Here is a 115,343-nt window from a genome sequence, read left to right as displayed (position 1 = left end):
ACCTTAAAAGTTTACCTGGCCCGCTCAAACGAGTTATGGGTGCGCAAAAAAGCTTTTAGAGATATCGTATCCAAACTTGATCCCTCTCTTTCTTGAAAGTGGCTGGGGAGATATTAAATTTCTTTGATTTGTTTTATGTACGTTTGATATTGATAATAGGTGCGTACAGGCATAATTAGAAGAATAGAATACGGGGGTGATGAGGGTTAAGTTCTTTTGGATGTTGCTGCCCGATTCATTCGGCACTGGGTGGGGGGTGTAAAAGAAAGACCTTAGGGCTTAATCCCAAGGTCGCTTATTTAAGCATATGAAATTTTAGTTTAAATCAAGTATTTCATCGTTGCTTTTCTTAATTTCATCAAGCATTTTGTTCATACTAGACATATCGAAGATCCCATCTCTATCTCCCAAAAGAAAATAAACCTTTAACCAGTACGCATCACTCTCTGCGAATGCTTCAACAGCAGTCCGAACATTTTCTTCCGTTAGACTCCTTACCATAATATGGGGTGGCGAAGGGGGGATATAATCAATCTCTTCTTTATCCATGTAACGGTAATGATTTTGGGGCGTAGACACAACTATTACATAAGAAATGCCATCCTCGAGAGTTACAATTACATCAATATTATCATTGTAAATGTCCTCTATTTTATCTAACGAAGTCGGGTATTGTATATTCATTATTCTCATAAATTCTCACCACCAATTCATTTGTATAAATCTGTAATTCTATCGGCCTTTTGAAGTTTGTCGCCCACTTGAAGCTCATCTGCGAAGACCCATCCTTTGCCTTCGACCCAAAACGGGTGATTATCAGTCGTCTCGATGACCTGCTCCCCAACCTGTAACTTAATAATATCATCACGTTGGTTGCGGTATAAAGCAGTAACTTCCTTGTAAGCCAATTCTCCATCCGGGTTATTTTCATCCTTCGAGAGAACCTTATCTCCGACTTCAATGTCTTCGATATTCTTCTCCTCTTCGTCTGTTTGAACTTTGGTTCCAGAGATGTCAAATGCCACTTCGGAACGAACATGTAGAATGTCCGTTGCGTTATCTCCAATTGAAGGAAGTCCAGTACACCTTCGTAAAGTCCACTACTATGTGGTCAATTGATCCTTTTACGCCTTCCATGTTCAGCTCCCACCGGAAATTTTTCAACGAATTTCTGTCTATAATTAGAGGACGATGTAAGGTTAAAGCGTTACTTAGGTCATAAAATTCAAGCATTACATGTGCGTACAGGCATATTAGGGGAATATCATACGGGGGTGATAAGGGTTAAGTTCTTATGGACGTAGTCGCCCGATTCATTCGGCACTGGGTGGGGGTAAAAGAAAGACCCTGAGGATTGCCGCCCTCAAGGTCTCAAACTTATTGAATAACTACATAAAACAAGAACGCTTTTTTGCTATCAGTTGAAGAGAGTAGGTAGTATACGAATGAATCTTTTTTATCTTCCCTCACATAGAATGTCGATTTATACTCTATAAACCGTACTAATGAGGCGAATATGGTTTTTGCCGTATTTAAATTAAACTCTTTTAATTTAATCACAATATTATACTGACCATCATCATATTTAACAGAAAAGTCTGCGATATTATCCTGTCTTTCAAAGAAGTCCGTTGTCTCTGACCAAATCCCTATCTCATATTCAGTATTTAGATTCTTTGAAAATTCTAATAATATATCCTTATTCATCTCTTCTTATCAACTCCAATGATCATGTTAAGGTTTAGGAATATACACGCCCCCTGAAGCAGGGGAATGGACAGATATAATTCCTCCACTTTCGTTGATTACAACCTTATTGCCCCGAGCATCTTTATATTCCCATGTTTTCCGCCCTTGGTCATCAACCTTACTTTTCCTATTCTTTTGCACGTTCTGCACCATGTTCACTAAATGAATGACCTCCTGGTGTCTTGTCACCTGTTTTAATAATACAATGTGCGTACAGGCATAATCAGAGGAATAGGATACGGGGGTGATGAGGGTTAAGTTCTTTCAAGATGTGCCGCCCGATTCATTTGGCCCTGGGTGGAGGTAAAAGAAAGACCTTGAGGAATATTGCCCCAAGGTCTTTTTTGAATAGCGAAATGGAAATCAATCTTGATTTGCTCTTTTCATGAATTCATCATACGCTTCTTGTACTTTTTTTACACATATCTCTTTCCATAGACCCTTTAAATCATTGATTTGAGTCTCTTTTGCATTTGGTGGTAACATCTCTCCCCCAAGCCCTATACACGATTCACCATCAGGAACTTCTCCGTCGTCATCTGAATAAGCTATTTCATTTGGTGCGTAAGTATAAGCAACATGCTTACATTTATTTTCCAAGCAATGATATCCGGGATTCCCAACATTTCTTTTACAATAACTTGGAGCACCTTCATTAGCATCTTCATCAGAAAAGCTACAAAACACTTCTAATATCACATGGGTAAATGTCGACAATTCGCACCTCCTGAATTTCCATCACTTCCTATAATGTTTGATAGTGACCTCGACTATAGTGATGACTCCATCTTTTTCAGTGTAGATAATTCTGCCCTGTCCACGACCTTTACCTATACCTTTGATATCAGCTGCCCATGTTCCATCAAGTAACCTGTGAACCTTGAGTCCACTTGTATTACCCGATGCTAAACCTTGTACTGCCTTATCAAATGCTTCCTTCTGCTCTTTCGGCAAACCGTCAATTTTTCGTGTCGCATTCTTTGACTCGACAACTGATTTCCAAGAGCAATTTGTATTATGAACCCAAAAATCCAAATTTGTCACATAATACGTATGATATTCAGCCACCGTAAAGTTATAAACTGTAACTGGTTTATCCAGTTTAATAAATTCAACCTTATCAATCGTCAGGTTGCTTCCGTCAGCTTTTTGGAGTTTGTCGCCCATTTGAAGCTCATCTGCGAAGACCCATCCTTTGCCTTCGACCCAAAACGGATGATTATCAGTCGTCTCGATGACCTGCTCCCCAACATGTAACTTAATAATATCATCACGTTGGTTGCGGTATAAAGCAGTAACTTCCTTGTAAGCTAATTCTCCATCCGGATTATTTTCATCCTTCGAGAGAACCTTATCTCCGACTTCAATGTCTTCGATATTCTTCTCCTCTTCGTCTGTTTGAACTTTGGTTCCAGCAGTAAAACAATTGCAAGCTGCTTTTGAAGCTTTCAAAGCATCCCCGGTCAATTTAAACTCTTTACTTACTATGGCTCCTTGCTTCGTGCTTAAAGTTAAAATCAACTTTCCTTCTTGAATGACTTTTCCCACAGGAAGCAGTCCTGCTATAGCCAGAGCTTGGGCCAATGCAGAAGAATTTTTGTCTCGAAGCGTATTTACATTATCCAAGATCAAAAAATTAATGACGCTGCCTACAGGTCCGCTCCATCCTTTCCATGGATCGCTTGCAGAATATTTGTTACCGGGAAACCCGACCCAACCCGATCCTTCTTCGTGCCTATGCCCTGTGGGATCGGTATATTTTAAGGGGTTGTTCACAACGTAGGCATACAAATTTAGACTCAGAGGATTTGTCAGTTCTCCTTCAAACGTATCCTCATTAATAAATCGGCCCGTAGACGGATCGTACCAACGGGCTCTCAAATATTGCAGACCCGTAGTATCGTCCCATAGTTCGCCTGAATAACGGAAAGGATTGTGTACTTTTTCTTCTTTGGATAAAATATTGCCCCAAATATCGTATTTGTACTGATTGAGCAGCACTCCCTGCTCATTACGCAGCTCGGTAATATCCCCATGGCCGTTAGTTTCCACATAAGCTTTGCTACCATCTGCATATTGAATAGCTTCAAGTTGAGCCCCGCGGATGTAGTTCGCTTTTAATGTTGGAGTTCCGTTATAGACGTCGGCTTCAGCAATGATTTGCGCACCATCGTCATAATAATAACGTGTTGTCTTGCCATTCTCTGCCCGCTCGACGAGCAGATTGTCGCCATTGTATTTGTAGCTCACTTGAATGCCGTTTTTCGAGACAGTAGCCAAGCGATTCTTCGCATCGTAGGCGTAATCGCTGGCGGATACGTCCAAGTCGGCCTTGCTGGACAGAGTCAACCGATTCCCCTGCCGGTCATACGTATATTCTTCTTGGCTAACTGTGGAAGTAAGAACCCGATCCAGTTGATCGTAAGAGAACTTATCGGTCGCATCTCCCTGTACGCGATCTACAATATTCTTGTTCTCGTCATAGCCATACGTATAATTAGTTAACTTCTCCTGATTTCTAACCTGATTCAGGCCAACCAGGTCCAGGCCTCGATACGTCGGCAGCGTCTGAACTCCGTTTTGGGAATTGACTTCGTGTGTCAACCCGTTGCGTTTGTAGCTGTACTGGGTATCCGGAACATTTGGCGATGTCCCTACAGAGGTCAAGCGGTTCATCTTATCATGTCCATAATATACCTTTGTCCCGAAAGGTCCCGTCATTGAAGTACGTCTGCCACTGACGTCGTATTCGAAGCTCGTCTGCAAGCCATCCGGATAGACGATTTTCTTTAATTGTTCGGTAGCTTCGTTATACGCATAAGTCGTCGTACCGTTCTGATCGATCATGCTTGTCCGCTTGCCGATCCGGTCTACTGTGAAGCGAACGGTTTCGTCCGGGCTCACCTGGGCGATCAAGCTTCCGCGCGCATCGTATTTATACGTGAACGTATTGCCGTTCCGATCGACAAAACGATCCGGCGTACCATCCGGGTTGTAATAACTTTTTGTCGCATTCCCCGATTTATCCGTGGTCTGAATACGACGTCCGATCTCATCGAAGCGATTTCGTTTGACATTCCCGGCTGCGTCCGTCGTCTGAACAAGATTGCCCAACATGTCGTAGTGATGACGAGTCTGCTCGCCATTTGCTTCGCTCACTAGGGTCAGCTGTCCTTGACTGTCATAAAGGAACGACGTGGTCTGTCCCTTACCGTCCGTCTCTGTCAGTACGTTTCCGCCAATCGAATCATACGTCTTTTTTTGCAGGACATTCAGTTGGCTTTCCTGTGACGCTCTTTCCTGAACCTGAACGATCTGGCCCCAACGGTTCGCCGTTTGAACTTTGGCATAACCTTCCGGATCTGTTGTGGTTACGGTGCGGGCTGCATCATTGTATTTGACCGTTGTTGCCGAACTATCCGCTCCGGTCGTCGAGACAACGCGGCTCCATGCATCGTAGTCCAATCGTGTTCGGTTCCCCAGCGCATCTTCGTTCCAAATCGGGCGGCCATACGGGTCATACCCGACACGTAAGACTACTACATATTGATCCCCTTGGTAATAACCGGTCTCAATTTGCTGGCCAAGCGCGTTCCATTTCATAACTCGCTTCTGCCCGTTCTCATCCGTGACCGTAATCCGATTGCCGATATCATCATAGGACGCGAGCAAAATGCTGTTATCCGGCTGTGTCACTTGAATGGTTCGGCCAAGAAGATCATATCCGTAAAGGGTAGACCGTCCGGATGCATCAACGGAACTGCTCAAATCCCCGGTTGCAAGCTGGTAAGCTGACGACGTTGTAATCGTGCTCTTATTCCCATCCGCGTCAGTTACTGCGGTACTTACCTGAGTTGGAAAGGCCTGCTGATACATAGGATCGTATTGAACGGTTGTGGTACGATCTTGAGTTCCGTTCTTCAGACGCTGCGTGAGTAAATTACCGAATGCATCGTAGGTATAGTCCGCTTGATTCACCATTTCGCCGCTGCTGCTATTTTGGCGGCTTACGATTTGCGTGACGTCACCTTGCGCATTATAAGTTAGGCTGCTCACTTGTTTGTTGTTCTGATCTACGGTTTCTGTCGAACTCGTCAACCAATGCTTGGTAGCATCATAGGTAGCTGCCATCGTCTTCCCGTTCGGCTCGGTCCGGGACGTGACATTGCCGTAATCGTCGTACTGGCTAGTTGTAGTAAAAGTATCATTGGTCTGGTTGTCCGTCATGGTCACCGTAGTTGGCGTGGCTGCAGCGTAATTCCGACCGTTGACTGTCTTCCCATACGTGTAGCTTGTCGTTTGCGTCTTGCCTTCGGCGCTTACGGTCGTGCGATCCAGATAATAAGCTGCCGGCGTGTCTGCATTAAGGACTTCTTTGCGGTACGTATACTGCGTCTCCGTCAGTCCGTTGCGAAGGGTCGATCCCAAAGTCATCTTCTGTCCGAAGCTCACACCCAGGTCCGACGTATAACTTACCGTCTGCCGATTATAGTCTTCGGTCGTTCCGTTCTCGTACGTTAACTGATCTTTACGAGCCCATACGCGATAAGCTTCGTTCGACGAGTCGGCTCCAATATAGCGCTTTACCGGAACGTTTTCATATTCGTAAAAGGTTTTGGCTCCCGTTTGGTGCTGAACAGACGTCAACAACGCATACGGGTTGCCAACCGCACGTTCGGGGCTAAAGCCCAGCAAGTTAAATTTGGCATCTGCAAGCTTATAAGAATAAGTAGTCTTGCGTCCCAGAGGATCAATGACCGAATCGAGAAGTTCGACTCCGTTTTGGGTTTTCTTTTGATACGTGACCGTCCGATCGTTCTGCTTGATCGTTACCGCCGAAGGCGTATACTCGATCTGAATCGTGTTACCGACCGCATCTTTCACCTGGGTAAGAAGTTTGCTCTGGTATGCCGCATTTTGCTCATAATAGAATTGAATATCGTTTTGGCGGGAATCCGACAGAAGCAGCAATCGCCCGTCTGCCGTATAGTATTGCTTCGACAGACCGTCTGCTGAGGTTATCACTTGCTGGGAAGTCTCTTCGTTGACCGTTACCGACGTATCCGGAGTTACGGTAGTTCCTTCCCAGTCGGTGCCCTTGAGCGTAGTGCCTACAATTTCATATCGACTTCCATCCGCAACGACGGCGAATGATTTCCCGTTCTCTTTTTCGATGTAGGGAAGCTTCCAAGACCACCCTTTTCCGAGAGGTGCGCGTTTCTCGCTCGCCGTAGGCAGGGTTCTATTGTAATAGGTAATGTCCTTAGCGCTGCCTGCTTGATACGCTTTTATTTCTGCAACGGGTTTGTTGGCAAAGTAATATTTATACCCATTGTCGGCTCTAAAAAATCGGCCGGAATTGGAGTTAACAAATGTTCTCATCTCATTGGCCGCTGACCATTCTCCGCCATCGGTAGCCAATGTTGCCGCTTCCGGACTGCCTTCCGTAATCTGGATCTCTACCCAAGGCAATTCATTTACGTTGTATGCTTTACGCTCCCTGTACCCTTTGCCCATATCTACCCAGTCACCAAATCTTCGCGATGAGTAAGCTCCCGGTTTGGTTACTGTTCCTGTATACAACTGGGAATAGCTGCGCGTATCCGACGCCGGAATGTGCACGGAACCGTCATAAGTGGCGACCCATTTCTTGGTACATTGATAGTTTTTGCTTGCCCGATTCGGTGAAGGACAAGACTTCGTATTGATGACCGAAGAACGATTCAATGTAACGGTGTGTCCCTGTATCATCGTTGTTTTCGTTTGCGAACAAGGGCTGTCCGACCCGGTTTGCACCCAATTTCCTCTAGCGTCGTATTTGCCCTCAATACTGTTGGTACACGTTTGTTGTGAAGCCGCAATCGTTTGTGCAGGTCTATATTCACCGGATACCACTTGAGCATTTCCTGATCTGGTCAATGTACCGCTAAACTCGTTTGCATTGTAGAACAGGCTTGAAGAAAAATTGTTTTGATTATTATATTGCATTTTTTGAACCAAAACCGATTGCGGACTAGTGTAATATACAATCCGTTGATCGGCTACTTGCTTAGCTTCAGCTTCCGTTTTATACGTACCTTTATGGATCGTCTTTTGCTCTACGATCGCGGTTTGGTCATCCGATATACCATCCCCGTTCCGATCCCACTCCATCCACTCATTTTCCGTATATTTAACGTGGTACACGGGGATTTGCTTTCTTTTGACGGCATTGTAAGTAACGAAATATTGATAAATCGGATACTCGTAAGTGTTATAACCTACGTCCATATCGTAAAACTGAGAAGAGCTGGAATTATATTGCCGCTCCAGCGAGAACGCCATTCCTCCTCGTCCAGGCAGGGCAGCATCGGCATGCTCCAGAATAAGACCCCCGCTAAGGGTCGATATCGTTTCCCCGTTTTCGCCTACCTTATAGGGAGCTTCATTAAAAGATTTCCGGCTAAAGACAGGCGCTTTTTCGGAGATATGTTTACCGGGATCCGATACACTCGCAAACGTGGAAAAAGAACGAACAGCCGTCGTCTCTGGATCTTCGCTTGCTTCGACCTGCTCTTCATCTGTCTTTTTAGGGTCTTCGGATTTATCCGTCGATTGCGGATTTCCTGCACTCTCTTCCGGGTCATCCTTGTCAGTTTTAGCAGGTGTTTCTTCATGCTGATTTTCCGGGGCAGGCCCGGGTTTCTCTTCGGCATCAGGTTCAACCTCACCCGGCTTTTTGCCGACTTCCGAATAAACCTCTTCCGTTACGGTAAAGGTCTCATGGCGCTGCATGATTCCCGATTGGTCTGCTTCGGTACTGGTCATGGGCGCTTTAAGCTCAATAATCGGATCTTTATACACTTCGCTCGTTACGCTCGCGGATTCATTGACTTCTTTGGGACGAATGGCAAGCAAAGCTTCATCGAACGATACGGCGCTTTCTTTTACTTTATAAAAGGCCGCTGATAACTCGTTAAGATTATATCCTTGATCCAGGTAACCTTGAATAAACGTCTCCGTAGTGCCGAAGTAATCAATGAGAATTTGAAGGGTCTCAGGCGAGGCGCTCTGTTCCGTTCCTTCGGCGTATGCAGTCGAAGGCGCTGTATTCCCTAACATTCCTGCGAGCAGAGCTACGATCATTATGAGGGATAGGCTTTTCTTAATTTTTGATTTCAAAAGGGGGCTCTCCATTTCAAAAGTATAATGAATTTCTGTTAATTAAAATTTTCAGGAAATTTATTATTCATATGATTCCTTGCTTTATTTTGCGATTTCGACCTTCACTTTTTGTTCTAGCTTATGGACACTACCGTCCTTGTGATGAATATATACGCTGAGCTTGTGCAGTCCAGGGTTCAAACTATCAATCTTACTTCCCATATCGACCGTCAATTTAAACCCTGCATTATGATTACCGTACTCCGGATGATTAAAGTAAGTGATTTCGTCGTTCAATCCATATGCAGATTGACCTAGGAATAGAGCATTGTCCGCGACATAATCAACTCTGCTAACTTCTTTTTGGCTCAGGTACCAACCTTTAAAGACCAATTTAATTCCTTTCATAGGCATCGAATAACCGTTGTCGCTGTAGAAGCTATAAGTGTTTGTACTCGTGATCCCACCTATGTTGGGCAGTACGGCTGGTTTGTCCGGCTCTGGAATCGGCGCCTCAACTAATTCTTCAACCGTCTTATGGAGCACATTCCCGTTAGAATCATAGGTGTAACGTATTTTTGCTTTTCCTGTAGTCACAAGGGTTAGGCGTCCATTCGCATCGTAAGTATATTTGTATTTACTCGGAATATTGGGATCAGGGGTACCCTTTTTAAAGACGACGAAACTGGCTTTTTTGACTTCCAAGACATTGTTAGAACTGCGAGCTCCCGCCACAATCAGTTGAACTCTTACGGTCGACGTATTAGCAGGCGTTTTTCCCGTTTGGGGCTGCGCGTTCATTGTGGCATCTTGAAGTTTAACGCGATCAATGATTTTCTTGTCGGCATCCAGAAATAGTGCTTCCCAATAAAGGTCGGCCTTACTGCCGAGCGAAGTATGCCAAGCCTTCCAACTGTACAGTTGATTGCCCATTACTTTTGCTTCCTGTATCAGACGTACTTGTTCAGCTTCTTTTAGTCCAAGCGTAATCAATTGTTGTCTGCCCATTTTCAATTTATCATTCGCAACGGCAAGTGCAGAGCCTGGCGTATCCTGTTCCAGTATCCAGTTCTCCGCCATATCGCTGCCCGACGTAAAAATGGAGAAATCTCCGTTTTTCAATAATTCTCCATAAGTCTGAACTTCGGTAAAAGGACTGTCTTCCGATGCCTCCTGTACGGTTTCCGGGTGTACACTGCTCGCTGCCGTAGTAGTTGCTCCGAAGCTGCCGACCAATATTGTTGTACTTAACAGAAAAATATTTCTTTTAGACACTCTCAAGACCTTTAACCTCCTCTATTTCTATAATATAGGACATTTTCATTTTGAATTATAACATAGCTAGCAACGAATATATATAAAATTATTTTCAATTTTAAACATTTAATTAATATCCATGCTAAGACCTCCACTCCTGACCCAATCCCAAAAATTCCGTTTTGTTAACCTCCTATTCACATTCCCCTGCTACGCTCTAGACCTGTTAGGCGGGTGCGATCCCATCTGAACGATCAAGAGGAGGCGGAAGGAATCATGGTCTTATTTTCGAAAAAAAAGCGGGTCGTCGGGTTGGCGCTGGTGGCGGTGCTGGGACTCGGGGCCGGAGCGGGGCTGATGCTGCATGGGAGACCGGCGCAGGCGCAGACCGGGAGTAAGCAGGCCGAGCCGCCGAAAGCCAGGGTCGAAATCCCGGCCATGCTTGAGGATACGGCAGGTCTGGCGGAGTTTGTGCAGGAGAGGATGGACGAGCAGATGAAGCGCCTGCGCATTCCGGGAGCGGTGATCGCCATCGTCAAGGACGGCAGGATTCTTCTGAGCCAAGGGTATGGACAGGCGGATCTGGAACAAGATCTTCCGGTCGACGCGGCGACGAGCATGTTCCGAATCGCTTCGACGACCAAGCTGTTCACCTGGACCGCGGTGATGCAGCTCGTCGAACAAGGGAAGATCGATCTCGACGCGGACGTCAACACGTACCTTCGTTCCGTGACGATTCCCGCCACGTATCCCGAACCGGTCACCATGCGCCATTTGATGACGCATACCGCGGGATTCGAAGAAGGCGGCGTCGGCTACCAGATCACGACGGACCCGGCGGCGCTGCCCGGTTCCATCGCGGAGACGCTGAACCGGCACAAGCTCGCGCGAATTCGGCCGCCCGGCGAGATGAGTGCCTACTCGAATTACGGAGCCGCGCTTGCGGGGCTGATCGTGGAAGAAGTCAGCGGGATGCCTTACGACGATTATATTCGCAAGCATCTGTTCGAACCGCTGGACATGGATCATTCGACGGTCGCGGAACCGCTGCCGGCTGCTTTTCTCCCTTACGGGGTCGTCGGGTACGCAGCCGGGAACGGCCGCTTCACGCGCGGCGTCCCTACCTTCGAAGGCGGCTTTCGGCCTGCCGGCTCGGGCACCGTGTCCGCGGTCGACATGGCGCATTTCATGCTTGCGCATCTGGAGAACGGAAAATACGGCGACCGCCAGATCCTGAAGCCGGAGACGGCAGCCTTGATGCACGCCACGGCTTTTCAATTCGACAAGCGCCTGCCGGGCGTTACCCTCGGATTCTCGGAGAAAATGATCAACGGCGTCTCTTTGATTGCGCACGGCGGCTCCGATCCGCTGTTCAATACGGAATTGTATCTCGCGCCGGCCGAACGGCTGGGCATTTTCTTGTCCTATAACGGCGGTCCGGGCAGCGAAGCCGCGGCCGAGCTGGTGCAGGACTTGTTCGACCGGTATCATCCCGCCTCGGAAGCTGCCCCGGCCGAAGTGTACGCATCCGCGGAGTCCGTGCGCAAATATGCCGGTGCCTACCGCTTTACGCGCCGCAACGCGAGCGACATCGACAAGTTTTTTAACTTTTTTGCCCAGTTGAATATCGCCGCGGCAGGCAATACGTTATCCTTGGGGAGCGGCAGCGAGCGGCAGTCGTACCGGGAGGTCGGTCCGAACCTGTTCCGGCTTGAAGGCGGGTCGAACCTGATCGGCTTCCGCACGAATCCGTCCGGCCAGGTCACGCATATGATGCTGGACATCGCCCCGGACATGCCGCTGGAGCGTACGCCGCTGCTCGATCGGAGCGGATTTTGGCTGATCGTCGTCGGAGCGTCGGCCCTGATCTTCCTGACGGCACTGCCGGGTCCTCTTCTGTTTCGAAAAAAATTCAAAGCGATGACGCCGGCGCAAAAACGAAATATTCGCTTATCGGCGGGCACTTCGGCTTGGGCGCTCTTGTCGGTCTTCGCCATGTTCGCGATCGTGATGTCCATGGACGTCATGCAAAAGCTCGGCGGGATCAGTCCCCTGCTCGTTCTCGGTCTGGCGATGCCGCTTGTTACGGCGGGCTTGACCGCGGCGCTGTCGGTAGCGACGATCCGGGTATGGCGCAGCAAAGATTGGAAGGTGTGGAAACGGGTGCATTACACGTTAGTGACGCTTTCGGCTGTCGGGGTCGTGTGCTTCTTCCATTATTGGAATCTGCTCGGCTGGCAGTTCGGATGACGTCGCGGAGAGAAGGTTGAACGTGGCGACTATACTGATCGCGGATGACGACGACAATATTCGGAAGCTGATGTCGCTATACCTGCGCCAGGCCGGGTATGGCCTCGAACAAGCCGGAGACGGCACGCAGGCTTTGTCCATCGTGGAGAACGGCCGGATCGATCTGGTCATTCTCGATATTCGAATGCCGGGGTTGGACGGCTGGGAGCTGTGCCGGGCCATCCGGCGGTCCGATGCCAATCTGCCGCTCCTCATGGTGACGGCCAAAGCGGAATCCGCCCATAAAATCAAAGGGTTTCAGCTCGGCACCGACGATTACCTGACCAAGCCGTTCGATCCGGCGGAACTGGTCCTGCGGGTCAAAGCGCTGCTCAAGCGTTCGCTGGTCGTCACGTCCCAATCCGTGGAGATCGGCAGCGTGACGCTGAACCGCCGGACTTTTCAGGCGACGCGCGGCGGAGCGGCGGTCACGCTGCCGTTAAAAGAATTCGATCTCCTGTTTCTGCTGGCCAGCCATCCGAGGCAGATCTTCACCCGGGAGCAGCTGATCCGGCAAATCTGGGGTCTGGATTACGCGGGAGACGGCCGGACGGTGGACGTGCATATCAGCCGGCTGAGAGAGAAGTTCGGCGGCCGCGACGAGCCTTTTCGGATCGAGACCGCCCGCGGCCTCGGCTACCGGCTGATCCCCGAACCATGATCAAGACGTTGTATGTTCGCGTGATTCTCACGTTTCTCGGCATTATCCTGTTCAGTCTGACCTGTTCTTTTGTTATCGGCCTGCATGTGTTCCAGAGCGGGTTCCGGCAGGAAGGACAACGCGACATGATCGCGGTCGGCCGGGAGATCATGCACCGGTATGAAGAAGCCGCGCCTGCCGATCCGGACGAATTCCTGAGCGGGATGGTGATCGTCTCGGCGCATCCGATCCAGCTGTACGGTCCGTCCGGCGAACGGGCGTTTTACGGTCTGCCGGATCAACCGGCCGCTACGATCCCTTCCGAAGCGGTCCGGCAGGTGCTGCTGGGGCAGACCTATCGTTCCGGCGCGGCAGACGCGGATACGTTCGTCGGCATGCCGGTTACGCTCAACGGAGAAGCGCGGGCGATGTTCCTGCAGTATTCGGCCGAAAACGAACAGATCGTCAACCGGATGATGCTGTTCGTGCTGCTGCTCGTGCTCGTGCTGGGCAGCGCCTGCATCGTTGCGGCCGCCCGGTATGTGGTGGAGCCGATCAAGGCGTTGACGAGCGCTACCCGAAAAATGACCCGCGGCGATTTTGACGTGGAGCTGGCCGTGAACCGCACCGACGAGCTCGGGGAGCTGACGCAGAGCTATACGGAGATGGCGCGGGGACTCAAGCGTCTTGAGCAGATGCGGCAGGACTTCGTCTCCGATGTGTCGCACGAGATCCAGACGCCGCTGACTTCCATTTCCGGCTTTGCCAAAGCGCTGCGCAGCCCCGATTGGATGGCCGAAGAAGAACGCCGCGATTATGTGGAGATTATTATCGCGGAGAGCGAGCGCCTGTCGCGGCTGAGCGACAATTTGCTGAAGCTGGCTTCGCTCGATTCCGAGCAGCACCCTTTTGCCGCGGTCGAATTCCGGCTCGACGAGCAGATCCGCATGATCGCCGTGACCTGCGAACCGCAGTGGTCCGCCCGCAGCCTTGAGATCGAGCTGGAACTGCCCGAAGCGGTCCTTATCGTCGGGGACGAAGACCAGCTGCAGCAGGTCTGGATGAACCTGATCGGCAACAGCATCAAGTTCACGCCCGAAGGCGGACGCATCGCGGTCCGTATCGACCGACGCGCGGCCGAGATCGTCGTCACCGTCCGCGATACCGGCATAGGGATCGCTCCGGAAGAGTTTGACGCCGTCTTCCGACGCTTCTATACGCTGGACAAGCCGCAGCACGGAAGCCCCAAGGGAAACGGTCTCGGACTGGCCATCGTGCAAAAAATCGTCTCGCTGCATCAAGGCCGCATCGAGCTGGGCGGCGCGGCCGAAGCGGGCTCGACGATTGTCGTCACGCTGCCCGCATGCCGGAACGAATAAGATTCGCAGCAAGGGGCTGTCCCAAAAGCCGGAATTCCGGCTTGGGACAGCCCCTTGTCGACTTCGGTCTTCAGTAAGCGATGCCTACCCTCGCCTGCACGTGCCGAAGATCGCCGATTTGGCCGTACGTGAATTCGGCCGTGTCGAAGATCGATATTTCGGTCCCGCCTTCGGGCAAATAGTCGCGCTGCGTCCGATATTTGCCGACGTATTCGCCGTCCGGCAAATACGTCGGACAGACGATCGTCCAGTCCAGCGTCGACGCTTGCAGCAGCGTATAGACGCGATGATGCTCCTCCGCCGCCCGGGTCAGGCGGCGCCTGGATTCGTTCGACTGGTAGCGCAGCAGCTCCGGCTCCGTGCGGCTTTGCAGGATACCGGCCGTACCCACCGTCACGATGCGCCGAACGTCAAATTCTCGCATCGCTTCGATGATGAGCGGCATACTGTCGCTGAGCGTCGTCGTTTTGTCCGTGTTCAGCGCGCTGATTATGGCATCCTGCCCTTCGACGGCCCGCCGAACGTCCGCGGCGTTACACGCATTTCCTTCATGGACCGTCAGTCCTTCGCAGGCTTGAACTTTACCCGGATCGCGTACCAGCACCGTCACTTCATGTCCGTCTCTTAACGCATGATTGACGATCAAGCTGCCGACGCGCCCCGTTGCACCTAATATGAGAATACGCATACGTTCGTTCCCCTCCCTCGTCAAGATCGTGCGTACTGAACAGCACGCTCACTCCTTTTCGTTCAACCGTTCATTTGATTTGCCGTACAAAAAAGACTATCCATCGAAATGAATGATCTCTATCGATCCTTCTTATGCTCTATGTTAAACCAAATCGCGATCAGCCCCAAGCGGATGTTATGGTTCGGTCTGCTCTTCTCAATTCGAACGACGCGGCGAGAGAGCCGCGATTCCCTGCCGGCGCACCATGTGCAGCAGCGGGTCCCAGGCGTTCCGGTGCAGCTTCACGGCTTTGCCCTGCGCGATGCGCCGCATCTGCTGCTCGTAATAACTCAGTCCGATCATTGCGCCGAATTGTCGGTCCAGCGACGGGAACCCGGTCGTCAGGCGCTGCGTCGTAACCGTCTCGTACCGGCCCTCCATGATTTGATTCGGTATATCCGGGATCAAGGCAAGCGGACGCGCGATGCCGATCATCGAGGTCTTCCCCGCCGCCAGCGCTTCCTCCATGCCGAGTTTCGACCGGAAGCCGCCCGTCACCGCGATCGGTACATGGACGATCGAGGCCATACGCTCCGCATACTTCAGGAAAAACACTTCGCCGTCGTCCTCGGCGGACATTTTCGGATTTTCATAGTTGCCGCCGGAAATCTCGATCAGGTCGATTCCGCGCTCCGCCATCGCCTTGACCACTTCTTCCGAATCTTGTTCCGTAAACCCGCCTTCCTTAAAATCCGCAGAGTTAAGCTTCAAACCGATCGGGAACCCCGCTCCCAACACGCGGCGCATTTCGTCGTAAATCTCGATCAGGAATCGCATCCGGTTCTCCGCACTGCCGCCGTATTCGTCATTTCTTCGATTATCCGCAGGCGATAAAAACTGGTTGACCAGATAACCGTGCGCGCCGTGGATCTGAACGCCCGTGAATCCGGCTTCTTGGGCGATCCGCGCCGTCTCGGCGAAGCGCTTCACGATGCCTTTTACCTCCGCGTTCGTCAGTTCTCGCGGAGTGTTGAAAGCGCGGCCGTAGCTGCCTCCTATCGGAACGGCACTTGGCGCGACGGGCTGCTTGGACATCGTTCGCGGCGACTGCTTGCCCGGGTGATTGATCTGCATCCACAGATGCGCGCCGCCCCGCGTTCCCGCCTGCGCCCATCGCTTGAGCCCGTCCATATCGCGCCGATCTTCCACCACCACGTTCCCCGGCTCTCCGAGCGCGCCGCGATCCACCATCACATTGCCCGTCACAACGATTCCCGTTCCGCCTTCAGCCCATTTTCGGTACAGCTCGACATGCAGGCGGTTGGGCGAATTGGAACGATCCGCCATCGCTTCACTCATCGCCGATTTCAAAAACCGGTTTCGGATCACGGCTCCGCTCGGCAACGTTAGCGGCTGCGCAACTTTTAATAAGGGATTCATGGCCTCTGCTCCTTTTATACAAACGTAAACATTTGGACACTTGTCAAGATCCTATGCTCATGATAAACTTGCTCCCGACCTTCGGCAAGATTCAGATCCGTGCAAATGTCCGGATTTGGACAGATCGCGAAATATGCAAAAAAAGGAGGATGCCCCGTGAAGCGAGATTGGACGAAAAAAACGACCCGCGGCGCGAAGCGGACGCTGGATGCTTTTACCGCGGCCATGTTGGACGCGCTCACCGGAAAATCGTTCGAGCAAATTACCGTGAACGAATTATGCGAGAACGCCAATTACCCGCGCGCCACCTTTTACAACTACTTCGACGATAAATACGATCTGCTGCACTACATCTGGCATTGCCTGAATCAGCAGATCCGGCTGGAACAATACGAAGAATCGGAGCCCGAGCAGCGGTTGTTCGTATTATTCGATCGGGCCTATGATTTTATCGACGCGCATCAAGGCACCCTGAACCGGATCGTCAAGCACAATACCAAAGAGAGCTTTTTGCTGTTCCATTTCCGCGTTCAGTTAAGCGCCCGGGTACGGGAAATGTTCGATCCCAGCATTTGCCGCTACCGGGATCAGATTCCGCACGAGATCATTGCCGATCATTATTGCAACACGGCTCTTCTGGTACTCGAATGGCGATTTTTGCACGGCAACGATTGCTCCAAAGCGGACACGCTGCGTTATTTGGAACATCTGCTGGGGGATTTGAACGCGAGGTCGCTGAATGAAGCCTAAGCGCAGCGACGACGAAAAGGGACGCTTCCGAAAAAATCGGAAACGTCCCTTTTTAATAAAAGCCGGTTTGCTTTCGCGGACCGAACGTCCTGTTCCCGAGCCGCTGCGTCGAACCGATTCGTCAGGAGACGAATTCGCGAGAAGCGCCCGTCATGCGTACGGTTTGATCTATGGCGATTTCTCGGCACTTTCAAGAACGATAATTCTAGTATGCTCAAAAAATCAGCTTGGTTGAGTCAGAAACCGGATCGCCATGTTCATGATGCGAACCAGCTTTTCCGTATCGACCGTGGTTCGTCCCATCGCCCGGATCCCGATCGACAAAGCTTGAAGATATTCGGCCGCTTCCTTAGGCTCGCACCCGGAAGAAAATTCTCCCGTCTGCTGTCCCCAAACGATAATCCGTTCGAACATTTCCTCGGTCGAAGCCAAAGAACGCATAGATTTGATATTGATTTCGGCGTCGCGCGCGGCCAATTCCGTCATCGAATTGACGATCATGCAGCCGGACGGCGAATGATCCTGCTCGGCAATCATAAATCGGAACACGGCCCGCATCGCTTCCGTCGCCGTCTCGGATTGTTTGACTTCCTGGGTAAGCCTCGTTTCGACTTTGCCGATATACCGATCCATCGCTTGCAAAAACAGCGAATGTTTGTCGCCGAACGTGTCGTACAGACTTCGTCGATGAATGCCCATATGTTCGACGAGATCGCTCATCGACGTCTTCTCGTAACCTTGCTCCCAAAAAAGGATCATGGCTTTATCCAATACTTCGTGAATCTCGAACTCTTTGCTTCTGGCCATCCATATCCCCCTCCCCAAATCAATGTATCATATCGGGAAAGATAAGCGAAGAATGAACCGGTCCGCCGAGTCTGTTCGTTACGCCAAATCCGGATACAGAGCAGCCACGCCTCCGGCAAATCCTTGTTGAACTTGACGGCTTACATCGTCGGCAAGGATCTCGTAAAGACCGGCTTCGATCCCGTCGATCGCGATACGCGCGATGTCTGTCGGCGACGACTTCGGCGCTTCCAGACCGGCCGTCATGTCCGTATCCATAAATCCGACGTGCAGGCCGGCTACCTTGATCTTCTTCGGAGCCAATTGCAGGCGCAGCGAATTCGTAATGCCCCATTGAGCGGATTTGGCTGCCGAGTAGGCGCCTTCCGATCCGATATTGATCCACGACAACACGGACAGGATGTTCAGGATCGAACCTCCGCCGTTGCTTTCGATCACCGGCGCGAACGTACGAATCATCGACAGCGTGCCGAATACGTGGGTATCGAATTCCAAGTGAATGTCTTCCATCTTGCCCGTAAGCAGGGAAGCGCCCGTCGACGAGCCCGCGTTATTGATCAACAGAGTCGCATCGCTTGCGATCCCGGCAGCCGCCGCCACGGATTCCGGATTCGTAATGTCCAGCTGCAGCGGAATCGCGCCCGGCAGGTCGACCGATTCCGGATTTCTCGCGCCCACATACACCTTGGCTCCTCTTGCCAGAAGTTCAAGAGCCAATTCTTTTCCCAATCCCCGATTCGCGCCGCTTACGATGGCTACTTGTTTGGAAATCTCCATTTTTAAAAACCTCTTTTCTTGAATGATCGTTCTCAAATAATCAAAAAAATAATAGGTGGCTTCTCCGACGACATTAAACGCTCTTTCTGATACGTAGTATATTTCATTTGAGAACGATCGGTCAACTATTATTTTATTCTTTTTTATCCGGATTACGGATTACGCCGCCGAAGCTTGGTCATCCAACGCCAAAAAGACGAACCCCTTTGGAATGAAGGATGGGTTCGTCTTTTTCGGACTATGGATCCGAATCCGGCTTAGATCTTGTACGCCTTCATCGCTTTACGCAGTTCTTTGAACGAAGGGCGCTTGCCGTACATCAGGACGCCGGTGCGGTAGATCTTCGCCGACAACCAGCCGAAGAAGAAGATCGACGCCAGCAGCAGCACGAGCGATACGGCGATTTCCCAGAACGCGATCTCGCCGAGGCCGATCCGCGCGATCATCGTCGTCGGCGACGTGAACGGCACGAACGACGAGATTTTCATCAGCAGCGAATCGGTATTGCTCAAGCTGAAGATCCCGATGTAGAACGCGGCCAGCGACAGCATCGTCAGCGGCGTCACCGCCTGGCCGAGATCTTCCGTCCGGCTGACGATCGATCCGACGGCCGCATACAGCAGCGCGTACAGGAAGTAGCCCAGCACGTAGAAGATCAGCCCGTAGATCAGGACGTCGTACGGCATCTGCGAGAAGTCGAGATCGAAGCCGGCCAGGACGTCCCGGTTGTACGGCAGCATCAGATTGACCGCGATCGTGACGCCGAACACGGCGATTTGCAGCAGTCCGACGAGGAAGACGCCGATGACTTTGCCGAACATCTGCGTCAGCGGAGAGACGCTCGTGATCAGGATTTCCATGACGCGCGAACTTTTCTCGGACGTGACTTCGGACGCGATCATGTTGCCCGTCAGCATGGCCGAGAAGAAGAACAGCGTCATGAGGACGTAGACGGTAATGAAGTTCATCGGATTGAACTTGTCTTCGTCCGCGCCCGCGGCGCCCGTGCCGGACGTCTCGTCGTAGCTCGACGCGCCCAGCAGGACCGGCGTCGTCAGCTGCGCGATCTGTTCGTCGCTCAGCGCGCCCGCCGTAATGAAGCGGGTCTTGGCGCTCTCAAGGGCCGGCTGCAGGACGGCCTGCACGTCGGTCGGCACGGAGCCGCCTTCGGAGACGTACTGCACGGCTGGGAACGCTCCGTCCGTACCCGGCGCGATCTTCAGATACCCTTTGAGGTCCTGCTCGGCCGCCTGCTTGTTCAGCTCGGCCGCCGCTTCGCCTTCGAGCGGCACGAATTCCATATCGTTGTCCGGCAGCTCCGCGACGTAATTCTCGATCTGCTGCGCGATCTCCGTCTGGCCGCCCGCCGCGATGCCGATCTTGTTCCCTGCGGCCTCATCGCCGCCCTGGAACAGCTGGATGAAGAACGGCACGTGGATGCCGATCGTCATGACAAGAGCAAGCAGCAGCGTCGTGATGACGAACGACTTGGTGCGCACTTTGTTCCTGAACGTAAAGCCGATGACCGTTCCCAATCTATTCATGGCGTTCACCCACCGATCGGATAAAGATTTGGTTGAGCGTCGGTTCCTTCACTTCGAAATGACGGACTTCGCTCTGGCGCATCGCTTCGGTCAGCACCGGAACGGCCGACGCTTCGTCCGAGATCGTAATGACGTAATGTTCGGGATCGCCTTCTATCCGGGTCACGCCGGGAATGGATTCCAGCCCCGTCACCGCCGACGACGTCTTGAGCAGGATCTGCTCGCGCGGGAACCCGTTCTTGATCTCGCGGATATCGCCTTGAATGACCGTCTTCGACCGATCCAGAATCGTGATGCTGCGGCACAGCTCCTCGACGTGTTCCATCCGGTGCGTGGAGAACAGGATGCTTGCGCCTTCGTCGCGCAGTTCCTTGACCGCAAGCTTCAGCAGCTCTACGTTGACCGGGTCCAGACCGCTGAACGCTTCGTCCAGGATCAGGATCTGGGGACGGTGCACGACCGCCGCGATAAAGCCCATTTTCTGCTGGTTGCCTTTGGACAGTTCCTCGATCCGCTTGTCGTAGTATTCCTCGGCATCGAACTTGTTCATCCAATACTTCAGGTTCTTCTCCGCTTCGGAGCCGTCCATGCCGCGCAGCTTGGCCAGATAGACAATCTGCTCGCTGACTTTGACTTTGGGGTACAGCCCGCGTTCTTCGGGCAGATAGCCGACCAGGCGCTGCACGTCGCCGCCGTAAGGACGGCCTCCGTATGTAATGCTGCCTTCGTCGGGGTAGATCAGACCGAGCACCATGCGCATCGTCGTCGTCTTGCCGGCGCCGTTCGCGCCGAGCAGGCCGTAGATCTCGCCCTCTTTTACACTAAGCGTAATGCCGTTCACCGCCGTCTTGTCGCCGTAGCGCTTGACCACGTTTTGCAAAATCAATCGTTCCGTCATGTTCATCCTCCTCTTCCTTGTTGGGGTACAGAGTCAGTTCGACAGGCCGCCGTTCATCCAGTGTTCCATCACTTCGTCCAGTTCCAGCGCCCGCACCCGGATCGGCTTGACCCCGGCTTCGTCGAGCAGCGCCGAGGAGCCCGCGTAATCAAGCGTAACGAAGCGGACCATCCCTTCCGACTCGATCGCCGATTCGACGACGCCCGGCATCTCCGCCAGCAGCTCGTCGTCGCGTCCGATCCAGATTTCCCGGCCCCGATCCATCAGCGCGTCCTTTTCCAGCAGGCCGAGCGAACGCCCTTTGTCGATGAGTACGAGATAATCGGCCATCCGCCGGACTTCTTCCACGATATGCGTCGACAGCAGCACGGAAGCTCCATCTTCGTCCACGCATCGGCGGATTTCGTTCATCATCGTTTTCCAGGCAAACGGATCGAGTCCCGACGAAGGTTCGTCCAGCAGCAGCAGCTTCGGCCGGATGGCCAGCGCCGCCGCGATCTCGAACTTGCGCCGCTGCCCTTTGGACAGTTTGCTCATTTTCTTGCCGCCGGGCACGTCGAAGCGATTCAGCAGTTCTTCGAACCGCTGCCAATCCCACTTCGGATACCAGGCCGCGCGGAAAGCCGCCACATCGTCCATTTTGAGGCTGTCTTCTTCGGACGCGAAGTTCTCCGGGACGTAGGCGATCGACGCGCGCACGTCCGTGGGCAGACCCTGCGGATAAGACTGTCCGTACCAGGTCACTTCGCCTTCGTCCGGCATGATCAGTTGGGCGGCCAGCTTCATCAGCGTCGATTTGCCGGAGCCGTTGCGCCCGATCAGCGCAGTCACGTAGTTGTCGTACAGCTTCAGGTCGACCGGCCCGAGCACCATGCGGTCGCGCTTCTTGACGACCTGCTTCCATTCCAACGCCGCCTTCTCCATCGTTCCCCACTCCTTTTCCGGTTGGCTGCCGATTCGGCCGCCTTGTATCCGGAAACCTGCCGCTTCCCCTCCTCTTCTTTTCCTGCAAAAGAGGGTTTTGACAGCGCTCCCGTCTATTTACGCTCTTCTTCCCGAAGCGTTTCATCCAAAAGATCTCTAAGATCCGTCAGCCCGTAACCGACCGACTTGGCGGTATCGAGCAGTTCGCGCACCGCTTCGACCACGATCCGTTTGCGATAAGCTTCCCGGTCTTCCGTGTCCACCTTGGCCACGAACGTGCCGGTGCCCTGCCGGGTGCGAAGCAGCCCTTCGTTCTCCAGGTCCTGATAGACCCGGCGAATCGTGATCACGCTGCATTTGAGGTCGGCCGAAAATTCGCGGATCGACGGCAGCAGCGTGCCCTCCGCAATCTGTCCGGTGACGATCAGCGAACGCAGCTGCGTCTCGATCTGGTGATACAGCGGCTCGGCGCTGCTCTCGTTAATTTGCACGGGTATCCGCATAACTTCACTCCTTTGTGTCCCGCCGGGCGTTTAAGCCAAATCCCGACGCGGTACCCCTCGCTTAATGAATCCGTATGCCGCGCAGACGCCCGCTGCCCCAAGTCCGAGCAGGACCCACATCGCCGGCGAAGCGGCGCCCCGCTCCGCGCTCATGCTTATGCTGGATGCCACGACGTGTACCCCCGACAAATGCAGCGCCAGCGCCGTCAGCATGATCACGGCCATCAGAATCAGGCTGTTCCAGAAGTAGGCCCGGCCCCGGAGCAGAAATTCCATCGCGATGTACAGGCTGTTAAGCAGCAGTCCGAATCCGGTCCAGGTCAGGGCGAACACGAAGTAAGCGCCCAGATCGAGCTGTTCGCGCAGCCCGTCCGCCGACAGGTACATGATTGCGAACAGCACGATACCGTTGAACAGCGTGGCCAGCAGCAGCTGCGCGATTCTGGCCCACACCAGTGCCTCGATCCCGATCGGCAGCGACCGGTAGTAAGCGAGCGTATTCGTGTACGAATCTTCGGCGATGTATTTGGCGATCCGTCTGGAAAAATAATAGCCGATCATCGAAGCGATAATCCAAAACATCATGTTCGCCAAAAAGGATAAGCCTGGTTGTTTCTGCAGCCCTCCTATCATCAAACCGCCGAAAAAGCCCATGTAGACGATAAACAGCAGCGATCCGATCAGATAATACCGGTCGATCTTGAATTCCCGGCCGAGAATCAGCCAGACTTGACGCCAGGTTCCGCCCATTTTGTGCCTCCGTTCCGTGTCGACGATCCGCCCACGTAATGCGTCGGACTTCCGTCTCTGTGTGCTTCTGTATATATTGTTAAGCACACTGTACCCGAATTTGGGCGCCCCGTCAAGAAAACCCGGGTGAACAAAGTCTTTTTTTCGTCAAAAAAACCGTCCTCCCGGCATGAAGCCGCAAAGGACGGTCGAAATGTTCGATGAACGGTAATGCCGATACGATCGGATTACCGGCTTGCGGATTTTCGGACGGCGTGCTGCAAAGCCAACCCGAAAATCCCGCTGCGGCGCAAACCGCACAAAACGTTACTCAGGAAGCGGACGAGTTGAGCTTGCCCATCTCGTGTTCGACTACCAGCGTCAATTCTTCCTCGTACCCGCCCATGATGTGATACTTCCGAACATATTCCTTGACGAACTTCTTCGGATCGCTCGGGCGAAAAATACGAGTCATTTCCCGCAGACTTTCCTTGACTTCGTTATGACCTTTGGTCGCCATCATAATTCCCTCCCGGAACGTTTTTCGTTATCGAGAATGTCAAAAAAATCTGCTGCCGACAGACGCCCCTTGAGGTGATCGCCTTGTCCGCCGCGCTCCGTTGTCTTGCAAAAAGACAAACGCGCGCCGCCTTTCAAAAAAAACATCTACCTGTTGTGTTACATACCCGACGAAATGCCGACTGAATCACTTCCGGTTTGCCCTTCCTTCTCTCTCTTTGGCCGGATGCGACTCTCCTCCAAACGAAAAACGAAGACTGATAAACAGATTGTAAGCAGATGCTTACTTACAAGTATAACATTTTTCGACGAAATGGGGTAAGAATCGCCCGGCTGCCCAAAAAATAAAGGCAGGCGCGGCCGGCCCGTATTCCGCCTTATTGTGTAGACGCAATCGACGCGAAAAAGTTGCTGGTTCGCCCGCGCGCCCCGAGCTTCCGTTTCATTCGCTCCCCGCGCCGAATCTTGGTATGATAAGCCTATCACGCAAAAACCAGGGAGGAACCCATGCAACCGCAGGAACCCAACGTCCTGATCCTGTACGCCAGCTATGGCGACGGACATTACCAGGCCACGAAAGCGCTAGAGAAAAGCCTGCACGACCGGGGCATTCGCAAAGTCAAAATGCTGGATCTGATGGCCGAAGCGCACCCGAGGCTCAACGATCTCACCCGGTTCGTCTACATGCAGAGCTACCGTACCCTTCCCGGCCTGTACGGCCTCGTATACAATATGACCAAAGACATGAAGTCGGACAAACCGTTCGCGCATATCCTGCATGCGTTCGGCACCCGGCGTCTGGAAGAATATCTGAAAAAAGAACGCCCCGGCCTCGTCATCCATACGTTCCCGCAGATGGTCATGCCCAAGCTTCGCCGCAAGATCGGACTCGACATTCCGATCGTCAACGTCGTCACCGACTTCGACCTGCACGGCCGCTGGCTGCACCCCGACGTGGACCGCTTCTACGTCGCCACCGAAGAGATGCGCCGCGAAGCCGCCCTGATCGGCATCGACCCGAACCGCATTACGGTGAGCGGCATTCCGATCAAGGAAGGGTTCGGGGCGGTGGAGGAAGTGGGAAGCGACGTGGGGATGGCGGCGGATGCGGGCTGGGTGGAGCGCGAGGCGCAGGATGGAGCGCAAAGCCAAGCGGATGCGGAGCCGGCTCGCAGCGGCGCGGATGCGATGGCGCGCGGCGGATTCGCCGCGGAGCCCGGCAGCCAGCCGGCGGAAAGCGGCCTGGCCGACTCGCTCCGCGCATCCGGGTCGATTCTCCCGGACGCCGCTGCCGCGGCAAAGCCGTTCTCTTACGCCGCGGCGCGTGCGCTGCGGGCCGGCGAGCCGCCGGTTCCGGGCGTCCGGCTTGATCCGGCGCGCAAGACCGTGCTGCTCATGGCCGGCGCCTATGGCGTCATGCTCGGCCTGCGCCGCGTCTGCGACCTGCTGCTGGAGCAGGGCGACATCCAGGTCGTCGTCGTATGCGGACGCAACGAAGAGATGCGCGCCGGCCTTGCGCAGCAGTACGCGAACGTCGATCGCATTCAGGTGCTTGGCTTTACCGACCGCGTCGCGTCGCTTATGCGCATGAGCGACGGCATCGTCACCAAGCCCGGCGGCATCACGCTCGCCGAGTCGCTCGCCTGCCGGCTCCCGATCTTCCTGTTCCGGCCCGTGCCGGGACAGGAACGGGGCAACGCCGTGTACCTCGCCGAGCAGGGCGCCGCGTTCATCTCCCGCAGCGCCGACGAGCTGGCCCGTCAGATCGCCGACCTGCTCGGCGATCCGCGGAAGCTGACCGCCGCCCGCGAACGATCCGCCGCGCTCGGCAACGCAAATGCCGCCGGCGAGATCGCCGACGACCTGATCACGCGCTATCTGAGCGTGAGATCGGCCGAGATTCCCGGCTGATCGGGCGGTGGCCAAGCGATTTTCCCAAACTTCCCTGCGGACGTCCAAATGACCGGGCTTGCCGGTTATTTCGTTAGCTGCCGGCATCGCTTTAAGTAACTGTATTCTCCGGTTATCCCGCTTTTTATTGATCCCGTTTCGAATAACTGCCTAGATCCAACTATTCCGTATGCTCTCGGGGGCAGCTCCGAAATAACTGCGTCAGGCCACTTATTTTCCACATAAGTGGCCTTTTTTTCGGGAAACAGGCCAATTAAATGGATCTGGGCAGTTATTACGCTAAAAAGACTAAATTCACGCGAAATAGTTGGATCTACGCAGCTATTTTGCTTAAACGCTCCTCTTCTTGTTCCTCTTCTTGTTCCTCTTCTCGTTCAAGCGTCTATTCACCCGTTCACCCCTCCACCTGCCCACTCTTCCCTCTTCCCTCTTCCCTCTTCCCTCTTCCCTCTTCCCTAAACAGAATCCACTCCCGTCCCCACGGACGGAAAACGCCAAAAAAACGCCAAACCCAAAGCAAAAAAGCCCCTCCCTTTATTAAGGGAAAGGCTTTTTTTCGAATCCGCTCCACTCACCCAAACTCTCCGCTCACACGAGCTTATACACCCGGCCCTCGTAAGGACGCAGAGTCAGGTCGTAGACGTCTTCGTCTTCGAGCGGCTCGTAGTTGGCGATCAGCAGCTCGGGCTTCAGGGCGCGCAGGTCTTCCGGCCATTCGAACGAAGGCGTGCCGCTGAAGAAGTTCAAGATGACGAGCAGCTTCTCGTCTTCCCATGTGCGCACGAAAGCGTAGATTTCCTCGTGCAGCGGCAGCAGCAGTTTGTAGTCGCCGTAGACGAGCACCTCGTGCTTCTTGCGCAGGGCGATCAATTTGCGGTAATGGTGGAAAATCGAATCCGGGTCTTTGCGCGCGGCTTCGACGTTGATCTTGGCGTAATTCGGATTGACGCCCATCCACGGCTCGCCGTCCGTGAAGCCGGCATGTTCGCCGTAAGTCCACTGCATCGGCGTGCGGGCGTTGTCCCGGCTTTTTTTCCAGATGCGCTCCATGATCTCGCGTTCTTCCATGCCTTTTTGCTTGCACTGCTTGTAATAGTTCAGCGTCTCGACGTCGCGATACTGCTCGATCGTATCGAACTGCACGTTGGTCATGCCGATCTCTTCGCCCTGATAGATGTACGGCGTCCCTTGCAGCGTGTGCAGGAACGTCGCCAGCAGTTTGGCCGAACGCACGCGGTAGTCTTTGTCGTTGCCGAATCTCGACACCTGGCGCGGCTGGTCGTGGTTGCTCATGTAGTTGGCGTTCCAGCCTCTTTTGTGCAGAACGGTCTGCCAGCGGCTCATGATCTTCTTGAGGTCGATCAGCGTCCACGGCTTGATGTCCCATTTGCCCGTTCCGCCGGACTTGGCATCCAGGAACATGTGCTCGAACTGGAAGATCATGTCCAGCTCGTTACGGCCTTCGCCGACGTAATCGAGCGCCTGCTCGGGACCGAGACCGGACACTTCGCCCACGTTCATGATGTCGTAAAAATCGAGGACGTCTTCGTTCAGCGTGCGCAGGAAATAATGCACTTTGTCGAGGTTGGAGAAAAAGTGGTACGCCTGCACGACCGGAAGGTTCTGCGGGTTGTCCGCGTCGGGCAGCCCTTCGGCCTTGACGATATGCGAGATGGCGTCGAACCGGAAGCCGTCCACGCCTTTTTCCAGCCACCATTTCACCATGTCGTGCAGCTCGCGGACCACTTCGGGATTTTCCCAGTTCAGGTCCGGCTGTTCTTTGGCGTACAGGTGCATGTAATATTCCTGCGTGCGTTCGTCGAATTCCCAGACCGATCCGCTGAAATACGATTCCCAGTTGTTCGGGTAACCGCCGTTTTCCTTCGGTTCGCGCCAGATGTAGTAATCGCGTTTGGGGTTGTCTTTGGAAGCCGACGCTTCGATAAACCATTCATGCAGATGCGAGCTGTGGTTAAGCACGAGGTCCATGATGATGCGGATACTGCGGGCGTGCGCTTTCTGAAGCAGTTCGTCAAAATCGTCCATCGTGCCGTACTTGGGATCGATGCCGTAATAGTCGCTGATGTCGTACCCGTTATCGTAATCCGGCGACGTGTAGATCGGGCAGATCCAGATCGCGTCTACGCCCAGCTCCTGCAAATAATCCAACTTTTCGATGATGCCGCGCAGATCGCCTTTGCCGTCGCCCGTCGTGTCTTTGAAACTGATCGGATAAATTTGGTAAATGACGCTTTCTTTCCACCATTTCTTGTTCATTAAGTCACCCCGAAGCGAATAGTAGTGTAATCCCTTGTCAACGCTAAAGGTAAGGTTACGCCCCTTCAAACGCACCTAAAGCGTGTGCGCTTGAAAGGAACGTAAACCTCGAATTAAGAGTTGACAAGGTGGTGATCCGTACGTTTTTTTGTTCGTTGTCTACCTCTATTGTAACCCAATTCGGGACAGGCTCTTTCAAATTTATAGAAAGCAGGCAAAAAAAGACCGGGCATCCCGTCTGTGCGGCGGGAGCCGGTCTTTGGTTAGGAAGTATTTTGCTGTGAAGGATTTGCTGAGATCAGCCGATCCGGCCGACGCCCGTTTGGGACGAAGCCGTGTCCGCGGAAGCGGCAGGCGCCGTTTCGCCGCCGAATACGTCGTCGTCGCCGGTAATTTTGAGATGCGCGTTTTTCTCGCCCAAGCCGTTGAACAGCAGGTTCATGAGAATGGCGGTGAAGCTGCCGGCGATGATGCCGTTGTCCACCAGAATGCGCAGCTGTTCCGGCAGGCCCGCGAACAGGCCCGGCACGGTCGAGACGCCGAGTCCCATGCCGACGGAGCAGGCGATGATGAACAGGTTCTCGTGGCGGGACAGATCGACCTGGTCGCCCAGCACGCGCACGCCCGACGACAGCACGAGGCCGAACAGCGCGACCATCGCGCCGCCGAGCACCGAAGACGGAATCAGCTGCGCCGTCGCCGCGATCTTCGGAATAAAGCCGACGATGACGAGCAGGATGCCCGCCACGGCGACGACGTCGCGCGTCTTGACGCGGCTCATCTGCACGAGGCCCACGTTTTGCGAATACGTCGTGTACGGGAACGAGTTGAAGATGCCGCCCAGCATGATCGCAAGGCCTTCCGCGCGGTAGCCGCGCGCAAGTTCCTTGGAGCCGATGTCGCGGCCTACGATACGTCCCAGCACCATGAACACGCCCGTCGATTCGACGACGCTGACGATCGCGACGAGGATCATCGTGAGGATCGCGCTGACGTTAAAGACCGGCGTCGCGAAATGGAACGGCGTGATCGCGTGGAACCAGCTGGCGTTCGCCACCGGCGAGAAGTCCACTTTGCCCATGAACGTCGCGACAACCGTGCCGACGACGAGGCCGATCAGGATCGAGATGGAACGGATAAAACCGGTCGAGACGCGGTTCAGCAGCACGATAAAGACCAGCACGCCGAAGCCGAGCAGGATGTTCGACAGGCTGCCGAAGTCTGCCGCGCCCTGTCCGCCGCCGAGGTTCGTCATCGCCGTCGGAATGAGCGTCACGCCGATGATCGTCACGACCGAACCGGTCACGATCGGCGGGAACAGGCGAATCAGTTGGCCGAACAGGCCGGAGAAGAGGAAGATGAACAATCCCGAAGCGATGATCGCCCCGTAAATGGCCCCGATCCCCATGCCCGGCGCGTTACCGATCATGATCATCGGCGAGACGGCCTGGAACGCGCAGCCGAGCACGACCGGAAGCTTGATGCCGAACAGCCGGTTGCCCCAGACCTGCATCAGCGTCGCGACGCCGCAGGCGAGCAGGTCGATCGCGATAAGGTACGTGAGCTGCTCCTGGGTCATGCCGATCGCATTGCCGACGATCATCGGTACGACGATCGCGCCGGCGTACATGGCCAGCACGTGCTGCAGGCCGAGCGAGAATGTTTTCGCCGGATGGCGGTGTTTTTGGAAAATGCGGTCCGAACTCATAAAACGTAATTCCTCCCCTGATGTGCGTTTCTCTTTGTCAATGCGCACGGCTCCCGAACCCGCTTAAATTCAGTGTACCGCTTCCGTCACGAACGACACTTTGCCTTCGGAGAGCGAAGCGACGCGCACGAGCGACTCCACCCGGTAGCCCGCGTCCTTGATACGCTGCGCGCCGCTCTGGAACGATTTTTCGATCACGATTCCGATGCCCGCCACCTGCGCCCCCGCCTGCTCCACGATCTTCGCAAGGCCCAGCGCCGCTTCGCCGTGAGCGAGGAAATCGTCGATGATCAGAACTTTGTCGTTGGGAAAAAGGAACTTTTTGGAGACGGTGACGTCGTTGCTCTGCTGCTTGGTGAACGAGTATACTTTTTCCACATAAATGTCTTCCCGCAGCGTCAGCGACTTCTGCTTGCGCGCGAAAATCATCGGCACTTCGAACTCCAGCGCGGCCATGATCGCCGGCGCGATGCCGGACGATTCGATCGTCAACACTTTCGTGATGCCTTCCCCTTCGAACAGCCGCGCGAATTCGCGTCCGACTTCCTTCATCAGGACCGGGTCCATCTGGTGATTCAGGAACGAATCCACCTTCAGTACCTGATCGCTCAATACGATGCCTTCGTTCAACACTTTATCCTGCAAAAGTTTCATAAGTAGTTCCCCCCGGATGTCTGTTTTCAAAAGCGGAAATGTTTTAAAAGCGGAAATGCAAAAAAGCCCGCCTCTTCCGTCGCGGAAGAAAAGCGGACTATGGGTGAACGACTGTACAGCTTCGCCTTGAAGCGATTCCCGGGTGTACGGCAGCAGCGCACGGTGCCTTATGCGGCGGGGGCCTGTGAAGCAGACACGGCCGTGACGCCGAGATGCGGACGCGCAGACGATCGGAGCGCTTCGGCGGAAAGCCGGCTCGCACAGGCCGCGAATCGCGGGTGCGCAGCAGGGCCTCGGGCCGGAAGCGGGCGGATCGTCGCAGCGGGCAGCGCCGGGAAACCGGGGCTTTGAGCGCCCCGGGCAGTCGTTTTCCGTAGTCCGATCGTTCCGGCGACCGGGTAGAGACATGCGGGCCTATTCCCGCACCTATACGAAAAATGAAATAATGTTTGAAGTATACTCCGAATCCGCCGGAATGAAAAGTGAAATTTACATGAAAAGTGAGTTTTCCAAACGGCAATCTGATGTACAATGGTAAAAACCGTTTAATGCCAGCGCGAAATCCAGTTCTGCTTTTTCGTCATCTGTGCGCGCGAAGCCGACATTTCATTCAATGGGAGGAAAAGTATGGGAATCATCAAAGAGTTCAAAGAATTCGCCATGCGCGGCAGCGTGATCGATCTCGCGGTCGGCGTCATCATCGGAGCGGCTTTCGGCAAGATCGTCACCTCGCTGGTCAATGACATCATCATGCCTCCAATCGGCAAACTGCTCGGCGGGGTCGATTTTGCCGACCTGTTCTACAATCTTGATCCCGATATCGTCATGGCCGACGGCTCTCCGATCCGGACGCTGGCCCAGGCGCAGCAGGCCGGTGCCGCGGTCGTCGCCTACGGACAGTTCATCAACAACGTGATCGACTTCCTTATCGTCGCCTTCTGCATTTTCCTGCTCGTCAAAGGCATCAATATGCTGAAGCGCAAAGAACACGACAAGCCGGCGCCGGAGAAAACGACCCGCGCCTGCCCGCACTGCCTGAGCGAAATATCGGCCAAAGCCAGCCGCTGCCCGCACTGCACGTCGGAACTTGCTCCGGCTCAGGCGGGGGTGTAAGGGCTGGGAGTGAGGCGCGAGCGCGCAGAGTTGCGCGGGAGCGCCGCGAAGGGCGCAGCGCCGGTGGGGCGCGAAGAGCCGGTGGGGCGCGAAGAGCCGGTGAGCGCCGCGCAGAGTTGCGCGGGAGAGGCGTGCTGCGCGTAGGTGGACGCATAAAATTCGATGCGAAAGAAAGACAGGAAAGCCCCGGCCAACGCTCTTGGGAGCGGGCGGGGCTTTTTTGGCGCGGAATTTTATCGCGCGAAGGCGTGGTGAAGGCGAGATCCGCCGGTCGGCCGGGTTCGGCCGGCGGACGAACGTGTGGGGAAACCGGACGAACGTATGCTGTGGCGAAGAACGCCGGAATCCAGCCTTCCGGCAGGAATGGCGTGCGGAAATTTACCGCTTACTGCACGCCAGTCCTGGCTCCGACCGCGGACTGCCGATTCCCGTTTCCTGATTTCCGATTCCTAACTCCTAACTCCTAACTCCTAACTCCTTTAAAAGCAGCTTTTCCCGTCCACGCGACCGTCCTAACGAACCCTAATCACGCTATTTGTGCTCCAGATCGCTTTTACGAATTTTAACGAATCGTCATCACGCTATTTGCCTGAAAACGGCCTTTATTAGCCTAATTGTGTCTAATAAGGATACGAGGATTCGTTAGATCGCTCAAAACGCGAAATAGCAGCAAATAGGGATATGAGGGTTCGTTACGCTTCGAATCCGGGCCTCCAAGCCATAAAAATCCGAGCAACGTGGAAGCGACTGGCAGGAGGGAGTGGCGGGAAGCGACTGGCGGGAAGGACTGGCGGGAAGGACTTGATTCCGGGCTGGCGGGGCGACGAGCTTCGGAATGCAGAGTTTGGGCGGCGGGCCTTGAACTGCGGAGTCGGGCGGCGGGCTTCGGACTGCGGAGTTTGGGCGGCGGACTTTGGATTCGAGCTTTGGGGTGCAGACTTTGGACTTTGGCTTCAAATAAAGCATAGGCAAAAAAAACCGCCCTCCATTGGGAGAGCGGGATTTATCGGCATTCCGGCAAGCCTGGATTCCGGACTGCCGGGCTGCGGGATTTGTAGTTAGGGATTCAGGTTTGGAACTTGGGGGAGCAGGCTGCAAGAATCTGCGATTGTGCTCTATCATGCAGCGATATTGCGATAATCCGCGACCCGATTAAATCGGTCGATTGCGGTTGGGCAGCAGGTTCGCGACGATCGCGTTCAGCTCGCGGTATTCGCTGCCTTTCTCTTCGCCCAGGTCGAGTTCGCGGATACGCAGCCATTGGTAGGGCGACGACGGATCGACCGGTTTGAAGATGCGCTGTTCGGCATCGTCGAGGCGCACTTTGTATCCCATGCGCGCGAACATTTTGACGAACTTTTCTTCTTCGGGACGCTCGCCTTTTTCGATCAGGATCAGGCCTCTAAGCTGTTTGAGTTCTTCGTGCTGCATCACTTCGAAGTGTACGATACATTCCATAATTCTTCACCCTTTCGTATAAAATCAAGCCGAAAACTTTGCTCTATTTTTCACATCCACACCTTTTATACGGTTCGCCGTACGAAACGTTGCAGGAATCGCCAAATTCGCCGCCAAAACACGTATCCCCTGCCCGGAAGGCAGAGGATAGGCTGAAGCATACCGAACGAGCAGGGCGAACCAGACGTGATGACCGAAAGCCGGGCTCAAGCGCTTGAGAACCAAGCTTGAAGACCGAAACTCAGCCCCGATCGCCCGAGAAACAGACGCGACGAGCGGAACCCAAGCTTCAACCGCCCGAGGCCTAGACGCGACGACCGAAACTACAGCCTCAACCGCCCTAGAACAAGGCTTAACGCTCCACCCTCACACCTGTTCCGAAGCGCAGTGCGGGCACCACTTGGACCCTTTGGGCAGTCCGCTGCCGCATACCTGGCAGCGCACGACTTCGCCGACCGGGCGGCGGCCGATGATCGGTTCCACGCGCTCGTCGGACCCTTCTTCGACGGGGTCCTGTCCGCCGCGGTTCCACGACGCGATCAGGCGATCCAGCTCGTCCTGGCGCTCTTTCTCGCGCTCGACCCGCTCCCGCTGCCGGCGTTCGGCTTCCGGATCGTGCGCGGGCACAGGTGCCAATACCGGTTCTTCTTCGTAGACCGGCTTCGCTTCGGGCGCTTCGGCAGGCATCTGCCGTTCGCGCTCTTCCTTCATTTTGCGCCGCTCGCGGCTGCGAATCTCCCGCAGCTCGCGCCGCTGGCGTTCTTCCCGCTCTTCGGCGGTCTCTTCTCCGGAACGGACAGACCGCTCGCGCGAAGGCGAATACTCGATCTCTTCCCGATCGTCGTCTTCGAACGCAGCCGGAGCCGCCGGGCTGCGCCCTTCGTCTTCCTCGCGGCCCAGTTCGAATCGCTTCGTCTCGAACAACTCGTCTTCGGCGTCTTCCGGCGCCGCGACCGCCGGAGCCGGCGGCGGAACGAATGCGTCGCGCCGGGCCGGAGCCGCCGCCGCGTACACTTCTTCCGCCTCGTCTTCGACGTAAGCCCGTTCGCGGTCGTCGTACATGCCGCGACGGTCGCGGCCCGAAGCCGGCGGCTCATCCGCCCCGGAGTCGTAAGCGGCCGCCTCGTAAGCTTCCGAACCGGATCGTTCGTCCGCGTACCCGACGTCTTCGACGTAAACGTCACTCTCCGCAAGAGGCGCCGGATCGTTCACGAGATCGTGCACCTGCTCCGCTTCCACCCGGTTCCCCGCGGGCGGCGCTTCTTTGCGCAGTTCAACCGCTGCCGCCGGCTTGTCTTCCGCCGCTTCTTCGGCTTCCGGCTCGACCGGACGTCCGCAGTGCGGACAGACGACCGTCCCGGCCACGAGGCGCGTTCCGCACTCGCACAGCTTCTCGTTGCGCAGATCCGCGATCCGGCCGCGCAGTTCGGCGATCTCTTCGGTCAGCAGGTCGCAGGCGGTGCACAGCTCCATAATCTCGTCCTCGGCCGGCGACGTGTCGCGCTTGCTGTAGCTTTCGTAGAACACCTGTCCCATACGCTGGTAATGCACTTCGATCTCTCGCTGAATATCCGAAATGTGACTGTTCAATCTGCCGATCTCGACCGCGCTCTGGGCGCGTTCGGAAGCCCGTCCGGCGCCGTCCTTGATCCGCTGCAAAAAGTTCAAGCTTGTCTCCTCCTCTATCCCGGTCGGCGCGGCTTTTCACGACCGGAAAAGCCGGCGCCGCACTCTCGTCCCTTTATTCTACACGATTTGCCCCGGCATGCGAAAATCTCCGATCGCGCGGAGGTCCGTCCCCGCCCGAACGAAGGATTCGCGCCCCCGTCATTGCGGTTACAAGATAAGACGGAAAGGCGCATGGACATTCCCGCTTCAAAGTCGTAAAATCAAGCATTGGGCGCTTGGGCGTCCTCTGCCGCAGAGCAGTTTCCTATGCTTGTCAGTTTACAATAGATGCGCCGATCCCACAATCGAAGCTCATAATCAGGAGAAGATCATTTTGAATACGACCACACCGTTTACGATCGCGCCGGAAGACTCCGAGCGCGAAGCCCTAAAAAGAGCGGCCTGTCCGGAGGGAGACGACGTTCTTTTCCCCGCAGGCGCTTGGGTACGTCCTCCCGACTTGTACCGGCTGGCGCTGGAAGAACTGGAAGCCGAGATCGAAGCGATCCGCCGGGAATGGAAAAGCGACGAAGGCTTCAGTCCGATCGAACATATCAAGACGCGGGTCAAAGAACCGGACAGTATTCTCGGCAAGCTGTCGCGCCTCGGGCTCGAACCGTCCGCGGACCATGCGGCCGACTTCATCTACGATATCGCCGGCATGCGGATCGTGTTCCCGTTCGTGACCGATATTTATCTGCTGCTCGAACGTATCGGACGTCATCAAGGCCTGCGCATTTTACAAATCAAGGACTATATCATGAATCCGAAAAGCAACGGGTACCGCAGTCTGCACGTGCTGCTGTCCGTTCCGGTCATTTTTGAGGAACGGCTCTGCCGGGTGCGCGTCGAAGTCCAAATGCGGACGCTCGCGATGGACTTTTGGGCCAGTCTGGAACATATTTTGCTGTACAAATACGACCGCCGCGTGCCGGACCATCTGGAGCGCGAACTGTCTTCGGCGGCCGGCGCGGCCGGCGAGCTGGATCGCAAGATGCTGACCCTGCGCAGCGAAGTGATGTCCCTCAGCGAAGAAGACGCGTTGGCGGGGTCCGACCTGGAGGAAGTGAGCCGCGGCTACGGACAGCATCCGAATGCAGGGTCCTCCCCCACACCCTCCCCCGTACGCAGCGAACGCGAGCGCAGGCAGGGAAGCGTTTCCAAAAATGCTTTTGACTAAAAAAGAGCGACCAAACGCCGCCTCCGCGCAGCAAAAAGAACCTTCCGTTCCGCCAAAAGCGGGCTGAAGGTTCTTTTTGCTGCCGTGATGCGCGGAATAGGCGGGCTGCAGGATGCCGCAGGACATACCGACGCCGACATGCCCCGGGTTCCCGGGATTCCGCCCGCTACTTCTGCGCGTTCAGGTTGGCTTCGTCCAAATATTCTTCAAGCGTCAAGCCGCTCGCGTGCACCGCTTCGGCCAGTTCCTGACCGACGTAGCGCACATGCCACGGCTCGTACGAATAGCCGGTAATGTCTTCCTTGCCTTCGAGGTAATGCACGATGAAGCCGTAGTCCTGCGCGTGCTCCGCTACCCAGCGTCCTTCTTCGGTCTCGCCGAAAGCCTGTTCCAGCTCGTTCTGTACGCTGAGCGCGGACACGTCCATCGCCAAGCCGGTCTGATGCTCGCTCGTTCCCGGCTGGGCGCTGAATTTCGCCGTTTCGGCTTCGCCGCGCTGGGCTACGTTGTTGTCGTAAATGGACTTCTGCCGCTTGTAGGAGCGGTAGCCGGATACGGCATACAGATCGATCCCGGCTTCTTTCGCTCCGGCGAACAGCTTTTCGAGCGCGCCGGCGGCTTCTTTGCGCATATGACTTTTCTCTATCGTGCCGCCAAAAGAAAATTCGACGTTCGGCACGACCAGATCGGCCGGCTCGTAACCGTCGGGCAGATAGCGCTTTTTGTTGACGACGACGTGCATCGAATCCGGATTGGTCACGAACGCTTTGCCGTCCTTTTGCTCGATCGTCGCCTGAAGGGAATCCTTCGCGAACGGACTCGGAGGCTTGGCCGTGCCTTCCTCCCCGCCTTTTTCCGGCTTTTGGACCGGCGGCTTCGGTTCGACCGATGCGCCGGCCGCGCCGCAGGCGCTCAACAGTCCTGCCGTCAGCGCCGTGCCGAGCACGAGCGCCGCCCATTTCGATGCCGCGTATTTTCGCATACTTCTTCCTCCCTGATGCCCTGCTTTGATCCGCCTGCTGCTGCCCGCCCTGCGTAAACGCCTCGTGTGCGGACGAAGTTCGGGGCATCGGCCTACAAAGGGCCGTGCCCCATACTCTTCCTCCCTAAGTCAAACCGGCAGGCCGGACGAGGCCTGCCTTCAACGCGCCAGCCGGGCGTGCATCGCCCTGCGCAGCTCGGCCAGCGCCGCCGCTGCCGGAGCAGCGTCCGGCAGCAGCGAGAAATCGCACGGCGCAAGCTCAAGCGGCGCCGCGCCTTTTCTCGCCGGCTTCGGCTCATCCGGCAGCCGGCCGTGCTCATGCAGCAGGCCGTTCTCCGCCGCGGCGGCGATCCATTCGGCGATCTCCCGGCCGCCGCCTTCGGGCGCGGCGCGCGGCCCCGCCTTGCTGGCGTCTTCTTCGCCCGCGTCTTCCCAGCCGGCGCTCCAGGCGGCCAGCGCCTCGTCGGCCAGCTCGCCGGGATCGACGCCGGCCAGCACAAGGCCGAATGCCGGACGCGTCCGGGCCGCGCAGGCCGCCGCGTCAAGGGCAGCCCACACTTCCGGACCGCCGCCCGCTTCCGCGGCAGCCAGTTCCCATGCGGCCGTGCCGGCGCCGAGCGGCAGCTCGGCAGGCACGGACGGAACGCCTGCCGCGCCCGCCGCTTCGATCCGGCTCTCCAGCGATTCGCCGGCCAGGGACGCTTCGCTCGCGCGGTCTTCCTGTTCCGGCCAGGCCGTCGCCAGCTCGCCCGCTTCCTCGATCAGGCGATGCAGGCCGAGCGCCGAGCGGGCGGCCAGGCGCCGCCAGTCCGAACGCTGCTTCGGCGAGACGGTCCGCAGCGGAATTTCGATCCGCCGCGATTCCCTGCCTCCGTCCGGTCGTGCTTCCTCGACGACGGCGGCCAGCAGGCCCGGCTTCGCTTCCAATTGTACTACGTACAGGTCGTTCATCTCCAGATCACCTCTCTTCGCCGTGCGCTTGCGGCCGGATCGCCGCTTTGCGCTCCGGACGCCTTACCCGCGTCTACTCGATCCGCTCTCCCTGCAGGGACACAAGCGTACGCAGTTCTTCGTTGGACATCTCCGTCAACCAGCGTTCGCCGGTTCCGGTCACGCGTTCGGCCAACGTCTTCTTGTTCTCGATCATCTCGTCGATCCGCTCTTCCAGCGTCCCCTGACAGATCAGCTTGTGCACTTGAACGCCGCGCTGCTGCCCGATACGGAAGACGCGGTCGGTCGCCTGGTTCTCGACGGCCGGGTTCCACCAGCGGTCGAAGTGGACGACATGGTTGGCGCGCGTCAGGTTGAGTCCGAGGCCGCCCGCTTTGAGCGACAGGATGAACGCGCTCGCGCCTTCGCCTTCCTGGAACGTGCGAATCATGCGGTCGCGTTCTTCCTTCTTGACCGCGCCGTGCAGGAACATCGGTTCCTCGCCGTAACGCCGGTTCAATTCTTCGGCCAACAGCTTGCCCATCCGTACGTACTGCGTAAAGATCAGCACCGATTCGCCGTTGTCGCGAATCAGGTCGAGCAGCTCGACGAGCTGCATGAGCTTGCCGGACTTGTCCGCTTTGAACGCGCCGGTGCCGTGGTCCTTGACGAGCGCGGGATGGTCGCAGATCTGCTTGAGGCGCGTGAGCGCCGACAGGACGATGCCCTGCCGGACGGTCCGGCTGCTGGCTTCGCGGCTCTCGACGCGCTGCATAAGCTCGCCGACGACCGATTGGTACAGCCCGGCCTGTTCGACGGTCAGCTCGCAGTACGATTTGAGCTCGATCTTCTCCGGCAGGTCTTTGCGGATGTCCGGATCGCTCTTGAGGCGGCGCAGCATGAACGGCGCGACCATCGTGCGCAGCTTGTCGCTCTCTTCCGGCACCTGCGGCGCGTTGGCGCCGAAGCGGCGCCGGAACGAAGCGGCCGAACCGAGATACCCCGGATTCATGAATTGGAAGATCGACCACAGCTCGGCCAGGCGGTTCTCGACCGGCGTTCCGGTCACCGCGATCCGGTGCGGCGAATTCAGCTTCATGACGTTCTGGGCCTGCTTCGTCCCGTAGTTTTTGATCGACTGGGCTTCGTCGAGCACGACCGACGCCCAGACGATGCCGCGGAATTCATCCACGTCCCGCCCGATCAGCGGATACGTGGTCAGGATGATGTCGTGCTCGCCGGCGCACTTGGCAAACGCTTCGCCTTTGAGCCGCTGCGTGCCGTGATGCACGTGCAGCGTGAACTTCGGCGCGAAGCGCTGCACTTCCCGCTGCCAGTTGCCGAGCAGCGAAGTCGGGCAGACGATCAGCTTCGGCCCGGGCATCGGATGGTCGAGCAGGCAGGCGATCACCTGCACGGTCTTGCCGAGGCCCATATCGTCGGCCAGGCAGGCGCCGAAGCCCATCTCGCGCATGGACGAGAGCCAGCGGTAGCCGCGCTCCTGGTACGGACGCAGCGTGCCGTTCAGATCTTCCGGCACGCCGCGCTCCACCGAAGCGCGGCCGCCGCCGCGAAGCAGGTCGTACAGCATGCCGTACGTCTCGATCCCCGAGACGCCGACGCCGTTCCAGACCGAATCTTCTTCGGATGCGGACAGCTTGAGCAGCTCGCCGAACGTCATCTCGTGCACCGTCTGCTTCTTGAGCAGGCGCAGCACCTGGCGCACTTCCTTCACGTCGACCTCGACCCACTCGCCGTTCAGGAAGACGAGCGGAACGCCGTCTTCGGCGATCCGCCGCAGTTCTTCAAGGCCGAGCGTCGTATCGCCGATCGTCGCTTCCAGATCGAATTCCACCAGCTGCTTGATACCGAGCGCCGCTTCGCCTTCTCCGCTCCGGCTCGGTTCGAGCCGGGCTTTGAGCTTCACGCCCGCGGCGCGGCGGCCGCGCTTCGTGAAGCGCGAAGGCATCTCGATGCGCACGCCGCCCGCCCGCAGCGCGGGCACGCCGGCGATCAGGAAATCGAACATATCCTGCGCGCCGAGCCAGGCTTCTTCGGGATGGGGCTGCCGGAGCGCTTCCTCAAGCTGCGGCGCCTGCTGCGCGGCGCCGATCAGCAGCCGGAGCAGCTGGCGCTTGGGCTCCGCGTAGCTTCGCCCGCGCAGCACCAGTTCTTCGTCGGTCAGCCTCCAAATGTCCGAAGCCGGCAGCGAAGCCCCGGCTTCGAGTTCGTCTTCCGCGCGAAAAGCGAGGCGCCAGCGGTCTTCCCCGCCGCCGTCCAGATCGGACACGCGCGGCTCCAGCCGCAGGCCGAGCCTCAGCCTGGCGCTCGAAGCTTCGCCCTCGTCGGGGCTCTCCGGCACCGAGCCGCCGAGCGCGGCGATCTGCCGCTCCAGCTCCTCGACGTCTTCCGAGCCGCCCTGCACTTTGGTCTCCCGCTGCGGGTCCAGCAGGCTGTTCCACCACAGCGAAGCCAGCGGCGAATAGCCGCGCCGGTAAGGCAGCCGCATCTGCGGCAGCGCGCTGCGCATCCCGCCGAGCAGCACGCGCATCTGTCCGTCGATCAGCGCGGACAGGAACGAGTGCAGCACGAGTTCCTTCGCCCGGCCGAGCGGCGGGGATTCTTCCTCGGTGCCCGCCGCGCCGGGCGCCGTCAGCCCTACCGGCGGCATCGCCGCGGCCAGCGCCGCGAAGCGCTCCAGGTCTTCCGGCCGCTCAAGCAGCGGCTTCCACGTCCCGGTAAAGGTCAGCTCGGACGCCCTGCGCGCGCTGACCCTTGCCGCGGGATCGGCGCCCGGCGCAAAGCAGCCGGCCGCCATCAGGTCGCGCGCGAAGCCTACCGCCGCGCTCCAATATCGCATCTCCGCGCCGGGCGCGAAGCCCTGCGCGGCAAATTTCTTCTCGTCGAAATCCGACAGCAGCGTAAAAGCCGCCGCGGCCGGCAGGGCCAGTCCTTCCAGCGTCCTGCCGCCGAAGCCGCGTCCGCGGCCCCGGCGCGAAGACGCGCCCGGCCAGCGGAGCTCGGCCAGGCGCAGTGCCGCCTGACGGAGCGGTTTGTCGCCGCCGATATCCAGTTTTCTCGCCTGCCGGGTCCAGGCGTCCACCTTCGGCTCCGACGTTTCGCCGGAGAAGCAGAAGAAGACGTCTCCCAGCCATATGCCATAAAGCGGTTGATTCATGTTTGTCCCCCGTCTTTGTCCGCTTTTTTTAAATTTAAAAATGAACAAGCCAAAATTGCCCTTCTCCCCATTCTAAACGATATTCGCTAATTTTTCGACTGATTCTGCAACGTGCGTGCGGATTCCCTGCCGATTTCGCGGTCGAACCCGCCGAATCGGAGCGCCGCGGCGGCCTCGTGGGGAGACTTCGAATCCGGCTCGGATCGGGGCGAAGACGCTGCCGACTGCCTGCTCCCGAACCTTTTTCGCGAGACTGCGTCCGCCGCCCGGCTGCCGCCAGGCCGATGCGGAACGCCGCGGCGAATCGCGCATTCCGGCAGGCCGGCACGGCGGGTCGGAAGACCGGGCACATATGCAGCCGATTAACGGAAGCGCACTTCTGCGGTATAATGGACGTTCCTGCGCGGCGGTTCCGGCCCGGAAGCTATGGCCGAGCAGAGATCCCGATCCCCGCAGCCGAAAATAGGGACGAAAATAGAGACGAAAATAGAGACGAAAATAGAGACGAAAATAGGAACGAAAAGTCAACAAAAGCGCTCGGCACGCGTCCCTTTTGGCCGCAAAGTTGACTTCCGGTCACCATTTCCGCTTCCTTCGGCCCGCAACCGGCGCAATTCCGCGAAAATGCTGACTTGATGTGCACATTTATAAAAAAAGAGCGCTCAAACCCGTAAAATCCGCACGAAAAGTCAACATTTTGCTGCTCGGGTCGTTCAGGCCGGGATGCTGCTTTTTCCGGTGCGCAGGGTATGAGCAGAGCGTATTCCCCGGACTGCATCTGACTGCGTGGCGGGCTTTTCCGACAACACTTTCGCTGAACGTTGGGACGATTCGGATGATTTGAATGATTTGAATGATTTGAATGATTGGATAGTTTGAACGATCGGAACGCTTTGAGCCATTTTTTTAAAAGGAGGCTTTTGCCATGAAAGATCCCGACAAACGAATAATCGATTTCGAAGACGAACTCCCGTCTATCGCGGCGCCGAGCGACCGTTCCCTGCTCAACGAAGCGGTGGAGACGTACAAAATCCCGCTGGAAACGCTGGAAAAACTGACCGGAATCGGCCGCATCGACCTGGAAGCCTATGCAAGCGGAGACAGCGACCTGGACCATCTGGAAGCCGGGCACCGTTCGTCCGCGCTTGGCCTGATCGCCTTTCTCGGCATGGGCATCAATACGCCGGCCATTCTCCCCGAAGACCGGCTGCGCGTCATTATGAACGGCTTGACGGAACAGTTCGGCCTCACGCCCGAGACGCTTGCGCTGCACAGCGGCGTCGAACCGTCGGATGCCGAGCGCTTTCTGGCCGGACGCCGGGTCGCCGCCGAGAAGCGGTTCAAACTGTCCGTCGGCGTGCTGTTCCTGTATTTCCTGATCTACCGCAGGAACGATCTGTAGACGAGGTCTTTTCGCGAAAAAATACTGCCCGCCCAACCGCTCTTTTAGCTCAAAAATTCGTCAGCATCAGCCAAAAAAAGCGCGCCAAAAAGGCCGGACGCCCTTACATGCGCCCGGCCTTTTTTGAATGTTTGCACGGGATCGGCGGTGTCCGATTGTCCGCGCCCGAGTTGTCCGCGCCCAAGCAAGCGGAAACGCGGAACGGAAGCGGGCCGGACCTTCCGCCCTTCCCCCGCTTCAATCCCCCGCCCGGTCGAACTTCCCCCGGCTGTCGGCCAGTTCGGCTACCCAATCGTCGAACGACGCGAAGCCGGGAGCCGCGCTTCCGGCTTCCGGCAGCCGCCGGAAATCGAACACGCCGTACCGCTGTTCGCGTTCGCTCGCCGGCCGGAACGCGCCGAACGCGCCGGAGCCGGGCATCGCCACGGCCGGCAGCAGTGCCGGGTAGGGATTCTCTCCCCGCCCGTCGAACAGCGTCCGCGAGAAGTGTTCGATCTCGCCTGGCCCGAGCACTTGAACGCCGTCGCCAAGCGGTCCGGCGAACAGCTCGACCGCGCCGACCCCGATCAGGAACCGCCTGTATTCGGGCGGCAGCTCTATTCCGGACGTCTGTTCGAACTCGTCCAACCCCTGCCCCGTGAACGTACGCCGCCTGAGAAAGCGGCACGATTCGCCGTTGTCCAGCTCGATAAATTGTCCTTCGCTTGCCCGAATCCAGCTATTGATCCGGTCGTAAGCTTCGATGATTCTCCACATGACCGCCCGACCTCCGCTTCCTTGCGTTTATCTCCCTGCCCCTGCCGCCCGGCGAACGGGCCCAAGGGCATGCTGCCTTTACCTAACCGCACAGCTTGAACACCGCGCCCTGGCTCGTATCCTGCACCTGAAGCATCAGGCCTCCGGTCTGCGCGTCGACGTACCAGCCTTCGCGGCCGTGCTCCGCGTCTTCCGCCGTGATCTCGCCGAGTCCTTCGACCGACGACGGCTTGAACGCCGTGCAGACGAGCGCGAAACGCAGCAGATTGCGATTGGCCGCATACCCTCTGCGCTCGTAGCGATAGCTCAGTTCGAGGCCGCCGGCTTCCCCGCGCAGCTCGAACTCGATCAGCGACGAGACGCCGCTCGCGTAATCGAAGCTCGATCCGTCGTCTTCGTACAGGCTGTACGACGCTTTGAAGCCTTCTTCCGCCGACGCGCCGTAGACGCGCAGCGTCAGCGTCTCGTCCGTCCGGTCGTCCGCGTAGAGCTTCGGTTCGCCTTCCGCGATAACGGCGCCGGCTTTGACGTACAGCGGCATGACGCTCAGCGGCGCATGGGCCAGAATATGGCGCCCGCCCGCAAGCTTCTCGCCGGTCCAGTAATCGAACCAGTCGCCTTCCGGCAAATAGACGGCGCGGTGTTCGGTGTCCGGCCGGTAGATCGGCGCCGCCAGCACGTCGCTGCCGACGAGGAACTGGTCGCACAGATTGGTCACGTGCGGATCGTTCTGGTATTCGAGCAGCAGCGGGCGCATCGGCGGCAGTCCCGTCTCGGACGCTTCATGGAACAGATTGTACAGATGCGGCATCCAACGGTAGCGCAGCCCGATATATTCGCGCAAAATGCCTTCGATCTCCGGACCGAACGACCACGGCTCCTGCCGCAGCGTCCCGATCGACGAATGGTTGCGGCAGTAAGGGAACAGCACGCCCATCTGCGTCCAGCGCACGAGCAGTTCGGCCGACGCGTGATGCGCGAAGCCCCCGATATCCGGTCCGGCGAACGCCAGGCCCGATAAGCCCATATTGAGCACCATCGGCATGGCCAGCGCCATATGTTCCCAGAAACTGCGGTTGTCGCCTGTCCACACCGCCGCGTACCGCTGGATACCCGAGTAGCCGGCCCGCGTCAGCACGAACGGACGCTGGCCGTCCATATTTCTTTTCAACCCTTCGTACGTCGCTTTGGACATGAGCAGCCCGTACAGGTTATGCAGCTCCTCATGCGTCTTGGGATTGCCGTTGTTGCCGTGCATGACGTCGAGGTCCATCGTTTTGGACGCGTTGAAGACGGCCGGCTCGTTCATATCGTTCCAGATGCCCGGGATGCCGAGGTCCGTGTAATACTTGTGCAGGTTGCCCCACCATTCCGACGCCGTGTCGTTCGTGAAGTCGGCGAACGCGCTCGTCCCCGGCCACACGTCCCCGAAGAAAATGTCGCCTTCGAGTTTGCGGCTGAAATGGCCCTGTTCGACGCCTTCGCGGTACACGGAATACTTCGGGTCTTTTTTGACGCCGGGATCGACGATCGGCACGATACGGATGCCCAACTGCTTCAGTTCGGCCATCATCGCTTCGGGATCGGGAAAACGGACCGGATCGAACGTGAACACGCGGTATTCGTCCATGTAATGGATGTCGAGGTAGATGACGTCGCACGGAATTTCTTTTTCCCGGAACGTTCGCGCCAGATGCAGCACTTCGTTCTGGTCCATGTAGCTGTAACGGGACTGGTGGTAGCCGAGCGCCCATTTGGGCGGCAGCGCGATCCGGCCGGTCAGCTCGGTATAGCCGCGTACGACGCTTTTGAGTTCGGGACCGTACACGAAGTAGATGTCGTAGTCGCCCGTCGAACAGCCGATCGTGTAGGCGATGCCGTGCGAGCGCATATCGAAGTCGGTACGGCCGGGATTATCGAGGAAAATGCCGTACGAGCATTGGCCGTGCAGATGGACGAGCAGCGGAATCGATTCGTACAGCGCCTCGATCTCCGGCATATGCGGCGCGTACACGTCGGTATTCCACATCGTGTAGCGTTCGCCGCGCTTATCGAGAAAGCTCGCTTTTTCGCCCAATCCGTAAAAGTGCGAGTCGCCCGGCATGTCGTACACCGAATGAATGGCTCCGCGCGGATTCCAGCTGATGTTGTTCTGGCGGGCAATAAGCCGTTCTTCGAGATCGAACACCGATACGGCGCACGACTGCTTCTCGATCTCCAGCACTAGATGGCCGGCACTCAGTTTCCAGACGCGCTCCGTTTCTTCGATCTCCGCTTCCAGCGGCCGGCTCTCGCGCGGCAGCACGGCGATCGTCGTGGACAGGTCCGGTTCCCGGCCCATGAACAGCTTCATGCGGAACAGGTCTTCGCCGAGGAACACGAACGCCAACGACGCTCGCTCTCCGCGACAGACGTAGACGCCGTTCATATGGTCCAGCGCCAGGGCTTTGCCAATCGTGCCCCACGCTTCCTGAATAATCATCGGTCCCACGCGGTCGGGGTGTATCGCTTCACTCGTATCCATCTTTTGCGTCAGCTCCTTGTGTGACCGCCTCTCCGCCCGGCAGCGGATCGAAGACGGCTTGATATCGCGGCCGCCGTCTCGGCGGGCGATGCTTGTACTCACATACTTCACCTGAATTGCCCTGTCTGAACAGGCGGGCGACCCTTTTCGCGCACCGATACGGGCAAACGTTTGCATAAATTCGTAAAATACGGTCAAAACGCTTGCTTCTGTCCCGATTATGGCATCCCTTTCGCCGCCCCGCAATCGAAAAGTTTCGGCAGCGGGGGTGCGCGCCGACGAATTCGGGGTAAAAGGAGTTGTAGAAGAAATGACCTGCCGGTCATTCGTTGACAAAATCCTATGTTCATACCGAAAGGAGCGACTTCTTTTGACGACGAAAAATCCGTACAAATGGCTGAACGCGGTTCTGCTCGCAGCCGTAATCGCGGTGAACGCCCTGTCGACGCTGCTGCCGCTCGCCGGCCGCGACACGCGCGAAATTTCCGACATGTTCAAAAATCTGCTGACTCCCGCGGGATTTGCTTTCTCCATCTGGTCAGTCATCTACGTGCTGCTGATCGGCTTCGCGATCTACGCGTTCGTGGCCGAACGCAAAGGCCGGACTTCCGCCGCCGCTCCCGGGCCGTGGTTCGCGGTCAGCTGCGTGCTGAACATGGCGTGGTTGTTCTGCTGGCATTATCTGCTGATCGAACTGTCGGTCGTCGTCATGCTGCTGCTGCTGCTCAGCATCATCATGATCTATATCCGTACCCGCCTGCACGGGGAACGCCTGGAAGTGCTGGACATCGTGTTCGTGAAGCTGCCGTTCAGTATGTACCTGGGCTGGATCAGTGTCGCAACTATCGTCAATATCTCCGCCCTGTGCACCAAATACGAATTCGGCAATGCCGGCTGGGCGATCGCCATCCTGATCGTCGCCGCCGTGCTTGCGTTCACGATCGGTTTCCGGTTCCGCGACGGGGTGTACCCGCTCGTCTTCGCCTGGGCGCTGTACGCGATCTCGGTCGAGCAGTCGGACACCGTTCGCTCCGTCGAACTGACCGCTCTCGTGATCTCGATCGTGCTCGTGCTGTTCGCGGTCTGGATGTTTATCCGCTCGATCCGGGACCGGGACTGAAGCGCGTACCTTTTACCGAATCCTGTGCCCTTTAGCGAAAAAAAAGCAAAAAAAGCCGACCGCATCCCGCAGTCGGCTTTTTTTGTATTCGGCTCGGCCGGCAAACATCCGGCCGGCGCAGCAAGCGGCCGATTATTCGGCCAGCGCGATCACTTCGATCTCCACCAGCGCGTCCTTCGGCAGGCGCGCGACTTCGATCGTGCTGCGCGCCGGGTAAGGCTCGCTGAAGAACGTGCCGTAGACGGCGTTCGCCGCGGCGAAATCGTTCATGTCCTTGAGGAACATCGTCGCTTTGACGACGCGGTCGAGACCGCTGCCCGCCGCTTCCAGCAGCGCTTTGACGTTCTCCAGCGACTGCTTGGCCTGCGCTTCGACGCCGTCCGGGAATTCGCCGGTCTGCGGATGCACGCCGAGCTGACCGGAAGCGAAAATGAACGGTCCGGCCGCGACGGCCTGCGAGTAAGGTCCGATTGCGCCGGGCGCTTTATCGGTGACGATCGTTTTTTTGCTGTGCGACATGTAATCCCATCCTTTTCGGTATAAGTATACAGTCAGTTTAAGCGTTAAAGCGTCATTGGGCAACCCGTCCGTCAAGGGCGGACGCCGCCGACGGCTTCTCCCGTCTGTGGACGCGAAAAGCCGCTCTCAGGAGAGCGGCAGGAACAGCGAAAACGTGCTGCCTTTGCCTTCGACGCTCTCCATGCGGATAAAGCCTCCGAGCAGGCGCGACAGATCGCTGCTGATGGACAGTCCGAGACCGGTACCCCCGTATTTTTTGCCGATTGTGCTGTCCGCCTGCTGAAACGCCTCGAAAATCGTGAAATGTTTCTCGGCCGCGATCCCGATTCCTGTATCGCGGACCGCGAACACGATCCACTCCCCTTTGAGCTGCGGTTCTTCCGCCTTGTAGATGCGCAGTTCGACCGAGCCTCGATCGGTAAACTTGAACGCGTTGGCGAGCAGGTTGCGCAGAATCTGCTGAAGGCGCTGCGGATCGGAACGGATCGTGTCCGGCAGGCTGCTCTCCAGGCGGATATTGAAGTCCAGCTGCTTGCGTTCGGCCGTCAGCTCGAAATACGAACCGACCCAGCTCGGCACTTCCTGAAGGCTGATGTCTTCGTTGACGATCTCAAGCTTGCCCGCTTCAACCTTGGACAGATCGAGAATGTCGTTGATGATCTTGAGCAGGTCTTCGCCCGAATGGTAAATCAATTGCCCGTAACGCGTCGTCTCTTCAATCGGCGTGTCTTCGGCCGACTCCGAGATAAACTGCGCCAGGTTGATGATGCTGTTAAGCGGCGTGCGCAGTTCGTGCGACATATTCGCCAGAAATTCCGATTTGTACTGGGATGCGAGCTGGAGCTGCTTGGCCCGGTCTTCCAGCACGATCTCGTTCTTGCCGAGTTCCTCCGTCTGCTCCTTGAGCAGGCGGTTCGCTTCCGCGAGCGCGAGGGTTCGCTGCTGTTCCTTCTGGAAATCGCGCAGGATCAAAGCGAACAACCCGCACAGCAGCAGGGCGGTAGGCAGCGTGTACGGAACGATATGCGACAAGTAATACCCCGTCGGGATCACGCCGAGAATCGCGATATTCAGACTGTTGAGCACGTTCATCACGACGATGACGAGCGCAGCACCGCGTAGAAAATCCCAGTTCAGGCGGCGAAGCCACACGTTCAGCAGCGCTCCCACCATACCGAGAATCGCCAGATTGACGAAGCCGGCCACGGCCGCGTCGCTCCATCCGAAAGAGAAACGCGTCAAGCCGATCCCGAGTCCCACGGCAAACACGATCGAAGGACGGGTATATACGAAAATGGCGATCAGCAGAGGCACCATGCGCATGTCGAAGATAACGTCTTCGGACAGCTTGAATCCGAAAAACATCGAAAACCATCCGCCCGCAATAAGCAGCAGAACGGAACCTATATATTTCACCGTACCGGGCGCGCGGAAAATTGCATATTTGTAGATCAGGTTGGCGACATAGGCGAAGGTGACCAGCACCGCCATATTTTGCACGAACATTTTCGGAAATTCCATTTTTTCGCCTCTATTTCCTGGTTCTCCCGCTCCGGTTGTCGTCGGCTTTCTCATACTCCAAGATTCAGCCCAAAAGTATGTATGCGAAAAATTCGAACGTATGATCTTTAATTTTTATATACGATACATATTTTGTCAAGAAGAACTGTGTGTGGTCGCGGTTCGGCCGATTTGCTATGATTGGGGTATCTTGACTTCAAGGAGGTTTTCGTCCGATGAAAATGCGTACAGCCGCTGTACAGTATCATCTGCATACGATCTCGTCTTTTGACGAATTTGCCAAGCAGGCCGAACATTACGTAAAAACGGCTCTGGAGTTCGAAACCGAATTTTTGCTGTTCCCCGAATTTTTCACGACCCAGCTGCTGTCCATCCCCGACGAGCACGGGCAGGCGCAGGGAATCGAGAGTCTCCCTGATTATACGCAGGCTTACCTCGATTTGTTTCGCGGACTCGCACAGTCGTCCACTATGCACATTATCGCGGGCACGCACGTCGTGCGCCGCGCAGGCAAATTGTACAACACGGCGCACCTCTTCTATCCCGACGGCCGCGTCGCGACGCAGGAGAAAATCCATATCACGCCGACCGAAGTCCACGAATGGAATATGGCCCAGGGCGACGAAGTATCGGTGTTCGATACGGACAAAGGCAAGATCGCGCTGCTGACATGCTACGATATCGAATTCCCGGAGATCGTTCGCATCGCCCGGGCCAAAGGCGCGGACGTGATCTTCTGCCCGTCCTGCACCGATGACCGGCACGGCTTCCATCGGGTCCGCTACTGCTGCCATGCGCGAACGATCGAGAATCAAATCTACGTCGTGACGACCGGCACGGTCGGCTCGCTGCCGACGGTCGATTTCATGCGCGGCAATTTCGGCCAGGCGGCGATGATCTCGCCGAACGACGTGCCGTTTCCTCCGCGCGGCATCGTGGCCGAAGGCGAGATCAACGACGACATGATCGTCGTCGCCGATCTGGATCTGGACCTGCTCCAGCAGGTCCGCCAGAAAGGCTCGGTCACGACCTGGCGCGATCGCCGGACCGACCTGTATACGGACTGGTCTTGAGGCGATGAACATGCCTCCTGTCGAACGCTACGAGAAGACCGGCTACGTCTTCCGCGAAGGACAGCCCCAGCGGCTGCGCATCCGCAATTACGGGCCGGCCGATATACAAGGCCTGATCGCGATCCAGCGCGAATGCTTCCCGCCGCCTTATCCGTCCGAGCTCTGGTGGAACCGCGAGCAGCTGCTCCGGCATATGGAAATCTTCCCTGTCGGGGCGCTGTGCGCCGAAGTGGAAGGACGCCTGGTCGGCTCGCTCACGACACTGATCGCCTCGTTCGATCCGAAGCAGGCGCAGCACAGCTGGAGCGACATGACCGATAATGGGTATATCGGCACGCATGATCCGTTCGGTAATACGCTGTACGTCGTCGACATCAGCGTGTCGCCGGCTGCGCGCGGTCTCGGACTGGGCAAGCAGATGCTCCAATCGGCCTATGAGCTGGTCGTGGGACTGGGTCTTGTACGTCTGCTTGGCGGCGCCCGCATGCCCGGTTACGGCGCTGTCCGAACGCAGTTGACGCCGGAAGCTTATGTCGACGACGTTCTGCACGGCCGCCGCCGCGATCCGGTGATCGGCTTCCTGCTGCACTGCGGGCGCACGCCGCTGTCCGTCGTGACGGATTATCTGGACGACCCGGAATCGGCCGACCACGCGCTGCTGATGGAATGGCGCAATCCGCTGCTAAAGCCCTGACTTTTTATCCTCCCTCTCTTTTCTTTCTATAATAGAAGCTATACTAGAGTCTTTTGGGATAGGCCTTTTGGATAGGCCGCACCCGCCCTTATGAGACCGTTAAATTTATACATCGGAGGAATCAGACATGGACTATGTTCGCGTAACCGATATTGCCGATCCGCTGTTCGCCGGCCTGCACCGGCTCATGAGCGAGATTTTCCCGCCCGAAGAAGTGCTGGCGTTCGATCTCTGGAAAGAACCGCTGGAAGATCCCGGCATCCGCGTCTTCGTCGCGGTGCATGAAGGGGAAGTCGTCGGCGCCACGGAATACCGCTATTATGCCGACGACGAGATCGCCATGACCGACTTCACGATCATCGGCCGTCCGGGACTCGGTATCGGCCCGTTCCTCGCGTCGCGCCGCGAAGCGGACCTGAAGCGTCTGGCCGCCGAAGCCGGCGGCACGCTGCAGGGCATGTTCGCCGAAATCTACGATCCGTACCGCTCGAACGAACATCCATTCGGCGGAGTGAAGCCGATGGACCCGTTCGTGCGGCGCGAAGTGCTGGCCCATCTCGGCTATCGCCGTCTGGACTTCGAATACGTCCATCCGTCCTGGCAGCAGGACGGCGAAGCGGTAAGCGGGCTCGACCTGTGCTTCCTGCCTTATGCCGGGCAGTCTTCGCTGCCGGGAATATTCGTCGCGCGGTTCCTGCGCACGTATTACGGCGTGCTTGAACCGAAGCCGGCGGCATGGACGGACATGGTGGAATCGCTCGAACGCGGCGGCGATGCCGCGCTGCTTCCCCTGTAAGCCAAGCCCCGCCGCAGCCGGATCGAACGAAAAAGAGTGCCAATCGCGCGTTACGCGCGGTTGGCACTCTTTGGGTTGTCCGGTTCGGAAAGGGGAGGCAGCGCCTGCCGCTTCCAATAAGGAAGCACAATGGGGCGCTTGGGCCGCGGCGGAATCTGCGCCGCTTCTTCGGCGAAGTCCGTTCGTTCCTCTTCGGGAAGCGTATAATAACGCAGGTCGTAGGAACTGACGAGATCGCCTTGCACGGTAATGACGACATGGCCGCGACGTTCGATGACCCTGCCGGATACGACACGGGATTCCACCATGGCTTGATCCCCTCTCTTTTCGAAAAGTTATGGCACAAGTATGCGCAAGAGGTGCGTTGAGATCGGCTGCCCGCTTAGCGGTTGCCACCCGTCGTCAAGGCCGAAGCCCACGATTTGTACTCCAGCTCGGCCGCTTCGGCATCGTGCCCGTAGCGCTCGCGCACTTTCTCGATCAACCGGTCTTTTTCTCCGTCTATATACGCCAGGTCGGCTTCCGTCAGCTTGCTCCACTGCTTCTTCGCTTCGTGCTGGGTCTGATTCCATCTGCCTTTGATCACTTTGGTTTCGATCGGGTTCGTCATAGAGTTCAGCTCCTTACGTTATGGATCGATTTAAAGTGAATTACCCTTCCCTTTATTCGGTGAATCCCCTGTAGAATCCCACGGAATCCCACGCGGAATGCCCGGCAGGGAGAAGCCCGAGCCGCCTGGCGCAAGGAAATGGGCACATTTTCACGTGTTGTGCGCAGAATGAGACCTAAGCCCCAAACTTTGTGATTATTATCACTTAATTACTTCAAATTGTATGTTATTGTTCAAATGAAAACGGTGACGGACGGAGATCGAACCTGTGCATCGACTCTTTTCCGGGGCAGTTCCGACCGGAGAAAGCCCGATCTTACGTGATCGTTTTCCGCATTCGTCGCCCTTGGAGACGATTCATTCAGAGATGACGGAGGGGTTAACATGAACAAAAAGCACGGGGCCGTATGGATGTGCGGCGTTCTTCTCGCAGGAGCGCTCTCGGCATGCGGAAGCAATGAAACGGCCGAGGTCACAGCCGAACCGGCGGCGCAGGCCGAACCGGCGAAAGAGGCTGCGGCGGCACCGGCGGCTGAGACGGCGGCCGACGCTTCCCAATGGAAAGACGGCCTGTACTTTGCCCAGGGGGACATGGACAAGGAATCCGGCTGGCAGCCGTACGTGATCCTGCAGGTGACAGGCGGCAAAATTGCCGACGCCGACTGGAGCGCATCCAGCCTCAACGGCGGTCCGGACAAGAAGGCGACGTCCGAAGCCGGCAAGTACGGCATGAAAGCCGGCGGCGCTTCGTCCGAATGGCATGAACAAGCGGAGAAAATCGAACAGTTCCTGATCGACAAGCAGGACCCGGCGGCGATCACGACCGATGCCGAAGGCCATACCGACGTCGTATCCGGCGTGTCTATCCACGTGAACGATTTCACGAAGCTTGCGGAGACCGCTCTTGCGGCAGGCCCGGTCGAAGCCGGCCCGTACAAGGACGGCGCGTATCACGCGGAAGCGGCCGATTTCGATACCGAAAGCGGCTGGAAAGAAACCGTGGACGCGACGGTAGCGGCCGGACGCATCGTGGCGATCAACTTCAGCGGCAGCAATGCGGCCGGCGAAGACAAGAAAACGAATTCCAGAGAAGGCAAGTACGGCATGAAAGCCGGCGGCGCCCAAGCGGAATGGCATGAAGAAGCGGAAAAAGCCGAGCAGTACGTGATCGAAAAACAAGATCCGGCGGCGGTCGAAACGAAGGAAGACGGAACGACCGACGCGATCAGCGGCGTGACGATCCATGTCGCCTCCTATCTCAAGCTGGCCGAACAGGCGCTGGCGGACGCGAAATAAGCCGCCGCTGCCCGGCAGCGGCACGGACCCGTTCCACTCTCACTCTTAACTTGAAGCAACGGGCGGACCGCTGCCTGCCCGATCCCCGCATCGTTCGGCGGACCCGGCAGGCATGCGAACACCGTCAATGGAAAGGTTGGTTGACCCGATGACAAAAATAGTAATTCTCGGCGGTGGCTACGGCGGCGTCCTGACGGCGAAGAAATTAGCCAAAAACTTCAAAAAAAATACCGATGTCCAGATCCAGCTGATCGATCGCAATCCTTACCACACGCTGCTGACCGAACTGCACGAGGTGGCCGCGAACCGGACGCCGGAAGACGCGGTCAAAATCGAATTGAAAAAGATTTTTGCCGGCCTCAAAGTTGACGTCGTGCTCGACGAGATCGGCGGCATCGACTTCGAATCCCGCTCGCTCCAGGGACAGCAGGCGTCCTACGCTTACGATTACCTCGTGATCGGGACCGGCTCCAAGCCGACGTTCTTCGGCATCCCCGGCGCGCAGGAACACAGCTACACGCTCTGGTCCTACGACGATGCGGTCAGACTCAAAGACCGGTTCCGCCGGATGTTCACCGAAGCGTCGCAGGAAAAAGATCCGGCGATCCGCCGGGAGAAACTGTCGTTTGTCGTCGTCGGCGCGGGCTTCACGGGCGTCGAATTGATCGGCGAAATGGCCGAATACCGCAGCGAACTGTGCCGGGAATTTTATATCGATCCGTCCGAAGTGCGCATGATCGTAGCCGATATGGCTCCGAAAATCCTGCCGCTGCTGCCGGAGAAATTGATCGCCAAATCCGAACGGTATCTTAAAAAGCTCGATGTCGAGATCATTACCGGCAAACCGATTACGGGTGTCTCCGACACCGGCGTGGACCTCAGCGGCCAGAAGCTGACGGCGCGGACGGTCATCTGGACAGCCGGCGTCGAAGGCGCAGATATTCTCGACAAGCTCGATGTGCAGCAAAAAGGCCGCAAGCGCATCGAAACGAACGACAAGCTGCAAAGCCTCGATCACGAAAACGTGTATGTCGTCGGCGACAACATCTTCTTCATTCCGGAAGGCGAAGAACGCCCGGTTCCGCAGATGGTCGAGAACGCCGAACATGCCGCTCCGCTGATCGCGCACAACATTACGGCCGATATCAAAGGCGGCACGAAAAAATCGTACAAACCGGCTTTTCACGGCATGATGGTGTCGATCGGCAGCCGGTACGGCGTCGCGAGCGTAGGTCTGCCGGGCAAATTTTTCTCGCTGACCGGATTTTTCGCGATGTTCGCCAAACACGCGATCAACGTGCTGTACCTGTTCACCGTGCTCGGCTTCAATAAAGTGTGGACGTATCTTATGCACGAGATTTTCCATGCCCACGATCGCCGGACGTTCCTCGGCGGACACTTCTCGAAGCGCTCGCCGAACTTCTGGCTCGTGCCGCTGCGCGTGTTCGTCGGCTGGATGTGGCTGCATGAAGGCTGGGACAAGCTGCAAAAAGTCGTGGCCGACCCGAACCATATTTTCCTCATCCCGCCCGATCCGCATGCCGACGTCGTCAGTGCCGCTTCCGAAGCGGTCGGCAACGTGGCGACGGCGGTCGATGCCCAGGCGGCCGCTTCCGCGGTCGAAAACGCCGGTCAGGCCGTGCAGGCCATCCCTGTGCCGGGCTTCGTCTCGGACATGGTCAGCTCGATGATGGATCTGATGTTCTACACCGGCGACGGCGGCTACACGTGGCTGGCGACCGCTTTCCAAATCGGCATGGTCGCCGCGGAAATCGTATTCGGCATCCTGCTGATCGTCGGCCTGTTCTCGGCCATCGCTTCGATCGCCACGATCGGCATGGGCCTGATGATCTGGTCGTCCGGCATGGCGCCGACCGATATGTGGTGGTACTGGTTCGCCGCATTCGCCCTTATCGGCGGTTCGGGCAGCATCTTCGGACTCGACTATTACGTCCTGCCTTGGCTCAAGAAACACTGGAAAAAAACCTGGTTTGCCAAGCGCTGGTACCTCTATACCGACTGACCGACCGGCTCTGCGCTGCGGCGGGGTCATGTGCAGCTTACCCCGCACATGGCCCCGCTTTTTTCGATTCGCCGTTTTGCATAATGAACGAATTTGACTCATAATGTGGAGGAATCCGAGTGAATACGGTATGTACGCCGATTCGGTATTTTGTTAGTCCGTCAAGGGGTGCTTCAATGAACGACACAATAATCCGGGAAACGCTGGAACGCCTGCAGGCCGAGATCGATCCGGTTACGCGTATCCGGCTCGCGCCGGACCGGGCGGCGCTGAACGCCGCGCTGGCCGCGTTCGAACGCTGCGCCGTGGAACCGCTTCGGCAGCCCGGCCTGCTTGCCGTCTATGCGCTGCTCGATGCCGCGCTCGCCCGCCACGCCGAACCGATTCGGCTGGACGATCCGCAGTTGACGCGGCGCATTCTGGACGGCGACTATTTGTACAGCCTGTACGTCCAATACGCGCTGAAATGCCGGGAAGAATCGCTGCTGCGCGGACTTGCCCCGTTCGTCAAAAAAGTCCAGATCGCCCGCGCGCTCGGCCGAAGCGCGGAGATCGCCCTGCTGCCCGCTTTCGAGCGGGCGCTGGCGGACGCGAAGGAGGCCGGGCCGCATGAACCTGCCTGACGCTCTGCGAATCGACCTGCGCCGCATCGAACGGGAGATGAAGCGCATCGTCAAAAGCGACAAAGACCTTCCGCCCAGCTCCGAGCTGGCCGACGCGCTGCTGCGCACGATCGACGCCGGAGGCAAGCGGCTGCGGCCGATGCTCGTCCTCGTCGGCGGCCGCTTCGGCAAACGCGCCGACGATCCCCGCCTGTTCCAGCTGGCGGCCGCGGCGGAATTTATCCATACCGCTTCGCTCATTCACGACGACCTGATCGACCGTTCGGCGCTGCGGCGGGGCGAACCCGCGCTGCATACGCGGATCGGGCCGGCCAAAGCGCTGTACGTCGGAAGCTATATGTCGGCCCGCGTCGTCGAGCTGATGGCCCAGGCCGACGGCAAAGCCGGCGCGGACCGGCCAAGCTTCGCGTCGTTCGCGACGGCCGAACTGTGCCTCGGCGAATACGAGCAGCTCGAACACGCATACGATTACGATCTCGGGCTGGACGAGTATTTGTCCAAGTCCCGCCGCAAGACCGCCCATCTGATGGCCGTCTCGCTGGAATTCGGCGCCCGCGCCGCCGGGGCGCCGGAAGAGATCTGCCGCAGGCTGCATGCGTTCGGCGAGCATCTGGGCTTGTCGTTCCAGATCCGGGACGACCTGCTCGATTTGACGGCTTCGTCCCGGCAGCTCGGCAAGCCGGCGGGAAGCGACCTGCTCGGCGGGCAGGTGACGCTGCCCGTGTTGTACGCGCTCGAAGATCCCGCGCTCGCGGCGGAGATCCGCAGCGTCGGCCGGGATACCGATCCGGCCCTGATCGCTCCGCTGCTGGACAAGATCCGCAGCAGCGGAGCCCTGGAACGCGCGGAAAGCTTCGGCGCGCAGGAGCTTGAGCGAGCCTGCGAGATCGCCCGTTCGCTCGGCGAATACGCCGCTTCGGCCGATCTGCTGAAGCTGGCCGACTATTTCGGCGGACGGAAATTTTAGGACAAGAGGAAAAAGGCGGCCCGGCGTCGAAATGAATGCATTCCACTACCCGGGCATTCACGCCCCCGACAAAGGAGATATTCGCCCCATGTCCGTCACTCCCGAAACAAAGCTGTCGCAAATGCGGCAGGAAGAACAAGAACTGCGTTTCGTTTCGTTCGACGCCGAGACCGCTCTCGCGCTCGGACTGACCCTGATCGAGGAAGCCCGCCGGACCGGCAAAAAGGTGACCGTCGATATTACCCGCCAAGGCCACCGGCTGTTCCTGCACGCGATGGAAGGCACTTCGCCGGAAAACGAAGACTGGATTCGCCGCAAAAACAATACGGTGGCCCGTTTCGTCAAAAGTTCCTGGCATGCGGCACTCCAGCTTCGCAGCGAAAACCAAACGCTTGCGGGCGACTACGGCTTGAGCGACGACGAATACGTGCTGGCCGGCGGCGCGTTCCCGCTCATGCTGGCCGGCGAAGGGCTGATCGGCACGATTACCGTATCCGGCCTGCCGGACCAGGAAGATCACGATCTCGTGACTTCCGGCATCCGCCGCTTTTTGGCCGAGCAGCAGGGCTGATCGCAGCATCGCAGCGTGTGATCGGCCGTCGCCGCGCCTCAAACTCCAGACGCATCGAAAAACCCGACTCTTTTCCGAAGAGTCGGGTTTTTCGTGTGTGCAGGCAGGGCGCATAGGCAGAGGCCGGGGAGTCCAACGGAAACCGTCGGTGCTTGAAGCTGCTTTTTTCAGATCATCCAGAAATAATCCAGCATCGTAAACGACAGGATCAGCAGGCTGATCACTTGGTTCAGATTGTACGAAGCGATCTGCATGAGCCGGCGGTTATGCGGCTTCACGATGCCGTGTTCCAGCAGGAGCAGAAACCCCGCCAGCCCGATACCGATCAGGTACCAAGCGCCGAGATCGCGGAAAAAGAACAGGAACAGCAGCAGTCCGACCATGACGAGATGCAGGAAGCGCGAAATGTACAGCGCCGGCTTCAGGCCGAATGCGCTCGGGATGGAATGCAGCCCGTGCGCGCGGTCGAAGTCGATGTCCTGCGTGCCGTACAAAATATCGAACCCGCCGATCCACAGCATGACGATCGTACCGAGCACGAACGGGGTGAACGCGAACGTGCCGGTCACGGCGAACCAGGCGCCGATCGGCGCCGACGCGATCGTAAAGCCCAGATACAGATGGCTGAGCCAGGTGAAGCGCTTCGTGTACGAATACGAAGAGATGAGGAAGATCGCGACCGGCGACAGGATCAGGCACAGCGGGTTCAGCATGCCGGCCGCCGCGACGAAGATCGCGTAGTTGACGATGACGAAGATCCATACTTCCCGCACGCCGAGCCGCTTCTGCGGCAGATGGCGATGCGCGGTGCGCGGATTGGCCGCGTCGAACTCCCGGTCGGCCAACCGGTTGAACGCGTTGGCGCCGTTGCGGGCGGCGACCAGCGCCAGAAGCGAAGCGAGCACGACGCGCCAGTCCGGCAGGCCGCCGGCCGCCCAGACGATCGAGATAATCGCGAACGGCAGCGAGAACAGCGTGTGCGAGAACATGACCAGCGATCCGAAATCGCGCGTCTTGGTCAGCGCGCTGCGCAAAGCCGCGCTCATGGCGCTTCTGCCCCGCTTGGGAAATCGGCCGGCACGGATGGTTCCTCGGCGCGGAGACGATCCTGCTCCAGGCCGCCGAGTACCGCGTCCAGCTGTTCCAGCATCGCTTCGATGTCCGAAGCGTCGATTACGAGCGGCGGCTGGAACGCCAGCACGTTGCGGGCCACGCCGTTTTTGCCGATCAGGAAGCCCCGGTCCTTCATCTCTTCCAGCACCCGGTCAACCGCGGCCGCGCCGAGCGACGGCTCGTCCGCGTGCAGTTCCGCGCCCAGCATCAGGCCGAGGCCGCGCACTTCCGAGAGGATGCGCGGATAGAACGCCCGCATCCTCTCCAGCCCGAGCTTCAGCGCCGTCCCGAGACGCGCTGCGCGTTCCGGCAGCCGCTGCGATTCGACGTAATCGAGGACGGCCAGCGCCGTCCCGGCCGAGACCGGATTGCCGCCGAACGTCGACGCCGACGGCGTATCGAGCGAAGCGGCGACGGATTCCGTCGCCGCGAACGCGCCGATCGGGATGCCGCCGCCGAGCGCTTTGGCCAGCGTGACGATATCGGCCTGCACGCCGAGCTGATCGGAGCAGAGCAGCGCGCCCGTCCGGCCGAAGCCGGTCTGGATCTCGTCGGCGATCAGCAGCACGCCGTGTTCGTCCAGCAGCTTTTTGGCGCGGGCCAGATACCCGTCCGGCATGACGACCATCCCGCCGTTGCCCTGGATCGGCTCGACGATCATCGCCGCAATCCGGTCGCCGGCGCTCTGAAGCACGCCGCGCAGCGCGTTCAGCGACAGCTCCGCCGCTTCCTGCGCCGGCACGCCGTATGCATACGGGCGGGGAATAAAATGGACGTCCTCGTCCGGGAACGGATCGCCCCGCCACATCGATAACCCGGTCACGCTCATCGTCAGCGCCGTGCGGCCGTGCAGCGATTCGGTCAGCGCGATGAAGCCTTTGCGCTTCGTATGGCGGCGGGCCAGCATCAGCGCGCCTTCGTTCGCTTCGGACCCGCTGTTGCAAAAAAAGACTTTCGGATACGCCGGCAGCAGCCCGGCCATCCGCTGCGCCAACCGCGCGGACGGTTCGGTCAGATAGATCGTCGTCGTATGCTGAAGCGTGCGCGTCTGCCGCACCGTCGCTTTGGTGATCGCCGGATTGCAGTGGCCGCTCGCCACGACCGATACGCCCGCGAAAAAGTCGGTATACACGCGGCCTTCGCTGTCCGTCACTCGCTGCATCGAGCCCGAGACCAGCACCGGCGGATTGCGGTAGAAATGCTGCGTGCACGGGAAGAAATGCGCTTTGCGCAGCGCGATCACTTCCTGCGCCGTCAGCGTCGGCCGCCCGGCACTCGGGATGCTGCCCGCATCCGCTTCGATTCTCGTTCCCGATCCCGTTTCGCCCACTTCGTGTCCCTCCATCCCGCTCACCCTTTCGTTGTCTGAAGCGCCGCTTGAACATCTGCCGCTTCGCCCTGTTCGGACTGTCCTTCGCCGCCGTCTGCCGCGGCTTCGCCGTTGTCCGCCTCCAGAGCCGCCGGCCGGTCGGCCGGCGTGCTGCGGTCCGCGCGGCCGAAAGCGAGCGCACCCAGCGTAAAGCCGGCAAAAGCCGGCTCCAAGCGTTCGGCAAGATCGGCCGCCCGCTCCGGCTCGTTCAGCGCCAAGCGATACAAGCCCAGCAGCTCGCCGAGCCGTTCCGGCGCATACGTCGAACCTTCAACGCGAAAATGCGTGATGCCCGCCTCCATCAGCTCGCCGACGAGCGGCAGCAGGCAAAGTTCTTTGGACGTCGTCAGATGGCAGCGGCCGTGGACGTCTTTGTAGACCGGGCTTTCGCCTTTGTCCGTCATCAGCACGAGCACGTCGTCGCGCACGTAACGGTTGCTTTCTTCGGCGATCGGCTCGTAGACTTCCGTATTTTCGTACAGATCGTGTTCCATGTACATGACGACCGGCGTTCCGTGCACGGTCAGCTCAAGCTCTCCGTTCGTCCGGCCCAGCAGCGCGGCCAGATCCGGCAGGTTCGCTTCGATCGAAGCGGTCAGCCGTTCCACGCCCAGCTCGCGGTACATCCGCTCGGCCATATGATTGTACAGATTCAGCGACAGGTCGCCGATCAGCGGGAGGCCGAAGTTCCGGAAGCGGCGGACCGCCCCGATATTCGTCACCAGCAGCGCGTCCAGTCCCGTCACGCCGCCGGACAGCAGCGTCTCGTACTGCTCGAACTGCATCTCGTCCATCATGCGCGGCGTGGCCAGCACGAGCCGCGTATTTCCTTTGAGCTGCGCCAGCTGCTCGATCTGCCGGCGGCCGAACGCGCGGTCCGGCAGCAGTACGTCGCCCGACAGGAACAGCTCGTCCACGCCCGCTTCGAGCGCCGCCCGGGCCTGCTCCATATTGTTGACCCGAACGGTCAGCTTGGGCGCGCTGCGCTGCGGCGCAGGGGCTGGCGCGGCGCCGGCCGCTTTTTCCCCGGATGCTTGCCGCAGTCCTTCCCGCACCGCACGCACCGCCGATTCGCTGCTCTCGCGCTCCGCCGTCGGCGTGCTGAACACTTTGCCCGTACTGTAAAATTTGCCCGTACCTTCGTAGCGCCGGTTGATGTTGGACAGTCCCGGCCGGCCGAACGCGTACGCCGTGGAGAAATCGCGCTTGCGGTTTTTGTGCAGCTCCTCGCTGTCCGTGCCGCGGTCGAAACCGACCGGATCATCGAGATAGCGGTCGATCGCGTCGCCGTAGCTGTTGACGAGCGCCGAGATAAACTCTTTGTCGCGCATGCGGCCTTCGATCTTGAACGAAGTGACGTGCGCGTCGATCAGTTCCGGCAGATGTTCGTACATGTTCATGTCTTTGGCCGCCAGCGGATAAGGGGTGCTGTAGACGTAGCCGTCTTTTTTCATGCGGTAATCCCAGCGGCACGGCTTGAGGCATTTGCCCCGGTTGCCGCTCATTCCGAACAGGTGCGAGCTGATGTAGCAGTTGGCGCCGTGCACCGAACACATATCGCCGTGGACGAAATATTCGATCTCGATGCCCGTCTGCTCCTCGATGATCCGCGCCGTGCGCAGATCCATCTCCCGCGACGTCACGACCCGCGTTACGCCGAACTCCTGCAGGGCGCGCACCATCTCGACGTTATGTACGTTGAGCATGACGGAAGCGTGCACCGGCAGCGCAAGTCCCTGTTCGCGCAGCAGCGACGGAACCGCCAGATCCTGCGCGATGATCGCGTCGACGCCGGACCGGTCCAGAAAAGCGAGATAGTCGCCCGCTTCCGATACGTCGCTCTCGCTCAGCATGTTGTTGACGGTGACGTACGCTTTTTTGCCGAGTCCGTGCGCGACGTTGACCGCTTCGACGATGTCTTCCCGGCTAAAATTGTAGCCTTTGCGCATCATGCGCATATTGAGTCCGGGACCGCCGAAATAGACCGCGTCGCAGTTCGCCCGAATAACCGTCCCGAAAATGTCGAACGTGCCGACCGGAGCGAGCAGTTCGACTTCTCTTCCCTGAAAATAACGTGCCATATGTGTTTCCCCCTTTTGTATGCTTGCAGCCGTGCCGTTTACCTGTTCAAGTCCAAGTTCACATTCAAGTTCAAGTCCGTATGCGTCAAAAGAATTCTTTGGAGCAGCGGCGTGATCAGGCGGCCAGCCGCAGCAGCAGCGTTCCGATCGGCAGCAGCACGAACAGCAGCATGAATCCCGTGTCCGCGCCGCGCCAGGCCAGCGGCCGGTAAGCCGTGCGCGGCGCCCCGATCCGGTAGCCGCGCGCTTCGAGCGACGTCGTCAGCTCTTCCGCCCGCCGGAACGCGCCGACGGTGACCGGCACGAGCAGCGAGAGCAGCAGGCGCGCTTTGGATCGCATGTTCATCTCTTCGTAGTCCGCGCCGCGCGCCGCCTGCGCTTTGAGAATGGTCTGCGCTTCTTCCAGCAGGGCCGGAATGAAGCGCAGCGCAAGCCGCAGCATGAGCGCGAACCGCTCCGCTCCCGTTCCCCGGCGGGCAAGCGGCTTGATCAGCCCTTCGACGCCCCGGCTGAGCATTGACGGCGTCGTCGTGAACGTCAGCAGCGACGTGAACAGAATCAGCAGCGCCATGCGGCATACCGCAAGCAGCGCGCCGGACACGGCGGCCGCGGTCAGCGTGACCGGACCGAGCGTCCATTCCCAGGCTCCGCCGCCCGCCGCAGGCAGTTCCGCCGAGCCGCTTCCCGCTCCGCCGAGCAGCTGGAACAAGAAGACGAACAGCATCAGCCAGCGCAGCGGACGCAGCGCCCGCGCATACGTACGCGGCGGAATCTTCGTCGCGGCCAGCACCGCCGCGGCGCAGGGCGCAAGCAGCGCAAGCGCCGGCCAGCCGTCCGACAGCACGAGCGCCGCCGTGAACAGCAGCATCGCCGCGATCTTCGCGCGCGGATCGAGACCGTGCACCGGCGAACCGGTCGGAATCATGCGCCCCAGAATCAGTTTGTCACGCATACGCGCAGGCTCCTCTCGGCGGGATCGGTGGGATCGGTGGGATCGGTGGGATCGACGCGATTGCCGGGATCGGCAGGATCAGCCGATTCCGGCGGCATGGGCCGCTTCGCCCCGGAACTTCCGCTTCGCGGATACGCGGCTTCACTTTCCGCCAACCCCTTGTTCGCTCTATCGGCCGCCGCCACGCAGCCCGAAGCGCTCACCGCTTCGGCGATCCGCAGCGCCATCTCTTCCGCCGTGCGGGGCATCGGCAGCGCCGCCAGCTGCGGCAGGCGGGACGTCCATTCCGCCCAGCACGACAGCGGCTCCGGCACCGCCACGCCCCATCCTTCCAGTTCGCCCTGCCGGTCGCCGAGCTCGTCCGCGTCGCCCCGGAACACGGCGCGCCCTTCGTGCATAATGATCCATTCGTCCGCGACTTCCATCAGCTCCTCGATCCGGTGCGTCACCATCAGAATCGTGCGCCCTTCTTCGCGGCACAGCTTCGCCAGCGTGCCGATCAATTCCCGGCGCGCCGCCGAATCGAGCGTCGCGGTCGGCTCGTCGAGCATCAGGATCTCCGGCTGCGCCGCCAGCACCGAAGCGATCGCGACTTTGCGCATCTGCCCGCCGCTGAGCGTCAGCGGATGCCGCGGCAGCAGGTTGTCGCCGAGCCGCATCGAACGCAGCGCTTCCGCCGCCCGGGCCTGCGCCTGCGCGCTCGGCAGACCGAAGTTCAGCGGACCGAACATCAGGTCTTTCTCGACGGTGTCTTCGAACAGATGCCGTTCCGGCAGTTGAAAAGCAAGGCCGACGCGCCGGCGCAAATCGTTCAGCTTCGGCCGGCGCATGCCGGGTAGCAGCGTATGGTCAAGCACGCGGACCGAACCGCCGGTCGGCAGCAGCAGGCCATTTAGCAGCTGCAGCAGCGTCGACTTGCCGGAGCCGGTGCCGCCCGCGATGCCGACAAGCGTGCCGCGGCGGATGCGGAGGTTCACGCCGTGCAGCGCCGCCGCCGCAAACGGCGTGCCCGCCTGATAGGCGTAATCCGCGTCCCGCAGCTCGATCACAAGGTCCGGCGGCGAAGTCTTTGAAGAACCGGATATCGCGGCCGCTGCCGATTCGGATGCCGATTGGACTGCCGACGCCGATGCCGACGCCAATGTCGATTCGAACATCGCCGCCGATCCTGCCGCCGTCACCGGCGCCGAATGTGCGGACGCGGCTGCCCCAGAGGCCGCCTCCATAACAGTAGTCGCTTGGCTCCGGGCCGAGTCGGCAGGCTTGGCCAAGCCGCCGGCGTCTCCGCCTTTTTTTCGCGCAGAAGCCCGGCCCGTCCACACTGCTCCGATCCGACCCGCCGCTCCGGCCTGCCGTTTGATCCATGCCTTCATGATCGATCCCTCCTTTCGCCTTCTTTTTCCGCACCGATTTCCCGGTCTGCGTCTATACCGAGTTCCGCCAGCCGAAGGTCCAGCCGCAGCCGAAACGGCAGCTCGATCCCGCAGTCCCGCAGCAGCCGCTCATCCGAGAAAAAAACGTCCGGCGCCGCAGCCGCGCGAATGGTCCTGCCCTGCAGCGCGATGATCCGGTCCGCCGCCCGCATCTCGTCCACGTCGTGCGTCACCGAAAAGATCGTATACGTGCCCTGCGCCTTCAGCTCGCGCATGACCGTCAGCAGCTCGCGCCGCGAACGTTCGTCCTGCATGGACGTCGCTTCGTCGAACACGAGCAGCTCCGGCTCCATCGCCAGGCACGCCGCGACCGCGCAGCGCTGCATCTGACCGCCGGACAGCTCGCCCGGATGGCGCGCCAGCAGCGGCGACAGCCGCAGCTTGTCTGCGTATTCCGCGACGCGGCGCTCCATCTCCGCCCGCTCCAGGCACAATCCTTCCAGCCCGAACGCCAGATCTTCTTCCACCGTCTCCCCGATAAACTGGTTGTCCGGGTTCTGGAACACCATCCCGATCCGGGCGCGCATAAGCGGCGCGTTATGCTCCGTCAGCGGTTCGCCGAACACGGACACGCTGCCGCTTTGCGGTTGGAGCAGCGCGTTGAACAGCCGGACGAGCGTCGATTTGCCGCAGCCGCTCGCTCCCACGATCGCGATCCATTCGCCGCGCTCGGCGCGCAGGTCGATGCTGTGCAGCACCGGCTCTTCGGCCGTGTAGGCGAACGCGACCTCCCGAAGTTCGATCGCGGGCGCCGTCTCCCGTTGCATGGCTTGGCCTCCTTCCTGCCGCGCTCCCGCGGCGGCGTTCAATACGTATCCGGCGCGAACGGCGCGAACATTTTCATCCGCCCCAGCGCGTTTGTCAGATAGCGGACCGCGATGCCGACGACGATGCCCGTCGCCACGCCCGCGATCATAAGCACCGGCAAATAGTAGAAAATATTCAGCGAGTCGATCACGATCGCCGCCGCGCCGAGCTGCCCGATATTGTGCGCGATCCCTCCCGCGACGCTGATCCCGATCAGGCTGAGCCGTTTGCGGCTGACCTTCATCAGTCCGTACATGACGGCAAAGCTGAGCACCGCGCCGAACAGGCTGAACAGCAGCATCGAGAACGTGCCCAGCAGCATCGCGGTCAGCAGCGTCTTCAGCACGACCAGCATCAGCGTGTCCCTGCCGCCGAGAAAGTAGAGGCAGGTGAGAATCATGATGTTCGCAAGGCCGAGCTTGGCGCCGGGCACCATGAAGCTGCCGAGCGGGATCAGCGATTCGACGATACCCAGCACGACGGCAGCCGCCGCGAAAATCGCCAGGATCACCGTTTTTTTCAGAAGCAAAGATTGTTCAGCCAACGACGTCATCGACTTCCAGCTCCTCTCCCGATTCGACCCCGATAAACACCGACACGCGGTGCGGCAGGCATACGATCTGCTGTCCCGGCCGCGTGACGAAGCCAAAGCCCAGGCACAGCTTGTCCGGACAATCCGCGTCCAGCATCTCCACGCCGCCGTCGTGAATCTTGATCTGGTTGAAGCCTTCGTCCGTGCGGATCGTGAGCAGCTGCTCCTCGTCCGTCAGCGGCAGCGTCCGGTACGCTTCGCCGTTCACCTCGATATGCACGACGCGCTTTTCAATGTGATTTTTTTCACTTTCATGTCCGCCCCAATACCGGGGAACGATGAACGCAAGCGCCGCGATCACGACGATTCCGATCAGAATCCAGTCTCCCCTTTTCATCATCCTGCCTTTCATGTCCTGGCTCCCTCACCCGTACTTTGCACCAAATTTCACATATAACGCCGATAAAAGACGCCCCCGCTGCAAAATACTCATTTTTGAATACCTAAATCTTAGATGCCTTCATTATACGCCCGCCTGTCGTTTTCGACAATGCTTCGCAGGAAGCCGCGTCCCCTGTTTTGCGCCCTTTTCACAAATTGCTCAAGTTTCATTAAAATTTGGGGAAACCCGATCGGCACGCGGACGGCAGCGGATCGACAGCGGCGGCGTGCGGATACGGGCGCCGAACGCGGGGGAAGCCGGCGCTTCCGCTTCCCCCGCTTCGGCAGGCCGGAGGGTTGGGGCGGGGACGTCCGGCGGGAGACTGCCGGACAGGGCGGCGGGGTAGCGGGCGGCGAAGCGGATGCCAAAGCGCGACGCAGGTGCAAAGCGGATGCTGGACGCCGCGTTGGACAGAAACGCGGACGGACGGAGACAGCGTGCCTAGCCGGGAGACTGCCGGACAGGATGGCGGAGCGGACAGAATCGAAGCGCGACGCAGGCGCCGGACGCCGTGTTCGACAGAAACGCGGATGGACGGCGGCAGCGTGCACAGCCGGGAGACTGCCGGACAAGGCGGAATCTGTTAGAATAGGGAAACGACGCGCGCCCCCAATAGGCGCGCCAAACAAAACAGCGGACAGGAGGCGCAGACGATGCAGCATCACGGAGAAGAAGCAGCGGCCGGGGATCTTTCCGCGAATAAACGACGCGTTGAACGGAAAGGCAGCCGGTTGAACGTTCCGCCGGTTCAAAGCAGTGCCGGTCTGTTCGGCCGGCTCGGCCGAGCCGCGCTGAAGGCTCTGCCTGCGGCGGCGCTGCTCGCCGTGCTGGGCGCCTGCTCCGGCGGCGCCGACAGCGGCTCTTCGGCGGCCGTAAGCAGCCGCACCGGCGAACAGGTCCGGCCGGCCGATGCCGATACGGCAGGGGCCGCGGAGACGACGCGGCCCGCGGAAGATCCGGCCGGCCAGGCCGGGTCTTCCGGGTCTTCGGACGAGGCTTCGCGTCCGGAAAAAGGCGGAGACGCGGCGGCGAGCAGCGGGCAGGCCACGCCGGACGAGGGCAGCCGGCCGGTGGCGCCGGAGGCCGAGCCGCAGAGCGGCGACGCGGCGGAGAGCAGCGGGCAGGCCATGCCGGCCGAAGGCAGCCGGCCCCAAACCGAACGCTCCCCCGATTCTTCTTCGGACGGCGGCAATCCGGTCCAAGAAGGCAGCCGGCCCCAAACCGAACGCTCCCCCGACTCTTCTTCGGACAGCGGCAAATCGGCCCAAGAAGGCAGCCGGCCCCAAACCGAACGCTCCCCCGACTCTTCTTCGGACGGCGGCAAATCGGTCCAAGAAGGCAGTCGGCCGAAGACCGACAGCTCCAACAGCCCTTCCAGCGACAAATCGACTTCGCGGCCGGCGGCCGAAGAACAGAATCGGCCTTCGACGAAGCAGCCGGCCGCGAACAGCGATTCGGCCAAACGGCCACCGGAGAGCAACCGCACTCCGAAATCTTCTACCCCGTCCACGCCGGAGTCGCAGCGGCCGGCACAAGCGCCGGCTTGGACCGGCTCCGACAGCACGGCCGAACGCTCCCGAGACGGCTCCACCTTTCCGGGCAGCGGCCATTACCTCGTCGCGCAGCACGTAAAGCCGGGCTTATACCGCTCCGTCGGCCAAATCGACTATTGGGAGCGCACGTCCGGCCGATCCGGCATCGCCGCAGACCGCATCGCAAGCGCCCAACCGACCGGACCGGCCGTCGTCGAGATCAAAGCCTCCGACGTCGGCTTCATCTCGACAGGCACGGGCATCTGGAAAGCCGTACCCGGCCAAAAAGCCGCGTTCCACAAAAAATTCGGCCCCGGCACGTATATCGTCGGCACCGATCTGGCTCCCGGGCGATACAAGTCTGCGCAAGGCGCCGCTTCATGGGCCGTCCTATCCGGCTTCGGCGGCGAGGCTTCCGACGTGCTGCGCGCTTCGTCGGTACCTTCCAGCGCCCCCGTGACCATCGAGATCAAAAAAACCGACACCGGCTTTACGTCCCGCGGCGCACTTTGGATCAAAATCGACTAATCCCTCGGCGTCAGCCTCGGCGCACATACCGGTTCCGCAGATACTCGACCGTTTCCAACGCAGCTCAAAGAGGTTTCTCCGCAATCGGAGAAACCTCTTTAGGTTTTAAGCCACTCCACTTCGCCAATCTACGTATTCGGGAAGCAAAGCGAGCCTGATTTTGAAAATAAATGCGAGCATACAACTATTCCGGCGATTTCAAGCCCATTCCACCGAATAATTGCGAGACTACAACTATTTCGGCAATTTCAGACTCAGTTCGCCCAATAAGTGCTGGACTACAGTTATTTCGCCTTTTCCACACCTGGAGAGACGATATTCCCGCATTTAGATGTATTTTCGCAGTTATTTTATCGCACGCTGCCTACAACCACGAAATAAGTGCATTCCAGCACTTATTCCGAAGTAAACTGTTCTTCCTTCGCATCTTCGATGGTCTTCTGCGCGCTATCCGGTTCGACTCGCTTCCAGAACTCGCCGCAGCAAGCGCATCGCACTTTTTTCCACCAGATCTACCAAATCTATCAGGCTTGCTAGGTTTGCCGGGTTTGCCGGGTTTGCTGGGTTCGCGAGATTCGTTAGATTTGCCAAGTGCGGTTAGGTTTACTAGATCCGCTTCGTCCTTCAGACCCACCAGATTGAACAAATTCGTTTAGTTTGCTAGATTCGCCAAGTGCGTTAGGTCTGTCAGATTCATCATGTCTGTCAGGTTCGGTAGATTTGCCAAGTACGTTAGGTTTACTAGATCCGCTAGGTCCATCAGACTCGTCAGATCCTTTAGTTCTGTCAGATCCAACGGTCTACCAGATCTATCAGATCTATCAGATCTATCAGATCCGTCAGGTCGGTCAGCTCACAAGATCCGTCGGAGTCTTCAGATCCGTCAGACTCCTCAGTTCCTCCAAATCACCCGAATCCTCCAAACCCCTCGGCCCCTCTCACCCTTTTTCCATCTTTCCCCTTCTTACCCGCCGAACTCTTCTTCCGCCTAATCCGCTTCCTCCGCTTCCCCCGGTTCCTCGGCGTCGAGCCCCGGGCCGGATTCGTTTGCGCTCTGCCGGGCCAGTTCCATATAGCCGCTCAGCCGGAAAAAAGCGCGTTCCACTTCGCCCGCCGCGCAGTCTGCTCCCAACAGACTCCGCTCGCCGGAACCGGCCAACTGCCGCAGCAGGCGCTCCAGCAGTTCCATGCCGAGCCGCGCCGCGTCGTCCGCCAGCCGTTCCAGCCGCCTTGCGTCTTCCAGCGCAAACTGCGCCGTTCCGCGCAGCAGCAGTTCTTCCGTCCAATCTTCCACTTGGCCGATCAACCTGTTCAGTTCCTTCATGCAGCTCCAGCCCCTCCGCTTTGCCTTGTAATTACCCGCTTTCCCACCCGGAGCGCCCGGAGCCGGCTCACAGATCCAGCTTCAGGCTGGTCTGCCCGCTTCCCTGCAGGAAGCTGATCGGATATACGCCGTCGGCGGCGATCGAGGCAAAAATATAAAATTCGCCGGCCGCCGGCAGACCGCGGCCCGCTTCGAGCCGGTTGATCGCCGTGCTCCAATCGGCGTGGTACGGCACGAGCAGCTCCAGCCGCTCGCCTGCGACGTCGACCGCCGTCAGCTTGAGCGCCTGCGCCGAGCCGTCGTAGACGCAGCTCTCGATCGTGGCCGCGCGGATCAGCTTCATCCGCCGCGGCGGCCCGCCGAACAGGCGGATGAAGCTGCGCCCAAGTTCAAGATCGGCGAACCGCTCCGCCAGCAGCCCGCCGAAGCGGAATCCTTCGACCGGTGGCCGGGGCGGCACGCTCAGCGCAGGCGAGCCGCCGGAAGACAGCCGGCCTTCGGCGCTGACTTTGACGGCGCGGAACGACAGCATCGAAGACGACGCCGTTCTAAGCGTCAGGTCCGGCTTCCACGGCGAGCGCTCGGCGTAATGGCCGGCGAACGAAAACTCCGCCCCTTCGTAATACGCCGGCCGGGCCTGCGTGTACGTATACAGGCCGTCGTCTTCGGCGCAGTAGAAATAATACGTGATGCCCCGGTACGAAGACCGGGTCTCCCACGGCTCCGCCCCCAGGGCGTACAGGTCCAGCCGCGGCACCGTATAATATTTGCTGCGAAAGCGCCCGACCAACTGCGCCTGCCGAGCCGGGCCAATGTCCTGCTCCAGCGCGTCGAGCATCAGGGAAGTTCGGCTCAGCCTGCCGAGCAGCGCATGCGAAGAGAAGCGTACATGACGCTCGAAGAACAGTTCCAGTTCGCCGTGGATGCCGCGTGCTTCGCGCTCCAGGTTCGGCAGTCCGCCGCTGCGCGCGGCGATAGCCAGAAGCTCGAACCGCGCCCCCAGGCTGCGCGGCAGCCGGGCCAGTCCGTTCGAGAGCAGCGCGTTGATACTCTCGCGGAATTCGCCGGACAGCCCGGGCGGCAAAATCGCCGGGGACAGCTTGGCCGCCAGCGCGTCGCGGTCGTCCAGTCCCCGGCTCGACCGGTAGCGCAGCAGCGCTTCCAGCTTGTACAGGTCGCCGTCCGGGCCCGGCACGGCGCACAGCGCCCGGGCAACGCCCGGCGTGTCCGTGAACGCGACTTCGATCCCGGAGCGGACCAGGCGCACGACCAGCAGCGAATCTTCGCGGATCTCGAGTTCTTCGTTGTAGCGCAGGCGGAACGCCGCTTCTTCGACCCGCCCCGCGTTGAACGAAGCGACCAGCTCTTCGATCGGCCACTCCAGCAGCCAGCCGAAGTCGAGCGGCGGCAGATCGACGGCCGGGACCCGGCGGGCGCGCGGAGCGGCGGCCCCCGAATCGGCACCCGAACCTGTCCCCGAACCTGCCTTCAACTCCGACTCGGAACCGGATTTCGACTCGGGCTCGGAACGCGGCTCGGAGACGGAATCCCCGGCCTGTCGTTCTTCCTCGCCGGACGGGAGCCGGCCGCGCGTCCCCCGTATTTTCCCGCTTTCAGCCACAACGCCTTCTTCTTCAAGAGCAACCCCGTTCCCGCCGGTCGAACCTTCTTCGGCCTCCGCGGCCCGCCCGTAATCCAAAATCGCGATCAGCACGTGTTTGCAGAGGTTGTCCGCCGGACAGCTGCAGGAGAACCGTTCGATCGAGTCGGTCAGCCGGCAGACGATGCCGTCGCTCAGCGTGCAGACGACTTCGGCGTCGGCAAACACGTACTCGGCCGTGATGCCTTTGTCCCGGTCTTTCACGGCGCGGTTGTACAGCCCTTTGTTGGCATGCCGGATCAGGTAATCTTCCGTGCACAGCGCGACCAGCCGGCCGAACCGCATCTTCATCTCGGTTGCGCCCATTCTTTTCCACCTCCGTTTCCGCCCTTGTTCGACGATTGCCGTTCAGCCTGATTCTTTTCCGAAAAAAAACCGTTTATTCCCCCGTCGCCCGCAAAATATCGTAGACCGTTTCGCTGAACACGCGCTGCGGCACGTTTTTGAGCAGATGGCCGTTCGTGGTCGAATAGTAGTAATCGTCGCCTTTGTTCGGGAAAAACTCAAGCTGTTCCAGCGTCACGTCTTCCATGCCTTCGTAATACGAAATACTCGTGCCGCTGAACGTCAGTTGGGCGATCAGCCCGCCGTATTCCTTGAACAATTCGTTGTAGAAGCCGCCGTCCAGCGCCCGGCCTTTGACCCAGCCGTACTTTTCCAGCGCTTTCGGGAAGCCGGTCGGCGAATAGTCTCCTCCGGGCAGCCGGGTGTAGACGCGCTGCTGGAGTTCGTCTTCTTCCGGCAGGTACACCGAGCGGTTCAACTGGTTGAACGGCTGGACGATCTCGTAGTCTTCGAGCTGCGTTTTCCACGCTTCCAGAGTATCCTGATCCAGCTCAAGCGGATGCACGAGGCCGATCCGCGCTTGTTCCGGCAGTTCGTATTCGTCTTCGTCCACCGTGTTGAACGTGCCGTCTTCCATGTAGCGGAACGTCGTTTCGATTGAGGCGTCCGTCCGGCGTTCTTCGCCGGTCCCCTCGCCGCTGCCGGCATATACGCCCCAGATCAGGCCGACCGCGAAGCGCCGCATGACGACGTTGCCGACGAACAGGTCGCTCCATTCGGACGCGCTCCACAGACGCCGTTTGGACAACGATTCTTCCAGGCGCTGCGATTGGAGGCCGACCATCGTTTTCAGATCTTTTTTGAGTTGGGCAAAACGGGCTTTGGACTGCGCGGCCAGGGCCGCATCGTCTTTTTGACCCGGCGCCGGCAGGCTTTTCACCGTCTTGCCGGTCTCCCCGCTCACGGCGGACAGCTGCAGGTCGGCGCTGACTTTGACCGTAAAAGAACGCTCGCCGTAGCTGAGCGCAAGCTCGCCGCGCTCGTCGAAGCCGAGCTCCGTCACGAGCCGGTCGGCGAGCTGCTCTTTGGTCAATCCCTGATTCTCGGCCGCGAGCTGAAGGGCTTCTTCGGCTGCCCCTTTGACCTGGCGGTTCTTGATCGTGCGGCCCAGCCGGTCGATCGTCATCAGCGCGGCCGTATCGTCCATGAACGCCAGCGCCCGCACGGCGTCCGCCGCGATCGCGCCGCGGCTGTTGTCCGCCCAGTCCTTGATCTGGCGGCCGAGCAGGTCGACCGCTTCTCGGCTGCCGAATCTCGACGCCAGCGGCAGAATCCATTTCTCCTTGGGCGGAGCCCCGGCGTCGATCCAGATGCGCAGCGCTTCGGCGGTAAAGGCCGCAAGCGAAGCGGCGTCCGCGTACGCCGCCACTTCGGCCAGCCGCGGATTCGGCTCGGACGCGAAATCGACAGACTCGGTCAGTACATACAGTCGGATACCGTCGTCCAGCTTATGCCCGTCTTGGCCTCGCAGTTCGGGAAGGCGGTCAAGCGGCAGCCAGGACAGACGGTTTACTTTTTTGGCATCGGCATGGGCGGCCAGCGCGGCATGCGCGTATTCGGCCGGCTTGCCGAGCGTATCGTGCAGCGCCTGCAGGCGCGCTTTCAGCGAAGCCGATTTTTCCTTCGCCAGCAGCTGTGCGTATGCTTCGCCTTCGCCTTCGATGCCGCGCAGCAGGTCGATGACGATCTCGCGCACAGCCGCTTTTTTCTCCGCCAGATAGAGCTTTACGTAGAAATCTTTGTCGGGATGCTTGATCAGCTGCAGGCGCGCGATTTCGCGAACCCGTTTGGACGAATCTCCCAGCCCCAGACGCAGCGCCTGAATGACCTGATCCTCGCCCGGCTGCCCGTCGCCCGACAAAGCCGCTTCCAGCATACTCTGCCGCACTTCGCCCTGCACCTCATTGTACAATTCGAGGCATCGTCCGAGGCGTCCGGCGATGATGCGCCGCAGTTCGTCTTCCGGCACGCGGGCATAATGATATTGGTTCAGGCCGTTGAGCAGCAGCAGCCGAAGCAGCAGCGTCTCGCCCTGCGCGTCCGAATCGGCTTCCACCAGCTCCAGCAGCTTTTCCCCGCTGAACGTCGGCGATTTGTACAGGTACGACAGGAAGTTGGCGGTCCCGATCTCGGGATGGCCGGCGACTTTCACGAATCTGGCGTACAGCTCCGAATCTTCCGGCAGCAGCGTCACCGCGATCAGCAGATTGCGGCGGACGATATCGTTGCCCTGCGCATCGTCCCAGTTATGGGAAGGTTTGTGCTTGAGATACGTGTCGAGCGACAGTTCGCCGGACAGGTATTTCGCCAGGCTCTGGCCGAGAATATTGCCGTGGACTTTGTCCGCCAGCGCTTCGAGCACCAGCTTCTCGATCCCGCCTTCGCTGCCCGGGGCCTGCCCTTCGTCCGACAGGACGCGGTAGACGTAGGCTTTGAGCAGCGGCCGCCGCAAAATGGAGAACAGGTACGCGGCCCGGCTGCGGTCGGCCAGCAGTTCGCCGCGCAGCGTGTTCCAGGCCGGCATGTAGCTGTCGATCTCGCGCGCAAGCGTGGCGATCAGCTCGAACGGCTCGTCGACGGGCAAGATGCCCTCCAGCACCGCATCGGGATCTTTGCCCGTGCTTTCCATCATCAGCAGCTCGGCGCGCATCTCAAGCGGCAGCGCTTCGTGCACGGCACGAACGGCCTCCAGCACCGCTTTATCCGTTTCGGCCGAAGACTCCAGCAGTCCGTCTTTGCCTCCGGCAAGCAGCAGCACGTAATAGAAAGCGCTGCGCAGCTGGCTCATGACGACATTCTGCTGCTCGCGGCGCAGCTTTTCCGCGGGATCGAGCGTCGAATCCGGGAACAGCCGCTCCCGCAGCCCGGCCCGGCGCGCTTCGACGTATTCCGGCGACAGGTCGAGCTGCGTCAGCGTATCTTTGAGCGGAAGCTCCCGGACCGCCAGCGGCTCGATCGCCTGCAGCAGTTCCCGGCGCAGGCTCTGCGCATCGCCGCCGAGCAGCGCCTGAAGCGCTTCCGGCAGCCGGCCGATCGTTTCGTTCGCGAACTCCGGATCGATCTGCGCGTACAGCTTCAGCAGCAGCAGCGTCTCCGCGCTGGTCTCGAGCGGCGCGGTATGCTTGCCGACCCGCTGGCTGACGTTGACCTGCGTGCGGAACATTTTGCGGACCCGTTCTTCGCCGACGTACCGGTGCATGAGCCGCAGACGTTCGAGCGACTTGGCCTTGCGCTGTTCCATATCGGCGATCCGGCGCGAACCGAGATTGACGCCGCTCAGGCTGTCGCCGATGCAGCTCCGGTACAGCGACTGCTCCTGGTACCCGTATGCGCCTTTGCCCATCGTACGCAGCAGAACGGCCGCCGCCCGGAAAAAGATTTCGCCGTCTTCTTTGCGTCCCAACTTGTCCAGCATATCGACCGTGCGGTACAGATACCGGTTCGATTCGACCATCAGGTCCGGAAATTGTTCGGTGACGCCCATCACGTATTCGATAATGGAATCTTTGCGGTCGACCGCCAGCGAATAATCGTCCGAACAGGCTTTGGCGAATTTCTCGACCAACGCGTCGACCTCGGGATGCTGCAGCTTCATGAATATTCCTCCTCAAAATAGTCTAATTGACGATCCGTCCGATCCAGTCCGCGAGCGCGTTCGGGGTAAGGGCCGCCACCTCCGCGCCGAGATCCGCAAACGTTCTTGCGGCGCGTTCGTCGTGCATCGTATGTCCTTCGAAATCGAGCGCCGTCAGCACCAGCAGCCGGGAGCCGCCGTCGAGAATGTCTTTGGCCGCCCCGTACATCTGCGCCGGCGGATACCCTTCGACCAGATCGCTGACGAGAATGAACAGCGTCCGGCCCGGATTTTCGATCAGCGTCTCGCCGTACCGCAGCGCTTTGGCGATATGCGTGCCGCCGCCGAGCTGCACGCTCATCAGCACGTCCACCGGATCTTCCAGGCGTCCGCTGAGATCGACGACCTGCGTATCGAACACGAACAGGCTGCTCTTGAGCGCGTTCAGCCGGTAGAAAATGCTGGCCATGACCGAGCTGTAGATGACCGAATCGAGCATGCTGCCGCTCTCGTCCACCGCGATGATGACATGCCATTTGTTATAAGCCTGCAGCCGTCCGTCAAAATAAAGCCGGTCGACGACGAAGCGGCGCTTCTCGCGGTCGTAGTTCTTGAGGTTGCGCGAGATCGTCTTCTTCATGTTGAGATTGCGCAGCGAACGCACGCGTCCGTCCGTATAGCGGCTGCGTTTGCCCGAGATGCTTGCCCGCGCCTCGGATTCGAGCTTGCGCCGCAGATCGTCGACGACCTGCCGCACGATTTCTTTGGCGCTGGCGACCACTTCGCCTTTCATCCGGCCTTTGAACTGCAAAATGTTCTTGAGCAGGTTCATGTTGGGCTCAAGCGACTCCAGCACCGCTTTGTCGGTCAGCAGTTCGCTCAGCCCGTAGCGGTCAAGCGCCTGCTTCTCCAAGATTTCGACCGTCTCTTTCGGAAAAAGTTCCCGTACCCGGCCCAGCCAGCCCGGCACGGTCAGGTTCGAGCCGCCGCGGCCGCCTTCCCGGCCCCGGTAGCCCTGCGCTTCGCCGTATTCCCGGTCGTACAAATAGCCCAGCAGATCGTCGAGTTCGCGATACGCAAAAGCTTCCGCCGAATACTCCTCCGTCCGGGACAGCTCTTCGTCGGCCGCCGGCCCGAGCAGCAGCCGCCAGCGGTTGAGCGTCTCGGCGCTCATTCCCGTTCCGGTTCCAGTGTCCATGCCGCATACTCCTCCCGTATCGCTTGATCGAGCTTCCGCGCCGCCTGCAGCGCCGCTTCGTTTACGGCCGGCGCTTCCACCTGCGAGGCCGGAATGCCGTGCAGCTGCGCGACCTTCGCCGCGATGCGCGACGTCTCCGGCGGCGTGAAGAACGTGAACGCCAGCCGAAGCTCCGGCAGCAGCCGCATAAATTCGTCATGCGGCAGACGTGCCAGCAGGCCGCTGAGGTCGGCCAGCAGTTCTTCGCCCTGCATCAGCGCATCGCGCGCCAGCGCGAATACGCCCTGCAAATATTCCGCGCTCCGGCGCGCCTGATCCGGCGAGCCCTGCATGTAGGCGCGGGCGCGCCGCGACAATTCGCCCGGTTCCAGCGCGCCGAGCCGGACCAGGATCGCCGCCGCCGCCCCTTCGAGCCGCGGCGGCAGTTCCGGCGCGGCCAGCAGCTCGCCGAGCCGGTCGCGGAAAGACTCGTCCGCATCGGCGCCTTGCGCCGGCCCGCCGCCGGTTCCCGCTGCCTGCGCGGAAGCAGCCGATTCGGCCGGAGCCGTCTCAGCCGCGGTCGTTCCCGCGACTGCCGGCCTGCCGCCGCCGAGACCGCTCCTGCCGGCGGCATGCATATGCAGCAGCTTCAGCCCTTCGACGGCCCGCGGCTGCTCGTCCGGATTCAAGCCGCCCAAGCCGGGCAGCCGCGACACGGCCGCTTCGTAAGCTTCGTCCGCCAATGACCGCAGCCGCGACTCGTCGAACACGCCGAGCAGGCGCCGGTGCGACACCAGGCGCTCCAGATGCTCGAGCGTCTCGCACAGCGACAGGAAGCTGCCGTCCTGCCGCAGCGCCGATTCCAGCCGATCGAACAATCGGCCGGCCAATGACTCCAGCCCCATGAGCAGCGCCTTGAGCAGCCAGCGCGCGGCTTCGCCGCTGTGGTGCGCGGGCAGCCGGTCCAGCTCTTCGGCGATCCGCGCCTCGGCCGCTTCTTCGACGGTGCCGCCGTAGATCGAGTTCTCGATCAGGCGCGCTTCCGTCCGCGACGAGTACGAATACGTCCACGTTTCCCGGACGAGGTTCATGTCGCGGCGCAGAGCCCAATCCGGGCCGGATTCCTTGTTCGCGAAGTCCGTGCCGAGAAATTCGGCGCAGTGCAGCAGCCGGCTCGCTTCACGGTGCGCCGGCTTGGCGTAAGGCTCCAGCGTCCGGCGGTGCCGGCCTGTCGCCCGCAGGTTCAGCCGGCACGCCACCGCCCGCGCTTTGAAATCTTCGACGATCGGCACGGAGAACGCGTTCGGCGCCACTTCCCCGATCCGGTCCCCGGTCATCAGCGCGAGCAGCTTCTCAAGCGGCCGATCCGCCGCAAGCGTGCGTTCGCCGTGGATGAACGCAGACGTCACGGCGTCCGTCAATTCGTACGCGCCGCTCTGGCTTTTGCTGCGCAGCGCGGCCAATCCCCGCATCAAGCCGTACGCTTCGATGCCGTCGGCCGTCGACACCGCTTCGCCTTCGCTGCGCAGCAGCCTGCCGAGCCCGGCCAGCAGATCCAGCCCCGCCCGTTCGTAAGGCTGCGCTTCCCCCTTCCCGAGCAGCGCCCATACCCGGTCGTAATAGCCGACGTAAGGCATGCCGCTCGCATACCCGTTCAGCCGGTCGGCTTCCTCGAACGTGTAGACCATCGGATATATCTGTTCGCGGATAAGACCGCGCTGCCGCTCATGGCCGCTGCCCACTTCCCGCTCGGCGTCACCCGGCGGCGGCGCGCCTAGATCAGCGCTCCCGCTGTCCCGCCCCGCTGCGGCTTCTCCGGCTTCCTCTTCGTCCGTTACCAATCCGTATGTATGGAATCCTCCGGTCACGACCAGCACCCGGCCGTATTCCGCCCGCGCCTGCGCGATATGTCCCCGCATTCTCTCTTCGCGGTCCAGGTCGCCTTCGCTGCGCAGCGTCTCCCGCGAATACGTCATTCGCGACAGCGTGCAGTACGCGAACACCCCGCGCACAAACTCGCGCGTCGGGCGGCTCACACCGCCGACCTCGAACGCCCGCTCCCACAGCTCGTCGAAGCTGCGGGCGCGGGCCGATCGGCACAGCCGCCCGATAAAGGCCGAGCCCGCCAGCAGCGCCTCGTCCTGGGCGGACGACTTGCCGCCTTCTTCCGCGGCCCCGGCCCGCCCGCGATAATCCAGGTCGATAAACCGCGCGGGAATACCCCGCGCCGCCGCTGCCCGGATCGCCGCATACTCCGGCGAATAATCCAGCAGCGGGAAATAGCAGGCTCCGCGTCCGCTGCCGTCCTCGTAGCCGTAATACAGGCTGACCGGCGCCCGGGTTGCCGGATCGGCCAGCACCGGAATCAGCGGATTGCCGCTTTCCGGTCCTTCGATCAGGACGATATCCGGCTTATAGTCCTCGAACGTCCGCAGCAGGTGATGGGCGCAGGCCGGACTGTGGTGCCGGATCGGGAAATGCACGACCGGACCGTCCAGATCGAACACTTTTTCCGCAAACAAACGCTCGATCTCCGCCAGTTCTTTTTCCGGGGCCAGCGCCTTCAGCCGATCCATTTTTTCTCCTTGTAATACGCGTCCCACAGCTGCTCCGTTCTCGCCCGTTCCTTGACCACTTTCGAGAAGTACGCTTTGAGCACGCTCAAATCTTTCGTATTCTCTTTGGCCACCGTTCCGAGCATGTTCTGCACGAGCCGCTCCAGCGACACGCCGCCTTCTTCATAATAGTAGGAAGTCATCGCGCTCTGCACGTAGACGGAGACCGCTTCCGCCGTGCTCATAACCGCCTGCGGCGTCTCGATCTTGTAGCCTTCGCGCGTGCGCCCGGTACGCAGCTCGATAAACGTCGTGGCCAGCAGCTCGACCACGTCGGGATCGATGTCCAGGTCCACGCCGCCCTGGCTGAGCAGGTTGGACGCCTGGGATTGAATGATCTTCGCTTCCATCGCCACGTTCTCGATCGGCCGGATCGTCTCGAAGTTGAAGCGGCGCTTGAGCGCGCTGCTCATCTCGTTGACGCCTTTGTCGCGAATGTTCGCGGTGCCGATCACGTTGAAGCCGGGCTTGGCGAACAGCACGCCTTCGGCCAACTCGGGAATGCTCATCACTTTGTCGCTCATGATGCTGATCAGGCTGTCCTGCGCTTCGGACGGGCAGCGGGTGATCTCCTCGAACCGGGTCAGGATGCCGTGCTTCATGCCCTGATAGAGCGGCGACGGCACGAGCGCGGCTTCCGAAGGTCCCCGGTCCAGCAGCATCGCGTAGTTCCAGGAATATTTGATCGTGTCTTCCGTCGTGCCTGCCGTGCCCTGGATCGTGTTCGTGCTCGTACCGGAGATCGCGGCGGACAGCAGCTCGCTCAGCATCGTTTTGGCCGTGCCGGGTTCGCCGACGAGCATCAGTCCGCGGTTGCCGGCCAGCGTCACGACCGCCCGCTCGATCAGCACGTCGTTGCCGTAAAACTTGCGCGTGATCGCGATCGGTTCTCCGTCCAGCAGCGCCGGCCGTTCCCGCCCGATCAAAAAGTCGCGCACGGCGGCGGGAGACAGCTTCCAATTCGGCGGCCGCTTGCCCGCGTCTTCTGCCCGCAGCGCCGAAAGTTCCCGCTCGTGCAGCACTTCGGCGGGCGGCTTGATCATCTCGATAGTCAATATCGTTCCTCCTCGTTATGCCACTGTTTATCCGATCATACGTTCCCCTTTTCATTTCTACGCCTATTTTAGCACACCCGACCGCCGGACCGCGAGGATACGCCGTTTAAATAGGTTAAAGCTCCCTGGAACCGGGAATAATCGAATTGTTCAACATGCCGTTTCCGGGTCCAAAGTCGCTTTTTTGGCAGTCACCCGCTTTTTTTTGAAAAAAACGAACTTTCCGCTTCGCCTGCGCGTATATGAAGCAAGGAACGGAAAGAGACATTTTCGCTCCTTGCTCTCTATCTTTTACCCAACGAAGGAGGTTATCGCATGACATTCGGAGTGATTATGTGCGTGATCGTGCCCGTTATCGTGATGGTATCCCTGGCCAGGCCGAAACCTAATAACCGCCGTTCGCGCAGAGGCTACAACTCGGGCTTCATGCACGATTCGGGCGGCGGATTTTACGGCGATTCCGGCAGCAGTTCCTGCGGCGACGGTTCGTCTTCCCACGGCGGAGGCGGCTGCGATTCGGGCGGCGGGGGCGGAGACGGCGGCGGCGGAGGTGGCGGAGAATGAATGACCCTGTATCAGGCGCACACAAAAAGAACGCGTAAATTCCCGGTCGGGAACAACGCGTTCTTTTTGCATGGGACAAAAGAAAAAGGGCCGCCTACATCACGACCCGGTTGCGGCCGTCTTCCTTCGCGCGGTACAGCGCCCGGTCGGCCAATTCGAACAATTCTTCGATCTGCGCGGACTGCTGCGGCGAGATAGCCGCTCCGATCGAGACCGTGACCGGAATGTGCAGCGCGTTCTCGTGGGCGGCGGCCGCCAGGCGAAGACGCTCCGCCATCTCGTACGTTTCCGCCACGCTTCGGCCCGGCAGCAGCGCCACAAACTCTTCGCCGCCGTAGCGGCCGCACAGGTCTCCCCGGTCTACCGTGTCTTCCAGCAGCCGGGCTACCGAACGCAGCACTTCGTCTCCGGCCGCATGTCCGTGCAGGTCGTTGACCGATTTGAAGCGATCAATGTCGATCAGCAGCAGCGAGAACGGCAGATTGTCTCCCTCCAGCTTCTCCAGCGCTTCGTCCAGCGCGCGGCGGTTCGGCAGCCCCGTCAGCGAATCGCGCAGCGCGGAGTGCGTCAGATCGCGGTGCTGCCGCTTCATCTCTCCGACGGACCGCATCACCGCCCGGTTCAACAGATCCGCTTCGCGGTTCCAGTGTCGGCGCACGACGGGAATCGAAGCTTCCTGCGGACGATCCGCGGCGCGCACGACGAAATCGGCCAAAGCGACGAACGGAGCCGCCAACCGGCGGGCCAGAAACAACGTACCGCCGACCAGAATCAGAAAAGGCACCAAAACGGCGACCAAAGTCCCGCGGATCTGTTCGGTCTGCTGCTGTTTCAATACGCTGTTCGGCGTCTGCGCGATCACTCCCCACCGGGTCGCCGGCACGAAGGTGTATCCGACGAGAAAAGGACGTCCTTTCCGGTCGGACACTTCCGTCTTCCCGCTTGCTCCGTTCAAAATCCGGGCCACGATCGGACTGTCGGTCAGGTCTTCCCCGATGCGTGTTTTGTCCGGATGGTAGATCACCTTGCCCTCGCAATCGACGACGTAATAGTAAGAGTCCGCTTCGTTTCCGTTCTGCACACCGAACAAGCTGCCCAGTACAGCCGGATCTTCCAGACGGATCGTGCCTCCGACGACGCCGAGATAGACCCCTTCCTCGTTATAAAAAGGTTCCGTCATCAGCACGATCATCTCTGCGTCCGCATCGCGGTAAGGCACGGACAGGCCCGGCTCGCTGCGCTTCAATGCCGCTTCCAGCGTGCGCTCGTCGATTTTGCCGAAATCCCCGTTCTCCCTGTACGAATGCATCTGCGTGATCTTCCCGCCGGTCTCCGCCACGAACACCGATTCGAAATACCCGCTGCTCTCGTGAATCTGCTGCAGTTCCTCCATGATCCGTTCGGGATCGCCCGAGATCAACTCCGCCATTTCGGAAGTGAACGCCGACAGACTCGTGCGAATCGACACGAACAGCATGTTCATCGTATGCCCGATCCGCTGCGATTCGCTGAAATTGGTGTTCAATACGCGCTCCGTGAGCAGCTCCTTCTCCGAGCGGTACGACGCCAGCAGCGTGATGACCAGCGTCAGCACGAAAGTGAGCACCACGAGTCCGGAAAATAAAGCACGCAGGCTGATCCTGCCTTTCGTTCTGAAAAAACTTTCGTCGCGGCCGCCCTTTCGTGGGTTCGACACTGTCTGCACGATATTCATCACCTTTACCCGAATTGATAAGCCGCCCTCTGCTTGCTTCCTTTCTATATATTACGGCAGAATTTGTCGATTTTTTAGAGGTTTTATCGAAACAATAGGTGACATTCGGAAATTTATGGATACCTGGAGTCAAAGAATGGGAGAGAAAGCAAAAAAGCGCGGCTGCCGTTGGGGACGGGAGCTGCGCTTTGGTTTCGATTATTTGCCGCCGATACGTTCGCGTTCGTTTACACCCAGCTCCGACTTGAGCGCCTCTTGCAGCACATGGGAGTAATTCACTTTGTTCGAAGCGGCCAAGTCATCGAGCCATTTCGGAATAGTCAACGTTTTCTTGACGGAGCGATTCGACATCTTATTGCGAAAAGGCGGCATCCACACTTCGACGAGGGTTACTGCCTGCGTTCTTGCCCCGTCCAGTTCGATGCGAAACGGACGCGAAGGCTGCGGAATGTCTTCGCCGTCTTCTTCCATGCCGTACAAGTGCAGCGCCAGGCAATCTTTCGCCATCTCGAGTGCTTGTTCGTCCGTCTGCGCGTCGGTAAAAGCTCCGGGAAGATCCGGGAATTCCACGGAAATCCCGTCATCCGCAAAATCCAGAACGGCGGGGAACACATAACGGTCTTTCATTTGTCTCGACCTCCTTGATGAGCTGCGTTTATTTCAGCCCTGCCTGTCTCAGGATGCTGATTATCGTTCTTTTCGTTAAGTCTTTATTGGGATGAGGAATGGTTACTTTGCCTAACTTGGTTGGGTGCTTGAACTGATGATGGTCTCCCGATGCTCTTACAAAATACCATCCGTCGTCCTCGATCATTTTGATCATCTCGCGCGAGGAATAACCCTTCATTTCATCCCATCACCATCCTTATTGATCTCGCCTTATTTTAACACGCGCCTTATTGACCTTATCTTAACACGTGTTTAAGCACGTGTTAAGATGAACGAAAAAACGCGAGTTCCCGAAAATCGGAAACCCGCGCCCTGCTTGACTTCATGAGATGCGGATGAAGGGAATTGAACCCCCGACCTAAATCAGCACAGGAATGGCGCACTACAACCGTTTATGCGAGGACTCAAGCTTTTCACGAAGCCCTACGTTATCTTAATTATAATATTTATAGATCCTATATTTCATCTTTATAATAAGGAAGCATAATGAGGAAAGATAGGTAATTTTGAAGCTCTGAGTACAATACTACGAGCAGAATTTTCACTGACAGGCTTGCCAAAAGAGGTAAGCAAATGATTCAAATCTACATATAAAGCTGACTTTATCAATTCGTTAGATTCTTCTTTACCAGAATTTAATTCCGCATAATGTTTCTTTAAGATCTCAATAATTTTATGCGCTTGTTCTTCTTCTAACTCTTCGCTAATCATATAATCCCATAGAGCATAGGATTCCGGATCGACAACCATATCACGCATTAATGAAAAATAGTATTCAAGCCTTGTCAGTCTAGCTTCAAGATCTTGATTTGACATGAAAACGCCCCTTTGATTAAAGTAAAAGCCCAATTGCTATGTCTGCAATTCTTCTTGACCATGAGAGTGGCACGCCAGCATCATAAATACTTTAGTCTTTGTCTGATTGCAGAGCTTACTGCACGTACTGGTACATCTGTAGTTCCATTATAAGTGATTGTTTTTATATCGCTTCTGTCTAGAGTCCTCTATTTGGCCATGCCTAAATATCTCTGTCCCAAAGGTTGAGTGATTTAAAATAAAATATATGTAGCGGCTTACTTTTTGCATATAATAATTACATTAAATCCAAAAGGAGTGAGTTTGATTGAATTTTTTTGATCAATTAAAAAAGAAGAAAATTGAATATGAAAATGATCCCTTAATGAACCCAGTGGTTGGACAATGACTTATGACGAAGCAACACATTACATCGATACAGGAATGATGATGACTAATAGACATTTCTACCCTGAAAAGAGTGTGAAGGAATTTATTCAACAAAGCCTTCTTGAACGTTATGAATAAAGCTGCTTTATCATCGAGGTACCGGGCAGGCCTTTTGAGTTTTTCGCTCTTAGGCTGCCTCTGTATATCTAACTAGATATACAGAGGCGTATTCAAGAAACAACAAGTACACGCTAGAGGGCTTTACGAAAACCTGTAGATTTGCAATCTTCGTCTCAACGCCTTAGATTGCCTATATTGAATACAGCGGGATACGAACATAATCATCGGTAACCTGCATAAGTATCAATGTCAGGCTCACTCAGAAGCGCACTGAGCTCTTCCGCCTGACATGACTCCACAGTGCCGTAGCGCGTATGATCGATCGTGCATCATATAACCAACATAGGATCGAACAACCTCTGTTGTAATCTGGTCAACTGCAGCAACCTCTGGGCGATCCTGCCCAAGCCACTCTAAAAAGTAACGCCAGTAGTTCCTACAATCTGCCAACGTTCGCTCTCTTAATCCTTCTGCTCGCTTGGCATTGTAGTACATATCAAAGACCATAGAGAGTGAAATTCGAATGGAACGCGACCCTTCCGACTGAGTTGCACGCTTGCTAGCGACCGTTACTTTCCCCTTACGCAGATCAATTTCCATACAAAAAAGAGCAATAAAAAGGCTGAACTCTCAAAGAGTCCAGCCTTAAAGGCATACAATCAAGTTAAATTTGTCATTGCTTCAATCCAATTTTCAATAAGTCGCTTTCTTTCTTCTTTTGACACATCTTTCGAGAACTCTAAGTAACGTTTTGATTCCGGAAAACGGTGTATTGATTTTAGAATAAGTTCATCCGCAAGAAAATCTTCTCCAAATTGGTAAAAAAGCAAGTAAGAACCTTCTAAAGTGCAATATAGATTAAAGCTAAATTCTATTTCTCCTTTTTTACTCCAAAAATGACCTTGCACATCAGGATCACATAATACATGTTTACCTTTCAACTTTGAAAGCCCATATTTAAACCCTTCTAATTGCGCAACAGTAACGTAATACTCATTAGTGTAATAAGTGTAAGAAGGTTTCCTTGGATTCAAATCCATTGTTTGTATTTGTACAATAGCTCTGGCTTCTTCTTTACTTGCTTTCTTGTTTTTTCTAAAAAAAATATCATCCAAGTACGGTGTTAATAAGCTTTCCGTTAGAAATTCCATATTATTATGATCTAAATCAACTCCATAACTAACTATAAATTTTTTCTGTTCATCGGTCACTTTGGACTCCCCCATTTAGGCAAAGTATTATGCTTCATTAAAGGATTGCATTCTTGAATGGCTCAAATCAGTGACCGCATTAGGTTCGTGGTCAGTACTGCACCTTATGTATTTTTCATTCAGTTGAGCATCGATATTGATTACAAATTCCAAGCTGCTTTTTTTGTTCAATAAATGCCAATAATTCTTTTTTTCTTCAATAAAACCGATACCAAAAAATCATGTATTTGAATATATTCAACAAATTTAATATCGACTAAGCACTTCCACAAAAAAGGATTTAATAAACTGCATAAAGAGCACTAGGTATCCCCTAGTTTGATGTAACGAGTCTGAAAGTATGAGAGTTAGTGCATACTGTTTCGATCTCATCTCTTACCTGGACATGGATCGATTTGCATGCAAAAAAAACCTCCTACGATTATTCGTAGAAGGCTTCGTGTAACCCGTAATTAGCACCAACGTTTTAGCACTTTTCAGGCTGGATTACGCTGCTCTTGCGAGCTGCCCTCCAAGCCCAATTACTGCGGACAAACGTTGATCTTACGGGATATTTGCGCTTGGATGCTGATGAAGGGAATTGAACCCCCGACCTACGCATTACGAGTGCGTTGCTCTACCCCTGAGCTACATCAGCTTATTTGGTATGCTGGAACAGCAACGAAATCTATTATACACCGATTCGGGAAATTCGCAAGCTTTTCGGAGCAAAAAGACGAAAAATTTCGCGTGTGCGTACGTGCGGTTTTTGACGCGGCTTTTCCGCGCTTGTTCCCGCGCCTTTTTGCTCCTGCTCCCTCCTGCTTCGGCGCTTACTGCACTTCGTTCGGTTCGGCCAATCGGGCTTGGACCGAAGCGAGCTTCTGGGCGGACGAGCCTTCTTTGTCGCGGCGGTCGTCGATCTTGACCGACGTGGAGACGCGCAGCGCGCCGGATTCGAAGGTGTGTTCGTGCAGCGCCTGTACCGCGTCCAGAATCCGGTCGAGCGGGCCTTCGATGATCGTGCTCATCGACGTCAATTCGTACCGGATGCCTTCGAGCGTCGCCAGCTTGCGCTGCATCTCCGCCACGTAGCCGCTCAGGCTCGTGCTGCCCGTTCCGATCGGAACGATCGTCAATTCCGCTATCGCCATGTTCATTCGCTCCTTTTGTTCGCGGATGCGGCGTTCGGTCCGCTCCGCGGTTGGGATGTGTTTATTGTATACCCCTTTGGCCGCGAAATCGAATTTGCGTCCGGTCCGCGCCGCTGCGGGCTTCGCGGCCAGAGGGCGTTTTCAACCTTGACGATTTGATTACTTTTTCGGCAGCCGTTTGTGGCAGTTGTGTGCCAATGCCCCTCCGTCGTCTTCACAACTACAAGATGTAGGTGTAGATTAAGGGCTCAGAGTCCAAATCTAGTATGAACCCTACATATCGAAAGGACGGAACCGACCATGAGCATCACCTTCCCCTTCTCTCCGGCAGCCCCAAACCGCGAGGCGCTCGAAGAAATTACCCGGATCGGGCGCGATATCGCGGACAGTCTCGACACGGAGACGCTGCGCGAGAACGCCAACCTGAACGGAGACAGCTTTTCCGGCAAAATGAGCAAATTCGGCAGCGAATACGCCAAATGGTACGCGCGCCGTCACGTGCTGCCGGCCGAAGTGGAAGCGGCCGTTCGCGGCAACACCGTCTACGTGCATGATCTCGACCATTACGCGGTCGGCACGACCAACTGCATCTTCATCCCGTTCGACAAGCTGCTCGCGCAGGGCTTCAGCACGGGCAGCGGCGATCTGCGCACCCCGCAGACGATCATGACGGCGATGGCGCTGACGGCGATCATCTTCCAATGCCAGCAGAACTCGCAGTACGGCGGCGTCTCGGCGAACAAGCTGGATCACGATCTGGCGCCTTACGTCGGCCGTTCCTTCATTAAGCATTTCCGCAAAGGGCTGGCCTATTTCGACTATTTCGCCGCGGAGCACCGGAATACGGATGAACCGGCGGCGCCGCGCGGGAAAGAAGCCGTGCCCGCCGACGCCGAACTGTTCATGGACAACGCCGAACTGAACGTCCGCTATCCGCACGCTTACCGCTACGCCTGCCAGGAGACGCGCCAGGAGACGTTTCAGGCGGCGGAAAGCCTCATTCACAATCTCAATACGATGTCGAGCCGCGGCGGCGGACAGATTCCTTTTACGAGTATCAACTACGGCACCTGCACGTCGAGCGAAGGGCGCCTCGTCATGGAGAGCCTGATGGAAGCGACGATGCGCGGGCTGGGCCGGGGGCAGACGCCGATTTTTCCGATCCAGATTTTCAAATGCAAAACAGGCGTCAACCGCAATCCCGGCGATCCCAACTACGACCTGTTCCTCAAAGCGATCGAATGCTCGACCCGACGGCTGTATCCGAACTTTGCCAACCTCGACGCGCCGATCAACGCGGAACATTACGTACCCGGCGATCCGGACACGGAATTCGCCACGATGGGCTGCCGCACGCGGGTCGTCGCCGACCGCTTCGGCCGCAACCGCCTGTCCGGCAAAGGCAATCTGTCGTTCAACACGATCAATCTGGTCAAGCCGGCGCTGGACTACGGAATCGCGCTCGGGCAGCGCGCAGCGGCAGACGAAGCCGGATACTACGCCATGCTGAAGCAATCGCTCGACGTCGCGCTTGCCGGACTGCTGCACCGCTACCGGATTCAGGCGAACCAGCCGGCCAAAGCGTCCGATTTCATGATGCGCGAAGGCGTCTGGGAAGGCGGTGAGCAGTTGGGGCCGGACGACAAGGTCGAAGGTCTGCTCAAGCACGGCAGCCTGTCGATCGGATTCATCGGCATCGCCGAATCCATGAAAGCCCTGTACGGCAAGCATCATGCGGAAGACGACGTCGTCTACGCCAAAGCGCTGCAGGTCGTCCGTTATATGAGAGCTTACTGCGACGAGATGAGCGAGAAGCACGATCTGAACATTACGCTGTTCGCCACCCCGGCGGAAGGACTGTCGGGCAAGTTCACGAAGAACGATGCCCGGGAATACGGCCGGGTTCCGGGCGTGACCGACCGCGAATATTACACGAATTCGTTCCACGTGCCGGTCTATTACAAGGCGACGGCGGCGCGCAAAATTTCGCTCGAAGCGCCATTCCACGAACTGTGCAGCGCCGGCGCCATCTCGTATGTCGAGCTGGACGGCAACGTGCGCAGCAATCCGGAGGCTTTTCGCAAGATCGTCGTCTACGCGCTGGAGCGCAACGTGAGTTATTTCAGCATCAACCACCCGATCGACCGCTGCACGTCGTGCGGCTACGAAGGGATCATCGGCGAGTCGTGCCCGTCCTGCGGCAAACCGGAGACCGAAGTGCACATCTCGCGCCTGCGCCGCGTGACCGGCTATCTGACCGGCGACTACCAGACGCGGTTCAATGGAGCGAAGCAGGCCGAAGTGCGCGACCGGGTGAAGCATGCGGGGCAGTCCGTTCGGGCAGAACGGGAATAACGCAAGGCCGGAGCACCGGCGGTCCGATCAGGGAGGCAGGAAGAAGATGAACATCTGCGGGTATTATCCCGAATCCATTAATGAAGGCGAAGGACTGCGGGCGTCTGTGTTCCTCAGCGGCTGCCGGCATGCGTGCAAAGGCTGCTTCAGCGCGCGCACGTGGAATTTCGATTACGGCGAGCCGTTCGACGACGGGCGCCAGCGGGCGATCATTCGCGAGATGGCGGACAATCCGCTGCTCGACGGGCTGACGCTGGCCGGTGGCGATCCGTTCTTCTCGGCGGCGGAGGCGGCGGCTTTCCTGGATCTTGCGCGCGAGACGCTTCCGAACCTCGACGTCTGGCTCTATACCGGCTACACATTCGAGCAGCTGGCGAGCCGCCCGGACTCCGACGAATATGCGCTGCTGCGGCGCGGCCAGGTGCTCGTCGACGGGCGGTTCGAAGCGCATCTGCGCGACGTGTCGCTGACGTACCGGGGCAGCTCCAACCAGCGGCTGATCCGGATTCCGGAGAGTCTGGAGAGCGGCCAAGCGATAGTATGGAAAAGAACGCGGTCGGAACACGGTGTAATTGTGTAGTTTTGTACTGTGTAAATATATACCTATATAAATCCAGTTCAGTATTTAATTGTTGACAACCTGCTTCGCATTCAGTAAGATAAGCTTAACTTTATGGAAGACCCCAATTTCATACTTGATCTTTCCTTAACCGGGTAAGAGGGAGTAGCTTTTACAGCAAAGTCGTCAATACGGGAGCATATCCCCGGCTTTGTTGGCAACCTACGTTGTTAGCGAGACTTTTACCGCTTCAGGTTACGTTTGTTCGTGCATTGGTGCACGTCTATACATTCGTACCCTTTGGCGGTAAAAGTCTCTTTTGTTTTATTGGGGTCTTGCCATGAACCAGAGGGAACTCAATCCCCTACAAAAAAGGAGTGAAGCTCATGGATTTGTCGTTGGCGCTAGAATACGGATGGGTACTGCTTGTACTCATCGCGCTTGAGGGCCTGCTTGCCGCGGATAACGCGCTCGTCCTGGCCATCATGGTTAAACCGCTGCCGGATGAACAGCGCAAAAAAGCTTTGTTCTACGGTCTCGTCGGAGCGTTCGTGCTTCGGTTCGGTTCCCTGTTCGTCATCTCGTTCCTCGTGGACGTATGGTGGATCCAGGCGATCGGCGCGGCTTACCTGCTGTTCATCTCGTTGAATCATATCATCAAGGCGATTCGAAGCCGAAAGACCGAGACCGACGAAGCGGAAGAATCCGCAGAAGGCAAAGGCGTCGGCAAAAAGAAAGTCAGCTTCTGGGGCGTCGTCCTCAAAGTCGAGCTGGCGGATCTCGCGTTCGCGGTCGACTCCATCCTCGCGGCTGTCGCTCTCGCGGTGGCACTACCTCCGACCAACTGGGGCACGATCGGCGGTCTGGATACCGGACAATTCGCGGTTATCTTCGCCGGCGGCTTTATCGGCCTCGTCATCATGCGTTTCGCGGCGAACCTGTTCGTCGGACTGCTTCACTCCCGTCCGGGTCTTGAAACGGCCGCTTTCGTCATCGTAGGCTGGGTCGGCGTCAAGCTCGGCATGCACACCCTCGGCCACGAAGCGATCGGACTCGTGCCGCACGATTTCGTGGAAGGCACGCTCTGGAAAACGACGTTCTACGTCGTCCTCGTCTCCATCGCCCTGATCGGCTGGTTCACGTCGAAGAAGATCGAAGTCAAAACGCACGAAGATCCGATTCGCGAAGTCGAAGAACAAGCCAAGAAGCTTCCGAAGATCGACAAGTAAGTCCAAGCGCTTTGCAATGCGCGATATTTCCCGGTACCGGATCGTCCTCTAGGACTGTCCGGTACTTTTTTGCGTCCGTGAAAAAAAGCGCGTATCGGAAGATGTTCCTATTAATCTTTTACGAGTAGATTTTGCGAAATCTTTTTAAACATTGCTATAAACTTTCATTTTCCTGCACCGATAAATAAATCAAGAAGATAACACACCAACAAAAAACGACAAAGTAAACGGATAAACGACAAATACCCAAGAGAGAGGTGCAGCACTCATGATCATGCTGAATACTAAAGGAATTACGGAAGTTCTTCACAAACAAATCGCGAAATTCTTCGAAGCCGAACCCGTTCTTCTCGAACTGACCCAGGACATTCACACCAACCAGGGCGAACAAGCCGGTCAGACGCTGCACTTCTCGAATCCGCACTACTGGGTCAAAGTCATGGACTGCTCGTTCGAAAGCTACGTCAGACCGGTTATCCTGTGCGAAGTGATCTACTTCCTCAAAAAAGAATTCATGGACGCCGAAGTCGAAGTGAACGTCGATATCGACCTTTCCGCGGACGCCGAAGAACGTATCCAAATCTCCGCCTGCATCAGCTTCAACGACCAGGTCGAACTGGAGCGCGGCGAACTGAACAACCTGATTGATCTGGCTCTGCAGCTCAAAGACAAGGAATGGTTCGAAGAATTGTCGAATCGCTATAACGCGATCAGCGCGTAAGCCTCCGCCTTATCTTTTACGCCAAGCAGCCATTCACAAAAAACGATCATTCATCCATTTTCCATCATATTCATCCAGCATTTTGAATGCCGCACTTTTGGGTGCTTCGCGGCTTCCCGGCCGGTATCCTTCCTCTCAGACTTCCTCTTTCGCAGCCGGGACCCGCTTCATCATATTTCCTCCTCCTTCATTGACGGCGGATCGCCCTCCTCTCCTTCCAGACCCGATCACGCGTGCAGGCTCCGGATTCCCCCGAATCCGAAGCCTCTTTTTTTTGCGTTTTTTGTGCACGTTGACGGCGGGGCGGCGCGGCGTTATACTGGGAATCACAATTTCAAACGTTCAGCATGCCGATGACGAGCATCCAACTCCGAGGCGTTTTCGTCAAGGGTCCGCGCGCACGTTCGTCCGCCGCGCCGACTCCCTAAGTCAACCGGTATTCGCCCGTTATCGCGGAATCCAGAGCGGATCGTTCCTGAAGGAACGGTCAAATTGGGTGGCACCGCGAGCGTACATACGCCCCTCGTCCCAAACGAGAGGGCGTTTTTGCGTTTTTTTATTCTTATTCCCAAGGAGCGTGCACACCCATGATGGACATGAAGCAGATTCGGGCAAAAGCGGAACAATTTCAGGCGGCGGCCGACGGTAAAAAAATAAAGCTGTCGATCGCCGAGCTGCTGGAGACGGACGAACGCAGGCGGGAGCTGGCCGAACGCTCGGAGACGCTGCGGGCGCGGCGCAACCGGTTCAGCGAAGAGATCGGAGCCTGCCTCGCCGCAGGCGACAAAGCCGAAGCGGATCGGCGCAAAGAAGCCATTCGGACGGAAAAAGCCGAGCTTGCGACGGTGGAGACCGAACTTGCCGACGTGAATCGGCGCTACCGCGAGCTGATGGACCGGGTGCCGAACCTCGTGTCGGCGGATACGCCCTACGGAAAATCGGACGCGGATAACGTGGAAATCGCGGTCGTCGGGGAGCTTCCGGCCTTCGATTTCGAACCGCGCGACCATGTCGAATTAGGCGACCTGCACGCTTTATTCGACATGGAGCGCGGCGTCAAAGTCGCCGGTACGCGCAGCTATTTCCTGACCGGCGACGGCCTGCGCCTTCAGCGTGCGGTGCAGCAGCTGGCGCTCGACCTGCTCGAAGAGCGCGGCTTCACCGGCATGGACGTTCCGCTGATGGTGCGGACCAAAGCGATGCGGGACACCGGATTTTTCCCGACCGGGCAGGATCAGGCGTACAAGATCGAAGGACAAGACGCCTGGCTCGTCGGCACGTCGGAAGTGCCGCTGATCGCCTACTTCGCAGACGAGATTCTCGACGTGGAGCAGCCGATCCGCGTGGCCGGCATCTCGACCTGCTTCCGCAGCGAAGTCGGCTCGGCCGGACGCGATACCCGCGGCTTGTACCGCGTGCATCAATTCGCCAAAGTCGAGCAAATCGTCATCTGCCGCGGCGAAGAAGCCGAAGCGGAGCGCCTGCTGCAGGACATTACGCGCAATGCGGAAGACCTGCTGCGCCTGCTTGAACTGCCGTACCGCAAAGTCGCCGTCTGCATCGGGGACATGTCGCAGAAAAATTACAAGCAGTACGATATCGAGACGTGGATGCCGAGCCGCGGCGCTTACGGCGAGACGCATTCGGCGTCGAACGTCGGCGACTTCCAGGCCCGGCGAGCCGGGCTGCGCTACCGGGGCGAAGACGGCAAACTTCGTTACTGCCATACGCTGAACAACACGGCCGCCGCCGTCCCCCGCCTGCTTATTCCGCTGCTGGAAAACCATCAGCGCGCAGACGGCTCGATCTACCTGCCGCCGGCGCTTCGCCCGTATATGGGCGGCCGCGAATGCCTGGCCGCTCCCGCTCCGGCGCTGCCTGATCCGATGACGAAAAATGTCGAAAACCAGTCGTAAAGCGCGTGAAACTGACCGTCGTTCTTCCGGGAACGACGGTCTTTTTTTGCCTGCCCGCCAACTGGATTCTGATATGCACAAAATATATTTTTTTACATTTATATGGTTTAGGTCTCAAAAAGCAGTTCTCCTCTGACGACAAATACATATATCAAGTCAAACGAAAAAAACCCGGGCAGCAGAAGCAGACGTGCCGGATGGCCCCAATACGATAAAACGGAGTGATTGGACATGCGTTGGTTCAGAAATCGGAAAATTTTTACCAAGTTAATGATTGTCGTCATGACCCTGACCCTCTTGACCGCCGGCGTCGGCCTGTACGGACTGTCCAATATCAATATGATGAAAACGAACCTGAACGAACTGTACAGCGACAACATGATTCCGCTGCGCAAGCTGGCGAATACCGAAACGTCGCTGCTCAAGCTTCGCGTCACGTCCCGGGATATCGCGATCGCCGACACTCAGGCCCAGAAGAAAGAAATCGCCGACACGATCGCTCCGCTGAGCGAACAAGTAACGGCCAACATGAACGATTATCGCCTCAGCCCGCTTACCCCGGAAGAAACGCTGCTGCTCGCCGAATTTGACGCGCAGTGGGCCGAATATCAGGAACTGTACGCCAACGCGGTCAAATTGGCCGAGACTTCGACCAATGCCGTTTTCCAAAAATACGTCACCGATGAGGTCGGACCGACCAGCCAAAAGCTGTACGAATCGATCGAAAAGCTCGGCAAAATCAACGAACAGCAGGCGACCGCGACCGATACTTCTTCCCAGGGCGACGTCTCGAAAGCTTCGCTGTGGACGATGATCGTTATCGCCGCCGCGCTCGTCTTCGGCGTCCTGCTCGTCCTGCTCGTGACGGCCATGATCAGCAGCCCGATCAAGCGGATCGGCGGCGTCCTGCGCAAAATCGCCGACGGCGACCTGCGGGAGAAATACGAGTACGCGGCCAAAGACGAAGTCGGCGAACTGTCCCAATCCGTCAATAAAATGGTCGACACGCTGTCCAGCCTGATCGGCGGCATTCAGGATTCCGCGCAAAGCGTAGCCGCTTCGTCGCAGCAAATCTCGGCCAGCACGCAGCAGATCGCCGGCGGCACGTCCGTGCAGCTGCAATCCGCCCGCTCGATTAACGAACTGTTCAAAGACATGGCAACGGCGATCGACGACGTGGCCAAAGGCGCGGAAGGTGCGGCGGAACTGTCGAACGCGACGGTGGAAATGGCCCATTCCGGCGGCGAAACGCTGCAGCTTGCCCTGCAAAGTATGGAAGACGTCACGCAGCAGGTCGGCAAACTTGAAGAACATTCCACGAAAATCGGCGATATTATCGGCGTGATCGACGATATTTCCGCCCAGACGAACCTGCTCGCCCTGAACGCCGCGATCGAAGCGGCCCGGGCCGGCGAGTCGGGCCTCGGCTTTGCCGTGGTTGCGGACGAAGTGCGCCGTCTGGCGGAACGCAGCGGCGACGCGACCAAAGAGATTACGTCCATTATCCGCTCCATGCAGCTCAATATCGAACGCAGCGTCACGGCCGTCAACACGAATCTCCAGCATGCGAACGATTCGGGCCGCGCGTTTAACGAGATCATCGACCGGGTCGGCAATACTTCGCTCAAAGTCAACGGCATCGCCGCGGCCAGCGAAGAACAGGCTGCCCAGACGAACGAAGTCATGCAGACGCTCACCGGCATCACGATCGCCAGCGAAGAGTCGGCCGCGGCCAGCGAGCAAACCGCCACGTCTTCCCATGCGCTCGCCCAGCTCGCGGACCAACTGCATATGTCGGTATCGACTTTCCGGGTGTGAGTGCCGGGGTCTGCGGGTGAAGGCGGGAGAAGTGCGGTTGAGTGCGGAGGCGGGATTGGGATTGGTGTAGAGATTCGCGGGATAGATTCGTGGGATGGATTCGTGGGATGGATTCGTGGGAGCGGAGATGCGGGATCGGGGTAGGCTCAATAGGGATTCGTGCAGGGATTCTTAGGTTGGGGATGCCTACAGCGGAATCAGACTTGGAGTGTTGGTGTGGATACGCCCGTGGCCTACATTTCGCTCTTACCGTCGCCTGATCCCTTGCATCCCGACGCCCTGCAGGTCTGCGAATTGCGTGGCGGGCGTATCGGCCAAAAGCCATACGGAGCCCTCATCATCCGCCTGTCCGCTCATCCATGAAATAACGTCCTGAGGACACTTAAATGGCCTCTGCTTGCCCGTGCGGGGCGGAATAGCTGCGTGAGAACAGCTATTTCTTCGCACGGAGATCGAAAATGTCTTTTTTTCGCAAAATAAGTGGATCTGCGCAGTTATTTATTTTCCGGACGGATTTTTGGGCAAAATAAGTGTTCCTACGCAATTAAAACGGCTGCGCTGCACTTTGCGGGGCATTCGATCAGGCGCTTCTTCTAAGATGAACGGGCGATAAGACGCCGCCGCGAAAAGCAAAGAGGCTCTAACGGATTGTATATCCGTTAGAGCCTCTTTTTTGGCGCACATTCGCCTGATAAAGGATCGTACCGACGCTTAACCGGCGTAAAGACGGGGATTGGGCCGGAAAAACAGGGCGATCCGTCGTTAAGCGGCGCCTGTGCCCGTTGAACATTCCAGAAGACCCAAATCCGCCGCCAAGCGTCTTCCCGTTCCGTTAAAACAGGCGCGCTGGCGCTGGCGTGCCTCAATCGCTATTTGGATAGGGAATGGCTGGGGTGCGGGCGCACCGAACGCAAGAGGCTCGCGTCCCTACAGCGCTTCGATCACGTCGCCGGCGAGCAGCGACGCGGGATGCTCGCGTCGCTCGGCGGCGCGTTCGCCGGCGCGGCCGTGCAGGTAGACGCCGAACGACGCGGCCTGCAGCGGGGACAAGCCTTGGGCGATCAGGCCGGAGATCGCGCCGGTCAGCACGTCCCCGGTGCCTCCGGTCGACATGCCCGGATGCCCGGTCGTATTGACGAACACGGCGCCGTCCGGCGCGGCGACGAGGGTGCGGGCGCCTTTGAGGACGAGCGTGACGCCGCGATCGACGGCGTACCGGCTGGCCGCGCCGATCCGGTCCCGCTGAAGTTCGGCGGTCGGCACGCCGAGCAGGCGGCCCATCTCGCCCGGATGCGGCGTCAGCACGACATTGTCGCGGCGGCCCCAGCCGTGGACAGCGTCTCCGGCGTCGGCCAAAATGTTCAGCCCGTCCGCGTCGAGCACGAGCGGCACGTCGGAGCCGGTCCACAGCTCTTTGAGCCAGTCGACGTCGCCGTCGAAACGGCCAAGTCCGGGACCGATCGCCAGCGCGTCCATCCGCTCGGCCAGCTTCAGGATCGTGCCGGCGGAAGCCCGGTTCCAGCCGTCCCCGGCCGAAGCTTCGGCGACCATCAGCTCCGGCACGTGGCCGACGATGTCCGGCAGCAGCGCCTGCGGCAGCGCCCACGTGACCAGGCCGCTGCCGATCCGCAGCGCGGCGCGGGAAGCCATGAAGCCCGCGCCGCTCATCAGGCGGCTTCCGCCGACGACGAGCACATGGCCGTAGGTGCCTTTGTGGCTGTCTTCGGCACGCCGCCTGGACGTGTCGACGCCAAGCGTTTCGCGCAGCGAACGCTCGGTAATCAGATGCGCGTTCGGCGGTTGTTCGATCCGCCCGGCGGCCAGCCGCGGAATGCCGACCGCGCGCACGCGGACTTCGCCGGCGGCTGCGGCGCCGGGATACTGCGCCAGCCCCGCCTTCAAGAAGGCGATGCAGACTGTGCGCACAGCGCGGATACAAGCCTCCGCGGTCTGTCCCGTATCGGCGTTCAGGCCGCTCGGCACGTCGGCCGCGACGATCGGCAGGCCGCTGTCGTTCGCGGCCCGGATCAGCGAAGCGTAAGGTTCGCGCGGCTCTCCGCTCGCGCCGACGCCGAGCAGCGCATCGACAAGGCCCGTATACGGGCGGAAGTCGAATTCGGCGGGATCATCCGGCGTCTCGACGGCGGCAATGCCGGAGCGCCGGGCCGCGGCGAACTGGGCCGCCGCTTCTGCGGAGAAGCGCTCCGGGCTCTCGGCGCACAGGATCGAGACGCGGACGCCGGCATCCTGCAGGTAACGCGCGGCGGCCAGTCCGTCGCCTCCGTTATTGCCTTTGCCTGTCAGGACGAGCCAGTGTTCACGCTCCGACCCGTCGAACGGAGCGATCAAAGCGTCCTCGTACACGGGACTCGTCGAGGTTACTCCGCGCTTGGGCGAACCGTCCGGACGGGTACCGGCGCCCGTGGCGTTCACCGTGCCGGGTCCGGCTGGCGTGCGGCTGTCCCGGCACCATTGAAGCACTTCTTCGGCCACCGCGCGGCCCGCGGATTCCATCAGCGCCATCGACGGAATGCCCAATTCGTCGATCGTGTAGCGGTCGATCGCCTTCATCTGCTGCGAGGTTACGATTAGCATGGTCAGCCTGTTCCCCTTTCGCGGTTACGATTGCGGTGATTCGGAGACGCTCGGTGGAGCGGCGATTCCGGGTTCTTTTTCATCATAAAAAGACTTACGTCCCGAAGATGCGGGCTGCGCCCGCGAAAGCTCGATCCGCGTTCGGTTCAGTAAGCGACCGTGAAGCGCGCACGGATAAAGTTCGGATCGTCGAGTTCGTCGATGACGGCCGCGGCAAAATCTTCCACGCTGATCCGGCTGTGTCCTTCGTCGTCGGTCACGAGCAGCGACATGCCGACACGGAAATTGCCGGTCCGGCGTCCCGGTTCGATCCAGGCGGCCGGGCTCGCGTACGTCCATTCCAGCTCGCTCTGCGCCAACACTTCGTACGCGTCGGCATGGGCCTGCGCCAGCGGAAGCAGCTCTTCCGGATAGTCCGGACCGTCCATCAGCCGGACGCCCGGCGCGGTCAGCAGCGTGCCCGATCCGCCGACGACGATCAGCCGGTCAACGCCTGCGGCCTGTGCTCCTTCGATCGTCAAGCGCATCGCTTCGGGCAGCAGGGGCGCTTCGCCCGGCTCCGAACCGAACGCGCTCAGGATCGCGTCGCAGCCCGCGGCCGCCGAAGCGATCGCGCCGGGAGCGAGCAGATCTCCTGCGCGTACTTCAAGCGCCGCATGTTCCTGGCCCAGCAGGGCCGGTTCGCGCATCAGCACGATGACCTCGCATTTGCGGTAGAGCGCTTCCGTAACGAGGCGGCGGCCCATCTGGCCCTCCGCTCCAAGTACCAATACTTTCATCAATTCCACTGTATATTCCGTCCTTTCGTGCGGCCGCCGGGCGGCCGAAGATTTGAAGACCCTTCCGTCGAACGAATATCGAACGTATCGGAAGCGGATCTTGGTCTTGCGTGCTGCAGTATGTGTTCGTCATGCGCGGCTGCCTTACGTTTTAGTACCCGTTTTGGGAGAAAGCCTCTCAACGCCGACGCGCCGAGCCGCCACAATCGATCGCTTGAATCGGCCGATGTGGCGTCCGCCGTTCTCCCCGCGTCAAGAATTGTACGCGTGCAAAAGCGCTTTGTCCATGAATTCGCTTTATTGAAGCTTGAAGCGGCCGGATGCTTGTGTAATAGTGGGGAGGACAGGTTATGCGAGAGGAAGGCGAAACGGAATGGAAACGTATGTCTGGCTGGCGACGGCCGCCTTTGCGATATGGATTTACGAACAGGCCCGCCGGGCGCTGGGCCGGCAGGCGGCGAACCGCGAGCGGCGCCTGCGCGCGGCGCTGGAGACGCTCGGTTCGGCGGCCGCCCGGCTCGACGCCGCGATGGCGGCGCCCGAACCGGCCGCAGCGCCAAACGGCGAACTGCGCGAACGGCTGCTGCTCTGCCAGGGCATGCAGGGCTTCGCCTCGGATCTGGACGGCCATCTGGCCCTGTATCTGGAAGACGGCGAAGCCGACCGGCTGCCGCTGCTGCACCGGGCGCTGCACCGCGAATTGGAACGGACCCGCCACGAGCTGGGTCTCCTGCTCGAACGCGAAGAGCGCCCTTCGTGGGGCGGCGGCTTCCTGCGCCTGCTGAAGCCGGCGCTCGTGCCGGTGCTGCTGGCGGCCGCGGGCGCCGCCGTCTGGCAGTACGCCCGGGAACCGGAGCTTGACGGCTCCCCGTGGCTGCCGCTGCTTCGCCTGCTGTCGTGGCTGCTGGCGGCCCTGCTCGCCGCCCGGCTGCTTGAGCCGGGCTACCGGGCCGAACGGCCCGTACTGCGGCGGCTTGTGCCGCTGCTGGCCGCGGCCCCGGCGCTGCTGAACGCGCCGCTCGGCGCGGAAGCCGCTCCGTGGCTGCTCGCCGCGCAGCTGGTGCTCGCGGCGCTCGGTTTTGCGGCGCTGCGTCCCGCCGACGCCAAGCGGCGCGAGCGCCCTTATGCGGGGCATTCGCCGCAGCTCCACCCGTCCACGGAGCGGGCGTCGACCTTCCCGAAGCGCAGCTCGGGCGGACCGGGCCACGCGGGCCATGCGGCGCACGCAGCCCAGCGGCCGCTTGAAGCGCCGGTCGAAGCGGCGGCTCCGGCCGGCCCGGGGCGGCCGGAGCCCGGGCCGGAAGCGGAAGGCGCGCTCAGCCCGCGCTGAACGGCCGCGTGCCCGGACGCAGGCGGGATGCCGATAGGAGGCCGATGCTTCGCCGCCGATGCCATCCCGGCCTCGCCCTGCTCGGCCCCGGCTGTCATCCAAGCCGGATCAGCACGCCTACATACGCAAACAGACCGCGGCTCAACCGCCGCGGCCCGATAAAGATGAAGCAGCCGGTATCCGGCTGTTTTTTGTTTTTTTCGAATACCCTTTTGCAGCAATCTCCGATTTTCAGAAACGTGCAAACCTTCGCCGCCCGGCACGCTTCACTTCTCGTACTTCGCCCGGTGCTCGTCTTTCATCCGCACGTAATCTTCGTCCGTTTTCGCTTTTTCCCATACCTGCTTGAAAATGGCCGCCGATTCGGCTTTGACCGGATCACCTTTGCTTAACGACAGCGTGCCGTTCTCCGCGTACTTGCGGCCGCCTTTGTAGTTGGTGTACCGCCTTGCGCGCGTATAGCCCATCTGCAAAAACTTGCGTGCCATGTCCATGCCGACGAAATCGTCTTCTTCCTTGTAGGCCAGAAACATGGCGTAGATCTTCTCCGACGACTCGCGCGCGATGTCGGGCGTCTTGAACCGCCAGTGCGGCAGAATCTCGCCTTTGTACGGCTGGACGAGCAGCACACCCTGCTCGCCGCGCCCGACGCGGTACAGCTCCGGCTGCTTGCGCAGATCCAGTTGTTCGTAATCCAGTTCGTAGTCGAATGCCTTCATCGCGTCAGCCTCCTTATGCCGTGGCGGGCACGGCGCTCCTGTGATCGGACGATCAGATCGTGAAGATCGGATCGTGAAGATCAGATCGTGAGGATCAGATCGTGAGGATCAGATCGTGAAGATCAGATCGTGAGGATCAGATCGTGACGTCGGCCGCGTCCGGCAGCGGGCAGACGCACACCGGACGATTAAGTTCCAGCGCGAAGCCGGTCGGCGTCAGTCGGCCGTCTTCTTCCCCGATCGCAAAAGAAACGATCTGGCCGCTGTCTTGATGCGCCGCGAGCAAAAATCCGTCCGTAATCGCAAAATGCCTTGGCACGCGGCCGCCCGACGGTACGCGTTCCACAAACGTCAGCCGTCCGTTCGACAGATCGGTCTTGAACTGCGTAATGCTGTCGTCGCCCCGGTTCGAGACGTACACGAAGCGTCCGCACGGCGATACCGCCGTATGCGCCGCCGTATTCGCCGGATCGGACGCCTGCAGCTCGGGCAGCAGCGGTTCGCTCTGGGCCGGCGCCAGGCGCCCGCTTTGCATATCGTAATCCAGCATCGTCACCGTGTTGTCCAGCTCGCCCGTGACGTACGCCCATTTTCCCTTGGGATGAAAAGCCATCGTGCGCGGGCCGGTCCCTCCGGGCAGTTCGATCTCTCCCTGATTGAACAGCCGCTCGTCTTCGAGCGTGTACTGGGCGATCCGGTCGGTTCCGAGATCGGGCGCAAACAGATAGACGCCGTCCGGCGACGAAACGAACGAGTGCGGATGCGGCTCGGTCTGGCGTTCGGGATGCGGGCCGGACCCGGTATGCCGAACCCGGCTCGTCTGTTCGAGCACGCCGCGGTCCCGGACCGCAAACGCGACGACGCAGCCGCCGTAATTGGCCGCGAGCAGCATTTTGCCGTCCGGCGTCGGTTCGACGAAGCACGGCGAAGAACCTTCGGAAGACTGCCGGTCGTTGGGATTCAGTTCTTTGGTGTCCGGGTCGATCGTGTAGGACAGGATTTCGCCGTATTCTTTTTCGCTGACCGCATATAAATTTCTCCGATTCGGGCTTATCGCCAGATACGAAGGATTCTCGATGCCGCCCAGGCCGGATACGACGTGCATTTCGCCGTTCTCCGTGTTCAAGGTGGCGTGAAACAGCCCTTCTTCGGTATCCGAAGCGTAAGTGCCTACGTAAAAATGCCGGGTATGATCCAGTGCCGTCATGTTCTCATTCTCCTTTTATGTCAGCCCGTACTTGCATGCAAAGCGGGCTCGAAATCGTGGTCGGTTTGACTATTATTAACAAAAACCTACCCTTTCTGAAACGAAACCGCCGAAATTCGCCCGGATTCGACAATCAAAATCTCGCAAAACCTTGCGCAATCCGTGCTTTTGCAGACGCCGCATTATATACTGAAAGGAAACGAACCTTTATTCGGATATTGAAAATCGCTACCATTTGGAGGAAGCTATGGAACTGGACATCACCGAACAATCGCTGCCCGTTTACGAAGCGCTCGCCAGCAAAGTCCGACTCAATCTGCTTGCCCTGCTTGCCGAGCGGCCGATGAACGTGCGGGAACTGGCCGAAGCTTCGAACCTCAGCAGCGCGATCATGACCATGCACGTGCGCAAGCTGGAGACGGCCGGGTTGATCCGGACCGAACGGATGGCCGGCCGCGGAGGCGCGCGCAAAGTCTGCTCGCTCGCCGAAGACCGCATCGAAATCACGCTGCCCAAAGCGGGCAGCGACCGGCGTTCCGTGCATCCGGTCAACGTGCCGATCGGCCATTTCACCGATTGGGAAGTCTATCCGACCTGCGGGCTGGCCACGACGGAGAAAATGATCGGCCAATTCGACGACCCGAGATTTTTCCTGTCGCCGGAACGGGTCAACGCTTCGATTCTGTGGTTCGGACAAGGCTTCGTCGAGTATCGCGCCCCGAATTTCCTGCTGTCCAGCCAGACGCCCGAAGAACTGGAAATTTCGATGGAGATTTCGTCCGAAGCGCCCGGCATCGACGAAGACTGGCCGTCGGACATTACCTTCCATCTGAATGGCGTCGATCTCGGCACGTGGACCAGCCCCGGCGATTACGGACGGCGGCGCGGCAACCTGACCCCGGCCTGGTGGCCAAACGATATCAACCAGTACGGACTGCTCAAGCGGCTCAAGATCAACCGGACCGGCACGTTCATGGACGGCACGCCGCTCTCTTCCGTGACGCTGGACCAGATCTCCCCGTCGAGCAAAGAATGGAAGCTGCGAATCGGCGTGCGCAGCGAAGCGCAGCACGTCGGCGGCATCACGCTGTTCGGCACCGGCTTCGGCAACTACAACCAGGACATCCTGTTCCGGCTGTATTACCGGGACGCGCTGAGGCCCGAACCGCAGAGCTGAGCAGTTCCCGCGGCACATAAAAAAGAACCCGCGGCATCATTCCTCGTATGCCGCGAGTTCGTCCTGCAATCGGGCAAGGTCGTTGGCCGCCTGCTCCGCTTCCGTCCGAAGTTCGAGCAGGCGTTCCTGCGGACCGCCGTGCGAGACTTCGATTTCGGCCGCCAACCGCGAGATGCGGTCGTTCAGTTCGCCGATCCGGTATTCCAGATGGGCAACGTCCGAAGACGCTCCGGCCTGCGAGCTGCCCCGCTGCGAATAGGTCATGTGTTCGCTCCCCTTTGCTGCTTTTTACCCACTATAGCGAAAGTTCGGCGGCGAGGCAAACGCTTCTGTATCGGCAGTCTGCGGATCAATCGATCCGCAGGCTGCCTTTTTGCAGGATCGGATTCGGATAATTCTCGATCTCGAACGTCAGCGGCTGCGGCCAGGATTCCGTGCCGATCCCGAAGTAGTCCCGCGTCACCGTGACGTCGCCTTCCGGTCCCGTTGTCATGCGGGAAGTGAAACCCTGCCCGGAAGAATCCAGTTCATGCCGGGCTCCGCTGCCGTCGGTGAACGTACTGCCGAGCAGCATGTTCCCGGCCATGCCTTCGGGAAGGCTGCCGGCTCTTCGGAATGCGATCGATCCGCTGCCGCCGTATTGCGGCTCGGCTGCCTCCACGCTTATCTTCGCATCGGGCGCCCGGATGATTCGCATCTGCTCCGTATCGGCGACAAGCTTCAGCTTGTCCCGTTCCAGGGCGGAAATGCCTTCGATATGCAGCGTGACCGAATCGGGACGGGTAAGCGCCGTACCCGGGAACCGCAGCGCATCGTTCAAGGAACCGACTGTCTCCAGCGTCTCCGCTTCGCCCTTCTGCTCAATCGTAAGCGTCGGTGCAATCAGTCCGAAGATCCGCTTGCTGTTGGAAGCTGCATAATCGATATCGACATAAATCCCGAGCGGCGTGCTCAGCAGGCGCGTTACCCGAATCTCCTGACCGTCGATCGTCAGCACCCGTTCCTGCTGGATCGTCCGTTCCCGCGCGGCAAGCGCCGCCCGATCCAAGGTAAACGGCATCTCGATTTCCGTCCGGTATTTATTCGTGCTGGAGAGCCTGGCCTTCGCGTCGCCGGACGTCAAGATCAACCGAAGCGCGGACGCGGAACCGGCCTGCCCTTCTAACGAGGTAGAAGACAGCACGTGATACGAAGTTCCGCCCGATTCGAGGAGACTCTCTCCGCTCTGCGTACTGCCGCTTTCGGACCCGGAACGGCCGTACACGACCGAAGCGTCGCCGATGCGGGCCTGTTGACCGCTCTTGTTCGTCACGCTGTACAGGACGACCGTCGAGCGGCTGTCCGCCGCCACTCCGTCCAGCGTGACCGTATAACCTTGTCTCTCCACCGTCGTTCCGACCGGCCGCACTTCCCCGCGATTCAAAGCGCTGATCAAGGCGGAATCGCCTTCGGCTGCTTCCCGGAACGCTTCGAACGCGCCCCAATCCCTGTTCGCGGCAATGCGTGCCTCCGGCTCCAGCACGCTTCCCGGACGCAGCGCAGCGAGCGTCAGCAGCAGCGCGGCGGCGAGAACCAGCACTCCGCCGGCGCCGTACAACGTTCTGCGGCGCCGGGCCCGCACGCGTCCCCGGCCGATTCCCTGCCGCGTCGTCCGATCGAGCTTGAACTGCGGCAGTTCGGCGGCCTGTCTGGCGTTGGCTTCGGCGTCCTGGCGCAGTCTGTGCAATTCCCGTTCATTCATGCTCGGCACCTCCCCCTAATTCTTTGCGCAGCTGCTTCAGTCCTTCGCGTACCCAAGTCTTGATCGTGCCTTCGGGCCTGCGCAGCACGGCCGCGATCTCGATCGTCGTCATATCCTGATAATATTTGAGCATCACCGCATGGCGGTATTTGGGCTTCATTTTGCCGAAAGCCCGCTCCAGATCGACCTTATCGTTGCTTTGCATCTCTTCCGCCTGCCGTTCCTCGAACTCCGCGGCCGGAAACGACCGTTTTCTTCGGCGCAGTTCGTCCATGCAGCAGTTGATGACGATCCGGATCAGCCAACTGGACAATCGGTCCGGGTGCTGCAATTTTTTCCGTTTGATCCAGGCCCGGCACGAAGCTTCCTGCACCGCTTCCAGTGCGTCCGCTTCGCTGCGCAGGTAACTCAGGGCGATCGCGTACAGTCTGCGCTGCTGCACTTCGATCCGCCCGAAAAAAAGTTCTTCTTCCGTATGGGCTTCTACGGCCCGCTCCGTCTCCTCCGACGTTTGATCCATCTCCAGTCCCCCTCATCCGATACAAGTAAGACGCCGCATCCGCGCAAAACGATTGATTTATTTTAACGCATCTCCCGAAAAAAAAAGAGCGAGCCAAAAAAACCGCCTCCCGAAGGAGACGGCTGTCCGATCTTTCGCCCGGGGCCTGCGGAGATTCGGCCCATACGGCCACCCGCTCGGACGTCGTCTTTATTTGAGCTTCTCATGCTTACGGCTGCCCCGCCGTGCGACACGACCGTTTACCCGTTTTTGGTTACGGTCAATTTGGCGCCGATCAATCGCGATACGGTTTTGTCGTTGGCCGCATCCGGTACCAAGACGAGATAGTCGCGCTGCGGCGTGATCAGCGCCTGTTCGACATGCAGCACCTGTCCGTCCACGGTCAGCGTCTGACCGGCAGCCAGATTCTGCTCAAGCCGCCCGCCTTCATTCGGGCCGATCTTGACTTCCGTCGCCAGTACAGCCAGACACTTGCTGTCGTCGTAACCCGGATTATCGTCGCCGCGGAATACCGGTTTGCTTCGCCGTTCACCGCTTGAGCGCTTTGGGCAGCCAGCTCTTGATCGTGCCTTCCGGCTCGTTCGGGATGCGTGCGATCTCGACCAGCGTCAGATCCTGCTCGTATTTCAAGATGACGACATGCCGGTGCTTGGCGGGAAGCTTCGCCAGCATGCGATCCAGATCGATCCGGTTCGAACTGACCATTTCAGCTGCCCGATCCTCGCCCGCCCGATCCGAAGGAAAGATTCTTTTGCGCCTTCTCAGTTCGTCCATGCAGCAGTTGATCAGAATTCGGGTCATCCACGGCAGGAAGGCCGATTCGTCCTTGAGCGATCTGCGTTTGATCCAGGCTTTGCAGGACGCCTCCTGCAGCGCATCCGCTTCATGATGCAGGTAACTGAATCCGATGCCGTATAGACGGCCGACAGACCTCAAACGGTTTTCGAACAGGGAAAATAAAACAAAAAAAACCGCGCTTCTCCCCCCGGAAGGAGAAAAGCATGGTCTCGCGGCACAAGCCGCTCGGTTCGTTATATTCGGTTCATGATTCGGTATATCGTTCGGTTCGTTCCGCTTGGCAAAAGACGTCCGCTTACCCTCTCAGGTCGCGCTTCGGAAACTCGTTCATCCATTCGCGCAGCAGCGCGGGCGTCAGGTCGGCCGGCGAGTCCACGTGGTGGTCGGCGTCCGGCAGCGTCTCTGTCGTCCCGATGCCCACGGCCGGCATGCCGGCGCGGTGGATCGAGATCACGCCGGCTTCGGCGTCTTCGATCCCGATACAGCGCAGCGGATGGACTCCGACGCCTGCGGCGGCGTTCAGGAAGATTTCGGCGTCCGGCTTTTGCAGCGCGACCGCACCGGCATCCGCGACGTAGTCGAACAGGTCGGTGACGCCGAGCCGGTCGAGCACGGTCGGGGCGTTGCGGCTGGCGGAAGCGAGCGCCGTGCGAATACCGTCGCGGCGCAGCGCTTTGAGCAGCTTGCGCACGCCCGGCAGCAGTGCTTCCGGTGTCAGCGTCGTCAGCAGTTCTTTGTACCGTTCGTTTTTGCTGTGGGCGAGCTTCTCCATCTCTTCCGGCGAATAGGTCCGGTCTCCGTTCTGGAGAATGAGCTTCAGCGAAGTCATGCGGTCCACGCCTTTGAGCTTCTCGTTATGCTCGCGGTCGAACGGAATGCCCAGCTCGTCGGCCAGGTCTTTCCACGCCTGATAATGCAGCTCGGCCGTATCGGTGATGACGCCGTCCAGATCGAACAGCACTGCGCCCAGTACGCGGTTCGGCAGCGTCAGCTCTTCTTCCAGATTCACGTCGACGCCGAAATGCTCCAGCTTGATCGGATCGCCTTCGAGCAGACGGTACGTCGTCGATTCCTGCGTCGCATTGACGTACAGACGGCGGCCTTTCCATTTGACGGAGAAGCTGCAGCGTTCCCACTGCCCCGGCAGCAGCGGACGGAAACTCAGCTTGTCCAGATCCTGCTTCATGCCGGCGAAGCCGTTGACGATCGCGAGGCGGCTGCCGGCCATCGCCGCGGCATGAATGCCGTCTTTGACGTTGCCGTGCGTGTCGTCCAGGTCAAGGCGCGACGTCTCCATGAAGAACTCGTACGCCTGATCCATATAGCCGAGCTCGGACGCGACCATCGAGTGTACGCAGGCCGACAGCGACGAATCGTGCGTCGTCAGGCCTTCGTAGTACAGATAGCCCCGCGCTTTTTCCGCAAGCGTGAACCGTTCGGGCTGTACGTGGAACGCGAGCACCAGATCGGCCTGCTTCAGCACTTGATGCCGGTAAATGTCCATCGGGTGATAATGCAGCAGCAGCGGATATTTCTCTTTCGGCGTGTTGGCGAAATCCCACGGCGCTTTGTGCAGGAACGAATCGTCCTGGCCGATCATGCCCTGATCGCGGTAGATGAACATTTCGGCCGCCATTTTGCGCCACGAACCCATCTCCGCGTCGGTGACCTGCAGCCGGTCGCACAGTTCCTCGCAGCGTCCTTCGTGCATTTCTTTCATCTCTTCCAGCAGCTGCACCGTATACTCGAACTGATCCTGTACCATGACGTTCGTATAGGCGTTGTTGTTCACGAGCGCGGTATACTCGTCCGGTCCGGTGACTCCGTTGATGCAGAAGCCGCGTCCCGGAATGAAGCTGCCGTAGCCCGCGAAGAAGCGGCTCGTCTCGATCAGGATCTCCAGCCCGTTGCCGTACTTGTAGTCCGGATCATCCACCGCTTCGTTATACAGCTTGATCGCGTGGGCGATATCGGCGTTGATATGCAGTTGCGCCGTGCCCGCCGGGAAGTAAGCGGACGTCTCTTCGCCGCTGATCGTCCGCCACGGGAAAAGCGCGCCTTTGAAATTCAGTTCCTCGGCACGTTTGCGCGCTTCGGGCAAAATGTAATACCGGTAATCCAGCAGCTTGCGCGCGATCTCCGGTTCGGTATGCAGGAAGAACGGGAACACGTACATCTCGGTATCCCAGAAATAATGCCCTTCGTAGCCTTCGCCGGTCAGCCCTTTGGCCGCCATGTTGGTCCGGCCGTCGCGGCCGACGGATTGGAACACGTGATACGCGCTAAAACGCAGTCCCTGCTGCAGCGCGTCGTCGCCTTCGACGACGATATCGGCGGACAGCCAGAATTCGTCGAGAATGCCTTCCTGAATCGCCGCGTAGTTGTCGTAGCCCCGCTCCATCGCTTCGTCGAGCTGGCGAATGCCTTCTCTCCACAGGTCGCCGGTGTTCGGCTCTTCCGAAGCATGGTACGTCACGTATTTTTCAAGCACGAATTCGTCTCCCGGCTGCGCCGATACCGTAAAGCGCTTCTCGACCCGGCCGCTCGACGCATCCGTCTCCAGCTCGTATTCGCCGCCGCTGAATTTATGTTCGGCCGCGCACGCCACGTGAAAGCCGGTTACCCGCGTACGCTGCATGATGCCGGCATACGTCTGGTTTTCGCGCATTTCAAGCGTCGTCAGCACGGGACCCGAGAACGAAGAACCCGAACGCGGATCGCCCGACGACGACTGGTTGACGACGTTGCCGTCGATCTCCGATTCGAAGCGGATCTTGCCTTCGAAGTTCATCGGCTTGACCGTGCAGCGCAGCAGCAGCAGATGCGGATCGTCCAGCGAAGCCATGCGTTCGAAGATGATCTCCACTTCGCGCCCTTCGAGCGAACGCCACTGGATCGAACGGGTCACGGTGCCTTTTCTCATGTCGAGCTGGCGCCAGTAGCCGAACAGCGTGCCCTGGAACATATGCACCGGCTCGTCTTCCAGCCAGATTCGGATGATCTGGGCGTCGGCGACGTTCAGCATCGTCTCGCGGTCGCGCGCGGACCCGTACGTCTCCTCGCCGTAGACGATCGGAGCCGATTCGTAAAATCCGTTGATGTAAGTGCCCCGCAGCGACGTGCCGAGCGGGCCGTAATAGCCTTCCTCGAAATTGCCGCGCATGCCGATATGACCGTTGGCCACGGCGAAAATCGTCTCGTCGCGCAAATTCTGTTCGGTATCCAACGTATGTTCGGTTACCGTCCACGGTTCGTACGCATAGATCGGTCCCCCGGATGAATGCTTCATTGATTTTCCTCCCATTCCCAATCGTTCTCTGTCACACAGACTCCCGCTCTATTACCCATTTGGCTCCCGGTAAGTAACTCCTGCGGGGGCAAAAGAAACGTAAAATTAAAGAGAACGCATTCATTTTTTTAGAAAAAACGCCCTGTTTTCTGCAACGAATCGCGCGGCGGCGGCGTTCGCTCCCCATAAAAAGAGAGCCTTCGCCGTTAGCGAAGACTCCAAGTCAGGGTTGTGTTGAAAGGGCTTACATCTGCATTATAAATCGCTCTTCCCTTTTTGGGAATCCCTATTTTGCCAATATCGAGGAAAAAATTTTGAATTCATCGATAAATGACTTGAAAGAGCTCCACATGCTTCGATTGATCTTGTTTATGCCTTTTTTTCTCGGCTGCCGTTCTTACTCCGCCTGCGGCAGCTCGGACGCTTCGCGCAAAATTTGCCGCATCATCGGCACGTACACGTCCCAGTAGAACGCTTCTTCGCTGCCCGGCTTGTCGAACGTGAACCAGCTTTTGAACGCCGGCCAGCCCGCGTAGCGGCGCCAGAACGGATAACCGTCCCGATCGGCGTAATCGCCCGCAAAATAATAGCTGACCTGCCCCGGAGCCGGCGCGGCGGTCGCACCCGCGGCAACCGCGGCGCCTCCGGCTCCGGCTTCGCGCCGGAGTACCGCCGGGAAGCGCTCGCGGATTCCGTGCTCGGCGAGCAGCGCCCGCCCGTTGCCGGTCAGCCGCAAATCGTACTCCGCCAGCACTTCGCTGCCTTCCGCCGCCGTCACGATATCGAACCAGTAATTGTAGCCGTTCTCCGGGCTCATGCCGAAGCGCTCGCGGCCCGCCTCGGTAAAGGCGATGCGCGCGCCTCCGTCCGTCTCCGCGCCTTCGCGCAGTACGAACAGGTCGCCGTCTTCCTGCACGAACAAAAATCCGGCGCCCGCGTAATTCCAGTCGCGCCCGGTCACTTCCCGGTAGCGGCCCGGCACCCAGGCCGGCACTTCGACGCCCGCCGTCAGGTCGGGGAAGTAACGGGCGGTCCAGCCTGTCCATTTCATGCCGAGCAGCGCGCTCGCCCGGTCGCGCACCGCGTCTTCCGTCGGTGCCGCGACCGAATTGAATTCGGCCGCAAGCATCGTCCCCCGCGCCGCGGCCGCTTCCAGCACGTTGACGTCGAGCGTCTTCATGCCGCCTGCCTGACCCTGCGGGGCGCGGCCGCCGGCATTGGCCGGAACGTCGCCGTCCTCGCCCTCGTCCGCTTGGCCAGCCTGCGCTTCGGCAAGCCCGTACGTATCGGCCACGTAGATCAGCTGCGTATCGGCCGGCATGTCCGCAAGCGTACGCTCTTCCGGCCGCACGCCGCCGGTCGGCAGCTGGCTGCCGTAATAGTCGCGGTCGTACAAATATTTGCTGCCGTCCGCCATGCGGTATTTCTGTTGGTTCAAGATCCAGAACAAGCCTTTGTGTTCCCGGTAGCTGTCGTCGTTGACCGTCTTGTCCAGCACGGCGATATTCAGCGTCCGGGCCGGCTTCACTTCCCAGACGATCCAGGGCAGCAGCACAAGCAGCATCAGCGCCGCAAGCCCGGCCCAGAAGCGGGGAAAAGGTTTTTTCGTTTTCACTGGCCGCTCACTCCTTCTTTTTCGGCGGCGCGGCCGCGGGACCCGGCACGATGCCCGGCTTTTTGGCTGCGCCGAGCACGTTGACCCGGGTCATCTCGCCCCAGCTGTGCTTTTTGCCGCGAATGGCCTGGATCAGTCCCTGGGCGCGCCAGATCGTCAGCACCGGACGGTACCAGAACGACTCGGACAGCGCGTAGAGAAACATGCGTACCACGTCGCGAATCCGGTTGTAATTGTGAAAACGCCATTCTTCGAACAAGACGGCGCCCGTCGAGACGAGCGAGCCGAACAGCAGCATCATCAGCGCAAGCGACAGCGACACCTGAATATTGAGCCGGTCGAGGAAAAAGCCGAAAATGACCGTCGCGTAACCGAACAGTTCGACCAGCGGGCCGAGCAGCTCGATAAACAGGAACATCGGCATCGACAGCATCCCGACCCGGCCGTAGCGCGGGTTGAGGATCATCTTTTTGTGCGTCCAGATGCTCTCGAACAGTCCTCGCTGCCAGCGGGTCCGCTGCCGGCGCAAAATGGTAAAGCTCTCCGGCGCTTCTGTCCAGCAGACCGGCTCGGGCACGTACACGATGCGCGCCTTGCTTTTTTTCCTTCGAATCTCCGCGTGCAGGCGCACGGTCAGCTCCATGTCTTCCCCGATCGTGCCCGTCTCGTAGCCGCCGGCTTCGATGACCCATTTTTTGTTGAACACGCCGAACGCGCCCGAGACGAGCAGCAGCATATTGTACCGGCTCAGTCCGATCCGTCCCATCAGGAAGCCGCGCAAATATTCGATGACCTGCATAATGACGATCGGATTTTCCGACAATCGCACGTTCCGGCTGTCCAGATACCCGCTGTCGACCACGCTGCCGTTGGCGATGCCGACGCTGCCGCCGGTTGCGATGATCTCTTCACCGGGACGTGCGTCCATGATCGGTTTGACCACTTTGATAAAAGCGTCCGCGTCCAGCACCGTGTCTCCGTCGAGCGACACGAAGTACGGATAGCGCGAGACGTTGATGCCGACGTTCAGCGCGTCCGCCTTGCCTCCGTTCTCCTTGTCCACGAGCACGAGGTTCGGATGGCGGAGCGAGCGGTAGACGCCGCGGATCGGCTTGGTCTCGCGCTTCAGCCCGGCAAACGGCACGCGGCCCTTGATCTCCGTCATGTCGAATTCTTCGATCATGATCTCGGCGGTGCGGTCTTTGGAACCGTCGTTGACGACGACGATCTCGAACTGCTTGTAATTGATGCCGAGCAGCGAACGCACGCTGCCGACGATATTGACGTCTTCGTTGTAAGCCGGCACGACGATGCTCAGCGGCGGCACAAGCTCCGTCTCCAGTACGGTGCTGTACTGGATCGGGCTCAAGTCGCGGTCGCGCCACAGGCTGCGCGCGGCCGAGCCGTACATGAAGATGTAGATGGCGGCCGACAGCCCGACGTACACCATGATCGCATAGCCGAATATCCGGTGGCCCTGCATCAGAAGTTCAACCCACGTTTCGCTCATAAGCTCTCCTCTCCAGCGTCTCTACGGCCATGTCTCTCGCGAAACGGTCCGGATGTTCGTCCGCCACGCGGCGAATACGCTCCAGCCCACTGCGGTAAGCCGACAGCGCGGCCGCCGCTTCCCGCCGCACCTCGTAGGACGGGTCGGCCATCAGCCGCTCCAGATGCGCGGCGAAACGTTCTTCGCGCACGGCTCCGGCCAGGCGCGCCTGCATCATCCGCTCCGGCCAGGCGACGTTCTCGCCGCCGGCCATCCGGGCTTCGAGGCGGTCGGCCGCTTCCTCCGTCATATAGCCGAAATTGGCCAGCGCCTTGAGCGCCCGGATACGCGTCTCGTTGTCTTCCGAGACCATGCAGCGTTCGAGCAGCGCCAGCACTTCGGCCGTGCGGATATTGCCGAGACGCAGCGTATCGAGCACCGAGCGGCGGATACGGATCGGCAGTTCGTCGAAGTCGGCGATCAGCCGGGCGGCCAGCTCTCCGCGCAGCGGACGCAGCACCTGCAGCAGCTGCAGCTCGGAGAACCGGTCGGCGGCCAGCTGCAGATGGTCGAACGTCTCTTCCAGTTGAAGCGAAGACAGCGAGCGGACGATCAGGAACCGTTCGTCGTCCGCTTCGGCTCCCGGGCCGAGTTCGCCCAGACGGCGCAGCAGGCTGTCCTTCAGCTCCCGGATGCGGAACTTCTCGATATGCAGCAGGGCGTTCATGCGGTCGCTCCAGCGTCTGCGCGTCAGCAGATGGGCGTATTCTTCGGCAAAATAATCGGCCGCGAAGACATAGATCCGCTCGCGTTCCGATTCCGAGGCGCTGACGGCGAGCCGGTCCAGCAGCGCTTCTTCCAGCGCTTCCCGGCGCAGCCCGGCGCCGGACGCGTACAGGCTGCGCGTCCGCTCCCCGCTGCGCAAATATTCGCCGAGCGGCGAATCGGGCGAAGACAGCTGCCCGATTGCTTCTTCCACCTGCGCGCGGTGGCGGGCGCGCAGAAATTTGCGTTCGATCAGATACAGCAGGATCAGCAGGATGACGAACACGATCGCGGCGCTGGCGATCCAGATCGCGCGCAGAACGACGGAATCGATCATGAAGGCATCCCTACCTTCCCGATCAGCCGGCGCACTCGCGCTTCCAGTTCGACCATGCTGAACGGCTTCGTCATGTAATCGTCCGTGCCGGCCCGGATCGCTTCCGCGATGCCGCGCTCGTCGCCGACGCCGGTCAGCATGAGCACGGTGTAGACCGGCGCGTAATCGCCGCTGCGCAGCCGGGCCAGCACTTCCATGCCGTTCATCCGGGGCATCATCCGGTCCAGCACGAGCAGGTAGCGGGACCCTTCGGCATGCCAGGGATCGCTCAGGAATTCTTCGCCGTCGGCGAAAGAGCGAATATCGATCGGGTATTCTTCTTCCAGGCTCTGGAGCTGGCGTTCCAGAATGGTGCGGATCAGCGGATCGTCGTCGATCAGTGCCAGCCTCAGCTGGCGCGAAGCCGCCGTTCCCGCCGATCCTTCCTGCCCCCGCGGCAAGCCGGAACGCTCCGCCGACGTCTCAAGCGCCCGAAGCGCGCCGGACAGCGCTTCCTGCTGCGTATCGTCGGCTCCGACGTCCACTACGCCGCAGATCGCTTCGCTCTCGTCGAACCCGAGCGGCCCGAGCCGATCGGCCTGCAGAATCTCCCGCAGGAACTCGGCGCTCCGCCCGGCTTCGAGACCCGGCTGCAGCAGGTAGAAACGGTTCGAGCGGTCTCTCGCCCACACGTCGCGCGGGCGAAGCTGCCGGCGCACCGCGTCGGAGAACGCGCGCAGCAGCCGGTCGCCTTCCCGGTAGCCGGTCCGCTCGTTGAAGCGGCGCAGCCCTTCGAGTTCTACCGCCGCCAGCGCAAGCGGCTCGCCGCCCGGTTCGAGCAGGCCGATCTGCCGCGTCAATTCGCGCTCCAGAAACGGCATGCCGTAGGCGCCGGTCGTCTGATCGAGCAGCAGCTGCCCGGTAATCCGCCGGCGGCGGCGGGTCAGGCGCCGGATGCGCACGACGAATTCTTCCGGATTCATCGGCTTGGTCAGGAAATCGTCCGCGCCTTCTTCATAAGCCCGCAGACGCGTCTCGTCGTCGCTCTTGGCCGTCATGAGCACGATCGGAATCATGTACCGATCGCACAGTTCGCGCAGCCGCCCGATCAGCTCGAAACCGGATTGTCCGGGCAGCAGCACGTCCAGCACGGCGCAGTCCGGCCGCATCTCGTAGAACCATTCCACCGCCTTGTCGAAGCGCGGCGTCGCGAACACGGTGAAGCCCCGCTCTTCCAGCACGTCTTTGAGCAGGGCGAGCAGCCCCAGATCGTCGTCGAGCAGCAGCACGGTGCCTTCCGACGATTCCGGCAGGGTGCCGAAGCTGCCGCCGGCGGATGCGGCGGCGGGCGATGGCATGGCGGATGGCGGAAGGGCCGGCGATGAGGCGGACGGAGGACCGGCCGATTGCGGACCGGCAGAAGGCGGCAGAGCCGACGGCGAAACGGTCGATGGCAAAACGGCAGAAGGCGGCAGAGCTGACGGCGAAACGGTCGATGGCAAAACGGCAGAAGGCGGAAAATCCGATGACGGTAAGGCCGACGATGCTTCGCGATCGGAAGACCCCGCTTCGTAGGTGGACGGTTTGCGTTGTCCGGCGGCGTCGCCCGGATCGGCTGCCGCTTGAGCCGCTTCGTCCGGCTGTTCCGTGCGCCGGCCCAGCCGCTCGCGCAGGCTGGCGGCCAGTCCGCGGATCTTG

Annotated in this window: 92 protein-coding genes, 1 tRNA gene and 1 riboswitch (1 of these 94 running past the window's edge); of the genes, 28 read left to right on the top strand and 65 right to left on the bottom strand. The window is 58.9% G+C overall.

Going from position 1 to position 115,343, the window contains the following annotated elements; all coding sequences use genetic code 11:
* Nucleotides 1–315: 315 nt before the first annotated feature.
* The 6 genes from FFV09_RS13845 to FFV09_RS13820 form a co-directional block, all read right to left on the bottom strand.
* Nucleotides 316–693, bottom strand: coding sequence for a hypothetical protein (locus FFV09_RS13845; RefSeq protein WP_141448376.1), 378 nt, complete (start codon nt 691–693; stop codon nt 316–318).
* A gap of 17 nt (nt 694–710) precedes the next feature.
* On the bottom strand, nt 711–1,025 hold the full coding sequence (locus FFV09_RS13840) for a polymorphic toxin-type HINT domain-containing protein (protein ID WP_246098340.1): 315 nt from the start codon (nt 1,023–1,025) through the stop codon (nt 711–713).
* A gap of 352 nt (nt 1,026–1,377) precedes the next feature.
* Nucleotides 1,378–1,707, bottom strand: coding sequence for a hypothetical protein (locus FFV09_RS13835; RefSeq protein WP_141448374.1), 330 nt, complete (start codon nt 1,705–1,707; stop codon nt 1,378–1,380).
* A 405-nt stretch (nt 1,708–2,112) separates the two neighbouring features.
* Nucleotides 2,113–2,466 carry a hypothetical protein gene (locus tag FFV09_RS13830; RefSeq protein WP_141448373.1) on the bottom strand — a complete coding sequence of 118 codons (354 nt, stop codon included), beginning with the start codon at nt 2,464–2,466 and terminating at the stop codon, nt 2,113–2,115.
* Between the two features lie 21 nt (nt 2,467–2,487).
* The gene (locus tag FFV09_RS13825; protein ID WP_170315030.1) at nt 2,488–8,910 is read right to left on the bottom strand and encodes a polymorphic toxin-type HINT domain-containing protein; all 6,423 of its coding nucleotides are present in this window, start codon (nt 8,908–8,910) and stop codon (nt 2,488–2,490) included.
* Between the two features lie 84 nt (nt 8,911–8,994).
* Nucleotides 8,995–10,167, bottom strand: coding sequence for an RHS repeat domain-containing protein (locus tag FFV09_RS13820; protein ID WP_246098567.1), 1,173 nt, complete (start codon nt 10,165–10,167; stop codon nt 8,995–8,997).
* Between the two features lie 258 nt (nt 10,168–10,425).
* On the opposite strand from FFV09_RS13820, the gene FFV09_RS13815 reads away from it, so the two are divergent.
* The 3 genes from FFV09_RS13815 to FFV09_RS13805 are packed head-to-tail and all read left to right on the top strand — an operon-like array spanning nt 10,426 to nt 14,457.
* Nucleotides 10,426–12,399, top strand: a complete 1,974-nt coding sequence (locus FFV09_RS13815; protein ID WP_170315029.1) for a serine hydrolase domain-containing protein — start codon at nt 10,426–10,428, stop codon at nt 12,397–12,399.
* Between the two features lie 22 nt (nt 12,400–12,421).
* On the top strand, nt 12,422–13,099 hold the full coding sequence (locus tag FFV09_RS13810; RefSeq protein WP_141448370.1) for a response regulator transcription factor: 678 nt from the start codon (nt 12,422–12,424) through the stop codon (nt 13,097–13,099).
* Nucleotides 13,096–14,457, top strand: a complete 1,362-nt coding sequence (locus tag FFV09_RS13805) for a HAMP domain-containing sensor histidine kinase (RefSeq protein ID WP_141448369.1) — start codon at nt 13,096–13,098, stop codon at nt 14,455–14,457. Before FFV09_RS13810 ends, FFV09_RS13805 begins: the two co-directional genes overlap by 4 nt.
* 70 nt (nt 14,458–14,527) lie before the next feature.
* Here the strand turns inward: FFV09_RS13805 and FFV09_RS13800 are convergent, their stop codons facing one another.
* Nucleotides 14,528–15,145 (bottom strand): NAD(P)-dependent oxidoreductase, encoded by a 618-nt coding sequence (locus FFV09_RS13800; protein ID WP_141448368.1) that lies wholly within the window; start codon nt 15,143–15,145, stop codon nt 14,528–14,530.
* Between the two features lie 198 nt (nt 15,146–15,343).
* On the bottom strand, nt 15,344–16,567 hold the full coding sequence (locus tag FFV09_RS13795) for an NADH:flavin oxidoreductase/NADH oxidase family protein (RefSeq protein ID WP_141448367.1): 1,224 nt from the start codon (nt 16,565–16,567) through the stop codon (nt 15,344–15,346).
* Nucleotides 16,568–16,723: 156 nt separating this feature from the next.
* Here FFV09_RS13795 and FFV09_RS13790 point away from each other — a divergent pair, with 156 nt between their 5' ends.
* Nucleotides 16,724–17,317, top strand: a complete 594-nt coding sequence (locus tag FFV09_RS13790) for a TetR/AcrR family transcriptional regulator (protein ID WP_141448366.1) — start codon at nt 16,724–16,726, stop codon at nt 17,315–17,317.
* 222 nt (nt 17,318–17,539) lie between these two features.
* On the opposite strand, the gene FFV09_RS13785 is transcribed toward FFV09_RS13790, so the two are convergent.
* The 8 genes from FFV09_RS13785 to FFV09_RS13750 form a co-directional block, all read right to left on the bottom strand.
* A complete protein-coding gene (locus tag FFV09_RS13785) occupies nt 17,540–18,124 on the bottom strand; it encodes a TetR/AcrR family transcriptional regulator (RefSeq protein ID WP_141448365.1) in 585 nt (194 codons plus the stop codon).
* A gap of 78 nt (nt 18,125–18,202) precedes the next feature.
* Entirely contained in the window at nt 18,203–18,901 is a 699-nt protein-coding gene (locus FFV09_RS13780) for an SDR family oxidoreductase (RefSeq protein WP_141448364.1), read from the bottom strand.
* Nucleotides 18,902–19,158: 257 nt separating this feature from the next.
* On the bottom strand, nt 19,159–20,445 hold the full coding sequence (locus tag FFV09_RS13775; RefSeq protein ID WP_141448363.1) for an ABC transporter permease: 1,287 nt from the start codon (nt 20,443–20,445) through the stop codon (nt 19,159–19,161).
* Nucleotides 20,438–21,343 (bottom strand): ABC transporter ATP-binding protein, encoded by a 906-nt coding sequence (locus tag FFV09_RS13770; RefSeq protein ID WP_141448362.1) that lies wholly within the window; start codon nt 21,341–21,343, stop codon nt 20,438–20,440. Before FFV09_RS13770 ends, FFV09_RS13775 begins: the two co-directional genes overlap by 8 nt.
* 33 nt (nt 21,344–21,376) lie before the next feature.
* Entirely contained in the window at nt 21,377–22,267 is an 891-nt protein-coding gene (locus FFV09_RS13765; RefSeq protein ID WP_141448361.1) for an ABC transporter ATP-binding protein, read from the bottom strand.
* A gap of 113 nt (nt 22,268–22,380) precedes the next feature.
* Nucleotides 22,381–22,770 (bottom strand): GntR family transcriptional regulator, encoded by a 390-nt coding sequence (locus tag FFV09_RS13760; protein ID WP_141448360.1) that lies wholly within the window; start codon nt 22,768–22,770, stop codon nt 22,381–22,383.
* A gap of 30 nt (nt 22,771–22,800) precedes the next feature.
* A complete protein-coding gene (locus FFV09_RS13755) occupies nt 22,801–23,520 on the bottom strand; it encodes a hypothetical protein (RefSeq protein ID WP_141448359.1) in 720 nt (239 codons plus the stop codon).
* A gap of 310 nt (nt 23,521–23,830) precedes the next feature.
* The gene (locus FFV09_RS13750) at nt 23,831–24,019 is read right to left on the bottom strand and encodes a hypothetical protein (RefSeq protein WP_087798774.1); all 189 of its coding nucleotides are present in this window, start codon (nt 24,017–24,019) and stop codon (nt 23,831–23,833) included.
* Between the two features lie 506 nt (nt 24,020–24,525).
* Here FFV09_RS13750 and FFV09_RS24190 point away from each other — a divergent pair.
* The gene (locus FFV09_RS24190; RefSeq protein WP_246098339.1) at nt 24,526–25,929 is read left to right on the top strand and encodes an MGDG synthase family glycosyltransferase; all 1,404 of its coding nucleotides are present in this window, start codon (nt 24,526–24,528) and stop codon (nt 25,927–25,929) included.
* A 588-nt stretch (nt 25,930–26,517) separates the two neighbouring features.
* Here the strand turns inward: FFV09_RS24190 and FFV09_RS13735 are convergent.
* The 3 genes from FFV09_RS13735 to FFV09_RS13725 form a co-directional block, all read right to left on the bottom strand.
* On the bottom strand, nt 26,518–28,206 hold the full coding sequence (locus tag FFV09_RS13735) for a glycoside hydrolase family 13 protein (protein WP_141448358.1): 1,689 nt from the start codon (nt 28,204–28,206) through the stop codon (nt 26,518–26,520).
* Nucleotides 28,207–28,504: 298 nt separating this feature from the next.
* Nucleotides 28,505–29,914 carry a nucleobase:cation symporter-2 family protein gene (locus FFV09_RS13730; RefSeq protein ID WP_141448357.1) on the bottom strand — a complete coding sequence of 470 codons (1,410 nt, stop codon included), beginning with the start codon at nt 29,912–29,914 and terminating at the stop codon, nt 28,505–28,507.
* Nucleotides 29,915–29,983: 69 nt separating this feature from the next.
* The gene (locus tag FFV09_RS13725; RefSeq protein WP_141448356.1) at nt 29,984–30,568 is read right to left on the bottom strand and encodes a xanthine phosphoribosyltransferase; all 585 of its coding nucleotides are present in this window, start codon (nt 30,566–30,568) and stop codon (nt 29,984–29,986) included.
* A 354-nt stretch (nt 30,569–30,922) separates the two neighbouring features.
* A riboswitch (purine riboswitch) is annotated at nt 30,923–31,022 on the bottom strand.
* 173 nt (nt 31,023–31,195) lie between these two features.
* On the opposite strand from FFV09_RS13725, the gene mscL reads away from it, so the two are divergent.
* Nucleotides 31,196–31,681, top strand: coding sequence for a large conductance mechanosensitive channel protein MscL (gene mscL, locus FFV09_RS13720; RefSeq protein ID WP_141448355.1), 486 nt, complete (start codon nt 31,196–31,198; stop codon nt 31,679–31,681).
* A gap of 1,152 nt (nt 31,682–32,833) precedes the next feature.
* Here the strand turns inward: mscL and FFV09_RS13715 are convergent.
* The gene (locus FFV09_RS13715; RefSeq protein WP_141448354.1) at nt 32,834–33,139 is read right to left on the bottom strand and encodes a hypothetical protein; all 306 of its coding nucleotides are present in this window, start codon (nt 33,137–33,139) and stop codon (nt 32,834–32,836) included.
* A gap of 366 nt (nt 33,140–33,505) precedes the next feature.
* Nucleotides 33,506–34,807: a hypothetical protein gene (locus FFV09_RS13710; protein ID WP_141448353.1), complete on the bottom strand. Its 1,302-nt coding sequence runs from the start codon at nt 34,805–34,807 to the stop codon at nt 33,506–33,508.
* Nucleotides 34,808–35,141: 334 nt separating this feature from the next.
* On the opposite strand from FFV09_RS13710, the gene FFV09_RS13705 reads away from it, so the two are divergent.
* Nucleotides 35,142–35,987: a GTP pyrophosphokinase gene (locus FFV09_RS13705; RefSeq protein ID WP_246098338.1), complete on the top strand. Its 846-nt coding sequence runs from the start codon at nt 35,142–35,144 to the stop codon at nt 35,985–35,987.
* 166 nt (nt 35,988–36,153) lie between these two features.
* On the opposite strand, the gene FFV09_RS13700 is transcribed toward FFV09_RS13705, so the two are convergent.
* The 3 genes from FFV09_RS13700 to FFV09_RS13690 form a co-directional block, all read right to left on the bottom strand.
* Nucleotides 36,154–36,969, bottom strand: coding sequence for a M15 family metallopeptidase (locus FFV09_RS13700; RefSeq protein ID WP_141448351.1), 816 nt, complete (start codon nt 36,967–36,969; stop codon nt 36,154–36,156).
* A 159-nt stretch (nt 36,970–37,128) separates the two neighbouring features.
* Nucleotides 37,129–37,920, bottom strand: coding sequence for a hypothetical protein (locus FFV09_RS13695; protein ID WP_141448350.1), 792 nt, complete (start codon nt 37,918–37,920; stop codon nt 37,129–37,131).
* 73 nt (nt 37,921–37,993) lie between these two features.
* Complete coding sequence (locus FFV09_RS13690) at nt 37,994–41,077, bottom strand: DEAD/DEAH box helicase (protein ID WP_141448349.1); 3,084 nt, start codon at nt 41,075–41,077, stop codon at nt 37,994–37,996.
* A gap of 925 nt (nt 41,078–42,002) precedes the next feature.
* Here FFV09_RS13690 and FFV09_RS13685 point away from each other — a divergent pair.
* Nucleotides 42,003–42,479: an HTH domain-containing protein gene (locus tag FFV09_RS13685; protein ID WP_141448348.1), complete on the top strand. Its 477-nt coding sequence runs from the start codon at nt 42,003–42,005 to the stop codon at nt 42,477–42,479.
* Between the two features lie 237 nt (nt 42,480–42,716).
* Here the strand turns inward: FFV09_RS13685 and FFV09_RS13680 are convergent, their stop codons facing one another.
* Together FFV09_RS13680 and FFV09_RS13675 are read right to left on the bottom strand one after the other, a co-directional pair.
* Nucleotides 42,717–43,235 carry an SMI1/KNR4 family protein gene (locus FFV09_RS13680; RefSeq protein ID WP_141448347.1) on the bottom strand — a complete coding sequence of 173 codons (519 nt, stop codon included), beginning with the start codon at nt 43,233–43,235 and terminating at the stop codon, nt 42,717–42,719.
* An 82-nt stretch (nt 43,236–43,317) separates the two neighbouring features.
* Nucleotides 43,318–45,759, bottom strand: a complete 2,442-nt coding sequence (locus tag FFV09_RS13675) for a glycoside hydrolase family 31 protein (protein WP_141448346.1) — start codon at nt 45,757–45,759, stop codon at nt 43,318–43,320.
* Between the two features lie 370 nt (nt 45,760–46,129).
* Between FFV09_RS13675 and FFV09_RS13670 the strand changes: the two genes are divergently transcribed.
* Complete coding sequence (locus FFV09_RS13670; protein ID WP_141448345.1) at nt 46,130–46,879, top strand: tryptophan-rich sensory protein; 750 nt, start codon at nt 46,130–46,132, stop codon at nt 46,877–46,879.
* 132 nt (nt 46,880–47,011) lie between these two features.
* Here the strand turns inward: FFV09_RS13670 and FFV09_RS13665 are convergent, their stop codons facing one another.
* Both FFV09_RS13665 and FFV09_RS13660 read right to left on the bottom strand, forming a co-directional pair.
* Entirely contained in the window at nt 47,012–47,398 is a 387-nt protein-coding gene (locus tag FFV09_RS13665) for a RidA family protein (protein WP_141448344.1), read from the bottom strand.
* A 126-nt stretch (nt 47,399–47,524) separates the two neighbouring features.
* Nucleotides 47,525–48,919, bottom strand: a complete 1,395-nt coding sequence (locus tag FFV09_RS13660) for an ATP-binding protein (protein ID WP_141448343.1) — start codon at nt 48,917–48,919, stop codon at nt 47,525–47,527.
* 215 nt (nt 48,920–49,134) lie between these two features.
* On the opposite strand from FFV09_RS13660, the gene FFV09_RS13655 reads away from it, so the two are divergent.
* The 3 genes from FFV09_RS13655 to FFV09_RS13645 all read left to right on the top strand — a co-directional run bounded on the left by FFV09_RS13655 (nt 49,135) and on the right by FFV09_RS13645 (nt 51,482).
* Nucleotides 49,135–49,992, top strand: coding sequence for a carbon-nitrogen hydrolase family protein (locus FFV09_RS13655; RefSeq protein ID WP_141448342.1), 858 nt, complete (start codon nt 49,135–49,137; stop codon nt 49,990–49,992).
* A 10-nt stretch (nt 49,993–50,002) separates the two neighbouring features.
* Nucleotides 50,003–50,686 (top strand): GNAT family N-acetyltransferase, encoded by a 684-nt coding sequence (locus tag FFV09_RS13650; RefSeq protein WP_141448341.1) that lies wholly within the window; start codon nt 50,003–50,005, stop codon nt 50,684–50,686.
* Between the two features lie 127 nt (nt 50,687–50,813).
* Nucleotides 50,814–51,482, top strand: a complete 669-nt coding sequence (locus tag FFV09_RS13645) for a GNAT family N-acetyltransferase (protein ID WP_141448340.1) — start codon at nt 50,814–50,816, stop codon at nt 51,480–51,482.
* Nucleotides 51,483–51,532: 50 nt separating this feature from the next.
* Here the strand turns inward: FFV09_RS13645 and FFV09_RS13640 are convergent, their stop codons facing one another.
* Nucleotides 51,533–51,790 carry a hypothetical protein gene (locus FFV09_RS13640; protein ID WP_141448339.1) on the bottom strand — a complete coding sequence of 86 codons (258 nt, stop codon included), beginning with the start codon at nt 51,788–51,790 and terminating at the stop codon, nt 51,533–51,535.
* 74 nt (nt 51,791–51,864) lie between these two features.
* Nucleotides 51,865–52,092: a CsbD family protein gene (locus FFV09_RS13635; protein ID WP_202111693.1), complete on the bottom strand. Its 228-nt coding sequence runs from the start codon at nt 52,090–52,092 to the stop codon at nt 51,865–51,867.
* Nucleotides 52,093–52,476: 384 nt separating this feature from the next.
* Between FFV09_RS13635 and FFV09_RS13630 the strand changes: the two genes are divergently transcribed.
* The 5 genes from FFV09_RS13630 (at nt 52,477) to FFV09_RS13610 (ending at nt 57,572) form a co-directional block, all read left to right on the top strand.
* Entirely contained in the window at nt 52,477–53,388 is a 912-nt protein-coding gene (locus FFV09_RS13630) for an FMN-binding protein (protein WP_141448338.1), read from the top strand.
* A gap of 148 nt (nt 53,389–53,536) precedes the next feature.
* Nucleotides 53,537–55,411 carry an FAD-dependent oxidoreductase gene (locus FFV09_RS13625; protein WP_141448337.1) on the top strand — a complete coding sequence of 625 codons (1,875 nt, stop codon included), beginning with the start codon at nt 53,537–53,539 and terminating at the stop codon, nt 55,409–55,411.
* Between the two features lie 176 nt (nt 55,412–55,587).
* Nucleotides 55,588–56,034: a hypothetical protein gene (locus FFV09_RS13620; protein WP_141448336.1), complete on the top strand. Its 447-nt coding sequence runs from the start codon at nt 55,588–55,590 to the stop codon at nt 56,032–56,034.
* Nucleotides 56,021–57,001 (top strand): polyprenyl synthetase family protein, encoded by a 981-nt coding sequence (locus FFV09_RS13615; RefSeq protein WP_141448335.1) that lies wholly within the window; start codon nt 56,021–56,023, stop codon nt 56,999–57,001. The genes FFV09_RS13620 and FFV09_RS13615 overlap by 14 nt, the downstream gene beginning before the upstream one ends.
* A gap of 88 nt (nt 57,002–57,089) precedes the next feature.
* The gene (locus FFV09_RS13610; RefSeq protein WP_141448334.1) at nt 57,090–57,572 is read left to right on the top strand and encodes a heme-degrading domain-containing protein; all 483 of its coding nucleotides are present in this window, start codon (nt 57,090–57,092) and stop codon (nt 57,570–57,572) included.
* A 167-nt stretch (nt 57,573–57,739) separates the two neighbouring features.
* On the opposite strand, the gene FFV09_RS13605 is transcribed toward FFV09_RS13610, so the two are convergent.
* From FFV09_RS13605 to FFV09_RS13570, 8 genes are all read right to left on the bottom strand, one after another.
* On the bottom strand, nt 57,740–58,618 hold the full coding sequence (locus FFV09_RS13605) for a UbiA-like polyprenyltransferase (protein ID WP_141448333.1): 879 nt from the start codon (nt 58,616–58,618) through the stop codon (nt 57,740–57,742).
* Nucleotides 58,615–59,967 (bottom strand): aspartate aminotransferase family protein, encoded by a 1,353-nt coding sequence (locus FFV09_RS13600; protein ID WP_425472318.1) that lies wholly within the window; start codon nt 59,965–59,967, stop codon nt 58,615–58,617. Before FFV09_RS13600 ends, FFV09_RS13605 begins: the two co-directional genes overlap by 4 nt.
* A gap of 68 nt (nt 59,968–60,035) precedes the next feature.
* Nucleotides 60,036–62,135 (bottom strand): peptidase U32 family protein, encoded by a 2,100-nt coding sequence (locus FFV09_RS13595; RefSeq protein ID WP_141448331.1) that lies wholly within the window; start codon nt 62,133–62,135, stop codon nt 60,036–60,038.
* 115 nt (nt 62,136–62,250) lie between these two features.
* Nucleotides 62,251–63,087 (bottom strand): energy-coupling factor transporter transmembrane component T family protein, encoded by an 837-nt coding sequence (locus tag FFV09_RS13590; protein ID WP_141448330.1) that lies wholly within the window; start codon nt 63,085–63,087, stop codon nt 62,251–62,253.
* Nucleotides 63,072–64,460 carry an ATP-binding cassette domain-containing protein gene (locus FFV09_RS13585; RefSeq protein WP_246098337.1) on the bottom strand — a complete coding sequence of 463 codons (1,389 nt, stop codon included), beginning with the start codon at nt 64,458–64,460 and terminating at the stop codon, nt 63,072–63,074. Before FFV09_RS13585 ends, FFV09_RS13590 begins: the two co-directional genes overlap by 16 nt.
* Complete coding sequence (locus FFV09_RS13580; RefSeq protein ID WP_141448329.1) at nt 64,457–65,287, bottom strand: ATP-binding cassette domain-containing protein; 831 nt, start codon at nt 65,285–65,287, stop codon at nt 64,457–64,459. Before FFV09_RS13580 ends, FFV09_RS13585 begins: the two co-directional genes overlap by 4 nt.
* A 38-nt stretch (nt 65,288–65,325) precedes the next feature.
* On the bottom strand, nt 65,326–65,880 hold the full coding sequence (locus tag FFV09_RS13575; protein ID WP_141448328.1) for a Gx transporter family protein: 555 nt from the start codon (nt 65,878–65,880) through the stop codon (nt 65,326–65,328).
* Nucleotides 65,864–66,271, bottom strand: a complete 408-nt coding sequence (locus tag FFV09_RS13570) for a NusG domain II-containing protein (protein ID WP_342782052.1) — start codon at nt 66,269–66,271, stop codon at nt 65,864–65,866. Before FFV09_RS13570 ends, FFV09_RS13575 begins: the two co-directional genes overlap by 17 nt.
* Nucleotides 66,272–66,954: 683 nt before the next feature.
* Between FFV09_RS13570 and FFV09_RS13565 the strand changes: the two genes are divergently transcribed.
* On the top strand, nt 66,955–68,361 hold the full coding sequence (locus FFV09_RS13565; RefSeq protein WP_141448327.1) for an Rv1352/Rv1906c domain-containing protein: 1,407 nt from the start codon (nt 66,955–66,957) through the stop codon (nt 68,359–68,361).
* Between the two features lie 988 nt (nt 68,362–69,349).
* Here the strand turns inward: FFV09_RS13565 and FFV09_RS13560 are convergent.
* The 6 genes from FFV09_RS13560 to FFV09_RS13535 all read right to left on the bottom strand — a co-directional run bounded on the left by FFV09_RS13560 (nt 69,350) and on the right by FFV09_RS13535 (nt 80,105).
* Nucleotides 69,350–69,685, bottom strand: coding sequence for a hypothetical protein (locus FFV09_RS13560; protein WP_141448326.1), 336 nt, complete (start codon nt 69,683–69,685; stop codon nt 69,350–69,352).
* 67 nt (nt 69,686–69,752) lie between these two features.
* On the bottom strand, nt 69,753–71,651 hold the full coding sequence (locus FFV09_RS13555; protein ID WP_141448325.1) for a hypothetical protein: 1,899 nt from the start codon (nt 71,649–71,651) through the stop codon (nt 69,753–69,755).
* A gap of 73 nt (nt 71,652–71,724) precedes the next feature.
* Nucleotides 71,725–75,285, bottom strand: a complete 3,561-nt coding sequence (locus FFV09_RS13550; protein WP_141448324.1) for a DUF4132 domain-containing protein — start codon at nt 75,283–75,285, stop codon at nt 71,725–71,727.
* A gap of 22 nt (nt 75,286–75,307) precedes the next feature.
* Nucleotides 75,308–76,462: a VWA domain-containing protein gene (locus tag FFV09_RS13545; RefSeq protein WP_246098336.1), complete on the bottom strand. Its 1,155-nt coding sequence runs from the start codon at nt 76,460–76,462 to the stop codon at nt 75,308–75,310.
* Nucleotides 76,435–79,017, bottom strand: a complete 2,583-nt coding sequence (locus FFV09_RS13540) for a DUF5682 family protein (protein WP_141448323.1) — start codon at nt 79,015–79,017, stop codon at nt 76,435–76,437. The genes FFV09_RS13545 and FFV09_RS13540 overlap by 28 nt, the downstream gene beginning before the upstream one ends.
* Nucleotides 79,005–80,105, bottom strand: coding sequence for an ATP-binding protein (locus tag FFV09_RS13535; protein WP_212635469.1), 1,101 nt, complete (start codon nt 80,103–80,105; stop codon nt 79,005–79,007). The genes FFV09_RS13540 and FFV09_RS13535 overlap by 13 nt, the downstream gene beginning before the upstream one ends.
* 321 nt (nt 80,106–80,426) lie before the next feature.
* Here FFV09_RS13535 and FFV09_RS13530 point away from each other — a divergent pair, with 321 nt between their 5' ends.
* Nucleotides 80,427–80,675 carry a hypothetical protein gene (locus FFV09_RS13530; protein ID WP_141448322.1) on the top strand — a complete coding sequence of 83 codons (249 nt, stop codon included), beginning with the start codon at nt 80,427–80,429 and terminating at the stop codon, nt 80,673–80,675.
* 94 nt (nt 80,676–80,769) lie between these two features.
* Here the strand turns inward: FFV09_RS13530 and FFV09_RS13525 are convergent, their stop codons facing one another.
* The 7 genes from FFV09_RS13525 to FFV09_RS13490 all read right to left on the bottom strand — a co-directional run bounded on the left by FFV09_RS13525 (nt 80,770) and on the right by FFV09_RS13490 (nt 86,707).
* On the bottom strand, nt 80,770–82,269 hold the full coding sequence (locus FFV09_RS13525) for a sensor domain-containing diguanylate cyclase (protein ID WP_170315028.1): 1,500 nt from the start codon (nt 82,267–82,269) through the stop codon (nt 80,770–80,772).
* Nucleotides 82,270–82,587: 318 nt separating this feature from the next.
* A complete protein-coding gene (locus tag FFV09_RS13520; protein WP_141448320.1) occupies nt 82,588–83,016 on the bottom strand; it encodes a type II toxin-antitoxin system HicB family antitoxin in 429 nt (142 codons plus the stop codon).
* 28 nt (nt 83,017–83,044) lie between these two features.
* Complete coding sequence (locus FFV09_RS13515) at nt 83,045–83,236, bottom strand: type II toxin-antitoxin system HicA family toxin (protein ID WP_141448319.1); 192 nt, start codon at nt 83,234–83,236, stop codon at nt 83,045–83,047.
* A 290-nt stretch (nt 83,237–83,526) separates the two neighbouring features.
* Nucleotides 83,527–83,874 (bottom strand): DUF1878 family protein, encoded by a 348-nt coding sequence (locus FFV09_RS13510; protein WP_141448318.1) that lies wholly within the window; start codon nt 83,872–83,874, stop codon nt 83,527–83,529.
* 1,148 nt (nt 83,875–85,022) lie between these two features.
* On the bottom strand, nt 85,023–85,574 hold the full coding sequence (locus FFV09_RS13505) for a hypothetical protein (RefSeq protein WP_141448317.1): 552 nt from the start codon (nt 85,572–85,574) through the stop codon (nt 85,023–85,025).
* Between the two features lie 565 nt (nt 85,575–86,139).
* Nucleotides 86,140–86,211, bottom strand: a tRNA-Thr gene (locus tag FFV09_RS13500).
* Nucleotides 86,212–86,386: 175 nt separating this feature from the next.
* Nucleotides 86,387–86,707, bottom strand: coding sequence for an MTH1187 family thiamine-binding protein (locus tag FFV09_RS13490; RefSeq protein ID WP_141448316.1), 321 nt, complete (start codon nt 86,705–86,707; stop codon nt 86,387–86,389).
* Nucleotides 86,708–87,007: 300 nt separating this feature from the next.
* Between FFV09_RS13490 and FFV09_RS13485 the strand changes: the two genes are divergently transcribed.
* From FFV09_RS13485 to FFV09_RS13460, 6 genes are all read left to right on the top strand, one after another.
* The gene (locus tag FFV09_RS13485; protein WP_141448315.1) at nt 87,008–89,062 is read left to right on the top strand and encodes an anaerobic ribonucleoside triphosphate reductase; all 2,055 of its coding nucleotides are present in this window, start codon (nt 87,008–87,010) and stop codon (nt 89,060–89,062) included.
* A gap of 46 nt (nt 89,063–89,108) precedes the next feature.
* Complete coding sequence (gene nrdG / locus FFV09_RS13480; protein WP_141448314.1) at nt 89,109–89,642, top strand: anaerobic ribonucleoside-triphosphate reductase activating protein; 534 nt, start codon at nt 89,109–89,111, stop codon at nt 89,640–89,642.
* A gap of 365 nt (nt 89,643–90,007) precedes the next feature.
* Entirely contained in the window at nt 90,008–90,850 is an 843-nt protein-coding gene (locus tag FFV09_RS13475) for a TerC family protein (RefSeq protein ID WP_141448313.1), read from the top strand.
* A gap of 268 nt (nt 90,851–91,118) precedes the next feature.
* A complete protein-coding gene (locus FFV09_RS13470; RefSeq protein ID WP_141448312.1) occupies nt 91,119–91,571 on the top strand; it encodes an IDEAL domain-containing protein in 453 nt (150 codons plus the stop codon).
* A gap of 587 nt (nt 91,572–92,158) precedes the next feature.
* Nucleotides 92,159–93,487: a serine--tRNA ligase gene (serS, locus tag FFV09_RS13465; RefSeq protein ID WP_141448311.1), complete on the top strand. Its 1,329-nt coding sequence runs from the start codon at nt 92,159–92,161 to the stop codon at nt 93,485–93,487.
* A 231-nt stretch (nt 93,488–93,718) separates the two neighbouring features.
* Nucleotides 93,719–95,305, top strand: coding sequence for a methyl-accepting chemotaxis protein (locus FFV09_RS13460; RefSeq protein ID WP_141448310.1), 1,587 nt, complete (start codon nt 93,719–93,721; stop codon nt 95,303–95,305).
* Between the two features lie 927 nt (nt 95,306–96,232).
* Here FFV09_RS13460 and FFV09_RS13455 read toward each other — a convergent pair.
* Nucleotides 96,233–97,900, bottom strand: a complete 1,668-nt coding sequence (locus FFV09_RS13455) for an NAD(P)H-hydrate dehydratase (RefSeq protein WP_141448309.1) — start codon at nt 97,898–97,900, stop codon at nt 96,233–96,235.
* Nucleotides 97,901–98,046: 146 nt separating this feature from the next.
* The gene (locus tag FFV09_RS13450) at nt 98,047–98,679 is read right to left on the bottom strand and encodes an NAD(P)-dependent oxidoreductase (protein WP_141450456.1); all 633 of its coding nucleotides are present in this window, start codon (nt 98,677–98,679) and stop codon (nt 98,047–98,049) included.
* 373 nt (nt 98,680–99,052) lie between these two features.
* Here FFV09_RS13450 and FFV09_RS13445 point away from each other — a divergent pair, with 373 nt between their 5' ends.
* On the top strand, nt 99,053–100,009 hold the full coding sequence (locus FFV09_RS13445) for a hypothetical protein (protein WP_141448308.1): 957 nt from the start codon (nt 99,053–99,055) through the stop codon (nt 100,007–100,009).
* Nucleotides 100,010–100,275: 266 nt separating this feature from the next.
* On the opposite strand, the gene FFV09_RS13440 is transcribed toward FFV09_RS13445, so the two are convergent.
* A complete protein-coding gene (locus FFV09_RS13440; RefSeq protein WP_141448307.1) occupies nt 100,276–100,728 on the bottom strand; it encodes a DUF4385 domain-containing protein in 453 nt (150 codons plus the stop codon).
* Between the two features lie 136 nt (nt 100,729–100,864).
* Nucleotides 100,865–101,935: a lactonase family protein gene (locus tag FFV09_RS13435; RefSeq protein WP_141448306.1), complete on the bottom strand. Its 1,071-nt coding sequence runs from the start codon at nt 101,933–101,935 to the stop codon at nt 100,865–100,867.
* 247 nt (nt 101,936–102,182) lie between these two features.
* On the opposite strand from FFV09_RS13435, the gene FFV09_RS13430 reads away from it, so the two are divergent.
* Entirely contained in the window at nt 102,183–103,112 is a 930-nt protein-coding gene (locus FFV09_RS13430; protein WP_141448305.1) for an ArsR/SmtB family transcription factor, read from the top strand.
* A 36-nt stretch (nt 103,113–103,148) separates the two neighbouring features.
* Here the strand turns inward: FFV09_RS13430 and FFV09_RS13425 are convergent, their stop codons facing one another.
* The 4 genes from FFV09_RS13425 to FFV09_RS24385 form a co-directional block, all read right to left on the bottom strand.
* Nucleotides 103,149–103,376 (bottom strand): hypothetical protein, encoded by a 228-nt coding sequence (locus FFV09_RS13425; RefSeq protein WP_141448304.1) that lies wholly within the window; start codon nt 103,374–103,376, stop codon nt 103,149–103,151.
* Between the two features lie 85 nt (nt 103,377–103,461).
* Nucleotides 103,462–104,853 carry a DUF4179 domain-containing protein gene (locus tag FFV09_RS13420; RefSeq protein WP_141448303.1) on the bottom strand — a complete coding sequence of 464 codons (1,392 nt, stop codon included), beginning with the start codon at nt 104,851–104,853 and terminating at the stop codon, nt 103,462–103,464.
* Nucleotides 104,846–105,373, bottom strand: a complete 528-nt coding sequence (locus FFV09_RS13415) for an RNA polymerase sigma factor (RefSeq protein WP_141448302.1) — start codon at nt 105,371–105,373, stop codon at nt 104,846–104,848. Before FFV09_RS13415 ends, FFV09_RS13420 begins: the two co-directional genes overlap by 8 nt.
* A 239-nt stretch (nt 105,374–105,612) precedes the next feature.
* On the bottom strand, nt 105,613–105,741 hold the full coding sequence (locus FFV09_RS24385; RefSeq protein WP_281288442.1) for a hypothetical protein: 129 nt from the start codon (nt 105,739–105,741) through the stop codon (nt 105,613–105,615).
* Here FFV09_RS24385 and FFV09_RS13410 point away from each other — a divergent pair.
* Entirely contained in the window at nt 105,733–105,912 is a 180-nt protein-coding gene (locus tag FFV09_RS13410; protein WP_141448301.1) for a hypothetical protein, read from the top strand. The genes FFV09_RS24385 and FFV09_RS13410 overlap by 9 nt on opposite strands.
* On the opposite strand, the gene FFV09_RS13405 is transcribed toward FFV09_RS13410, so the two are convergent.
* From FFV09_RS13405 to FFV09_RS13380, 6 genes are all read right to left on the bottom strand, one after another.
* The gene (locus FFV09_RS13405) at nt 105,902–106,309 is read right to left on the bottom strand and encodes a sigma-70 family RNA polymerase sigma factor (protein ID WP_246098335.1); all 408 of its coding nucleotides are present in this window, start codon (nt 106,307–106,309) and stop codon (nt 105,902–105,904) included. The two genes, FFV09_RS13410 and FFV09_RS13405, sit on opposite strands and share 11 nt — an antisense overlap.
* A 157-nt stretch (nt 106,310–106,466) precedes the next feature.
* Entirely contained in the window at nt 106,467–109,460 is a 2,994-nt protein-coding gene (gene pgmB, locus FFV09_RS13400) for a beta-phosphoglucomutase (RefSeq protein WP_141448299.1), read from the bottom strand.
* A gap of 397 nt (nt 109,461–109,857) precedes the next feature.
* A complete protein-coding gene (locus tag FFV09_RS13395; protein ID WP_141448298.1) occupies nt 109,858–111,075 on the bottom strand; it encodes a hypothetical protein in 1,218 nt (405 codons plus the stop codon).
* Nucleotides 111,076–111,082: 7 nt separating this feature from the next.
* Complete coding sequence (locus tag FFV09_RS13390; protein ID WP_141448297.1) at nt 111,083–112,585, bottom strand: glycosyltransferase family 2 protein; 1,503 nt, start codon at nt 112,583–112,585, stop codon at nt 111,083–111,085.
* Complete coding sequence (locus FFV09_RS13385; protein ID WP_141448296.1) at nt 112,566–113,666, bottom strand: HEAT repeat domain-containing protein; 1,101 nt, start codon at nt 113,664–113,666, stop codon at nt 112,566–112,568. Before FFV09_RS13385 ends, FFV09_RS13390 begins: the two co-directional genes overlap by 20 nt.
* Nucleotides 113,663–115,343 carry the 3' portion of a response regulator gene (locus tag FFV09_RS13380; RefSeq protein ID WP_170315027.1) on the bottom strand. The gene runs 632 nt beyond the window's last position, so only the last 1,681 of its 2,313 coding nucleotides appear in the window; the start codon falls outside the window, past its right edge; its stop codon occupies nt 113,663–113,665. The genes FFV09_RS13385 and FFV09_RS13380 overlap by 4 nt, the downstream gene beginning before the upstream one ends.

The sequence above is a fragment of the Saccharibacillus brassicae genome (assembly GCF_006542275.1).
Classification (GTDB): Bacteria; Bacillota; Bacilli; order Paenibacillales; family Paenibacillaceae; genus Saccharibacillus; species Saccharibacillus brassicae.
The sequence above is the reverse complement of the archived record's forward strand: the minus strand, read 5'-3'. Positions and strand labels throughout refer to the sequence as shown.

Bases quoted from the DNA above. Each gene is read 5' to 3' on its own strand.
- FFV09_RS13845 (WP_141448376.1), bottom strand. From the start codon at position 693: ATGAGAATAATGAATATACAATACCCGACTTCGTTAGATAAAATAGAG.
- FFV09_RS13835 (WP_141448374.1), bottom strand. From the start codon at position 1,707: ATGAATAAGGATATATTATTAGAATTTTCAAAGAATCTAAATACTGAA.
- FFV09_RS13815 (WP_170315029.1), top strand. From the start codon at position 10,426: ATGGTCTTATTTTCGAAAAAAAAGCGGGTCGTCGGGTTGGCGCTGGTG.
- FFV09_RS13805 (WP_141448369.1), top strand. From the start codon at position 13,096: ATGATCAAGACGTTGTATGTTCGCGTGATTCTCACGTTTCTCGGCATT.
- FFV09_RS13800 (WP_141448368.1), bottom strand. From the start codon at position 15,145: ATGCGTATTCTCATATTAGGTGCAACGGGGCGCGTCGGCAGCTTGATC.
- FFV09_RS13795 (WP_141448367.1), bottom strand. From the start codon at position 16,567: ATGAATCCCTTATTAAAAGTTGCGCAGCCGCTAACGTTGCCGAGCGGA.
- FFV09_RS13785 (WP_141448365.1), bottom strand. From the start codon at position 18,124: ATGGCCAGAAGCAAAGAGTTCGAGATTCACGAAGTATTGGATAAAGCC.
- FFV09_RS13780 (WP_141448364.1), bottom strand. From the start codon at position 18,901: ATGGAGATTTCCAAACAAGTAGCCATCGTAAGCGGCGCGAATCGGGGA.
- FFV09_RS13775 (WP_141448363.1), bottom strand. From the start codon at position 20,445: ATGAATAGATTGGGAACGGTCATCGGCTTTACGTTCAGGAACAAAGTG.
- FFV09_RS13770 (WP_141448362.1), bottom strand. From the start codon at position 21,343: ATGACGGAACGATTGATTTTGCAAAACGTGGTCAAGCGCTACGGCGAC.
- FFV09_RS13765 (WP_141448361.1), bottom strand. From the start codon at position 22,267: ATGGAGAAGGCGGCGTTGGAATGGAAGCAGGTCGTCAAGAAGCGCGAC.
- FFV09_RS13760 (WP_141448360.1), bottom strand. From the start codon at position 22,770: ATGCGGATACCCGTGCAAATTAACGAGAGCAGCGCCGAGCCGCTGTAT.
- FFV09_RS13755 (WP_141448359.1), bottom strand. From the start codon at position 23,520: ATGGGCGGAACCTGGCGTCAAGTCTGGCTGATTCTCGGCCGGGAATTC.
- FFV09_RS13750 (WP_087798774.1), bottom strand. From the start codon at position 24,019: ATGGCGACCAAAGGTCATAACGAAGTCAAGGAAAGTCTGCGGGAAATG.
- FFV09_RS24190 (WP_246098339.1), top strand. From the start codon at position 24,526: ATGCAACCGCAGGAACCCAACGTCCTGATCCTGTACGCCAGCTATGGC.
- FFV09_RS13735 (WP_141448358.1), bottom strand. From the start codon at position 28,206: ATGAACAAGAAATGGTGGAAAGAAAGCGTCATTTACCAAATTTATCCG.
- FFV09_RS13730 (WP_141448357.1), bottom strand. From the start codon at position 29,914: ATGAGTTCGGACCGCATTTTCCAAAAACACCGCCATCCGGCGAAAACA.
- FFV09_RS13725 (WP_141448356.1), bottom strand. From the start codon at position 30,568: ATGAAACTTTTGCAGGATAAAGTGTTGAACGAAGGCATCGTATTGAGC.
- mscL (WP_141448355.1), top strand. From the start codon at position 31,196: ATGGGAATCATCAAAGAGTTCAAAGAATTCGCCATGCGCGGCAGCGTG.
- FFV09_RS13715 (WP_141448354.1), bottom strand. From the start codon at position 33,139: ATGGAATGTATCGTACACTTCGAAGTGATGCAGCACGAAGAACTCAAA.
- FFV09_RS13700 (WP_141448351.1), bottom strand. From the start codon at position 36,969: ATGCGAAAATACGCGGCATCGAAATGGGCGGCGCTCGTGCTCGGCACG.
- FFV09_RS13695 (WP_141448350.1), bottom strand. From the start codon at position 37,920: ATGAACGACCTGTACGTAGTACAATTGGAAGCGAAGCCGGGCCTGCTG.
- FFV09_RS13690 (WP_141448349.1), bottom strand. From the start codon at position 41,077: ATGAATCAACCGCTTTATGGCATATGGCTGGGAGACGTCTTCTTCTGC.
- FFV09_RS13685 (WP_141448348.1), top strand. From the start codon at position 42,003: ATGAAAGATCCCGACAAACGAATAATCGATTTCGAAGACGAACTCCCG.
- FFV09_RS13680 (WP_141448347.1), bottom strand. From the start codon at position 43,235: ATGTGGAGAATCATCGAAGCTTACGACCGGATCAATAGCTGGATTCGG.
- FFV09_RS13675 (WP_141448346.1), bottom strand. From the start codon at position 45,759: ATGGATACGAGTGAAGCGATACACCCCGACCGCGTGGGACCGATGATT.
- FFV09_RS13665 (WP_141448344.1), bottom strand. From the start codon at position 47,398: ATGTCGCACAGCAAAAAAACGATCGTCACCGATAAAGCGCCCGGCGCA.
- FFV09_RS13660 (WP_141448343.1), bottom strand. From the start codon at position 48,919: ATGGAATTTCCGAAAATGTTCGTGCAAAATATGGCGGTGCTGGTCACC.
- FFV09_RS13655 (WP_141448342.1), top strand. From the start codon at position 49,135: ATGAAAATGCGTACAGCCGCTGTACAGTATCATCTGCATACGATCTCG.
- FFV09_RS13650 (WP_141448341.1), top strand. From the start codon at position 50,003: ATGCCTCCTGTCGAACGCTACGAGAAGACCGGCTACGTCTTCCGCGAA.
- FFV09_RS13645 (WP_141448340.1), top strand. From the start codon at position 50,814: ATGGACTATGTTCGCGTAACCGATATTGCCGATCCGCTGTTCGCCGGC.
- FFV09_RS13640 (WP_141448339.1), bottom strand. From the start codon at position 51,790: ATGGTGGAATCCCGTGTCGTATCCGGCAGGGTCATCGAACGTCGCGGC.
- FFV09_RS13635 (WP_202111693.1), bottom strand. From the start codon at position 52,092: ATGACGAACCCGATCGAAACCAAAGTGATCAAAGGCAGATGGAATCAG.
- FFV09_RS13630 (WP_141448338.1), top strand. From the start codon at position 52,477: ATGAACAAAAAGCACGGGGCCGTATGGATGTGCGGCGTTCTTCTCGCA.
- FFV09_RS13625 (WP_141448337.1), top strand. From the start codon at position 53,537: ATGACAAAAATAGTAATTCTCGGCGGTGGCTACGGCGGCGTCCTGACG.
- FFV09_RS13620 (WP_141448336.1), top strand. From the start codon at position 55,588: ATGAACGACACAATAATCCGGGAAACGCTGGAACGCCTGCAGGCCGAG.
- FFV09_RS13615 (WP_141448335.1), top strand. From the start codon at position 56,021: ATGAACCTGCCTGACGCTCTGCGAATCGACCTGCGCCGCATCGAACGG.
- FFV09_RS13610 (WP_141448334.1), top strand. From the start codon at position 57,090: ATGTCCGTCACTCCCGAAACAAAGCTGTCGCAAATGCGGCAGGAAGAA.
- FFV09_RS13605 (WP_141448333.1), bottom strand. From the start codon at position 58,618: ATGAGCGCGGCTTTGCGCAGCGCGCTGACCAAGACGCGCGATTTCGGA.
- FFV09_RS13595 (WP_141448331.1), bottom strand. From the start codon at position 62,135: ATGGCACGTTATTTTCAGGGAAGAGAAGTCGAACTGCTCGCTCCGGTC.
- FFV09_RS13590 (WP_141448330.1), bottom strand. From the start codon at position 63,087: ATGCGTGACAAACTGATTCTGGGGCGCATGATTCCGACCGGTTCGCCG.
- FFV09_RS13585 (WP_246098337.1), bottom strand. From the start codon at position 64,460: ATGAAGGCATGGATCAAACGGCAGGCCGGAGCGGCGGGTCGGATCGGA.
- FFV09_RS13580 (WP_141448329.1), bottom strand. From the start codon at position 65,287: ATGCAACGGGAGACGGCGCCCGCGATCGAACTTCGGGAGGTCGCGTTC.
- FFV09_RS13575 (WP_141448328.1), bottom strand. From the start codon at position 65,880: ATGACGTCGTTGGCTGAACAATCTTTGCTTCTGAAAAAAACGGTGATC.
- FFV09_RS13570 (WP_342782052.1), bottom strand. From the start codon at position 66,271: ATGAAAGGCAGGATGATGAAAAGGGGAGACTGGATTCTGATCGGAATC.
- FFV09_RS13565 (WP_141448327.1), top strand. From the start codon at position 66,955: ATGCAGCATCACGGAGAAGAAGCAGCGGCCGGGGATCTTTCCGCGAAT.
- FFV09_RS13560 (WP_141448326.1), bottom strand. From the start codon at position 69,685: ATGAAGGAACTGAACAGGTTGATCGGCCAAGTGGAAGATTGGACGGAA.
- FFV09_RS13555 (WP_141448325.1), bottom strand. From the start codon at position 71,651: ATGGGCGCAACCGAGATGAAGATGCGGTTCGGCCGGCTGGTCGCGCTG.
- FFV09_RS13550 (WP_141448324.1), bottom strand. From the start codon at position 75,285: ATGAAGCTGCAGCATCCCGAGGTCGACGCGTTGGTCGAGAAATTCGCC.
- FFV09_RS13545 (WP_246098336.1), bottom strand. From the start codon at position 76,462: ATGGACACTGGAACCGGAACGGGAATGAGCGCCGAGACGCTCAACCGC.
- FFV09_RS13540 (WP_141448323.1), bottom strand. From the start codon at position 79,017: ATGGATCGGCTGAAGGCGCTGGCCCCGGAAAAAGAACTGGCGGAGATC.
- FFV09_RS13530 (WP_141448322.1), top strand. From the start codon at position 80,427: ATGACATTCGGAGTGATTATGTGCGTGATCGTGCCCGTTATCGTGATG.
- FFV09_RS13520 (WP_141448320.1), bottom strand. From the start codon at position 83,016: ATGAAAGACCGTTATGTGTTCCCCGCCGTTCTGGATTTTGCGGATGAC.
- FFV09_RS13515 (WP_141448319.1), bottom strand. From the start codon at position 83,236: ATGAAGGGTTATTCCTCGCGCGAGATGATCAAAATGATCGAGGACGAC.
- FFV09_RS13510 (WP_141448318.1), bottom strand. From the start codon at position 83,874: ATGTCAAATCAAGATCTTGAAGCTAGACTGACAAGGCTTGAATACTAT.
- FFV09_RS13490 (WP_141448316.1), bottom strand. From the start codon at position 86,707: ATGGCGATAGCGGAATTGACGATCGTTCCGATCGGAACGGGCAGCACG.
- FFV09_RS13485 (WP_141448315.1), top strand. From the start codon at position 87,008: ATGAGCATCACCTTCCCCTTCTCTCCGGCAGCCCCAAACCGCGAGGCG.
- nrdG (WP_141448314.1), top strand. From the start codon at position 89,109: ATGAACATCTGCGGGTATTATCCCGAATCCATTAATGAAGGCGAAGGA.
- FFV09_RS13475 (WP_141448313.1), top strand. From the start codon at position 90,008: ATGGATTTGTCGTTGGCGCTAGAATACGGATGGGTACTGCTTGTACTC.
- FFV09_RS13470 (WP_141448312.1), top strand. From the start codon at position 91,119: ATGATCATGCTGAATACTAAAGGAATTACGGAAGTTCTTCACAAACAA.
- serS (WP_141448311.1), top strand. From the start codon at position 92,159: ATGATGGACATGAAGCAGATTCGGGCAAAAGCGGAACAATTTCAGGCG.
- FFV09_RS13460 (WP_141448310.1), top strand. From the start codon at position 93,719: ATGCGTTGGTTCAGAAATCGGAAAATTTTTACCAAGTTAATGATTGTC.
- FFV09_RS13455 (WP_141448309.1), bottom strand. From the start codon at position 97,900: ATGCTAATCGTAACCTCGCAGCAGATGAAGGCGATCGACCGCTACACG.
- FFV09_RS13450 (WP_141450456.1), bottom strand. From the start codon at position 98,679: ATGAAAGTATTGGTACTTGGAGCGGAGGGCCAGATGGGCCGCCGCCTC.
- FFV09_RS13445 (WP_141448308.1), top strand. From the start codon at position 99,053: ATGGAAACGTATGTCTGGCTGGCGACGGCCGCCTTTGCGATATGGATT.
- FFV09_RS13440 (WP_141448307.1), bottom strand. From the start codon at position 100,728: ATGAAGGCATTCGACTACGAACTGGATTACGAACAACTGGATCTGCGC.
- FFV09_RS13435 (WP_141448306.1), bottom strand. From the start codon at position 101,935: ATGACGGCACTGGATCATACCCGGCATTTTTACGTAGGCACTTACGCT.
- FFV09_RS13430 (WP_141448305.1), top strand. From the start codon at position 102,183: ATGGAACTGGACATCACCGAACAATCGCTGCCCGTTTACGAAGCGCTC.
- FFV09_RS13425 (WP_141448304.1), bottom strand. From the start codon at position 103,376: ATGACCTATTCGCAGCGGGGCAGCTCGCAGGCCGGAGCGTCTTCGGAC.
- FFV09_RS13420 (WP_141448303.1), bottom strand. From the start codon at position 104,853: ATGAATGAACGGGAATTGCACAGACTGCGCCAGGACGCCGAAGCCAAC.
- FFV09_RS13415 (WP_141448302.1), bottom strand. From the start codon at position 105,373: ATGGATCAAACGTCGGAGGAGACGGAGCGGGCCGTAGAAGCCCATACG.
- FFV09_RS13410 (WP_141448301.1), top strand. From the start codon at position 105,733: ATGCAGCACCTGTCCGTCCACGGTCAGCGTCTGACCGGCAGCCAGATT.
- pgmB (WP_141448299.1), bottom strand. From the start codon at position 109,460: ATGAAGCATTCATCCGGGGGACCGATCTATGCGTACGAACCGTGGACG.
- FFV09_RS13390 (WP_141448297.1), bottom strand. From the start codon at position 112,585: ATGAGCGAAACGTGGGTTGAACTTCTGATGCAGGGCCACCGGATATTC.
- FFV09_RS13385 (WP_141448296.1), bottom strand. From the start codon at position 113,666: ATGATCGATTCCGTCGTTCTGCGCGCGATCTGGATCGCCAGCGCCGCG.